The following is a 109307-nucleotide window of genomic DNA, read 5'->3' on the forward strand; positions in this document are numbered from 1 at the left end:
ACCACCCGTCTTCGCCAGAACCTTCGTGATCGCCGCCGTCAGGGACGTCTTGCCATGATCCACATGGCCGATCGTCCCAATGTTGCAGTGCGGCTTGGTGCGCTCAAACTTCGCCTTGGCCATCGTCGTCAGTCCAATCCGAAAGGGGTGTTACCAGCGGTAGTGGCTGAAAGCCTTGTTGGCCTCCGCCATCCGGTGCGTGTCTTCGCGCTTCTTGACGGCCGTGCCGCGGTTGTTCACCGCATCCATCAGCTCGGCCGAAAGCCGCTCTTCCATCGTGCTCTCGCCACGCTTCCGCGCGGCATCGATGATCCAGCGGATCGCCAGCGCCTGGCGCCGCTCCGGCCGGACCTCGACGGGAACCTGGTAGGTCGCGCCGCCGACACGGCGCGAACGCACCTCGACCGCCGGCTTCACGTTGTCCATCGCCTCGTGGAAGAGGCGCAGCGGATCGCTGTTGGGCCCGCCCTTGCGCTTCAGCGTGTCCATGGCGGCATACACGATGCCTTCGGCCGCGGACTTCTTGCCGTCATACATGAGCACATTCATGAAACGGCTCAGCACGACATCGCCGAACTTCGGATCCGGCAGGACTTCGCGCTTCTCGGCGCGGTGACGACGCGACATCTCTCAGCCCCTCACTTCGGACGCTTGGCGCCGTACAGCGAGCGCCGCTTGCGCCGCTTCGGCAGGCCCTGCGTGTCCAGCACGCCGCGCAGGATGTGGTAGCGAACGCCCGGAAGGTCCTTCACGCGGCCGCCGCGGATCAGCACAACCGAGTGCTCCTGCAGGTTGTGGCCCTCACCCGGGATGTAGCTCACCACCTCGAAGCCATTGGTCAGGCGCACCTTCGCGACCTTGCGGAGCGCCGAGTTCGGCTTCTTCGGCGTGGTCGTGTAGACGCGCGTGCAGACGCCGCGCTTCTGCGGGCATCCCTGCAGCGCGGGCACCTTGTTCTGGCTCTTCCGGGGCTCGCGGCCCTGGGCGATGAGCTGGTTGATCGTCGGCATGACGCCCCTTCGTGAACTCGTTCTGCAATCCGCCCGCCCCGAACGAAGCGAGGCCCACCCGGACGCAAGAGAGCGTCGCGGGCGGGCCACCGCATCGAACCCGAGGTCTCAGCGGCGTGACGGCCGCGGCACCTCAGGCAAGGCGTTTGAACCAACATGCCGCAAGGCCAAGCCCCGCAGCGAGAGGCGCCTTCTACTGCCCGCCCCATGAGGAGTCAAGCAATGGAAGGCGGTTCGGCGGGGCGCCGTACTGCGCCCCGCGCATGGCCCTACTCCGCTGCCGCGGCGTTCGGGTCGGGCAGCGCCGGCTGGGCAGCCGGGAGGCGGCCCGCGTCGCGCTGCGCCGCCAGGGAGCGCATCCGCGCCATGACGGAACCCGTGCCCGCCGGGATCAGGCGCCCGACGATCACGTTCTCCTTCAGCCCGCCCAGAGTGTCCACCTTGCCGGCGGTCGCCGCCTCGGTCAGCACGCGGGTCGTCTCCTGGAAGGAGGCAGCCGAGATGAAGGACTGGGTCTGCAGCGAGGCCTTGGTGATGCCCTGCAGAACCGGCTCCGCCCGGGCCGGGCGCTCGCCCAGCTTCAGACGCTTGTCGTTCTCCGCCTCGAACTCGAAGCGGTCCACCTGCTCGCCGATCAGGAAGGTCGTGTCGCCGGGCTCGAGGATCTCGACCTTCTGCAGCATCTGGCGAACGATCACCTCAATGTGCTTGTCGTTGATCTTCACGCCCTGCAGGCGATAGACGTCCTGGATCTCGTTGACGAGGTAGTTCGCCAGCGCCTCGACGCCGAGGACCCGCAGGATGTCATGCGGCACGCGGGGGCCGTCCACCAGCGGGTCGCCAGCCTTGACGTAGTCGCCCTCTTGCACCGAGACGTGCTTGCCCTTCGGCACCAGGTACTCGCGCTCGATCCCCGGCTCGTCGCCGATCGGGTCGCTCTTCACGATGATCCGGCGCTTGGCCTTGTAGTCCTTGCCGAACTCCACCCGCCCGTCGATGTCGCTGATGATGGCGGCATCCTTGGGCCGGCGCGCCTCGAACAGCTCCGCCACGCGCGGCAGACCGCCCGTGATGTCGCGGGTCTTGGACGATTCGCGCGGCATGCGGGCGATGACGTCGCCGGCATGGACGGAGGCGCCATTCTCCACGCCCACGATCGTGCCGGGGGTGAGGAAGTAGATGGCGTCCGAGCCGTTCTCCCGCTTCATCACCTGGCCCCGCGCGTCGCGCAGGATCAGGCGCGGCCGCAGGTCGGCCCCCTTGGCGCCCTTGAACTCGATCACCTCCTTGTAGGACAGGCCGGTGACGTCGTCCGTGCGCTCCATCTGGGTGATGCCGTCGATCAGGTCGGCCTGCTCCACCGTGCCGCCGATCTCGGTGAGGATCGGCAGGGTGAACGGGTCCCACTCGGCCAGCTTCTGGCCGCGCGTGACCTCTGCCCCCTCCTGTACCAGCATCTTCGCGCCGTAAGGAACGCGGAAGCGCACGCGCTCGCGCCCGTTGGCGTCCAGCAGCGCCACCTCGCAGTTACGGCTCATCACGATGGGAGCGCCGGCGCTGTTGGTGACCAGGTGCAGGTTCACCAGCTTCACCTTGGCGTCCACCGTCGCCTCGACCGCGGATTGCTCCGCGCCGCGCTGGGCCGCGCCGCCGATGTGGAAGGTGCGCATCGTCAGCTGGGTCCCCGGCTCGCCGATGGACTGCGCCGCGATGACACCCACCGCCTCACCGATATTTACCGGCGTGCCGCGCGCCAAGTCGCGGCCATAGCAATGGGCGCAGACACCGGTCGTGCTCTCGCAGGTGAGGACGGAGCGGATCTTCACCGCCTCGACACCCGCCGTCTCGATGCGCTCGGCCAGAGGCTCGTCGATCAGCGTGTTGCGGTTGGCGATGACCTCACCCGTCGCCGGGTCGGCCACGTCCTCCTGCGCCGTCCGGCCCAGGATTCGCTCGGAGAGCGAGGACACCACATCCGCCCCATCCATGATGGCGCGCACGTTCAGGCCCCGCTCGGTGCCGCAATCCGGCTCCATGATGATGCAGTCCTGCGCGACGTCCACGAGGCGGCGCGTCAGGTAGCCGGAGTTCGCGGTCTTCAGCGCCGTGTCCGCGAGGCCCTTGCGGGCGCCGTGGGTGGAGTTGAAGTACTCGAGGACTGTCAGCCCCTCCTTGAAGTTGGAGATGATGGGCTGCTCGATGATCTCGCCCGAGGGCTTGGCCATCAGGCCGCGCATGCCGGCCAACTGGCGCATCTGCGCCGGCGAGCCGCGCGCACCGGAGTGCGACATCATCCACACCGAGTTGGTGGGCTTGCCGACCTCCTGCTTCTGGATCTCCGCCATCATGGCCTTCGCTACCTCGTCCGTGCAGCGGGACCAGGCGTCGACGACCTTGTTGTAGCGCTCGCCCGAGGTGATGAGGCCGTCGAGGTATTGCTGCTCGAACTCCTTCACCTCTTCCTTGGTGCGCGCGATCATCCCCTCCTTCTCGGCGGGGATGACCATGTCGTCCTTGCCGAAGGAGATCCCGGCCTTCGCGGCGTGGCGGAAGCCGAGACCCATCAGGCGGTCGGCGAAGATCACCGACTCCTTCTGGCCGCAGTGGCGGTACACGGCGTCGATCACGTCCGAGATGGACTTCTTGGTCAGCAGCCGGTTCACCAGGTCGAAGGGCAGCGCGGGGTGCTTCGGCAGCAGCGCGCCCATCATCAGCCGGCCCGGCGTGGTGAGCGCGCGGACGGTCCGGCCCATGTCGGCCTCGGTCGGGGCCGGCACGCGAGCATAGATGGCCGAGTGCAGCGCCACGGCACCGGTCGCGAGCGCCTGCTCAACCTCGCCCAGGTTGCTGAAGACGCGCGGGCGGTACTCGAGCGCCGCGCGCTCATCGGCGGAAAGCTGCTCCGCCGTCTTGCCGGCGATGCCGCGCAGCAGCGCCTCGGCCTTCTCCGCCTGCTCCTTCTCCACGCGGAACTCCGGCGTGTCGAGGGAGAGGTAGTAGAGGCCGAGGACGATGTCCTGCGACGGCACGATGATCGGCTTGCCGTTGGCGGGGCTGAGGATGTTGTTGGTGGACATCATCAGCACGCGCGCTTCCAGCTGGGCCTCGAGGCTCAGCGGGACGTGCACGGCCATCTGGTCGCCGTCGAAGTCGGCGTTGAAGGCGGTGCAGACCAGCGGGTGCAGCTGGATGGCCTTGCCCTCGACGAGCACCGGCTCGAAGGCCTGGATGCCCAGGCGGTGCAGGGTCGGGGCGCGGTTCAGCAGCACCGGGTGCTCGCGGATCACCTCCTCGAGGATGTCCCAGACCTCCGGACGCTCCTTCTCCACCATGCGCTTGGCCTGCTTGATGGTGGAGGCATGGCCGTACTTCTCGAGCTTCGAGTAGATGAAGGGCTTGAACAGCTCCAGCGCCATCTTCTTGGGCAGGCCGCACTGGTGCAGCTTCAGCTCCGGCCCGACCACGATGACCGAACGGCCGGAATAGTCGACGCGCTTGCCGAGCAGGTTCTGGCGGAACCGGCCCTGCTTGCCCTTGAGCATGTCGGAGAGCGACTTCAGCGGGCGCTTGTTGGCGCCCGTGATCGCACGGCCGCGGCGGCCATTGTCGAACAGCGCGTCCACCGATTCCTGCAGCATGCGCTTCTCGTTGCGCACGATGATGTCCGGCGCGCGCAGCTCGATGAGCCGCTTCAGGCGGTTGTTGCGGTTGATCACGCGGCGGTACAGGTCATTGAGGTCGGAGGTCGCGAAGCGGCCGCCATCCAGCGGGACCAGCGGGCGCAGCTCGGGCGGGATCACCGGGACGACGTCCAGGATCATCCATTCCGGCTGCGCACCGGACTCCGCGAAGGCCTCGATCAGCTTCAGGCGCTTGACCAGCTTCTTGCGCTTCGCCTCGGAGGTCGTCTCCTTCAGCTCGGCGCGCAGGCGCGGGGCCTCCTTGTCCAGGTCGAGGCCGTTCAGGATCTCCTTCACTGCCTCGGCGCCGATGCCGGCGCGGAACCCGTCCTCGCCGAACTCATCCTGCTTGGTCATCAGCTGCTCTTCCGTCAGCAGCTGATGGAGCTTCAGGTCGGTCAGACCCGGCTCCAGCACGACGTAGTTCTCGAAGTACAGGACCTTCTCCAGCTCCTTCAGGCTCATGTCCACCATGAGGCCGACACGGGAGGGAAGGGACTTCAGGAACCAGATATGGGCGACGGGCGCGGCGAGCTCGATATGACCCATGCGCTCGCGGCGCACCTTGGCCAGCGTCACCTCGACGCCGCACTTCTCGCAGACGATGCCGCGGAACTTCATCCGCTTGTACTTGCCGCACAGGCACTCGTAGTCCTTGATCGGGCCGAAGATGCGGGCGCAGAACAGCCCGTCCCGCTCCGGCTTGAAGGTGCGGTAGTTGATCGTCTCGGGCTTCTTGATCTCGCCATACGACCAGGAGCGGATCTGCTCCGGCGAGGCCATGGAGATCTTGATCTGGTCGAAGGTCATTGCCTGGCCGGTCTGGCCCAGGATCTTCATCAGCTCGTTCATGCCGCCTCGCTCTCCGCCCGGGGTGCGCGCCTCGCCCGGGCCATGCTTCGGGGTATTGGAATGTGTCGGGGGGCCAGAGGGCCGGCCCCCCGATATGGGATCAGGATCCGCGGTTTTCGAGGTCCACGTTGAGGCCGAGGGACTTCAACTCCTTCACCAGGACGTTGAAGCTCTCGGGAATGCCGGCCTCGAAGCTGTCCTGGTCACGGACGATCGCCTCATAGACCTTGGTGCGGCCGGACACGTCGTCCGACTTCACCGTCAGCATCTCCTGCAGCGTGTAGGCGGCGCCATAGGCTTCCAGCGCCCAGACCTCCATCTCGCCGAAGCGCTGACCGCCGAACTGCGCCTTGCCGCCCAGCGGCTGCTGGGTGACCAGCGAGTAAGGGCCGATCGAGCGGGCGTGGATCTTGTCGTCCACCAGGTGGTGCAGCTTCAGCATGTAGATGTAGCCGACCGTCACCTTGCGCTCGAACTTCTCGCCGGTGCGGCCGTCGTGCAGCCACATCTGGCCGGAGGAATCGAGCCCCGCCTTCCCCAGCATCGCCTCGATGTCCGAGGGACGGGCGCCGTCGAAGACCGGCGTGGCGATGGGGATGCCCTTCCGCAGGTTCTCGCCCAGCTCCATCAGCTGCTCCTCAGTCATCGGCACGATGTCGCGCTCGAAGACCTCGTCGCCATAGACGTCGCGGAGCTTGGCCAGCAGCTCGTCCCGCACGGCAGAGGTGCGCTGGAAGTCGTTCACCAGCTCACCGACCTGGCGGCCCAGGTTGGCGCAGGCCCAGCCCAGATGCGTCTCCAGGATCTGGCCCACGTTCATGCGCGACGGCACGCCCAGCGGGTTCAGCACGAGGTCCACCGGCGTCCCGTCCTCGAGGAACGGCATGTCCTCGATGGGAACGACGCGGGAGACGACGCCCTTGTTGCCGTGGCGTCCGGCCATCTTGTCGCCGGGCTGGAGCTTGCGCTTCACCGCGACGAAGACCTTGACCATCTTCATCACGCCGGGCGGCAGCTCGTCGCCGCGCTGCAGCTTCTCGACCTTGCTGTCGAAGCGCTTCTGGATGCGCTCCACCGCCGCGTCGAACTCGCGCTTCAGCGCCTCGATCTCGACCATCGCCGCGTCGTCCTGCACGGCGATCTGCCGCCAGGTGGCCTTGGCGAACTGGTCCAGCACCTCGTCGTTGATGGGGGTGCCGGCCTTCACGCCCTTGAAGCCGCCCGCCGCCTTGCGGTTCAGCAGGCGCTCCCGCAGACGCCCGTAGAAGGAACGCTCCTGGATCGCGCGCTCGTCGTCGCGGTCCTTGGCGAGGCGCTCGATCTCCGCGCGCTCGATCGCCATGGCGCGCTCGTCCTTGTCCACGCCGCGGCGGGAGAAGACGCGCACGTCCACGATCGTGCCGGACACGCCCGGCGGCAGGCGCAGCGACGTGTCGCGCACGTCGGACGCCTTCTCGCCGAAGATGGCGCGGAGGAGCTTCTCCTCCGGCGTCATCGGGCTCTCGCCCTTCGGCGTCACCTTGCCGACCAGGATGTCACCCGGGTTCACCTCGGCGCCGACATAGACGATGCCCGCCTCGTCGAGGTTGCGGAGCGCTTCCTCGCCGACGTTCGGGATGTCACGGCTGATCTCCTCCTGGCCCAGCTTGGTGTCGCGGGCCATGACCTCGAACTCCTCGATGTGGATCGAGGTGAAGACGTCGTCGCGCGCGATACGCTCGCTGATGAGGATGGAGTCCTCAAAGTTGTAGCCGTTCCAGGGCATGAAGGCGCAAAGCACGTTGCGGCCCAGCGCCAGCTCGCCCAGCTCCGTGCTCGGCCCGTCGGCGATGATCTCGCCGGCATGAACGCGGTCGCCCACCTTCACCAGCGGGCGCTGGTTGATGCAGGTGCTCTGGTTGGAGCGCTGGAACTTCCGCAGGCGGTAGATATCCACGCCCACCGTCTGGCCGTCCTCGCCCGTCGCGCGCACCACGATGCGCGCGCCGTCGATCTGGTCCACCACGCCGTCGCGGCGGGCGGAGATCGCGGCGCCGCTATCCTGCGCCACCGCGGCCTCCATGCCCGTGCCGACCAGCGGCGCGTCGCTCTTGATGAGCGGCACGGCCTGGCGCTGCATGTTGGAGCCCATCAGCGCACGGTTGGCGTCGTCGTTCTCCAGGAACGGGATCAGCGCCGCGGCGACGGAGACGAGCTGCTTCGGCGACACGTCGATCGCCGTCACCTCCTCGGGCTTCACCAGGCGGAAGTCGCCGCCCTGGCGGACGGAGACCAGCTCAGACTGGAACTCGCCGGTCGCGGCATCCACCTGAGCGTCGGCCTGGGCCACGACCAGGCGCTCCTCCTCCATGGCGGAAAGGTAGCGCGGCTCGCCCACGATCTTGCCGTCGCGCACGAGGCGGTAGGGCGTCTCGATGAAGCCGTACTTGTTCACCCGCGCGAAGGTCGCGAGGGAGTTGATCAGGCCGATATTCGGGCCTTCCGGGGTCTCGATGGGGCAGATGCGGCCGTAATGCGTCGGATGGACGTCACGCACCTCGAAGCCCGCGCGCTCGCGCGTCAGACCGCCCGGACCCAGCGCCGAGAGGCGGCGCTTGTGCGTCACCTCCGACAGCGGGTTGGTCTGGTCCATGAACTGCGACAGCTGCGAGGAGCCGAAGAACTCGCGCACCGCCGCCGCCGCCGGCTTCGCGTTGATCAGATCATGCGGCATCACGGTGTCGATATCCACCGACCCCATGCGCTCCTTGATCGCGCGGTCCATGCGCAGCAGGCCGACGCGGTACTGGTTCTCCATCAGCTCGCCGACCGAGCGCACGCGCCGGTTGCCGAGGTTGTCGATGTCGTCGATGGAGCCGCGGCCGTCCTTGAGGTCCATCAGCACGCGCAGCGTGGCGACGATGTCCTGCTTGCGGAGCGTGCGCAGATGGTCCGGCGCCTCCTCCATGGAGAAGCCGAGACGCATGTTCATCTTCACGCGGCCGACCGAGGACAGGTCGTAGCGGTCGGCGTCGAAGAACAGGCCGCGGAACAGCGTCTCCGCCGTCTCGGGCGTCGGCGGCTCGCCCGGGCGCATCACCCGGTAAATGTCCATCAGCGCCTCGTCGCGCGAGGTGTTCTTGTCCACCGCCAGCGTGTTGCGCATCCAGGGGCCGACCGTCTGGTCGATGGCCAGGGTCGGCAGCGTGTCGAGCCCGGCCTCCTCGATCGCGGCGAGGCGCGGCTCGGTCAGCTCGTCGCCCGCCTCGGCCCAGATCTCGCCGGTCTGCATGTTGACCAGGTCCTCGGCCACGTAGCGGCCCAGGAGGTCGGCGCGGCCAACCAGCACTTCGGTGGTGCCGGCCTCGGCGATCTTGCGCGCGTTGCGGGGGGAGAGCTTGTCCTCCTTCTTCGCGACCACCTGACCGGTGGCGGCGTCGACGAGGTCCTCCAACAGCTTCACGCCCTTGAAGCTCTCGGGGTCGAAGGCGCGCGACCAGCCCTTCGGGCCGCGATGGAACACCACCTGGCCGTAGAAGTGGTTCAGGATCTCCTCGGCATCCATGCCGCGGATCTCGTTCGGCTCCATCTCCGTGCCGTTGGCGGCGCGCTCGGCGCGCTTCGCCTCGGTGTCGGCGCTGTCGAGCGCCATCAGCAGGGTGGAGGCGGGCAGCTTGCGCTTCCGGTCCACGCGCACGTAGCAGATGTCCTTGGCGTCGAACTCGAAGTCGAGCCAGGAGCCGCGATAGGGGATGACGCGCGCGGCAAAGAGATACTTGCCCGAGGAGTGCGTCTTGCCCTTGTCGTGGTCGAAGAACACGCCGGGGGAGCGGTGCATCTGCGAGACGATGACGCGCTCGGTGCCGTTGATGATGAAGGTGCCATTATCCGTCATGAGCGGCATGTCGCCCATGTAGACATCCTGCTCCTTGATGTCGCGGACGGAGCGGGCGCCGGTGTCCTCGTCCAGGTCCCAGACGATCAGGCGCAGCTTCACCTTCAGCGGCGCGGCGAAGGTCAGGCCGCGGGCGATGCATTCCTCGACGTCGTACTTCGGCTCCTCCAGCTCGTACTGGACGAACTCGAGGCGGCCACGGCCGGCGAAGTCGTTGATCGGGAAGACGGACTTGAACACTTCCTGCAGGCCGGTGTTCGTGCGCGCATCAGGGTGCACGTCCATCTGCAGGAAGGTGGCGTAGGAGGCACGCTGCACATCGATCAGGTTTGGCATGGGCGCCACCTCGGGCAGCCGCCCAAAGCTCTTGCGAATGCGCTTGCGTGCCGTGAAAGCCTTGCTGATGGCGTTCATGCGTGTCCCGCTTTCCTCAAACGCCCGGCCAGAAGTCGGCCGGCTGAAATGGATGCTCCAGGGGACACCCCGCCCCCTGAAACGGCGGAAGGGGCGGCAACCGCACGGTTCCCGCCCGCCCCGTAGAAAACCGATCCGGACCCGCCGGGCGCGGAGCCCCCGGCAAGTCCGTAGAAGTTACTGGACCTTGACGGTCGCGCCGTTCTCTTCCAGCACCTTCTTGATCTTGTCCGCCTCGTCCTTCGAGACGTTCTCCTTGACGGTCTTGGGCGCGCCCTCGACCAGATCCTTGGCTTCCTTCAGGCCCAGGCCCGTGATGCCGCGGATCTCCTTGATGACGTTGATCTTCTTGTCGCCCGCGTTCTCGAGGATGACGGTAAACTCCGTCTGGGCCTCGGCGGCAGGGGCAGCAGCGCCACCACCGGCGGCCGGCGCGGCGGCAACCGCCACCGGAGCGGCGGCGGAGACGCCCCACTTCTCCTCGAGCATCTTGGAGAGCTCGGCAGCCTCCAGGACGGTCAGGGCGGACAGCTCGTCAACGAGCTTAGCGAGATCGGCCATGTTCGTGTTCCTTCGATCTAATGGCTTGACTGTGGCTTGACAACCCCAGCCGGACACCCGGCCAGGGGAAATTCACTTCCAACCGAAACCCTTACGCGGCTTCCTTGTCCGCATAGGCCTTCAGCACCCGTGCCAACTGCCCGGCGGGGGCCTGCACAACCCCCGCGATGCGCGTCGCCGGGGTCTGGATCAGACCCACGAGCTGCGCGCGCAGCGTCTCGAGCGAGGGCAGCTCGGCCAACGCCCTGACCCCGTCGAGGGCCAGGGTCTGGGTGCCGAGCGCACCGCCCAGGATCACGAACTTGTCGTTCGTCTTGGCGAACTCCACGGCGGTCTTCGCCACGGCCACGGGGTCCACAGACCACGCGAGCGCGGTCGGACCCTTCAGCAGCGGCTGGATGCCCTGGAAGCGGGTGCCGTCGAGGGCGCGGCTGGCCAGGCGGTTCTTCGCAACCTTGTACGTCGCGCCCGCGGCCTTCATCTTGCGGCGCAGATCGTCCACCGCCGCCACCGTCAGACCCTTGTTCTGGGCGACGAGGACGAAGGACGTCTCACCGAAGACGTTGACCAGGGACTCGACGAAGGCGCGCTTTTCCGTGCGGTCCATTCACACTCTCCGTCGGTGGCCGGATGCCTTGTGGAGGGGCCCCGGCCGGTTCAACCCGAGGCAAGGAGACCACCCCCCTGCCCCGTTCGCCTGTCGTCGCCGGAAAGCCAAGCCACGCGCGCCCGGAAGGCCGGGCCGCGCGAATATCTCGGTTCCCCGTCTCATGCTGGCTGGGCGGAACCCTCAGGCCCGTCCATTCAAGCCCACCAGGGGCACCTGCAATCTCCGACAGGAGCGGCGGGACCGAAGTCCCGCCTGCGCGTCCCGGCCCCTGGGGACCGGGACGAATTCACAATCAGGCGTTGCCCAGCGTCGAGGGGTCCACCTTCACGCCGGCGCCCATGGTCGAGGTCACGGCGACCTTCTTCACATAGGTGCCCTTGGCGCCGGTCGGGCGGGCGCGCTGGATGGCCTCGGCGAAGGCGCGGGCGTTGGCCGCCAGCTTGTCCGCGTCGAAGGAGGCCTTGCCGATGCCGGCATGCACGATGCCCGCCTTCTCGGCCCGGAACTCCACCTGCCCGGCCTTGGCGGCCTGCACGGCGCCCCTCACGTCCATGGTCACGGTGCCGAGCTTCGGGTTCGGCATCAGGCCGCGGGGGCCCAGAACCTTACCGAGGCGACCCACCAGCGCCATCATGTCCGGCGTGGCGATGCAGCGGTCGAAGTCGATCTTGCCTTCCTGCACCGCGGCGGCGAGGTCGTCCGCGCCCACCACGTCGGCGCCGGCAGCCTTCGCCTCTTCGGCCTTCGGGCCACGGGCGAAGACGCCGATGCGGACCGTCTTGCCGGTGCCGTTGGGCAGGCCGACCACGCCGCGGACCATCTGGTCGGCGTGGCGCGGGTCGATGCCCAGGTTCATCGAGATCTCGACCGTCTCGTCGAACTTCGCCTTGGCGTTCTGCTTCACGAGGGCGATCGCCTCGTCCAGCCCGTAGAGCTTCTCTGCCTCGACAGTCGAGGTCAGGGCCTTCATGCGCTTGGTCAGCTTCGCCATGGGATCAGCCCTCCACCACGGTCATGCCCATGGAACGGGCGGAACCAGCCAGCATGCGAACCGCGGACTCCACGTCGGTGCAGTTCATGTCCTTCATCTTGGTCTGGGCGATCTCGGCCAGCTGGGACTTGGTGACGCGGCCGACATTGCCGCCCTTGCCCGGCGTGTTGGAGCCCTTCTCGATCTTCGCCGCCTTCAGCAGGAAGTAGGTGTTGGGCGGAGTCTTGGTGATGAAGGAGAAGGTGCGGTCCGTGTAAGCGGTGATGACCACGGGCGTCGGCGTGCCCGGCTCCATCCCCTGCGTCGCCGCGTTGAATTCCTTCACGAACTGCATGATGTTCAGGCCGCGCTGACCCAGGGCGGGGCCCACGGGCGGCGACGGGTTGGCCTTGCCGGCCGGAATCTGCAGCTTGATGTAGCCAGCGATCTTCTTCGCCATGGCCCGATCTCCTCAAGGTGAGGGACCCGCGGTCCAGACGGCCCGTCCGGGCCTCCCGCGTTTCCGAAGGGCGCCGTCTAAGGCAGGCGCGTACGCCTGTCCAGCGCGCAGCCCCGCGCGCCCTGCATGGCAGTCTCGATAGATGAAACCCAGCTGACGCCTCGCCCCAGAAGGGCGGCTGGTCGGAGTGAGAGGATTCGAACCTCCAGCCCCTGCGTCCGGGACACTAGTTCAGGGGGTCAGCGAGCGCAAGAGTGGCGGTTTTCCGTGGGGCGAACTGTGCCTCAGGCGGGTTATACCGCGAACTTCCATGGCCGACCGGGCAAGACGTGCAATCGCGCACTGTGCGTGAAGAAGGCCGCTTGGTCAGGCGCTTGCTAACCTTACCATTTTGGGCTTCCATTCGGTCTGTCCGGGGGGAGAAACGATGCTTGACGAACAGACCGACGAGGCCGATCCCACCGTCTACAGTCGGGCGGATGTGGACCGTGCGTTCCTGTGGGGCTTCGTGGTCGCCCTCGCCCCCTGCATCGTTGTCCTGATGACCCTGCTCACCAGGGCGTAAAGCCCCGCCCCGGCGGGGAACCGGATCAGGCGCGGCGCAGAATGCCGAGGCCGAGCCTGCCCAGCGCCAGGAAGGCGAGCCCGGCCGGCGCGGGAACGGCGATGGTGGTCTGCCCGGAAAACTGACAGTTCCCGTTCCAGCAGGGGCTGATCTCTGTCCCCGCGAAGCCGGTGAAGGTCTGCCCGCTGAAAGCGAGGCTGATGCCGAACTCGGGCGCCCTGGCATCGGTGATAAGCAGGAAGTTCCCCGTCAGCCCGGCCCCTCGCCGCCTTGAAGGGAAAACTCCTTGGCGTGGGTGGAGCCGAAGGCGAACTGCTGCAGCTCGCGCAGATAGGCCAAGTCCACCCCGGGCCCGCCGCTGGCTTCGCTGCTGAGCGCGACCTTCAAATCCAGCAGCCCCTGTGTCTGGTCGAGGAAGTTCGGGGCGGAAAGGACCACCCCATTCGGGTCAATCCGGCCATCGGTTTTGTTGAACTGGAAGTCGAAGCCATCCCGAGAGGCCTCGGCCATTATGGTGATCGAGCCCTGGACCGTGACCGTGAAGGGGGCGGACTGGCTGGGCTCGGTCGTGTGCAGGAACGTGGTGGTAAGGCCGATGGTCACATGGACGCCGGGTGCCGAGGCCCGGCCTGGCAGCGGCCCCCATGCGGCCTGTGCCGCCCCGGCTGCGAGGGTGAGCGCCGCGGCGAGAAGCGCGCCGATGGATCTTCGCTGCATGGAGTCCTTCCATCACACGCGGGGAGGGTAGCATTCCCCTTCATGGGAGGGGTAACCGGAATCCGTCCGGCGGTGGCGCGTCCTGTCTTGCACCGCTTGCCTCCTCCGGCGCCGCACCCGGCACGGCGGCCGCGTTCGCGAAAAGCACCTTCAACAGCGCGATGGCGAGCGTGACCGCATCCTCTGTGCCTTGTTCCCAATCGGAAATGACCCGCACGGCTTCCATGAGCATCTCGCTAGTCATCCCTGGCGGGAGCGTGAAGATGCTGACTTGTATCGGCGAGGTCGTTTGCGGAACCGGCGGGCGAACGCTATAGCAGTAAGGGCACTTACCGAAGTAGTCCGAGCACCTCGCGCAGTTGGTGGTGGTATGCCGTCTGGCGAGAGGCCGGGGAGACCCAGCGCCGCGCCCTCCGCACCCAGGATCGTGATGCCGCCCAGCGGGCGCTAGACGACTTCAAGCGCGTCCTTGCCCGCCCGACCGACACCGTGGCCGGCATCTTCGCCGCCTACTTGGCCGACAAGGGCAAGCCGCGCGCCGAATGGGCCTGGGCGCGGCTGCGCGACACCTTCGGCGCCCTGCGTCCCGATCGGGTTACCCGCCCCGCCTGCCGCGACTACGCCAAGGCCCGCCGGGCACAGGGCGCCAGCGATGGCACCATCCAGGGGCACAATCCCGCCAGCGGCGCGACGGTCGAGCTGCCGTCGAAGCCGCCGCCCAAGTCGCGCCACCTCACCCGGTCCGAATACCTCGACCTGTTGAACGCCGCCACGACGCCGCACGTCCGGCTGTTCATCATCGTGGCCCTGGCCACGGCCGGGCGTATGGGGGCGGTGCTTGGATCTGACCTGGGATCGGGTGGATTTCGAGCGCGGGGTCATCATGCTCGCCAACGGGGCGCAGACCCGCAAGGGCCGCGCCACCGTGCCGATGACCGACACAGCCCGCCGGGCTCTACTGGAAGCCTACGCCGCCCGCACGACTGATCACGTCATCGAATTCGGCGGGAAGGCGATGGGAAGGATCCGCAAGGCCTTCGAACGCGCTGCCGAGGCGGCCGGGCTGGCCTGGGTGACGCCGCACGCCCTTAGACATAGTGCTGCTGTGTGGATGGCCGAGGCGGGAACGCCCATGGCGCAGATCGCGCAGATGCTCGGGCACACCAACGAGAAGATCACATTCTCGACCTACGCCCGGTTCAGCCCCGCCTATCTGCGTGGCGCGGCCAGTGCGCTGGAGGTGGGGTGAGCAGTCTTGCCAATCGCGCACTGTGCGCTGCGGGGGCTAAGTCCTTGAAACGGCTGGTCGGAGTGAGAGGATTCGAACCTCCGGCCCCTGCGTCCCGAACACAGTGCTCTACCAGGCTGAGCTACACTCCGGCGCCGTGCGCGAGGCTCTAGCGGCAAGACGCACGACGCGCAAGCGGGGGAGGCGCCCTACCCCTTCGCGAGACCCGCCAACATGGCCTCCCGCGCCTCCGCCGGCAGGAAGAAGAAGGTGAAGACGTAGGGCCCTTCGGCGCCGAACACGGCCGGGTCGGGGCTGGCGCGCTGCATGGTGGCGGCATCGAACGCGGGAAGGGGGCGCAGCCCGTCCAGGAAGAAGAACCCCGCATAGCCCAGGCTTTCCAACAGTGCCGGGACGGCGCGGGTGGAGCCGGGGGCGTGGCGCTCCTCCACCTCCACCGACAGGACGGGGCGGCAGCGGCGCAGCGTGTCGGCACCGCCGCGCAGGATCGCTTCCTCCGCCCCCTCCGCATCCAGCTTCACCGCCACGAGGTCCGTCAGGGCCAGCGAGTCGAGCGTGACGACGGGCACGACATGCTGCTGCACCGTGACGCCGGAAAAGCCGCGGTAATCCTTGCTGGTGCTGGCCCACTGCTCCTGTGCCACGCCGTCCAGCATCGGCAGGCTGAGCATGGCCTCGCCGGGGCGCTCGCCCAGCGCTTCCGGCCGCAGCTCGATGTTGGATCGGCCGGCACAGGCGGCGGCGAGGCGCGCGAAGGCGCTCGGCAGCGGCTCGAAGGCCAGGACGCGGGTGCCGGGTAGCTCAGACAAGGGAAGGGCCAGCAGCCCATCATGCGCGCCGATATCCAGGATGGTGCCGGGGCGGTGGAGGCGGCGATGGAAGGTAATCTCGTCCATCAAAGATCCAGCACACCACGCCCGACCGGCACCACCCCGCCTCCGACGCGGACACGGATCCTGCCGTCATCTTCCCGCCGGGCAGCGAGGCGAAGCTGGCTGGGGCGGTGCATCTCGATCCCCTGCTCTACCTCCAGCGCGAGGGCAGAACCGCCATTGACCTCCAGCAGTAGCCCGGCGAGGGCGCAGTTGGCGCTCCCCGTCGCCGGGTCCTCGGCAATGCCGGCCAGGGGGGCGAACATGCGCGCCCGCCGCCGCCCGATGCCGAGGGGCGTGTGCAGCAGGAGCCCGACCACCTCGGGAAGCACGCGCCTGAAAGCAGCCACATCCGGCATGGCGGAGGAGAGCAGCGCGGCATCCTCCACCTCGGCCAGAGCGAAGGGCGTGCCGCAGCCTGCCACCAGCGGGACATGGAGGTTGAGGTGCAACGCCCCCACGGAAAGCCCAGCGCAGGCGGCGACCGCCTCTGGGTCCAAAGCGTTGCCCAGGGCCAGCGGCTTCGGCGCCTCGATCTCCGCCTCGCTTCCCGACACCTCCGCCACCACCACCCCGGCCGCCTGACCCAGCCGCAGAACCCCTTCACGGCCCAGGCGCCGCGCCAGCAGCGCCGCGGCGCCCACATTGGGATGGCCGGCGAAGGGCAGTTCCCCGAAGGGGGTGAAGATACGGAGGAAGGCATCTTGCCCCGCCTCGCGCGGCGCGAACGCGAAGACCGTCTCGCTCAGGTTGAACTCCCGCGCGATGGCCTGAAGCGTCGCGTCGTCCAGCGCCTCCGCGCCATGCACGAGGGCAAGCGGGTTGCCGCCGAAACGCGTCGTGGTGAAGACGTCCGCTGTCTCGAACTCAAGCGGCATCGGCGGAGGCCCCGCGGATGGCGGCTTCGAGGGCACGGATGCCCGCGGCCTCGCCCTCGGGGTGGTTCCAGACGGCGCCCACCACCGCCAGGAAATCCGCACCAGCCCGCACCAGCGGGCCGCAATTCGCCGCGGTGATCCCGCCAATGGCGACGGAGGGGATCTCCATCATCTCGCTCCACCATTCGAGGAGGTCCGTCCCGGCCGTGTGGACGGTCTCCTTCGTCGTCGTGGGGAAGAAGGCGCCGAAGGCCACATAGTCGGCGCCGATCTCGCCCGCCTCCATGGCGAGATGGCGGGACGCGTGGCAGGTGATGCCCAGGGTGCGGTCGCCCAGGAGGCGCCGCGCCGCCGCGTGGTCGCCATCGCCCTGGCCGAGATGCGCGCCGTCGCAGCCCGTCTCCACGGCCAGGGCAGCGTCATCATTCAACAGGAACGCCACGTCGCGCGACTGGGCAACGGGGCGCAGCGCGTCCACCGCGCGGCGGATGGCGTCGCGCGGGGCGTCCTTCAGCCGCAACTGCACGCAGGCCACATCCCCCGCATCGAGGGCGCGCGCCACGCGATCGGGGAAGCCCGGCTCCAGCACCGGCGGAGTGATGAGGTAGAGGCGGCAGCGCGTGTCCATGCCCCGACCTTCGCCCGTGCCGCCCCCGCGCCACAAGCCCGGTTGGGAACCCCGGCGGGGGCCGGGCGTTCCCCGCCCGATATCAACGAACCGGAGGCCACCATGGACACGCGACGCATCCTCGAACAATTCACCGGCCACCGCGCAGGCCAGAGCCGGGGCGGGCTGGAGGAGTTGCTGGGCGGGCTGCTGGCCGGGCGTGGCGGCACGGGCGGCATGAGCGCCGGCGGGATGCCGGGCGGGGGCGGACCCGGCATGGGCGGGCTCGGCGGCATGCTGGACGCGCTCGCAGGCGGATCCCGCAGCAGCACGGGCGCGTCGGGCGGCGGTCTGGGCGGGCTCGGCGGAATGTTGAACCCCCCCATGGGCTCGGGCATCGGCGCCGCGGCGGCGGGCGGGCTGCTCGGCTCGCTGCTGGGCGGCGGGCGCCGGGGCGGCGGGTCGGGGCTGCTGCGCCTGGGCGGCCTCGCCATCCTGGGCACGCTGGCGCACCGCGCCTACCAGGCTTGGCAGGAGCAGCAGGCGAGCGCCGCCGGCAAGGCCCCGCCGCCCGCCCCGCCGGCCGCGGCGGAAGCCACGCCCGACTCCGCAGCCGCGGACAACCAGCCCTTCGGCCTCGCGGTGATCCGGGCGATGATCGCAGCCGCCAAGGCCGACGGCCACATCGACGCGCAGGAGCGCGAGCGTATCTTCAACGAAGTGGAGCGGCTGGAGCTCTCCAACGAGGAAAAGGGCTTCGTGTTCGGCGCGCTGGAAGGCCAGGCCGATCCACGCGCCATCGCCGCGCTCGCGAAGACGGAAGGGCAGAAGGCGCAGATCTACCTCGCCTCCCGCCTCGTGGCCGAGCCGGACACGGCGGCGGAGCGTGCCTGGATGGAGGCTCTGGCGCATGAGCTTCGGCTGCCGGGCGGGCTGCAGCAGCAGCTGGACCAGCAGGCGAAGGACGCGGCTGCGGCGGCCGCCCAGGCCGGGCTCTAGGCCCGGCGCTGGAGTGCAGGACCGGGGTCTAGTCCCGGTCCGGGGAAACGGGGCCGGGCCGCGATGCCCGGCCCTTCGTCAATTGGCCTGGTACTGCGGATAGGGGCCGGGACCCCAGCCCGGAGGCGGATAGGACGGGTCGCGGGTCGGCGGGTCATCCCAGGGCAGGCGGCGCGGGTCGCGCTGGTAGCCATAGGAGGGCGGCGGGACGTAGCCCTGCGGCGGCGCGTCGCGATAGGCATAGGGATTCGACGGCGCGTTCCAGGAAGGGGGCGCCTCATAGCCATAGCGCTCGCGGCGGTTCTCCCAGTCCCGGCGATTGTTCCAATCGCGTCGGTTGTCCCAGTCGCGCCGGTCGCTCCAGTCGCGGCGATCGTCCCAGTCACGCGGCCTGGACCATTCGCGGGGCGGCACCGGCGGTGGAACATAGGAAGGCGCGGGCGCAGCATAGGGGCCTGACCCCCAGGCCGGGGCGCCCCCATAGGCGGCCTCATCGGCCACGCAGCCGGCCAGCGCCAGCGCGGCAATGGGAAGGACGAAAACTAGGCGGGACATCGGGATGGTTCCTCCGGGCCTATCTCCGATGCAACGCCGCGGACGCGGCGCGGTGGTGGCGGCGCCGTGGCAGGATCAGGGCGCGTCCAGCCGCTTCTTCGCCAGCATCACCTCCGCATCCTCCTCCGAACGCGACAGGGTGAAGCCCAGGCGGCGCGCGAAGGCCAGCATGGGCGCATTGTCGGCGAGGATGTGGCCGGTCAGTTCCCGGAGCCCCAGGGAACGGCCCCACTCGATGGCGCGGTCCATCAGGTGGCGCGCCAGCCCTGTCCCCTTGGCCGAGGGCGCGACCACCACGGCGAATTCCGCCCCCTCCCCGCCCGGCTCGCGGATCAGCCGCGCCGTGCCATGCGTGGCGCCGTCGTGCTGGGCCACGAAGGCCATCTCCCGGTCGTAGTCGATCTGGGTGAGGCGGGCGAGCAGCGCGGGCGGCAATTCGCGCATGGTGGAGAAGAAGCGGAAGCGCACATCCTCGGGCGGCAGGGCGCGGAACAGCTTGCCCTGCGCCTCGGCATCCTCCGGGCGGATGGGCCGGATGAGGAAGCGCCGCCCGTCCCGCGCCATCCATTCGGATTCGAGATGCGCCGGATAGGGCTGGATGGCGAGCAGCGCCGCCTCGCCCGCTGGGCGCAGGGTGATCGCTGCATCGGCGGCCACCGCGCCCCCCGCATCGGCAAAGAGCGGGTTCACCACGACGCGCGCGATGACAGGGAAATCCACCGCCAGCTGCGACAGCCGCACCAGCGCGTCGGCGATGGCAGGCTCGTGCACCGGCGGCCGGTCGCGATAGCCGGGCAGAAGCCGCGCCAGCCGCGTACGCGCGATCAGCGCATGGGCGAGCGGCAGGTTGAGGGGCGGGAGGTCGAAGGCCTCGTCCTGCGCAAGATCGGCGGCGGTGCCGCCCTGGCCGAAGCCGATCCAGGGGCCCCACATCGGGTCCTCGTCGAGGCGCAGGCGCAGCTCCATCGCCCGGCGCGGCATCTGCCGCTGCACCAGGAATCCCGTCAGCTTTGTGCCGGGGGCGCGCCGCGCCACCTCCTCCGTCATGGATTGCGCGGCGGCGCGCAGCGCGGCCTCGGCGCGCAGCCCGGTGACGACGCCGCCCGCCTCGCTCTTGAAGCGCAGCAGGGCGCGGGCCTTCAGCACCACGGGGAAGCCCAGCGCCTTGGCGACCCGCACCGCTTCCTGCGCGTCGCGCGCCACGCGTCCCGGTGCCGTGGCGATGCCATAGGCGGCGAGGATGAACAGCGCCTCGTCCTCGAAGAGCCGGTCGCGCCCCTCCGCCTGCGCCGCATCCAGGATGGACCGCACTGCATCGCGCTCGGGCGCGATCTCCAGCAATTCGGCGGGCGGAAGCTCGGCGGCGGCGGCGCGGTTGCGGCGTTCCCGCGCCAGATGCACCGCACCGCGAATGGCGGCTTCCGGCGTCGCGAAGACAGGCAGCCCGGCCTCGGTCAGGGCGCGGCGCTCGTCATGCGCGCTGGCCTCGCCGACCCAGCCAAGCAGGATCGGCGCGCCGCGATTGCCGCGCGCTGCCTCCACCAGCGTCGCAGTGGGCGCTGGCTCGTCCGTGGGCGCATGGACCGCGATCACCGCATCCACCCCCGGCAGGGCGGCGAGGCGCTTCGCCTCCTCTGCCAGCGCGACGCCGGGACTTGGGCCGAGGGAATGCGGGTTGCGCACGCCTGTCTCCGCGAGGCGCAGCCCGTGTGCCACCGCCGCGTCGGCGGCAAGGCGCGCCAGGCCGATGCCGTTGGACAAGATGGCGACGCGATCGCCCTCGCCGCGCGGACGGGCGCGTGCCAGCGTCTCTGCTGCCGCCAGCCATTCCTCCAGCCCGGCCGCACGTAGCACGCCGGCGCGGCGCAACGCCGCCTCCATCACCGATTCTCCGACCCCTGAAGGATCGTCGAGGCGTGCGCCTGGGCGCAGCGCCAGGACGGGGCGGGTGCGCGCCGCCGCCCGCGCCGCCGAGACGAAGCCGCGCCGGTTCTTGATGCGCCGCAGTTCCAGCAGGACCAGCGCGGAGCGCGAGTCGCGCGCCAGCCAGTCGAGCCCCGACGCGAAGCCCAGATCGTCATTCGCGCCGATGCCGATGATGTGGGAGAAGCCCAGCCCCTCCGCCGCCGCCCAGTCCAGCACCGCCCGCGCCACCGCCGAGGATTGCGTCATCAGGGCAAGGCGTCCGCGCGGCACCGGGATGTGCGACAGCGTGGCGTTCAGCCCCAGATGCGGCAGGGCGAGGCCGAAGGAGCGCTCGCCCAGGGCGCGCAGCCCGGATGCGCGCGCCAGGGCAGCGAGGTTCGGCGCGGGAACCGGCACGACGGCGGCGTGGCAGCCCGCCTCGGCGACGCGGCGCAGCGCCTCCCCCATCGCGTCGGGCGCGACGCTCACCACGGCGAGGTCCGGCGGTTCCTCCGGCGGCGCGTCCAGGGCGAGGCGGCCGGTGAAGCCGCCGGCAAGGAGGTTGCGGCGCAGGATGGCGCTTTCCGGCAGCTCCGGATCGGCGATCAGCCAGGCCGAGCGGGGACTGAACAGCGCGATGTCTCGGAAGCCCTTGCCTGGGCGGCCGGTGAGGATCAGGGACATGGCTTCCAGTCTATGCGACGCGGGCGCAGGATGCCGCCATGAGTGATCCGCGCCTCGATTCCGAAATGGCCGCCTTCTCCGAGATGATGGCGGAGCGGATGGCCGCGCAGCCCGCCATCATCCTGCCGAATCCGCCGCGTTCCGCGCCTTTCGACAAGCTGCGCCGCCTGAATGACGGCCCGCAGGAACCGCTGGCCGAGGGCGGCCCGCAAATGGCGGAGACGCAGGAGATGTGGTGGCCCATCCGGGGCCGGCGGATGCTGGTGCGGATGCACCGTCCGGTGAGCGCCGCCAAACTGCCGGTGCTGGCGTATTTCCATGGCGGCGGCTGGGTCTGGGGCTCCATCGACACGCATGACCGGCTGATGCGCGCCTATGCCGCCACATCCGGCTGCGCCGTGCTCGGCGTGGACTATGCGCTGTCGCCCGAGGCGGTGTTCCCGCAAGCGCTGGAGGAATGCGCCGCCGTGCTGCGCCACATCGCGGAGCAAGGCGAGCAGCTTGGGCTGGACGCGTCGCGCATCGTGCTGGGCGGCGACAGCGCCGGCGCCAACCTCGCTGCCGCGACCGCGCTGCTCAATGCCGAGGCGGCGGAGCCGGTCCCGCTGCGCGGCCTGCTGCTGAATTACGGCGTCTTCGACCATGACCTCTCGACGCCCTCCTACCGCGAATTCGCCGATGGCTACGGGCTGACCGAGGCGAAGATGCGCTTCTATTGGGATGCCTATTGCCCCGACCCGGTGGCGCGGCTTTCCCCCCTCGCCTCGCCCCTGCGCGGCGATTTGTCGCGCCTGCCCTCCACGCTGCTGCACATCGCCGAGCTGGACGTGCTGGCCTCGGAGAACCACGCCTTCGCCGAGCGGCTGCGCCAAGCCGGTGTGTCGCTGGAGATGGAGGTCTTCCCCGGCACGGTGCACGGCTTCCTGCGCGCGCTGGGCCATGTGGGCGCCGCCGACCGTGCGGCGGAGGCGGCGGGGCGCTGGCTGCGGGCGCGGGTGGGGTAGCGCGCACAGCCCCCGCGGGGCACCTTGCGGCCGGACCACCGCCGGAGGAACCGCCATGAACCTGTCCCGCATGCTCGCCGCCCGCGCGGCGGAGGGCCGTCCCGTGACGGTGGGCGTCATCGGCGCGGGCAAGTTCGGTTCCATGTTCCTTGCCATGGCGACGCGGCGGCCCGGCATCCAGGTCGCCGCCATCGCCGACCTCTCCCCTGCCCGCGCGCGCGAGAATCTGGAGCGCATCGGGTGGGAGAAGGAGCGTGGGGCGGCACGCAGCCTGGACGACGCGCTGGCGCGCGGCACCACCTTTGTCACCGAGGATTCTTCGGCGGTGAACGACCCGCGCATCGAGGTGGTGGTGGAAAGCACCGGCAACCCCGCCGCCGGCATCCGCCACGCGCTGGCGGCCATCGAGGCGCGGCAGCACGTCGTGATGGTGAACGTGGAGGCCGACGTGCTGGCCGGGCCGGCCCTGGCGGCGCGTGCGGCGAGGGCAGGCGTCGTCATCTCCATGGCCTATGGCGACCAGCCCGCCCTGATCTGCGAGATGGTGGACACGATCCGCGCCATGGGTCTGCCCGTCGTCGCCGCGGGCAAGGGCACGAAGTACCTGCCGCGCTTCCACGAAAGCACTCCGGAGACGGTCTGGGGCTACTACGGATTGTCGCCGGAGGATGCGGCCAAGGGCGGCATGAACCCGCAGATGTTCAACTCCTTCCTCGATGGCACCAAGAGCGCGATCGAGATGGCCGCCATCGCCAATGCCACGGGGCTGGAGCCGCCGGAGGACGGGCTGATGTTTCCGGCCTGCGGCGTGCAGGACCTGCCGCACCTGCTGCGCCCGTCCGCCGAGGGCGGCATCCTGCCGCGCAAGGGCATGGTGGAGGTGATCAGTAGCGTGGAGCGCGACGGCCGTCCCGTCGCCGGCGACCTCCGCTGGGGCGTCTATGCCACCTTCGAGGGCGAGACGGACTATATTCGCCGCTGCTTCAGCGAATACGGCGTGCGCACCGATGACACCGGCCGCTACGCCGCGCTGTGGCGCCCCTATCACCTGATCGGGCTGGAGCTGGGCGTTTCCGTCGCCTCCGTCGCGCTGCGGCGGGAGCCGACGGGGTGCAGCGATTCTTGGCGCGGCGACGTGGCCTCCACCGCCAAGCGCGACCTCAAGGCTGGCGAGGTGCTGGATGGCGAGGGCGGCGCCATGGTCTGGGGCAAGTGCATCCCCGCCACGCGCGCGCTGCGCGAGGACACGCTGCCCATCGGCCTCGCGCATGGGGTGAAGCTGCTGCGCGACGTGCCCAAGGGCGCCGCGCTGCGCCAGTCCGACGTGGCGCTGGATTCGGCGAGCGAGGCGGTGCGGCTGCGGCGCGAGATGGCGGAGGCGGCGCGGGGGGTTCTGGCTGCCGAATAGCGAGGCTAGCCTCTCGGCCACGCAAGAAGGGGGAATCGTCCATGCCCAGCCTGTTCGACCTGTCCGGCAAGGTCGCCATCGTCACCGGCGGAAGCCGCGGCATCGGCCGCGCCATCTGCGAGCGCCTCGCCGAGCACGGCGCCAAGGTCGTCGTCAGCAGCCGCAAGCGCGACGCCTGCCAGGAGGTCGTCGACACCATCAAGGCGCGCGGCGGCGAGGCCATGGCGGTGGCCTGCAACATCGGCCGCAAGGACGAGCTCCAGGCGCTGGTGAACGAGACGGTGCGCGCCTACGGCCAGGTGGACATCCTGGTCTGCAACGCCGCGGTGAACCCGTATTTCGGCCCGTCCCAGGACATCCCGGACGAGGCCTATGACCGCATCATGAACTCCAACGTGCGGTCGAACCTCTGGCTCTGCCAGATGGCGATCCCCGGCATGGCGGAGCGCGGCGAGGGGAGCGTCATCATCGTCTCCTCCATCGGCGGGTTCCGCGGCTCGCCGCGCCTCGGCATCTATGGCGTCTCCAAGGCGGCCGACATGCAGCTGGCCCGCGCCCTGGCAGTGGAATGGGGGCCGAAGGGGATCCGGGTGAACAGCATCGCGCCGGGGCTGGTGAAGACCGACTTCGCCCGCGCGCTGTGGGAAGACCCGGTGAACCTGAAGAAGCGGACCCGCGACACGCCACTGCTGCGCATCGGCGAGCCGGACGAGATCGCCGGCGCCGCCGTGTTCCTCGCCAGCAAGGCCTCGGGATTCATGACCGGGCAGGCAATGGTGATCGATGGCGGCGTGCTGGCCGGCCCGCCGCTGGTCGAGGAGGAGTGAGGGGCGGGAGGCCCCTCCCCTTCACAGATTCTCGGCGATGTAGGGCGGCAGGTTGAAGGCGCCCACATGGATCTCGGGCGTCCAGTAGCGGGTCTGGCCCAGGATGCCCGCCTTCTCCGCCCGCGCCTTGATCGTCGCCGCGTCATGCGTGCGCAGCTTGGCGTCCTTCGCCGCCCAGCCCAGCGTCATGAAGCCGCCGACATAGGTCGGCACGGCGGCGACATAGGCCCAGGTGTCGGGGAAGGACTTGGCGCGACGCTGGTTCGTGTCGCGCAGCTCATCCGCCTGCATGAAGGGCACGCCGCACTGGTTCACGATCAGCCCGCGCTCCGAGAGCAACCGCGCAGCGTTGTGGTAGAACTCCTCGGTGAACAGCACCTCGCCGACGCCGATCGGGTCGGTGGAGTCCACGATCACCACGTCGAAGGAGCCGGCGGGGGCGGTGCGAACGTAGTCGATGCCGTCGCCTACGATCACCTCGGCCCGGGGGTCGTTCCAGGCATCGCCGGCGATCATCGGCATGTGCTCCTTGGCCAGCCGGATCACCTCGCCGTCGATCTCCACCATCACCGCCTTCTCGACGTTGCGGTGCTGCAGGACGCGCTTCAGCACGCCGCCATCTCCGGCGCCGATGACGAGGACGCGCTTCGCCTCGCCATGTGCCAACAGAGGCACGTGGGTCAGCATCTCCTGGTAGACGAATTCGTCGCGCTCGGTGATCTGCACGACGCCGTCCAGCAGCATGACGCGGCCGTGGCTCGGGCTTTCGAAGACCATGATATCCTGGAAATCGCTCTTCACTCGCGCCAGCTCGCGCCCCACCAGGAAGCGCTGGCCCCACTCGGCGTAGAGCGTCTCGTTCACCCAGGAATCCGTCGCCATCATTGATCTCCGTGTGATGGAAATGGCCGCGTCATGAAAAAGGCCGGACGTTGCCGCCCGGCCCTCTTTGTTCCGACCTCGGTCCGGCTTTAGCCGACCAGGCCGCGCTTGTGCTCGGCAAGCTGCACGCGCTCCGGCAGGAAGCCGCGCTTCAGGTGCTCGATCGCCTTGTACGGGTCGCAATCGCCGCAGACGAAGATGTCCAGCGCCGCGTAGTCACGCTCCGGCCAGGTGTGGATGGAGACGTGGCTCTCGGCCAGCACCAGCACCCCCGACACCCCGCCATTCGGCGAGAAGTGGTGGAAGTGGCCATGCAGGATGGTGGCGCCGGTGGCGATCGCCGCTTCGCGCAGCACCGCATCGATGTGGCCAGGGTCGTCCAGGTTGGTCGCGCCCCAGAGGTCGATGATCAGGTGCGTGCCGGCATAGCGGACGCCATTGCGCTCGACGAAGTAGTCCTTCTGCTCACCGTGCGAGATGTTCTGGGCGTCGCTCGTAAGCGCATCCCCCAGCCGAACGAGAGTGTCCATCCGGGCAAACCCTTTCCAGTCGGGAAGATGACCTGATCAATCGGCTGTGCGGCCACCGCGGCCGTCGGTTCGATGGGGTCAACGGAGGCGGCATATGGGGCAGTGGAACCCCGGGGTCAAATGAAAATCGGCCTCATCGCCCCGAAAAAAACACGGGGCGCCCCCCCACCGGACGCAAGACTCATCCGGCAGGCAGCGCGGCGGTCCGCAACCGCTCCCGAGAATACGGGAAACTCCGGAAGAGGTTCAGCTCAAGCGCCAAACGCGGGACATCCGCGAGGCCGCGCACCGGATCGGCCGTCAGCGCCCGGAGTGCCTGGGCCAGGGCGGGCGTGGCGATTCGCGCGCCGCGCGACCGATGCAGCGCCACGATTCCGCGCTCGTCTCCCGCCAATGCCAGGAGCGCCGTGACGTGCAGGGGGACGCGCTCCGCCGCATCCGGCAAGGGGCCTCCCACAGGGGTGAGCGTCGCAAGATGGCGGCACAGCGCCGCCGCGGCCGCCGCGCAGTCACAAGATTGGGCGAGGATCACCACCCTTGCCTCGTCCCCGCCGGACCCAGGGCTTCCAGAGCCTCTGTCGCCACGTCGCGCCGGCCTCGCCTCGCCTCGGCCCTTGCGGCGAGAAGGGCGCGGCGCGCCACCAGCGGGGACGACAGCTCTCCACCGCCGGTCGCGGCCAGGGCGGCGGCGAAAGCGCCCCTCTTCCAATAGTCCCATAAGACGATCCGTGGCGCCCGGGGCTTGAGTCATGCGCCCTGCCCTCTTCCTGCTCCGCCTCGCCCTCATTGCCTACGGACAAACGGAGCATTTATCGCCGATGATGCGCAGTCGAAGAACAGGACGCAGCGCAGCCGCAACCGGGCAGAAAGCCTGGGCGTGCCGAACCTGCTGGGGCTGGAGACGCAAACGCGGCGCCTCCTGCCGCGCGGCGCCAACCCGGCGAACCCCGTCTCCGCCACCGGCACGGGCACCAGCGACGGCAACGGACAGGTGCGACGGACCGAGACGATCAACCTTTGCCTCGCCGCAACCATCACGCAGACCCTGCCGAACGGGAACATGGTGGTGCAGGGACGCCAGGAGGTGCGGGTGAACGCGGAGCTGCGCGAGTTGGAGGTGCGCAGCGTGGTCCGCCCACAGGACATCGCCAGCGACAACACGGTGCGGCACGAGCGGCTGGCCGAGGCGCGGATCTCCTATGGTGGGCGGGGCTCCTTGTCCGACATCCAGCAGCCGCGACTGGGGCAGCATTTGCTGGACATCCTCAGCCCCTTCTGAGCGCCAAGCCTATCTTGACCGCAAGCCTTCCAGATAGGCGGAGATCTCGGCACTCTCCGCCTCGCTCAGCCGGCCGGAGATCTCGCGCATCACGCCGGCCACGTCGTTGCGGCGCGCCCCTTCGCGCCAGGCCTGGAACTGTGCCTGTGCATACTCGGCGTGCTGGCCAGAGATCCGGGGGAACAGCGGAGGCAGGCCTGCCGCCTCCGGCCCGTGGCAGTTCACGCAGGCCTGCAAGCCGCGCGACTGGTCGCCCTGCATCACAAGGCGCTCGCCCAGCTCCGAGGGGCGGGGGTCGGTCGTGGCCTCGCCAAAGCGCTGCGCCCCGTACCACGCGGCGACGGCCTGCCGGTCCGCCTCGGACAGGGCCTGCGCGATCGGCGTCATGATCTCGTTCCGGCGCGCCTCGCCGGCATAGTCGTTGAGCTGTTTCAGCAGGTAGGACGGGTGCTGGCCGTCGAGGCGCGGAAATTGCGCGGCGCCGACGCCGCGCCCGTCCATGCCGTGGCAGGAGGCGCAGGGCGCGATGTCGCCCGCGCCGTTCTCCGCAATCTCACGCCCGCGCGATGCGTCCTGCGCGAAGGCGGGAAGCGGCGCTAGCAGCGCCACGGTGAGAAGGAGCGCCCTCATGCCGGCACCAGCGGGCGCCCGGGCGCGCGAAGGTACTGGTCCTTCAGCGCCGCCGCCGTCCAGTAGGCCAATGCGCCGACCGTGTCCGTGGGGTTGTAGGTCGCGTTCTGCGGGAAGAGCGCGGCGCCGGTGACGAAGACATTGGGCACGTTCCAGGACTGCCCGAAGCGGTTCACCGCCGTCTCCGTGGGGTCCGCGCCCATGATCGCGCCGCCCGTGTTGTGCGTGGTCTGGTAGGGAACGACCGACCAGGGGGCGGTGCGGGGCGCCGCCACGATCTGCCGCGCCCCCATGCGCCGCGCGATCTCCACGGCGCGGTCGGTGACGAAGCGCGACATGCGCAAATCGTTCTCGGGAAAGTCGAAGGTGATGCGCGCCAAGGGCTGGCCGTAGGCATCGCGGTAGGTCGGGTCCAGGCTCACGTAGTTGCCGCGGCGCGCATTGCTCTGCCCGTGGCACTGCAGACCACCCGTGTGGTTGTAGTGCCGAGCCACGGCCTGCTTCCAGGCGGCGCCCCAGCGCGGCGTGCCGGGCGGCACCGGATGGAACTCGATGGGCCGCGCCCCCGTGGTGTAGGCGGCGATGTAGGCCCCCCCGACGAAGCCCAGCCCGGTGTGATCGAAATTGTCGCCGGAATAGTCGTCGATGACCGTGCCCAGCGCGCCGGCGCCCATGAACTGGTTGAGGTTCACGTCCTCGTCGAAGAAGAGCGTAACGGCGCTCATCGTCTGGTAGCAGTAGTTGCGGCCCACCTGCCCCTCGCCCGTCGCCGGGTCGTAGGGCGTGCCGATGCCGGACAGCAGCATGAGGCGCGCGTTGTTGTAGGCGAAGGCGGAGAGCACGACGATCTCCGCCGGCTGGATCAACTCCTCGCCCGTGTTCACGTCCACATAGGTCACGCCGGTGGCGTGCCTGCGGTCCTCGCTGAGGTTGACGCGCAGCACGTGGGCGTGGGTGCGCAGCTCGAAATTCGGCTGCTCGCGCAGCGCGGGCAGGACGGTGGTCTGAGGGCTGGACTTGGCGAAGTGCTCGCAGCCGAAGCGCTCGCAATAGCCGCACACCATGCAGGGCTCGAGGCGCACTCCCTCAGGGTTGGTGTAGGCGCGCGTCAGGTTGGCACTGGGCACCTGGAAGGGGGAATAGCCCAGTTCCATCGCTGCCTTGGCGAAGATGGCGCCGAGATAGGCGGGGGCGGTGGGCGGGTTAGGATACTCGCTGGAACGCGGCGCCTCGTGCTGGTTCCCCCCCGGCTGGAGCTGGCCGTTCAGGTTGCCCGCCTTGCCGCTGATGCCCAGCAGCTTCTCGAACCGGTCGTAAGACGGCTCCAGCTCCGCATAGGTCAGGCCCCAGTCGCGGATCGTCAGCTCCTCCGGCACGAAGTCGCGCCCATAGCGGCGCTCGTGATGGGAGCGGAGTTCGAAATCCGCCGCCTGGAAACGGAAGGTCTGGCCGTTCCAGTGCACCCCGGCGCCGCCGAGGTCTGTGCCCGGCAAGAAGGAGCCGAGCTGCCGCATGGGCAGCGCGTGCTGGTCCGGCGTGTTGCGGACCGTCACCGTCTCCTTCGCCACGTCCTGCATCAGCCCGTGGCGCACGGCGAAGCCGAGTTCGTCGTGCATGGAGGGGCCCTGGAAATCCGGCACGGTGTCGCGCGGCCGCCCCCGCTCCAGCCCCACGATGGACAGGCCACTTTCCCGCAGCTCCCGCGCGATCACGGCGGCGGTGAAGCCGAAGCCGACGAAGACGATGTCCTTCTTCGGCAGGGTCCTAGCCACGACGCGATTCTCCCTGCGGACGGCCGTGTCCCTGCCCTGGTGTGTGCTGGTGCCGCGCGGTCTCGCCCATCGGCAGCGGCTCCTCGTCGTACTTCATGCCATGATGCGTGTAGAGCGGCAGGTAGGCGGCATGGGCGCCGGGGAAGCCGATCATGCGCCAGCCCACCATGTCGCGGTTCCCGCCATACTCCGGGTCGGACAGGAAGCCTTCGATCGTGTTGGCCAGGAAGGTCTCGAAGAACACGTCGGAGCGGAATCCGCCGCAATCCACCTCTCCCGCCTCGATCGCGCGCAGGAACGCATCCTGCGCTGCGGGCGCGGCGCGGGCGAAATCCAGCTGCCGCGCTTCCGCCTCGCGCAGGATGGCGGTGAGCGAGGTGCGGTAGAGCTGCGCGGGGTTCAGCGGCAGCTGATAGCCCTGGGTGGGCAGGCCAGGCGCCCAGGGGCCGGCGGCGTAGAAGCGCGCGCCCTGCCCATGCGCGCCGGCGAGGCTCTGGTCGATGTAGCGCACGACGCCAGCCCAGCGCGCGCCGGGCCACTGGTCGTCGGGCGGGATGATGCGGTCCACCGCCGCATCCAGGAAGGCGGCCTCCGGCGCGTTGAGGAAGCGCCACGAGGAGACGGGCTGAACCTCCCGGCTTCCCGCTCGCCACGCGGCGACGGAACCGGCCGGCGGCGCCGCAGGTGCGGCAACGGGCGGCGTGGCCTGCGGCGCGGGCTGCGCGGCGGCCGGCAGCGCCGTCGCTGCCCCGAAGCCGGCGACGCCGCGGAACAGGCCGCGTCGGTCGAGGCGGCTCATGGTGCGCCTCCCGGGGGCGCGGGCGGTTCGCGCAACGCCTCGCAGCGCGCGCGGGCGCGGGGGTCGCCGATCTCGCCACAAAACAGTCGCTGCGGCGAGGTGAGGCGAACGGAGCTCGGCAGGACCAGCCCGCTTCCCGGCTGCTCGGGCCGCGGCACTGGGACCCCCAGTGGCTCGACGCGCTGGCCCGAAGGCACCGACACCGTGGCGATGGAGGAGCGGAGAGGCGCGGGGCGTGCCGTGGTCTGCGGCCCCATGGGTGCCGCGACGCTCTCCTGGCCCTGGCCCCATGCGGGTCCCGCAAGAAGAAGGAGGAGAGGGAGCAGGCGGAACGTCATGGGCCCTCCACGGGCGCAGTCATCCTCGCCGAACGCGGCCGGGAGAGACCGGCTTCGCAACATATGCAATTTCATGCTGAACGGATGAATTCCTCCACCCGCCGATCTGCCCTAGCCTGCCTTCCAAAGAACCGAGGGCGCGATGGCAGACGAGTTCGACTACGTGATCGTTGGCTGCGGCGCGGCGGGATCGCTGCTCGCGGCACGGCTTTCGGAAGACCCCGGGGCAACGGTCTGCGTGCTGGAAGCCGGGCCGCGCGACCGCAACCCGTGGATCCATGTCCCCGCCGGCTTCATCAAGACGCTCAAGGACCCGGGCGTGACCTGGCAGTTCTCCACGGAGCCGACGGAGAACACGGGCGGGCGGCGCATCGCCACGGTGCAGGGGCGCACCCTCGGCGGCTCCTCCTCGGTCAACGGGATGATCTACAACCGCGGCCAGCCGGGCGACCTGGATTCCTGGGCGCAGCGCGGCAATCGCGGCTGGGGCTATGCCGATTGCCTGCCCTATTACATGCGGACCGAGCGGCGCATCGGCTTCGGCAGTCCGGAGCGGCGCGGGCGTGAGCAGGGCATTCCTGTCACCGACATGGACTGGATCCATCCGGTCTCCGAGGCCTTCATCGAGGGCTGCGTCGGCCTCGGCATTCCGCGCAACCCCGACTACAACTCGGGCGAACAGGCGGGGGTGGGCTATTACCAGCGCGCCATCCTGAATGGGCGCCGCGTCTCGGCCTACCGGGCCTTCCTGCATGGCGCGCTGTCGCGGCCCAACCTCAACCTGCGCACCAATGCCCGGGCCTGCGAGGTGGTGCTGGAGGGCAAGCGCGCCGTTGGCATCCGCTACCTCAGCGAGCGCGGCGGCACACCGGTCGAGGTGCGGGCGCGGCGCGAGGTGATCCTGTCCGGCGGCACCGCCAACACGGCGCGGCTGCTCCAGGTCAGCGGCATCGGTCCCGCCTGGATCAAGGACCGGCTGGGCGTCGAGATCCGGCATGCCCTGCCGGGGGTGGGCGAGAATTTCCGTGATCACTACGCCTCGCGCTTCGTCATGCGGGCGAAGCCGGGCGTGCTGACCTTGAACGAGTTGGCGCGCGGCCTGCGCCTCGGCGGGCAGGTGGCGCGCTGGGCGGCGCGGCAGCCGAGCATCCTCGCCACCGCCCCCTCGCACGTCCATGTCTTCTGGAAGAGCTTCGAGGGGCTGGACCAGCCCGACCTGCAATGCGTCTTCACCCCCGGCTCCTACAAGGAGGGGATGGTCTACGTGCTGGACGACTATCCGGGCGTGACGGCGGGGGCATGGCAGCACCGGCCGGAAAGCAAGGGTTGGGTGCGGGCGCGCTCACGCGACGTGTTCGAGGACCCGGAGCTTCAGCCCAACTACCTCTCGGACCCGATGGATGTGCGCGTCCACCTCGCGGGCATGCGGCTCACCCGGCGCATGCTCACCACGCCGCAGATGATGGCGCTGATGGAGAAGGAAACGCTGCCTGGCGCGCAGGCGCAGACGGATGACGAGCTGCTGGACTTCGCCAAGCGCAACGGCAGCACCACCTACCACCTGATCGGCACCTGCAAGATGGGGCCGGGAACCGACCCAATGGCGGTGGTGGATGACCGGCTGCGCGTGCACGGGCTTTCCGGGCTGCGCGTGGTGGACGCCTCCATCATGCCGAGCATGACCAGCGCCAACACTTACGCCACCACGCTGATGATCGCGGAAAAGGCCAGCGACTTCATCCGCGGGCGCGAGGCGGTGGCGGCCTGAGCGTCCCGATATGTGCGGGCGCTACTTCCTCCAGCGGCCCAATGCCGAGACGGCGCAGTATTTCGAGGTGACGGCGGGCGTGCCGAACTGGCCGCCCTCCTTCAACATCGCGCCCACGCAATCCGCGCCGGTGGTGCGGCGCAATCCGGAGACGGGTGCGCGCCACCTGGATGTGCTGCAATGGGGACTCGTCCCCTCCTGGGCCAAGGACGCCAAGGGCGGCGCGCGGCTGATCAATGCCCGCGCCGACGGGGTGGCGACCAAGCCCTCCTTCCGCGAGGCGTTCCGCCGCCGCCGCTGCCTCGTCCCGATGGACGGGTTCTTCGAATGGCATGCGGGCGAAGGCCGCAAGCAGCCCTATGCCGTCGCCCTGCGGAATGGCAGCCCGATGGCGGCGGCGGGCCTCTGGGAGGGGTGGAAGGCGGAGGACGGGTCCTGGCTGCGCACCTACAGCGTCGTCACCACCGATTCGGCGGGGCGGCAGGCGCTGCTGCACCACCGCATGCCCGTGCTGCTGGAGCGCCCGGACTGGCCGCTCTGGCTGAGCGAGGAGGAGGGGGACGCCGAAGCGCTGCTGCGTCCGCTTGATGATGGGAAGCTGCGCTTCTGGCCAGTGGACCCGCGCGTCGGCCGTGTCGGCGAGAACGATGCGGCGCTGCTGGAACCCTGGGCGGACGCACCGCCCGTCGCCGGGCTGATGGACGACCGGCCCTGATCCTCAGTCGTCGCGGTGGACTTTTTCCATCCGTTCGTGGCGCTCCTGCGCCTCGATGGACAGGGTGGCGATGGGGCGGGCTTCCAGGCGGCGCAGGCCGATCGGCTCGCCGCTTTCCTCGCAGAAGCCATAGGTGCCCTGGGCGATCCGCTCCAGCGCCTGGTCGATCTTGCTGATCAGCTTGCGCGCCCGGTCGCGGGTGCGAAGCTCCAGCGCGCGGTCGGTCTCGACGCTGGCCCGGTCGGTCAGATCAGGCTCGGCGATGCCGCCGGCGGAAAGCGAGTTGAGGGTGACGCCGGCCTCACGCAGCAACTCGTGCCGCCAGCGGAGCAACTTCTGCCGGAAGTATTCCAGCTGCAGCGCGTTCATGAACTCTTCGTCGTCAGACGGGCGATAGTCAGGCGGGAGGGTGACGACCATGTTGAACCTTGCCTCACCCCGGAAATCAGGCCGACCCGGCGCCAACCCCCACCCCAGGGCGGGCGGACCATAGGGGGAGGCCATGCGCTCGCCAAGTGCCAATCTGCAACAACTGCATGACGTTACGGCGAATATGGATTTCTGCGCAAAGAATAGCGTGCCATTTCAACCTTCGCGCGAAGGCTGATCGCTTCCAGAGCTTCACGCAACCCTGGGTCGTCCCCTGCTTCGCCTCCTACTAGCAACGACAGGCGTGACAGCCTCGACGGGTCTATCCCGCCGCGCAACAGGTCGCGGCGCAGCCCCTCCATCTCCTCGAGCAGGGCGTGTCCGCGACGGCGGGCGGCATCGTCCTCCTCCTCCGGGCTGCGCTTCGCGGCAGGGGCGACCGGCGCGGCACTCCCCGTGGCGGCCAGCGGCGCAGCCTGTGCATCGGGTAGGTGGAACCCCGCCCCGCGCTTGGCTGCTGCAAAGGGCCGTGCCCCCGGGCCGGGGGCGTAGCGGATGCCGCCGATCATCGCCTGCCCATCCCTGCCGCCCTTCCCCGGCGGGAAACGCCAGGGGCCGGCGGATTTTGCCGGGCGCTGTGCCGGGGTGCGGTGGCACGCGACTTGCGGAGGGAGGAACGAAGCATGGGCGGAGCCTCGCTCGGATGGGTTTAACCGATGATGAAACACGCGCTGCTCCTGCTGCTCTCGCTCCTCGCCGTGCCGGCGCTGGCGCAGACCGCGCGCATCAAGGACATCGCCGACATCGAGGGCGTGCGCGACAACCAGCTGGTGGGCTATGGGCTGGTTGTTGGGCTGCCCGGCACGGGTGACCGGCTGCGCACCGCCATCTTCACGCGGCAATCCCTGGTCGGCATGCTGGAACGGCTGGGGGTGAACACCCGCGACAACGAGGCGCGGCTGGACACGCGCAACGTCGCCGCCGTGATGGTGACGGCCAATCTCCCTGCCTTCGCGCAGCCCGGCTCGCGCATCGACATCGCCACCTCCTCCCTCGGCGATGCCTCCAACCTCACGGGCGGGACGCTGCTGGTCACGCCGCTGCTGGGCGCGGATGGCGAGGTCTATGCGGTGGCGCAGGGCGCGGTGGCCACGGGCGCCATCGCGGCACGGCGGTCAGCGTGCAGCGCGGCGTGCCGACATCCGCCCGCATCAGCGCCGGCGCCATCGTGGAGCGCGCCGTGCCCTACACACTCGCGGGGCGGGACCATGTGCGGCTGTCGCTCCGCAACCCGGACCTGACGACGGCGCGGCGCGTGGCCCAGGCGGTGAACCGCGCCACGGGCGGCCCGTCCGCCCGCGCCACCGACCCGCGCACCGTGCTGCTGAAGCTCGGCGGGCGTGACCCGGTCGCCTTCCTCACCGACATCGAGCAGCTTCGGGTAGAGCCGGACCAGGCCGCGCGCGTCGTGATCGAGGAGGCCTCGGGCACGGTCGTGATGGGGGCGCAGGTGCGCGTCTCCACCGTCGCCATCGCCCAGGGCAATCTCACCATCCGCATCAGCGAGACGCCGCAGGTCTCGCAGCCTAACCCGCTGGCGGGGGGCGAGACGGTGGTGGTCCCGCGCACCCAGATCGAGGTGGATGACGGGGCGGAGCGGCGCATGGGCATCCTGCGCGGCGGTGTGACCCTGGCAGAGCTGGTCCGGGGGCTGAACAGCCTGGGCGTCGGCCCGCGCGATCTCATCACCATCCTGCAGACGATCAAGGCGGCGGGCGCCCTCCAGGCCGAGTTGGAGGTGCGCTGATGCTGCCGGGCCTCCTCCCCATGCCGCCACGCGGCGCCGAGCAGACCCCCGCCCGGATGCGCCAAGCGGCGCAAGCCTTTGAGGCGCAGGTGCTGGCCCAGATGCTCCAGCCCGCCTTCGCCGCCGCGCAGGACCCGCGTTCCGCCTTTGGTGGCGGCGCAGCCGAGGCGCAGTGGCGCCCCATGCTGGTCGAGGCCTTCGCCGCCACGGCGGCGCGGGCCGGGCGCGGCATCGGGCTGCAGGACACCGTCTTGAATCACATGCTTCGCCTTCAGGAAGCGGCAAGGAACAACCAGGAGACTCGCCCATGATGGATGCCGTGATCACCGCCGGGGAACGCTTGGTCGAGGCGCTGCACGCCGAGAACGAGGCGCTCGCCGCCCTCGACCTCACGCGCGCGGCCGCGTTGGCGCAGCGCAAGATGCAAGCCTCGGACGCCTTTGCCGCCGCGGCCGCGGCCGCTTCCCGCGCCCTCCCCGCCACGCGCGAGCATGCGGAGCGGATGACCCGCGCGCTGGAGGCGCTGGGCGAGGAGAACCGCAAGCTGCTGGAGGACGCCATCGCGTTGCAGTCCCGCGTCATCGAGGCCATTGCCGGCGCAGCACGCCCGCTCAATGCGGCCCCAGGCTATGGCCGTGCCGGAATGCTGCGCCCGGCGCGGCAGGCGGCCGCCCTTGCAGTGACCACCAGAGCCTGACAAGACCGCGCCATGGATGGCGCGTCCACCGACGGGGAATGGCAGGCTCTGCTGGCGGGCGACGTGTCGCAGGCCGGCTGCCTTGCGCCGCTCTTCGGTCCCATCCTCGCGGACGGCGGATGCGTGGTGGGGCGGCTGGCGCAAAGCCTCGACGGGCGGATCGCCACCGGCAGCGGCCACTCGAAATGGATCGGTGGGCCAGGCGATTTGCGCCACACCCACCGGCTGCGCGCCCTGTGCGACGCGGTGATCGTCGGCGCTGGAACTGTGCGTGCCGACGATCCGCGCCTGACCACACGCCTCGTCCCCGGTGTCTCGCCGCTGCGCGTGGTGCTCGACCCGTCGCGCCGCCTCGGGGCCGATTACGCGTTGTTCCGCTCCGGCCCGCCCACGCTGCTGGTTGCCGCCACGCCCGGCCCCGAGCGACATGGCACGGCGGAGGTGATGGTGGTGCCGCGGGACTCGACGGGCGGGCTCGACCTCGGCTTCCTCCTGCGCAGCCTGCGCGCGCGCGGGATGCGCCGCTTCTTCGTGGAGGGCGGCGGGCAGACCGTGTCCGGATTCCTGCTGGCGGGGCTGCTGGACCGGCTGCACGTCACCGTCGCGCCACTCATCCTCGGCTCCGGCCGCCCGGCCTTCTGCCTGCCCGAGGTGGCGCGGATCGAGGACGGAATGCGCTTCCGCTGGAGCGTGCACGACATCACCCCCGACGTGTTGTTCGACATCGCGCTGGAGCATCCCGCGTGAACCGCGCGCTTTGGCACGTCGCCCCGGGCGTGGCGGAGTTGCGCCCCGCTCCGGAGCCCGCGCCGCGCGAGGGCGAGATCGTGGTGCGCGCCCTCGCCTCCGCCTTGTCGCGCGGGACGGAGCGGCTGGTGCATCACGGCCGCGTGCCGCCCTCGCAGCACGCCGCGATGCGCGGGCCGATGCAGGAGGGCGAATTCCCCTTCCCGGTGAAATACGGCTACTGCGTCGTGGGCGAGGCGGGGGACGGGCGCCGCCTGTTCTGCCTGCACCCACATCAGGAGCGCTTCGCCCTGCCCGCAACGCTCTGCGCGACGGTGCCCGACGCGGTGCCGACGCGACGCGCCGTGCTCGGCGCCAACATGGAGACGGCGCTGAACGCGATCTGGGACGCCGCGCCCCTGCCAGGGGAACGGGCGCTGGTGATCGGCGCCGGGGTGGTCGGGCTGCTCTGCGGCTTCCTGCTGGCGCGCATCCTGGGCGTCACCGTCACCGTCACCGACCGCGACCCGTCGCGCCGCGCCATCGCGGAATCCTTCGGCACGCGCTTCGCCGCGCCGGAGGAAGCGCCCGACGAACAGGAACTCATTCTCCATTGCAGCGGCAGCGAGGCGGGGCTGCGCCTTGCACTGGAGCGCGCGGCCTTCGAGGCCCGCATCGTCGAGGCCTCTTGGTTCGGCGATGCGGAGCCCGCGTTGCCGCTGGGTGCGCGCTTCCATCAGCGGCGCCTGCGCCTCCTTTCCACCCAGGTCGGCAGCGTGTCGCCGGCGATGCGCGGCCGGCGCAGCCATGCAGAGCGCATGGCGCTGGCGCTTTCCCTGCTGGACGATCCGCGCCTCGACGCGCTGCTTGGCCCTTTCGTGCCCTTTGCCGAGCTGCCAGACCGCATCGGCGCTCTGCTCGACCCGCCACACGGCGCGCCGCAGCCCCTCTGCCCCGTCATCCTCTACGGAGATCCCGCGTGATGTTCAGCCTGACGGTCGTGGACCACATCATGGTCGCGCATTCCTTCCGCGGCGCGGAGTTCGGCCCGGCGCAAAGGCTGCACGGCGCGACCTTCGTGGTGGAGGCGGAGTTCCGCGCGCCGCGCCTCGACCATGCTAATTTGCTGGTGGACATTGGCCTAGCGAAGGACGAGCTGCGGAAGATCCTTGCCGCGCTGGACTACCGTAACCTGGACGAGGAGCCGGCCTTCGCCGGGCAGAACACCACGACCGAGCACCTGGCCTTCCACATCCATGGTCTGCTCTCCGCCGCCTGCCGCGACGGGCGGCTCGGTGCGGGCGGCGAGGGGGTGACGGCGATCAAGGTGCTGCTGCGCGAAAGCCACGTGGCCTGGGCGGCCTATGAGGCGGCGGTCGCGTGATGCGCATCGCCCTGCTCGTCCCCGGCCCGTTCAGCGCCACCTCCGGCGGTTACATCTATGACCGCCGCATCCTCGAAGGGCTGCGGATGCTGGGCCATGAGGTCCGCGTGCTGGAGCTGAAGGGGCGCTTCCCCACTCCCGACGACGAAGCGCGCCACTCGGCGGCCGAGGCCCTGGCAACGCTGCAGCCCGGCGAGGCGGCTGTGATCGACGGGCTCGGCCTGCCGGCCTTCGACCCCGCCTCCCCCGCGCTGCGTCGCGCCGTGGGCCTCATCCACCACCCGACCTCGCTCGAACCCGGGGTGGACAAAGCAGTGCAGGAGGCGCTGGAGCGGCCGCTTTTCGCGGTGCTGACGCGGCTCATCGCCACCTCGCCCCTGACGGCGCGCGGCCTGCCCGCCCTGGGCGCCGATCCGGACCGCGTGGGGGTGGTGGAGCCCGGCACCGACCCGGCGGCGCGCGCGCCGGGCAACGGGGCGGAGCGGGTGCGCATCCTCGCCGTCGGCTCGCTGATCCCGCGCAAGGGACATGACGTGCTGCTGCGGGCCCTGGCGCGGCTGACCGACCTCGACTGGGAATTGCGCATCGCCGGGCCGGAGGCCGACCCGGTCCACGCCGCGACGCTGCGGGCCCTGGTGGGGGAACTCGGGCTCGAAGGGCGCGTCACCTTCCTTGGCGCGCTGGGCGGGGATTCGCTGGAGTTGGAGTATCAGTCCGCCGACATCTTCGCCCTGGCGACACATCACGAAGGCTACGGCATGGCGGCGGCCGAGGCCCAGGCGCGCGGCCTTCCGCTGGCCATCTGCACCGGCGGCGCCATCGCCGAGGTGGTGGGGCCGGGCGCGGCCATCGTGGCGGCACCGGGCAATCACGACAGCCTGTCGCGCGGGCTGCGCCGCGTCATCATGGACCCCGATCTGCGCGCCCAGATGGCCGAGGCCTCCTGGCGTGCCGGGCAGCGCCTGCCGCGCTGGGAGGACCGTGCTGCCCTCTTCGCGGAGGAATTGCGGAAGGCTGGGCATGGCTGAAGGCTTCGACGCCGACTGGCTGTCCCTGCGCGAACCCTTCGACGCCGCCGCGCGGGACGAAGGGCTGGCGCGCATCCTGGCCGCGCATCTGCGCGCGGCGCGGCCGCATCTGCTCGATCTGGGCGCCGGAACTGGCAGCCTGACCCGCTGGCTCGCTCACTTCATCCGCAAGCCGCAAAGCTGGACCCTGGCCGACGCCGATCCCGACCTCATGGCCCGTGCCTTCGACACGATGCAGGAGGCGGCGTGGGAGATGGGCTGGGCCGCGACCTGGCCGGGCCGCAAGGCGCTGCTGGTCCATGCCCCCGCCGGGGCATGGAGGATCGAGGGGGTGCTGTACGACCTTGCCGGGGCGCCGCAGGGCCTGCCACTGGATAAGGTCCACGCCGTCACCTGCACCGCCCTGTGCGACCTCGTTTCCGAGGCCTGGGTGGAGCGGCTGGCCACCGTGCTGGCGGCGCGGCGCCTGCCCTTCTACGCCGCGCTCAACGTGACGGGCCGGGAGCGCTTCGCCCCGCCCCACCCGGCAGACGCGCTGGTGGCGCGCGGCTTCGGCCGCGACCAGCGTCGCGCCAAGGGCTTCGGCGGCCCGGCCCTGGGACCCGCTGCCCCTGCCGCCATCGCCCGCGCCTTCAGCCGTCACGGCTATGCGGTGCACCGCGCCGCCTCGCCCTGGCGCATCCACCGGCGTGAGGGAGAGATGGCGGGAATCCTGGCCGCCGGCCATGCCGAGGCCGCGCTGGCGCATGAGCGGCGCGACTGGGCCAAGGTGGAGGCTTGGCGGGCGGCGCGGCTCGACCAGGCCGCGCGAGGGCAGCTCGCCGCGACGGTCGGACATGAGGATGTGCTATGCCTCCCCGCCGCGACCTAGAGCGCGAGGCCCGGCTGGCCGCGGCGCTGCGCGAGAACCTGCGCCGCCGCAAGGCCCAGTCCCGCGCCCGGGCGGCGGAGGCGGAGACTGGGGCGGAACGGCCCTCCGATGGACGGCAACCCCCGGAAGGGGCTAATCCCCCGGCCGATACGGACCCGACGCCCCCGAAGGACGACTGAATGCCCATCATGCCTGACCACTGGATCCGCCGCATGGCGACGGAACACGGCATGATCGAGCCCTTCGTCGAGGCACAGAAGCGCGAGGGCGTGATCTCCTTCGGGCTTTCCTCCTACGGATATGACGCCCGGGCGGCGGATGAGTTCAAGGTCTTCACCAACGTGGACAACGCGGTGGTGGACCCCAAGAACTTCAGCGAGACGGGGTTCGTGTCCCGCAAGGGACAGGTCTGCATCATCCCGCCCAATTCCTTCGTGCTGACCCACACGGTGGAGTGGTTCCGCATCCCGCGCGACGTGCTGGTGATCTGCCTCGGCAAATCCACCTATGCGCGATGCGGGCTGATCGTGAACGTGACGCCGCTGGAACCGGAATGGGAAGGCCAGGTGACGATCGAGATCAGCAACACCACCCCCCTGCCCGCCAAGGTCTATGCGAACGAAGGCATCTGCCAGTTCCTGTTCCTGAAGGGGGACTCGGCGCCCGAGGTCAGCTACGCCGACCGCGCCGGGAAATACATGGGGCAGCGCGGCGTCGCCCTGCCGCGACTGTGAGCAGGCACTAGACCATGGACCGCATCCGCATCCGCGGCGGCAAGCCGCTTTCGGGCAGCGTGCCCATTTCCGGCGCCAAGAACGCCGCCCTGCCGCTCATGGCCGCAGGGCTGCTGGCGGATGGGCCGCTGGTGCTGACCAACGCGCCCGACCTCGCCGACATCGCCACCATGACGCAGCTTCTGCGCCATCACGGGCTGCTGGTGGAACACGACAAGGCGGCGCGCACTCTTTCCATCTCCGGCAATGCGAAGGAGCTGGAGGCGCCCTACGACATCGTCCGCAAGATGCGCGCCTCGGTCCTCGTGCTCGGGCCGCTGCTGGCGCGGTACGGGCGGGCGCGCGTCTCCTTGCCTGGCGGCTGCGCCATCGGCACGCGGCCGGTGGACCTTCACATCAAGGGGCTGGAGCAACTCGGCGCCGAGATCGAGATCACCAGCGGCTACATCGAGGCCCGCGCGCCCGGCGGCAAGCTGCGCGGGGCTCGCATCATCTTCCCCACCGTTTCGGTCGGCGCCACCGAGAATTTGCTGATGGCCGCGTGCCTCGCCGAGGGCGAGACGGAGCTGGTGAACGCGGCGCGCGAGCCGGAGATCGGCGACCTCGCCATGTGCCTGATGCGCATGGGCGCGCGGATCGAGGGGATCGGCACCGACCGGCTGCGGATCGAGGGCGGGGCGACGCTGCTCGCCGCCACCCACCCCATCGTTCCCGACCGCATCGAGGCCGGGACCTATGCCTGCGCCGCCGCCATCACCGGCGGGCAGCTCCATCTGGAAGGGGCGCGGCTGGAGCATCTGGGCTCCGTGGCACGGGTGCTGCGCGACGCCGGGGTGGACGTGGCCGAGACGCATACGGGCCTCACCGTCACCCGCCGCAACGGGTTGCGCGGCGCCGATGTCATGACGGAGCCCTTCCCCGGCTTCGCCACTGACATGCAGGCGCAGTACATGGCGCTGATGACCGTCGCCGAGGGTGCCTCGATGATCACCGAGACGATCTTCGAGAATCGCTTCATGCATGTGCCCGAGCTGATGCGGATGGGCGCGCGGATCAACTTCCACGGCTCCTCCGCCATCGTGCGCGGCGTGCCGCGCCTGTCCGGTGCGCCGGTCATGGCGACCGATCTGCGCGCTTCCGTCTCCCTGGTGCTGGCCGGGCTCGCGGCGGAAGGCGAGACCATTGTGAACCGCGTCTACCACCTCGACCGCGGCTATGAGAGCGTGGAGGCCAAGCTGGCGGCGGTGGGCGCGGATATCGAGCGGCTGCCAGGCTGATGACAGGCCTTGTTCTGGCGCTGCCCAAGGGGCGCATCCTGAAGGAACTCCGCCCCGTGCTGGACGGGGCGGGCATCCGGCCGGACGCGGATTTCGTCGACGAGGACAGCCGACGCCTTCGCTTCGGCACCAACCATCCTGGCCTCGACGTCGTCCGGGTCAGGCCCTTCGACGTTGCCGCCTTCGTGGCGCATGGCGGGGCGCAGATCGGCGTCTGCGGCGGCGACGTGCTGATGGAATACGAGACGGACCAGATCTACGCACCGCTCGACCTGCGCATCGGCGCCTGCCGCGTCTCGGTGGCAGAGGCGGCGGAAACGGCGGGGCGGGACGATGCATCGCGCTGGTCGCGCGTCTCGGTGGCCACCAAGTATCCCAACATCGCGCGCCGCCACTTCGCCGCGCGCGGGGTGCAGGCGGAGGTGGTGCACCTGAACGGCGCGATGGAACTTGCCCCCGCGCTCGGTCTCGCCCGCGTCATCGTGGATCTGGTGCAGACCGGCTCCACCCTGAAGGCGAATGGGCTGGTGGAGACGGAGGTGATCGCGCCCGTCACCTCGCGCCTCATCGTCAACCGCACCGCGCTCAAGACCCGGCCGGAGGAGATCGCTACCTGGGTCGCGCGCTTCCGGGAGGGGCTGGCATGCATCGCCTGAACACCGCCGATCCGGGCTTCGCCGCTGCCTTCGCCGTGCTGCTGGAGGATGGGCGCAACGTCACCACGCGGGTGGACGCCGCGGTTTCCGCCATCATCGCCGAGGTGAAGGCCGAGGGCGACGCGGCGCTGCTGCGCCAGACCGCACGGCTGGATAGCTGGACGCCCAGCGGCCCGGGCGCGCTGCGCGTCTCCGCCGGCGAGATCGAGGAAGCCTGCGCCTCCCTCCCCGCGCCCCTGCTGGAGGCACTGGAATTGGCCGCACGGCGCATCGAAGCCTTCCACCGCGCCCAGCTTCCCGCCGACCTGGAGATGCCGGGCGAGGATGGGGTGGCGCTGGGGATGCGCTGGACGCCCCTGGATGCGGTTGGGATCTACGTGCCGGGGGGCAAGGCGGCCTATCCTTCCTCCGTGCTGATGAACGCGCTGCCGGCGCGCGCCGCCGGGGTGGAGCGCATCGCCATGGCGGTGCCGACGCCGGGCGGGACGCTGAACCCGCTGGTGCTCGCCGCGGCCCGCCGCGCCGGGGTGGAGGAGATCTGGCGCATCGGCGGCGCACAGGCTGTCGCTGCGCTGGCCTGGGGGACGGAAAGCGTCGCCCCGGTGGACCGCATCGTCGGCCCGGGCAACGCCTATGTGGCTGAGGCGAAGCGGCAGGTCTTCGGCCGCGTGGGCATCGATTCCATCGCCGGTCCCTCCGAGGTGGTGGTGCTGGCCGATGGGGCGAACGACCCTGCCCATGTCGCCATGGACCTCCTGGCCCAGGCCGAGCATGACGAGGCGGCGCAGAGCATCCTCATCACCACCGATGCCGGCTTCGCCGACGCGGTCGCTTCCGCCGTCGAAGCGGCGCTGGCCGATCTGCCCCGTGCCGCCATTGCCGGGGAATCCTGGCGCCGGCACGGCGCCGTCATCATCACGCGCGACTGGGAGGAGGCGGTGGAACTCACCAACCGCCTCGCGCCCGAGCACCTGCAGGTGATGGTGGACGAACCGCACGCGCTCATGCGCCGCATCCGCCATGCCGGGGCCGCCTTCCTGGGCCGCCACACGCCCGAGGCCATCGGCGACTACGTGGCGGGGCCAAACCACGTCCTGCCCACCGGTCGCACCAGCCGCTTCGCTTCGGGGCTTTCGGTCTTCGATTTCCTCAAGCGCACCACCTGGGTGGAATGCGACGCGGCAGGGCTGCGCCGCATCGGCCCGGCCGCCGTCGCGCTGGCCGAGGCGGAAGGCTTAGACGCCCATGCGCGCAGCGTGGCCCTGCGCCTCGGCTGAGACTGGGCCAGTAAACTTGACTTCACGCCGCGCGAGGCGCATCTCAGCCCCGCCGGCGCCGGGGGCTTGACCGCGGCGCAAATCCTTGCGCCCCAAGCCCAGCCAAAGGGATCTGATGTCGAAAGAGGATATGATCGAGTTCAGCGGCCAAGTGGTCGAGCTGCTGCCCAACGCGATGTTCCGCGTGAAGCTCGACAACGACCACATGGTCCTGGCCCACACCTCGGGGAAGATGCGCAAGAACCGCATCCGCGTCCTCGCTGGCGACCGCGTGAACGTGGAAATGACGCCCTATGACCTGACCAAGGGCCGCATCACCTTCCGCTTCAAGTAACGCCTTTCCGCCCCGGCCAGCGGCCGCCGGAGGGCCATGGACAATCCCCCTCTCATCCTTGCCTCCGCGAGTCCGCGCCGTCTTGAGCTGCTGGCGCGGATCGGCATCGTGCCCGATCGCGTCGCGCCCACCGAGCTTGACGAGACCCCGGGCCGCAAGGAATTGCCGCGCCAACTCGCTTCCCGACTCGCCCGCCTGAAGGCCGAGGCGGTGGAGGCGCCGGGCGCCCTGGTGCTGGCCGCCGATACGGTGGTGGGCGTCGGCCGCCGCATCCTGGGCAAGCCGACGGATCGCGAGGAGGCGCGACGCTTCCTTGAACTTCTCTCCGGGCGGCGGCACCGCGTCCACACCGGCGTGGCGCTGCGCCGGCCCGATGGTAGCCTCGGCACGCGGCTTGTCGTCTCCGTGGTCGCCTTCCAGCGTCTGACGACGCAGCAAGTCGAAGCGTATCTCGACAGCGGCGAATGGCAGGGCAAGGCGGGCGGATACGCCATCCAGGGCCGTGCGGAGATGTTCGTCCGCTTCCTGTCAGGCAGCCATTCCAATGTCGTCGGCCTCCCCCTGTTCGAGACGGCCCAGCTTCTGCGCGGCTGCGGCTGGCTGCGCCCGTGACCGTCGAGATCCGCGTGTCCCGCTCGCCCGGCGAGCGGCGCGTGGCGCTGCTGCGGGACGGGGTGCTGGCAGGCTACCGCGTCGAGCGCCCGGCACGCCCCGACGGGGTCGGAGACATCCTGCGCGGGCGCGTCGTGTCGCGCATGCCGGCGCTGGCGGGCGGCTTCGTCGCCCTGCCGGACGGCACGAGCGGCTTCCTGCCTGAATCCGAATGCGAAGGGCGGCGCCTGCCGCCCGAGGGCACGATCCTGACCCTGCGCGTCACCCGCGCGGCGCAGAACGGCAAGGGGCTGCGCGTTTCCGCACGCGTGAAGCAGCGCCCCAGCGGGCCGCTCGCGCTGCTGGAGCGCGGGCCGGATCAGGCGCTGCGCTGGGCTGCTGCGCATCACGAAGCGCCCCTGGTTGTGGATGATCCGGCAGAGCTGGCGCGGCTGCGCGCGGCGCTGGGTCCGCGCGTGACGGGCGGCCAAGCCTTCGACGATGAGTTGGAGGCCGAGGCTGAATCCCTGGCTCTGGCCGAGGCAGCTTTGTCGGGGGGCGGCCGGCTGATCATCTCGCCCCTGCCCGCCCTGACCGCGGTGGACGTGGATTCGGGCGGCGCCGACCCGCGCGAGGCGAATCGTCAGGCCCTGCCGGAGCTGGCGCGTCAGATCGTGCTGCGCGACCTGGCCGGGCCGATCCTGCTGGACCTTGCCGGGCTCTCGCTCAAGGCGCGGGGCGCGCTGGAGCCGGCGATCCGTTCGGCCCTGGGCGGCGACGGGCTGGTGCAGGCGCTGGGCTTCGGGCCGCTGGGCCTGTTCGAGATGAAGCGCGCCCGCATTCACCCGCCGCTGCACGAGGTGCTGGCCGACCGCCCCCTGGCGCGTGGCCTCGCGCTGCTGCGCCTTGCTGCGCGGGAAGCGGCAGCGGCACCGCATCGCGCCCTTGCCCTGTCCGCCCCCGCGCCGGTGCTGGATTCCATCCGCGCCCTGCCCGGGGCGTTGGAGGAGTTCGCCGCGCGCGCCGGACGCCCCCTCGTGCTGCGCGACGCGTCCCTGGAGGAGGTGAGCGATGCCTGATTCGCGCTGCCCGGTCTGCGGCCAGCCTTCCGCCCCGCGCCGTCCCGGCGAGCGGAGCGCCTTTCCCTTCTGCTCCGACCGCTGCCGCCAAGTGGACCTCGCCCGCTGGTTCGGCGAGCGCTACGGCATCGCCGCCGACGAAGAGGACACGCCGGGCGATGATGACGCCCCGGTGACTGGACAGGGCTGACGCCCTCCGCTAGAGAGCCGCGACCAACGGCGCCCAGGTAGCTCAGTTGGTAGAGCATGCGACTGAAAATCGCAGTGTCGCTGGTTCGATTCCGGCCCTGGGCACCATTTCTTTCAAGCAAATTAAGAGCTTAGATGCGAGCGCATTGCGCTGCCGCGGAGCTGTGTGCCTAGCGCACTGCTAGCACAGTCCCTGGGTGCTCCTTTCTGCATCAGCGCCGTAGGGCAGCGAGCGGTAGATGCGCGGAGCACGTCCCCCTCGGGACGCAGCAGGTAGGCACCCGACCACATCCGGTCTGGCCCTGCAGCGTCGCCAGGCACACCGCGCCTAGACTTGCCCGGAGAAGAGGGTCGCCGCCGAGACGTCCGGTGCGGCCCCCTCACGAGTTTCAGGCGTCGAGCGCGCCGTAGGTTAGCTGCATCAGCAGCCTGCGGTAGCCTGCACGGGCAACACTGGGCGCGGCCGTCATGCTCACGGTGACGAGTTCGGCCCGGGGGTCCACCCAGAAGTAGGTGCCGCCGTAACCTGCCCACATGAACTGCCCTTGGAAGCCCGGGACCAGCGCCCCACCGTCGGCCAGGCGCGTGGCGAAGCCGAGCCCGAAGCCGAAACCAGGCGAACCGAGCAGCAGCATGCCTGGGGGCAGCGGCTGCTGCAGGCCCGCGACATGGTCCGATGTCATGAGGCGCACCGTCGCCGGCGATAGGATGCGTACGCCGTCAAGTTCGCCACCATTGGCCAGCATTTGTGCAAAGCGAAGGTAATCCGCAGCCGTCGAAACGCCGCCCGCGCCGCCCGACGCATTCCCGGGTGGGCGCGACACATCGATCATCTCGACGCGGGCGTTGTTGGCGGCCGGGTCCACCCCGCTGTGCATTGCCAGCCGCGATGCCCCACTGTCGCGCAGCACGAAGCCGGTGTCGTTCATCCGAAGGGGGCGGAACAGTCGCTCCTCCATGAACACCTCAAGGCGTTGCCCGGAAGCAGCCTCGACCACGCGTCCGAGCGCGTCACTCGAAAGGCTATACTCCCACGTCGTACCTGGCTGCCGCGCAAGCGGTGCCCCTGCGAGGGCACGCACGAACTCCTCCGGGCTCAGACCACGGCTATCGTAATCTCGCTGGTTGGGCAGGTAGAGACCCGCGCGGGTGTAGGCGTCTCGCACCGGTGCGTTCGCCGTTAGCTCGCCGTAAGCGAGGCCGGAAGTGTGGCGCAGCAGGTCGTAGACCAGCATCGGGCGCTGCGTTGGGATCGTGTCGTAACCGGCATCCGACGTGGCGCCGCGCGGCGCGCTGACCTGCAGCCGCTCAAACCCCGGCAGGAAGCGCCCGACAGGGTCGGCAAGGCCGATGCGCCCCTCCTCCACCAGGATCATCGCGGCCACCGAGACCAGCGGCTTGGTCATGGAGTAGATGCGGAAGACCGCGTCTGGCGTCATCGCCGCGTTCGCTTGGCGATCTCGGAAGCCCATCGTCTCGGCAAACGCGAGGCGTCCGCGCCGGGCGATCATGACCACCGCGCCAGGCAACCGGCTTTCGGCGATCTCAGCCTCGAAGGCCTCCTTGATCCGGCTGAGCCGCCCCGCATTCAGCCCCACATCCCCGGGCCTCGCCTGGGGTATGGGGGAGCCACCAGAAGCTGTCTGCGCGCGCGCGGAACCGGGGAAACCAACAACGGATGCGGCTGCCAGTGCCGGCGGCACGGCAAGCAGGGCACGGCGGTGCATGGTACGTCCCTTCTCCCTCCGGCGAGCCTTTGGGGCTCATCCGACCGGGAACTGCACACCCGCCGTGCACATGTTGTCAACAGCGGCGCTCACCCGTTCGCGGCACGTCGCCTCGGGTCGAAAGAACCTGAATTTCGGATGGCCGGTCCGGGGTTGCGTGACGAGGCCGACAATTTCGACCGCGTAGCGGTGCTCGCCTCTCCGGCACCCGGTAGATGGGAGGCGTCAGGTAACCACAGGGCTCGCGCTCCTCCTCGGGCCGACCTCCTTCGCGGGCGCCGCCACCCTCGTCGGCACCACCACGCCGATCGTCGCGGAGGTCCTCCTCGGCGTCATCGGCGCCACGCTGATGGCCGGTCTGTTCAACGCGGCAAGCGCGGGATCGCCCTCCTGGTCAGCAGCTGGCGCCCCGTCGAAACGACATGTCCGCTGGCGGGAAGAGCCAGACTGTCAGCGCATGACCGGAGTGGGCGTTGAATGGCCTTGCGGGCGGCGAAAGGCCGGGGCACGTCCAGTGGCGATCGCGCGCATGACGATACCGGCCGCACGCATCACATTGCCAAATCTCGACAACTGCGCCGGAGAGGGGCGCCCCGCGCGTCCAAGACCCGGACTCGGAGGTGGGTCACACCACTCCGTGCTCGCGCCGCATCCCTTGTGACACGCACGACGTCGGCATCGGCGTCGTCCGACCAATCGACAGGGTAAAAGGGCCCGGCCGTCTGTCGCGGGGTAGGCGGGAGAGGTTCATCTTGGGCCAGAGCCGATAGGTTCCGCTGAGGGATGAAACCGCGGCGCTGTTAGCACAGACTTAGCGCAGCGTTGTCCAGGGTATGCAAAATCAAATGCTTAGCTGCAGGATCTCACACCTGAAAATCGCAGTGTCGCTGGTTCGATTTCAGCCCTAAGCACCATTTCATCCAAGCCGCGCAGAGGCTCAAAGAAGCAGACGCCTCCCTACTCCGGCTGCGCGCCGCTGACCCTCACCATCTCCGCCCAGATCGGCTTCTCCTTCGCCAGCCGCTCCGCCAGCCCGTCGGGTGTAGAGCCGGTCAGCCGGGCACCCATCGTGATGGCCCGCTGCTGCAGCGCCGGGTCAGCCCAGGCAGCGCGCACCTCAGCCGAGATTCGGTCGACCACCGCCTGCGGCGTGCCGCGCGGCGCCGCCCAGAGATGCCAGGGCGAGACCTCGAAGCCGGGCACGCCGGCCTCCGCCATGGTCGGCACGTCGGGCAGGGCCGGCCAGCGCTGCGGCAGCGCCACGGCGAGCGCCCGCATCCTCCCCTCTGCGATCACGCCGACATAGGAGGCGAGGTTGTCCACCGCGTATTGGATATCCCCCGCCAACAGCGCCGGGATGGTCTGGGCCGCACCGCGATAGCTCACATGCTGCGCCTCGAACCCCGTGCGCCCGGCGAGGAAGGCGCCGGAAAGGTGGATGGTGGTACCGACCCCGGAGGAGCCGAAGCTGACCCGCCCCGGCCGTGCCTTCGCCCAGGTGACGAATTCCTGCAGCGTTCGCGCCGGGACGTGCTGGGCCGGGACCACCGCGACATTGGGCAGGTCCCACATCGCGCTGATCCAGGCGAAGTCCCGCTCCGGATCATAGGGCAGCCGCCGGAAGAGATGCGGATTGATCAGCAGATTGTGCATGCTGACGGTGCCGATGGTGTAGCCATCCGGCGTCGCGCGGGCGAGCGCCTCCGCACCGATATTGCCGGAGGCACCGGTGCGCGTCTCCACCACGAAGGGCTGGCCGAGGCGCTGCGACATTTGCTCCGCGGCCACGCGCGTCATCACGTCGAGCGAGCCGCCGGGCGGGAAGCCGACGATGACGCGCACTGGCCGGTTCGGCCAGTTCTCCTGGGCGCGGCCCGCAAGGGGCAGGGCAGCAAGCATCGGCGTGGCAAGCAGCGCGCGGCGGTGCAGCAATGAAGGTTCCTCCCATTATTCGTTGCGCCCATCGTAGCATGGACAGAGGGCGAGTGGTCAGGATTTGGGCGGAGCAACCAGGGCTGCCCGAGGCGAGCCCGTCACGTCTCTGGCGCTTCGTCCACCTGTGACAGCGCCATCAACCCCGCCCGCAGCGCGTCCGGCTCCAGCAGATCCGCTTCAATGGCGCCATGGACAGCGCGCCAGATCGGCACGGCCTGCGCCAGCACACCTCTTCCCTTTTCCGTAAGGCTGAGCAGGCGGCTGCGACGGTCCGCCGGGTTGTGACTGACCACGAGCAGCCCCTGCCGCTCCAGTGGCTTCAGCGCTGCGGTCAGCGTCGTCCGGTCCATCGCCAGCAGCTCGGACACCTGCTTCATCGCCGCGGGCTTCGGGCGGTTCAGAGACATCAACAGGGAGAACTGGCCGTTCGTCAGACCGACCGGCCGCAACGCCTCGTCAAAGCGGCGAGCCAAGGCCCGGGCCGCACGCTGCACATGCAGGCACAAGCAGGCATCCCGCACCTCCAGGGTCGCCTCGAACGGAACAAAAAGAGAAATTTCCGTTGACATGGCCTACATATGTTGATATCAACCTAAATGTCCAGCCGCGACAGCATGGCGGCACTGGAAAGAACATCCGGAAGACGCCGGCACGCAAAGGGGAAACGAGACAAATGGACTACGTGGATGGCTTCGTGGTGGCCGTGCCCACCTCGAACAAGGAAACCTATCGCCAGCACGCCGCCGAGGCGGCACCGCTCTTCAAGGAGTTCGGCGCCATCCGCATGGTCGAATGCTGGGAGGACGACGTGCCGGACGGCAAGCTCACTGATTTTCGCCGCGCTGTGCAGGCGAAGCCGGATGAAGTCGTGGTCTTCTCCTGGATCGAGTACCCGTCCAAGGAAATCCGCGACGCCGCGAACCAGCGCATGAAGGCGGACCCGCGCATGAAGGCGATGGCCGACACCATGCCTTTTGACGGCAAGCGCATGATCTTCGGTGGCTTCGCGCCGATCCTGGACGTCTGAGGGGAAGCGGCACATGGCCAACCGGCACGGCGACTTCCTTTGGTACGAACTCACCACGCCCGACCCCATAGCGGCTTCGCGCTTTTATGGCGCCGTGCTGGGATGGCGGGCGCGCAAGGCGACGGTGCCGGGGGTGGATTACCATCTCCTCGGCACGGGGGCCGGGGATGTCGCCGGGATGATGGCGCCCCCGCCCGGCGCCGGCGAGGCGATGCGGCCGCGCTGGCTGGGTTATGTTGCGGTGGACGACGTGGACCGGACGGCCGCCGCCATCCTCGCGGCTGGCGGGGCGCAGCACGTTCCGCCCACCGACATCCCGGGCGTCGGCCGCTTCGCCATCCTGACGGACCCGCAAGGCGTCGCGATCGGCATCATGCGTGGGGCGGATGACGGCACGAGCCACGCCTTCGCGCCGAACCACACCGGCCATTGCCACTGGAACGAGCTGGCGACGACCGACCCCGCGGCGGCCCTTTCCTTCCATGGAGGCCATTTCGGCTGGCAGACGGGCGACGCCATGCCGATGGGCGAGATGGGCGAATACCGCTTCCTCCTGCAGGGCGGCATGGCGATGGGGGCGGTGATGCGCGCAATCCCGAATGGCCCGCCCCCAGCCTGGAACTTCTACTTCGGCGTCCGCGGCATCGACGCTGCGGCCGCCGCCATCACGGAAGCGGGCGGCACCATCCATTACGGCCCGGCAGAAGTGCCGGGAAACCTATGCATCGTCGTTGCCAGCGACCCGCAGGGGGCGATGTTCGGCGTGGTGGGCCCGCGAGTGGCCGCGCCTTGACGCAGGTCGCCCAGCATCTCTGGTTCGCGCGGGACATGGAGGCGGCGCTGCGCTTCTACACCGCGCTCATCCCCGGCTCCGCCTTGGAGTGGATCGCGCCGCTGCCGGCGGACACGCCCAGCGGACCGGCGGGCAGCGTGCGGATCGCTGCCTTCACCCTCGGCGGCCAGCGCTACCGGGCGGTGGAGGCAGGGCCGCTCGACCCGTTCAATCACAGCTTCTCCGTCATGGTCGAATGCGAAAGCCAAGCGGAGATTGACCGGATCTGGGACGCGCTTCTGGAAGGCGGCACGGCGGAGCAATGCGGTTGGCTGCGCGATCGCTGGGGGCTACACTGGCAGGTCACGCCGCGCCGCCTGGGCGAGTGGCTGCGCGATCCGGACACGGCGAAGGCGCGGCGCGTGGCCGAGGCGATGCTCGGCATGGTCAAGCTGGACATCACCGCGCTGGAGCGGGCGGCGCGGGTCGGCTGATCAGAACACCCCCATCGCCAGCCCCGCCGCCAGCGCGGCTCCCGCTTCCTCGCACCGCGCCAGATCCTCGGCACCGATGGCCTTCGGCGCCTGGATCGCCTCCGGCGTCTGCGCGTGGACGCAGATGATCAGCGGCTCGGCCACCTCGCGCAGCCGCCAGCCCGTGGCGATGCGCGCCACCTGCCGGGCGGCGCCCGTGCCGTCGCTGCCGGCGCAGATCAGCGCGACGTAGGGGCGGCCATTGAGCCGGTCCAACGCCGGATAGAAGCAGCGATCGAAGAAATCCTTCATCAGCCCGGCCATGGTCGCCAGCATCTCCGGCGTCGCGAAGAGGAAGCCGTCTGCCGCCAGCACATCCTCCGGCCCCGCCTCCTGCGCGTGGAGGAGTCGGACGCGAACCCCTTCCTCCTGCTCCGCGCCGCGCGCGGCCGCCTCCGCCATCGCGCGCGTGCCGCCCGTCACGGAATGGAACACGATCAGCAGCGTCTTCATGCGGTGCGGTTGCCCGCCCGCGCGGCGCGCGTCTAGCCTCGGGCGCGGCAAGGGATGGAGGCGGGATGCGGGTCCTGGTGACGGGCGCGGCAGGATTCATCGGCCGCCACCTGACGGACGCGCTGCTGGCGGCCGGCACGCTGAACGGAGCCCCGTTGCAGCAGATCGTGCTGACCGACCTCCGGGCACCCGAGGCGCCGCAGGGATCGGCGGTTCCCATCACCACCCGCTCGGGCGATTTGCGCGACCCGGCGCTGCTGGAGGCGCTGTTCGGCACGGAAGGGTTCGACAGCGTGTTCCATCTCGCCGCCAGCCTGACCGGCGCGGCTGAGGCCGATCTGGGCCATGGGCTCTCGGTGAATCTCCTCGCCCTTCTGCGGCTGCTAGAGCGCTGCCGGGGGCAGGGCCGGGTTCCGCGCCTGGTCTTCGCAAGCTCCATCGCGGCCTTCGGCGGCAGCTTGCCGGAGGTGGTGGAGGACGACACGCCGCGCCTGCCGCAGACCTCCTACGGCACGCAGAAGGCAATGGCGGAGTTGCTGCTGGCCGACCATGCCCGGCGCGGCGCGGTGGATGCGCGGTCGCTGCGCCTGCCCATCGTGATGATCCGCCCAGGCGTGCCAAGCCCCGCCGTGTCAGACCGCGTCGCCGCCATCCTGCGCGAGCCGCTCCTGGGGCGCGACGTCGCCTGCCCGCTTCGCCCGGACACGCCTCTGCCCCTCGCCTCCGTCCGCCGCGTCGCCCTGGCGCTGCGTGCACTGCACGACCTGCCCGGAGAGGCGCTGGGGCCGTCGCGGGCGATCAACCTGCCCGCCCTCACGGCCACGCCGGCCGAGATGGCCGGCGCCCTGCCTCGCCACGCGGCGGGGCGCAGCCTGGGCCGCGTCACCTGGGCGCCCGACCCGGCGCTGCAGGCGGTGGTGGATGGGTGGCCGCGCCGCTTCCAGTCGGCCGCCGCCGCGCGTCTCGGCCTGCGAGCCAGCGAGACACTGGACGACATCATCCGGAGCTTCCTACTCGAAGCAGGCTGACACGCATCGAAGCCCGGCGCCGCACGTTGCCTCGGAAGGCCGCAAGGCCGATCCATTGCCGGAGGCCCGTCACCCATGCCGCCACGCGAAGCACCACCGCCGCCGACGCCCATCGCCCCCGCCGAGGCGCCGGGCCTGACCAGCCTCCTGTCGCTGGCGATCGGTGTCGTGGTGGTGGCGGGGCTGGCGCTGGCACGGGACGTGCTGATCCCCATCACCCTCGCCCTGCTGCTGTCTTTCGTGCTGGCGCCGCTGGCCGACCTGTTGCGGCGCGTCGGAATCGGCCGCGCCGCCGCCGCGCTGCTGGCCTCCCTGCTCGCCCTGGGCCTGGTGCTGGCCTTGGGGGCGGTGATCGCCTCGCAGGTCGGTTCCCTGGCGGAGGACTTGCCGCGCTATCAGGCGACGATGCAGGAAAAATGGGCGGCGGCGCGCGAGCTCACCATGGGCCGCCTGTCAGGCCTCGTGGAGCAGGTCGGGCGCGGGATGGAGGAGGCGACGACCGAGGCACCCGTCCCCACCCCCAGCGGCGAGCGCCCGGTGCCAGTGGAGGTCCGCACGCCCAATCCCAGCCCATTGCAGGTGGCGGAACGCGTGCTGATGCCGGCGCTGGAACCGCTGGCGACCACCTTCATTGTCTTCGTCGTGGCCGTCTTCGTGCTGCTGCAGCGCCAGGACCTCCGGGACCGGCTGATCCGCCTCTTCGGCGCGCGCGACCTGCATCGCACCACCGTCGCGCTGGATGACGCGGCGATGCGCCTGTCGCGCTACTTCCTGACGCAGCTTGGCATCAACACCGCCTATGGCATCGTCACCACTGGCGTGCTGCTGCTGATCGGGGTGCCCGGCGCGCCGCTCTGGGGCATCCTCGCGGCGCTGATGCGCTTCGTGCCCTTCATCGGCACCCCCATCGCCGCCATCCCGCCCATCCTGCTGGCCGCCGCGGTGGATCCGGGCTGGACCATGGCTCTCTGGACCACCGTCTTCTACGTGGTCGGCGAGGGGCTGATGGGCCAGGCGGTGGAGCCCTTGGCCTTCGGCCAGAGCACCGGGCTCTCGCCGTTTTCCGTCGTGGTGGCGGCGATCTTCTGGACCTGGCTCTGGGGCGCGCCGGGGCTTCTTCTCGCCACGCCGCTCACCGTCTGCCTAGCGGTGCTGGGCCGCCATATCGAGCGGCTGGAGTTCCTGGGCGTCATGCTGGCTGATCGCCCCGCTCTGACGCCGGCGGAGAATTTCTACCAGCGCATGCTGGCCCGCGACCCGGACGAGGCACAGGACTATGCCGAACGCATCCTGAAGGAACGGTCGCTTATCTCCTACTACGACGAGGTGGCGCTCAAGGGGCTGCAGCTCGCCGCCGCCGACACGCAGCGCGGCATCCTCTCCGGCGCCCGCCTCGAAGGGGTGAAGGAGGCGATGCTGGACCTGATCGAGGGGCTGTCCGACCACGAAGACGTCCCGCACGAGCCGCAGCCCGCCAAGGAAGGCGACCCGGTGACGGATGAGGTTGCCCCCCGCCCCCCGCCCGGCCAGGCACCGCCGCGCGAGGCCCTGCCGCCGCGCTGGCAGGGCGAGACGCCCATCCTGTGCATCGCCGGGCGCGGCCCGCTGGACGAGGCGGCGGCGGCGATGCTGGCGCAGCTCCTGGGCAAGCACGGCCTGGGGGCAAAGGTAATGCCGCACCAGCGGGCGAGCCGCGCCGCCATCGGCTCCCTCGACACGGAAGGGGTGGCGATGGTGTGCATCTCCTATCTCGACATCAGCGGGAACCCGGCGCATCTGCGCCTCCTGCTGCGGCGCCTCCGCGCGCGTCTGCCAGCGGGCGCGCCGGTCCTGGTCGGTCTCTGGCCCGCCGAGGACGTGATCCTCACCGACCGCAAGCTGCAATCCGCCGTGGGCGCGGATCACTACGTCACGACGCTGGGGGCTGCCGTGGAAGCCTGCCTCGCCGAGGCGCGCAAGGCCGCGGAGCCCTCAGGCCAGGAAGGCGCGAAGGTGGAGTCAGCGCCCTGAGGGGCGCTGGCGCAGCATCTCGTGCACGAGGCGGCATCGGCCGCGCCCGGGATGGCTGCTGACGAAGCGGCGCGCATTGTTCGCCCCTTCGAAGATCTGCCCCTCCCCTGCCTGGAACAGGCCGAAGCCGGGCAGTGCCACCTTGCCGTCCGAGCCGATCTCGCCTTCCAGCGGGGGGTCGCCCGGCAGACCGGGAATGGTGATGCGGCTGTCGCGCACCTCGCCCACCACCCGCGCCTGCCCGACACGCCCGCCAGCGCGGCCGCAATCCTGAAAACGCGTCCCCTCGTAGAGACCGTCATGCGGTCCGCCGCGCTGCGCCTCTGCTCCAGAGGCGAGGAGAAGGAAAGGCAGGATGAGCAGCGGCAGACGCATCGTCACTCCCCGAAGCTGTTGGACCTTGGAAAGCCGTTCGGCACCATCTTCCCTGCCCCGGCACGCTGGCCGCGCCAAGTGGCGAGGTCGGTCTCGGTGCGCGTCCGCTCGCCGAGCTTCCAGGTCAGCCCCTCCTTGCGGGTGAAGACCTTGGCATCGGCAAGGCCGCCATCCTTGTAAGACTGGAGCTGCACGCCGCGGCCGCGCGTCATCACCGGAAGCTGCTCCATCGGGAAGAGCAGGAGCTTGCGGTTGTCGCCCAGCACCGCGACCGTGTCGCCCTCGGCGCGGCGGCACAGCACGGCACGGGCCGGGGCCTCGGTCACCAGCACCTGCTTGCCGGTGCGCTTCTCCGCCATCAGCTCCGACGCCTCGACCAGGAAGCCCTTGCCGTCGCTGCCGGCCACGAGGTAGCGCGCGCCTTCCTCCGGCACGATCAGCGCCAGGATCGCCTCCTCGTTCGGCAATTCCACCAGCAGGCGCAGCGGCTGGCCATCGCCGCGGCCGCGCGGCAGCGCCTCCGCCTTCACCGTGTAGGCCTTGCCGTTGGAGGCGAAGGCGACCAGCCGGTCGGTGCTCATGCAATGGAGGCGGAAGGCCGGGCCGTCGCCCTCCTTGAACTTCACCTCCTGCTCCTCCGGCAGGTGGCCCTTGAAGGCACGGATCCAGCCCTTCTCCGAAAGGATGACGGTCAGCGGCTCCTTCTCGATGAAGGCACTCTCATCCACCGTCACCGCCGGCATGGCGCTGCCGGCCAGGGTGCGGCGGTCGCCCAGCGCGCCGGAGCCGAACTTCGCCCGCGTCGCCTCGATCTCCTTGCCGATCGCCGTCCAGCGGCGCGTCTCGGAGGCCATCAGGGCCTGGAGGCCCTTCTGCTCCTTGGAGAGGCGGTCATGCTCGCGGCGGATCTCCATCTCCTCCAGCTTGCGCAGGGCGCGCAGCCGCATGTTGAGGATGGCCTCGGCCTGGATGTCGGACAGGCCGAACGCCGCCATCAGCTTGGGCTTCGGCTCGTCCTCCGTGCGGATGATACGGATCACCTCATCCAGGTTGAGATAGGCGATCAGGTAGCCGTCCAGCACCTCCAGCCGCCGCGCGATGGCGGCGAGGCGGTGGGTGGTGCGGCGCTGCAGCACCTCGTGCCGGTGGTCCAGCCAGGCGCGCAGCACGTCGCGCAGCCCCATGACGCGCGGGGTGCGGCTGGCATCCAGCACGTTCATGTTCAGCGGGATGCGCGATTCCAGCGCCGTGGCGCGGAACAGCGTCTCCATCAGCACCGCCGGCTCCACCGTGCGCGACTTCGGCTCCAGCACGAGGCGCACCTTGTCCGTGCTCTCGTCGCGCACATCGCCAAGCAGCGGGAGCTTCTTCTCCTCCAGCAGTGCCGCGATCTGCTCGATCAGGCGCGACTTGGCGACCTGATACGGGATCTCGGTGACGACGATGTTCCAGGTGCCGTTCTTCTGCTTCTCCACCTCCCAGCGCGCGCGCAGGCGGAAGCCGCCGCGGCCCGTCTCGTAGGCGTCCGCGATGCTTTCGGCGGATTCCACCAGCACGCCGCCGGTCGGGAAGTCCGGCCCGGGCATGTGCTGGAGCAGCTCCGCCGTCGTGGCTTTGGGGTTGGCGATCAGCGCCAGGGCAGCGGCACAGAGCTCGCCCGCATTGTGCGGCGGGATGGAGGTCGCCATGCCGACCGCGATGCCGTTGGCGCCGTTCGCCAGCAGGTTCGGGAAAGCGGCGGGAAGGACAACGGGTTCCTTGTCCTCGCCATCATAGGTGGCGCGGAAATCGACCGTGTCCTCGTCGATCTGAGCCAGCAGCGCCTGCGCCACCTCGGTCAGCCGCGCCTCGGTGTAGCGCATGGCCGCGGCGTTATCGCCGTCGATATTGCCGAAATTGCCCTGGCCCTCGACCAGCGGGTAGCGCGCGGCGAAATCCTGTGCGAGCCGGACCAGCGCCTCGTACACCGCCGCGTCGCCATGCGGGTGGTATTTGCCGATCACGTCGCCCACGACGCGGGCGCATTTCTTGAAGCCGCTCGCCGGATCGAGCTTCAGCTGGTGCATGGCCCAGAGCAGGCGGCGATGCACCGGCTTCAGCCCGTCCCGCACGTCGGGCAGGGAGCGCGCCATGATCGTGCTCATGGCATAGGCCAGATAGCGCTCGCTCAGCGCGTCGCTCAGCGGCGTCTCGCGGATCGCGCCGCCATCCTTCAGGATCAGATCGTCAGGCATGTATTCGCGTTTCGTTCTCTCGACCTGGATTTAGTCGCGAACGGCCGCCAATGCCAGGGCCGTTACGCGGTCTTGCAGCCTTTCGCGCGCCGGTGGAAGGGGGCGGTGCTGCTGGCCGAAGGCGTCACGGGACAGGAAGTGTCCGGTGATGGCAAGCGCCTGCTCCCATTGCGCCGCATCCCCCGGCGCGGCGGGGTCCAGCAGGAAGGACGGCAGGGGGAAGAGCCGGTCGGCATAAGGGGCGCCCGCTTCCTCCGACACGGCCCGGCCGGATTTCGGCGATACGAAGCGCAGCCCCTCCCGCCGACCTGTAGCGGCGCAGGCGGAAAGATCCAGCCCGTAGCCCAGCTCCGCCAGCAGCAGCGCCTCCCAGCGCACATAGGGGGCAAGGCCCGTCTCCCCGCCCCGGGCGAGGGCGCGGATCACCTCCACCAGGCCACGGAACACGGCGGGGTGCGGCTCGCGCTCCGGCAGGGCTGCATCGGCCATGGCGCAGCCGGAGGACAGGACGGCCAGCGCCAGCGGGTCATCCATGGCATGGGCGGCGGCGGCGTGGACCGGCTCGGCCGTGTAGGAGCCCAGCTGTTCCGCGAGGCGGGCCATCCAGCGCGCCTCAACCAGATTGCCGGGCTGCCACAGCGCCACCTGCCGGCGGGACTGGCCGCCCCGTGCCAGACCGGGATGCTTGCCATGCGCCTCGGTCAGCAGCGCCAGATGGAGGTCCGCCTCGCCATGCGGGCGCGCCGAGAGCACGATCGCCGGGGCGGACCATTCCACCGTCACGGCCGGGGCGTCCTCACCCCTCATCCTCCAGGCCCAGGGCCCGGAGGCGGGAGCGCTCCTCGTCCCAGCCTGGCCGTTCCTTGACGTTCAGGAAGAGGTGGATGGGGCGTTCCAGCAATTCCGTCAGCTCCAGCCGGGCGCGGCGGCCGATCTCACGGATGCGGGCGCCCTTCTCGCCGATGATGATCGCCTTCTGACCAGCGCGGCCGACATAGATGGTGCAGTCCACCCGCGCTGAGCCATCCTCGCGCTCCGTCCACATCTCGGTCTCGACCGTGGCGTGGTGGGGGACTTCCTCATGCGTCTGGCGCAGGATCTGCTCGCGCACCACCTCGGCCGCCAGCATCCGGTTGGGCAGGTCTGAGAGCTCGTCCTCGGGGAACATCCAGGGGCCGGGGGGCATGGCGGCGGCCAGCTTCTCCCGCAGCCGATCCAGGCCCTGCGACTTGGAGGCGCTGATCATGAAGGACTCCGCGAAGTCCAGCAGCCCGTGCAGCTCCGCGGCCAGGGGCAGCAGCGTCTCGCGTGGGATCAGATCCACCTTGTTCAGCGCCAGCCAGATCGGCCGCTGCCCCTGCACGGAGCGCAGCTTCTCGATGATCGCGCGCACCGGCTCGGTCAGGCCGGATTTCGCGTCCACCACCAACAGGGCGAAGTCGGCATCCTGCGCCCCGCCCCAGGCGGCGCTGACCATGGCGCGATCCAGGCGGCGGCGCGGCGCGAAGATGCCGGGCGTGTCCACCAGCACGATCTGCGCCTCGCCCTCCATCAGCACGGCGCGGATGCGGAAGCGCGTCGTCTGCGGCTTGGGCGAGACGATGGAGACCTTGGTGCCCGCCAGCGCATTCACCAGCGTGGACTTGCCCGCATTGGGCGCGCCCAGGATGGCGACGAAGCCGCAGCGCCGTCCGGCCTCGCCCTCGCTTTCCCCGCTCATCCTTCCAGTTCCTTCAGCCAGTTCTCAGCGGCCGCGGATTCCGCGGCGCGCTTGCTTTCGCCCATCCCCTCCGCCTCGCGCCCCTCGGCGCGCACGCTGACGACGAAGACCGGGGCGTGGGGCGGCCCCGCCGTGCTGACCAACCGGTATTCCGGCAGGCCCAGACCCTTGCCCAACGTCCATTCCTGCAAGCGGTTCTTGGCGCTGCTGCGCGGGCGCGGATCGGCCGCCATGGCGTCCGCCCATTCGCGGCGCACCACCTGGCGGGCCGGGTCCAGCCCGCCATCCAGGAACAGGGCGCCCAGCACCGCCTCCAGCGCGTCGGCCAGCACCGTGGCGCGGGCGCGAAGCCCGGTGCGCCCCTCTGCGGGCGGGACGTTCAGCGCCTCGGCCACACCCATGCGTTCGGCGATGGGGGCGATCACGTCCTGGGAGCAGAGTGTGGCGAGGCGCTTGCCCAGATCGCCTTCCCGCTCCTCCGGAAATCGCTGCACGAGCCATTCGGCGATCAGCAGGCCCAGCACCCGGTCGCCGAGGAATTCCAGCCGCTCGTTGCTGTCCAGCATCCGCTTGCGCGGATCGGCGGCGGAACGATGGGTGAGCGCGCGCTCCAGCAGCGCCGGGTCGCGGAATGCGTGGCCCAGCCTTTCCGCGAGCGTCACCGCACCGCGCTCAGCAGGCGGGTCCAGCGGACGGCGAAGGGCCAGTTCCACACCTCCCAGATGCGGGCGCTGCCATCCACGGAGAAGAAGATGAACTCGGCCCGCCCCACGAGGTTCTCCCACGGGATCATGCCCACGGCGGAGGGCACGCGGCTGTCCAGCGAGTTGTCGCGGTTGTCGCCCATGGCGAAGACATGGCCCTCGGGCACGGTGAATTCGGGCGTGTTGTCCAGCGGCGCGTCGTCCGACTGCTCCACGATCAGGTGGGACCGGCCGCCCGGCAGGAATTCCCGCAGGAGCCGGGCGGTGATGCGCGGCCCATCGCCCTCCACCACGTAGTTGCCCAGGCGCTCTAGCCGTACCGCCTGGCCATTCACGTGCAGCACGCCCTGGCGGACCTGGATGCGGTCGCCGGGCAGGCCGATGATGCGCTTGATGTAGTCCTGGCGCGTGTCGCGCGGCAGCTTGAACACCGCCACGTCGCCTCGGGCCGGCATCGCCCCCCAGAGGCGGCCGCCGAACAGGTTCGGGCTGAATGGCATGGAGTGGCGCGAGTAACCGTACGAATACTTGGAGACGAACAGGTAGTCCCCCACCAGCAGCGTCGGGATCATCGAGCCGGACGGGATGTTGAACGGCTCGAAGGCCACGGTGCGGATGCCGATCGCGATCAGCGCCGCATAGACGATGGTCTTGATGCTCTCGAGCCAGCCGCCCGACTTCTTCTTCGCCAAGGATGGGGTCTTCGACATGATGCGGGGGCTCGGGAGGGGTTGCAGCGGCGATCAAGCCGAGGCCCGGCAGGGTGTCAAGGAAGCGGCACCGCCTCGATGATCACCTGCGCCTCGGCATAAGGGTATTCGTCGGTCATGGTCAGGTGCACCACGGCCCGGTGCCCCGGCGGCGTCATCGCCGCGAGGCGCGCGGCCGCGCCGCCCGTCATGGCCAGGGTGGGCTGGCCGGAGGGCAGGTTCACCACGCCCAGATCGCGGTGGAAGATGCCATGGCGGAAGCCCGTGCCCAGCGCCTTACTCGCCGCCTCCTTCGCCGCGAAGCGCTTGGCGTAGGTGCCGGCGCGCAGCCGCTCCGTCCGCCGTTCCGCCTTGGCGCGCTCCGCCTCCGTGAAGACCCGCTGGAGGAAGCGTTCGCCATGCCGTTCCAGCACCGTCTCGATGCGGCGGATGTCGCAGAGGTCATTGCCGATGCCGAGGATCATTGTGCGCCCTCAGGCGCCGGGCGGCCCCTCCGGGGCCTTGGCTTGCGCGCCTCAGACGTGTCGCGCCGGTGGGGCGGTTGCGAGCTGCGCGCGGCCGCCTTCGCGGCCGGAGGAATGCACGGGGGTGTGGTCACACTAGCCCTTCGCCCGGTCCACGCGAATGACGCCCTCGCTGGCGCGCAGCGTCCCCATCAGCTCCGCGAGGTGGCGGGTGTCGCGCACCTCCACGTCGATCTGCAGTTCGCACTCGTCGTCGTCGCGCTTGCCGAGGCGGAGATTGGTCAGCGTGCCCTTCTGCTTCGCGATGGCATTGGCGACGCCGGAAAGCAGCCCCGGCCCGTTCACGGCCGAGAGCGCGAGACGCACGGTGTGGGAGGCGGGACCAAGGGCCGCCTCGTCCCACTCCACGTCCAGGAAGCGTTCGGGCGTCGCCGCGAAATTCTCCAGCATGTGGCAGTCATGGGTGTGGACCGTGACGCCCTTGCCGGTGGTGACGATACCCACGATGCGGTCGCCCGGAATGGGGTGGCAGCAATGGGCGAAATGCAGCTGCATCCCAGCGACGAGCCCGGTGATGGGCTGGGACGGCACCGCCCGCGTGCCCCCGGCGCGGGAGCGGTTGGCCATCAGCGCCGTCGGCTCCAGCGGGCGGGGCGGGCCGCGCAGCTCCGGGAAGGCGGCATGGACGACGTCCCGCGCCGAGAGCGAGCCGGAGGCGACGGCGTGGAACAGCTCCTCCACGCCCGACTGGCGCAGCGCCTTGGCCGCGGGCTCCAGCAGCTTCTCCTGGAAGTCGAGCCCCTGCTGGCGGAACGCCTTGACGATGGCGGTGCGTCCCTCCTCGCGCGCGCGCGCCTTCTCCTCCGCCACGGCGTAGCGGCGGATGCGGGCCTGCGCCTTGCCGGAGACGACGAACTTCATCCAGGCCGGGTTGGGCTTGCCGCCTTTGGCCGTGATGATCTCGACCTGGTCGCCATTCTCCAGCTTGTCGTGCAGCCGGACGATGCGCCCATTCACCTTCGCGCCGACGCAGGCGTCGCCGACCTGGGAATGGACGTGGTAGGCGAAGTCCACCGGCGTCGCGCCCTGCGGAAGCTCGATCAGGTCGCCCTTCGGGGTGAAGCAGAAGACCAGGTCGCGATGGAGCTCGAGCTTCGTGCTCTCCATCGCGTCATTGGCCTCGGGCTCCGTCTCCAGGATGTCGATCAGCGCCCGCACCCAGGGGTAGGAGCGCGCGGGAGCCGCCTCGTTGCTCTGCTTGTAGACCCAATGCGCCGCCAGGCCGTATTCGGCGATGTGGTGCATCTCCCGCGTGCGGATCTGCACCTCGATCTTCGCCTCGTCGCGACGGCCGGGCAGCAGCACGCCCGTGTGCAGCGACTGGTAGCCATTGGTCTTGGGCGTGGAGATGTAGTCCTTGAACCGCCCCGCGATCACCTTGAAGGCGTCGTGGATGGCGCCCAGCGCCATGTAGCAGGCCGGCTTCTCGCTCACGATGAGGCGGAAGGCCATCACGTCGGACAGGCCCTCGAAGGCCACGTTCTTGGCCTGCATCTTGCGCCAGATGGAATAGGGCGACTTTTCCCGCCCCTGCACCTCCTCGAAGGCGACGCCCGAGGCGGTGAGTGCGTCGCGCAGCTCCTGCTCGATCTCGGCGATGATGTCGGCGGAACGACCGCGCAGATAGGTCAGGCGCTGGGCGATGGAGGCCCAGGCCTCCGGGTTCAGCTCACGGAAGCCGAGCGTCTCCAGCTCGGTCTTCAGCGCCTCCATGCCGATGCGCTCGGCGAGGGGGGCGTAGATCTCCAGCGTTTCGCGCGCGGTGCGGGCGCGCTTCTCCGGCTTCGGGACGAAGGCCAGGGTGCGCATGTTGTGCAGCCGGTCGGCCAGCTTCACCAGCAGGACGCGGAGGTCCTCGCTCAGCGCCAGGAGCAGCTTGCGGAGATTCTCGGCCTGCTTGGTGCGCTCGCTCTGCACCTCGATGCGCGACAGCTTGGTGACGCCGTCCACGAGCCGCGCCACCTCGGCGCCGAAGCGCTTCTCGATCTCGGGCAGGCCGTGGGGCGTGTCCTCCACCACGTCATGCAACAGCGCCGTGGCGATGGTGGCGGAGTCCAGCCGGTACCCGGCCAGGATCTCAGCCACGGCGACAGGGTGGATAATGTAGGGTTCGCCGTTCTGGCGCGCCTGCGGCGCGTGAGCCTCGGCGGCGAAGCGCCCGGCGCGGGCGATGAGGTCCCGGTCTAGCCGGGGGTCGGCGGTGCAGACCCGGTCGCAGAATTCCAGGACCGCATCCAGGCCGGGAGGGTCGGCGGCCTCGGCCAGCAATCCTTCGGGCGCGCGCGCCGGCCCTGGTGCGGGCGGGGCTGCGCGTCCGGACACCGTGTTCCCTTTACTCCTGCGGGGCGTCGCCACCGCCGAGTTCGGCGGCCAGCGAGGCCTCGAGGTCCTCGGCGCTGAATTCCTCGCCACCCATCTCGGCCGGGAGTTCCTCGTTCACGTCCATGACGCCGAAGATGTTCTCCGAGGTGGAGATCAGGTCCATCACCTCGTCCTCGACGGGCTCCGGCTCCGGCGCGCGGGTCAGGGACTTGACCAGATCCTCTTCCAGCTGCGGCAGCTCCACCGTCTGGTCGGCGATCTCGCGCAGGGCGACGACAGGGTTCTTGTCGTTGTCGCGGTCCACGGTCAGGCTCTCGCCACGCGAGATGTTGCGGGCGCGCTGCGCGGCCAGCAGGACCAGTTCGAACCGGTTGGGAACCTGAAGGATGCAGTCTTCGACAGTGACGCGCGCCATGGGCAAACCTCGGAAGCACGAGCAGGATACGGGGGCGCAGCGTGCCGTGCTGCGCCGCGGCGAACCCCCTAGATAGGCCGCGCCCGGCCGCGAGGCAAGGCCGCAGATCGCATGCCCCTGCGTGATTCACCGGATTGCAACGAACGCCCCTGCCCGCCACCCTTGGGGCAATCGAGAGAGACAAGGGATAGCCATGGGTCTGGGCAACGTGATGTCGCGCGTTAAGCTCCGTTCCGCGCCGGGTCGCGTCTACCTTGCCCTGCAGGAGCCCGCCGAGACCGCCGGCTTCAGCTTCGCCGAACTCACCCCTGCCGAGGCGCTGCGCATCGCCGAGGGGCTCGCCGACGCCGCCCGCACCGCGCTCCGGAACGGCGATGACCACGCCCCGCTGCGGGAAGGCGTCGCGCCCTGGTTCGCCCCGCGCGGAACGATGGTCTGACGGTCCCTTACTCCGCCGCCTCGGCCTCCTCCACCGGCGCATCCTCGGACGCCACGGGGGCGAAGCCGAAGCGAAGCCCGACATCGGGCGCGTAGCGTGGCAGGTCGGCGCGCAGCCTTTCCAGCGCCAGATCCTTTGCCTTCCCCTCCAGCATCACGTCGAACACCGCCTCCGGTACCAGCCGCAGGAAGGTCGCGAACTCGAAGGGGTTGATGAAGTCGGCGTGGCCCGTCCAGACCGGCGGGATCAGCTTCGTTTCCATCCGCCGCGTGCCGGGGACAGGGCGCTTCACCTCCCGCATTTCCGTCCGCGGCGAGGAGAAATGCATCTTCGGCCGCTGCCCCTCAGGCCAAGAGGCCAGGAAGCGGCGGAAAGTGGAGGCGACCTCCAGCCCCTGCCGGTTCAGGCACCAGAAATGCTGGTGGTCGAAGATCAGCCGCACCCCCGTGTGCTCATGCAGCCACAGCACGTCGGCGGCGTCGAAGCGCAGATCGTCATTCTCTAGCACCAGGCGCCGCTGTACCGGTTCGGGTAGGTCCTCCCAGTTGCGCGCCCAGCGCTCCAGCGCCGCCTGCCGGTCGCCGTAATGACCGCCGGTGTGGATGATCACCACCGCCTCCGGCCCCTGCTCCATCCGGTCCAGCATCTCCGCCTGGGAGGCGAGGTCGGCGACGGATTTCGCGACCAGCGTGGGGTCGGGGCTGTTGATGACGACGAATTGCGAGGGATGGAAGGACAGCCGGATGCCGAGGCGCCGCGCCTTGGCGCCGATCGCCGCCAGCTCCGGCGCGCATTCGCGCACCATGGAATGGAATTGCGGCATGTCCGGATGGGTCGCGTAGGGCGCGAGGTCGGAGGACATCCGGTACATGCGGATGTCCCGACGGTCCAAATGGTCGAGGATCGCGTCGAGATACTCAAGCGAGACCCGGAGATGGGGGCCGCTCTGCCAGCGGCGCGCGTCGTTGCTCTTCAGGGATGGGTCGGCCAGGATCTTCACCGGCACGCCCAGCCGCATGGGGGCTTGGCTTGTCACGCGGAGGGGAAGTGGCCCTGCCCCCAAAGGTTGCAAGGCCACTTCCTGCCTCGTCAGCGCGTGTGACCGGGCGCGGTGCCCGTGCGTCCCGGCGCATTGGCCGAGTTGCCCGGACCCGTCGAGCCCACATTGCCCACGTTGGGGTGCGCGCTGCTGCCCGAAGGCCCGGACTCGCTGCGGCCGCTCGGCCCGCTGGAGGAGGCGCTGGCCCCTGGCCCGCTCGAATAGGAGGAGGTGCTGCCCCCCGTCCCCATCGTCGACGAGGAGGTGCCGCCCTGGGTCGAGCTGCCGCCCGTGCCGAGCGTGCTGGACGAGATGCCGCTGCCCGCCGTGGCGCTGCCGCCCGTCCCCACGGTGGAGGAGGAACCACCCGTGCCGGAGGTGCTGCCGCCCGTGCCGACTGTGGAGGAGCTTTCCGCCCGGCGCATCCCGGTGCCGCCATCCGGGAAGCGGCCCGCGCCCATGGCGCTGCTGGTCGTCGAGCCCCCCGCGCTGGTGCCGGAGGAGCTGGCGCCGGTCCCGGTGGTGGTGCTGCTTTCGGCGCGGCGCAGGCCCGTGCCGCCATCGGCGTGCCGGCCCGCCGCCTGGGCACGCGTGTCGGTGGAGCCGGTGGCCGCGGTCTGGGCGACGGCGCCGCCCGCCAGAAGCAGCGCGGCGGCCGTGCCCATCAGCATGGTCTGGAATTTCATGGTGGCGTTCCTTTCCTGTGTGCGCGTCAGCGCTGGGTCGGAGGCGGCGGGACGACGACGCAGCCCGATTGGGACTGCGAATGCGCCCAGCTTTGCGTGCCGCCCGACCCGGCGCCCGGCGGATTGATCTGCACGCTGGTTCCGCCCGGACCCGCCGTTGCGGAACCGCTCATCCCGCCCGGCCCCATGGTGATGCTGCTGCCCGTGCTGGCGCCCGGCGGCAGGACCACGCAGTCCCCCGCCGTGGCGGTGGAGCGGGCGGTGCCCGTGCTGCTGGAAGAGGAAGCGCTGGACGAAGCGCTGCTGTTCGGGCCGGTCGCGGTCGCGCTGCTGCTGCTTTGGCCCTGGGCCCAGGAAGCGCCGGGCAGGAGCAGGATGGCGACGAAGGCCGCGCGAAGGCGGGGCATGGTCGGGACTCCCCTGGCGATGGCGGCCGGGGGGCGGGGGCCCCCGGGCAAGCCCCCCCGCCCCGGGGGCGGGGGGGGGGGGGGCGGGGCCCCCGCCCCCCCCCCCCCGGCCCTTGGTCCGGTTAGCGGGTGTTGCCGCGGCCCGGATTGCTGTCACGGTCCCGGTTGTGACCCGGCGCGTTGGCCGAGTTGCCGGGGCGGTGAGAGTCGCTGCTGGTCGGCGCCACGTTGGCCGCGCCGCCCGCCGAGGAGCCGCCGGTCCCCAGGCTGGAGGACGAGGTCCCGCCGCCCGCCGAGGAGCCACCCATTCCGAGGGTCGAGCTGGAACCCGCGCCCGAACCCGAGCCAGCGGCCGAACCGCCGGTGCCGAGGCTGGTGCTGGATTGCCCGCCGCCGGCCGAGGAGCCGCCCATGCCGAGCGTGGAAGCCGAGCCGGAGCCCGAGCGCGAGCCGCTACCCGCGGCGGAGCCACCCGTGCCGAGGCTGGTGCTGCTCTGGCCACCGCCCGCCGAAGCGCCACCGAGGCCCAGCGTGGAGGCCGAGCCGCTGCCCGAGCCGGAGCCAGCCGCCGAACCGCCCGTGCCCAGCGTCGTGCTGGACGTGCCGCCGCCGGCAGTCGTGCCGCCCATGCCGAGGGTGGAAGCGGAGCCGGCGCCGGAGCCCGAACCCGCCGAGGAGCCGCCCGTGCCGAGAGTGGTGCTGGAGGTGCCACCGCCCGCGGAGCTGCCGCCCATGCCGGTGGTGGAAGAGGAAGTCTGCGCAATGGCGCCGAAAGCCGTACCAGCCAGCAGTGCAAGCGCCAGGCTGGCCTTCTTCATCGTGGACATGCGTTGTCTCCCAAAATCCACGGAACTGGTAAGTACCAGTCCCGCCGCGGAAGAAACGCCGAAGCGGCCGCAAGTTTGAGGCCACAATGTGTCAATAAAGAATTTGCCTTAACTTGATCCTTCCCGAAAGGTTTCTGTGCGGCGCAAACAATTACCGCCGCGCAAGGAAACCCATCGCCGCTTTTGCTTCGGCCAGGGTCGGCAGCGCCAGGACCTCTGCCTTCTCGGCACCCCGGCGCAGGGCGGCGTCCAGCGCAGCCGTGTCGCGCAGCAGACGCTCCATCTCCGCACGAATGGGGGCGAGGTGGGCGATCAGCGCATCGGCCAGGACAGGCTTGAAGGCCCCGAAGCCCTGCCCGGCATGCTCAGCCAGCACCGCCTCTGGCGAGCGTCCCGTCACGGCGGCCAGAATGCCGACAAGGTTGCGCGCCTCGGGCCGCCCCTCCAGCCCGGCGGGGCTTTCCGGCAGCGGATCCGGATCGGTCTTGGCGCGCTTGATCTTGTTGCGGATCTCGTCGTCGGGGTCGTTCAGGTTGATGCGCGACTGGTCCGACGCGTCCGACTTGGACATCTTCTTGGTGCCGTCGCGTAGCGACATCACCCGCGCCGCCACGCCGCCGATGAAGGGCTCGATGCGTGGGAACAGCTCCACCTTGTAATCGTGGTTGAATTTCTGCGCGATGTCGTTGGCCAGCTCCAAGTGCTGACGCTGGTCGTCGCCCACGGGCACCGAGGTCGCCTTGTAGAGCAGGATGTCGGCGGCCATCAGGTTGGGATAGACGTAGAGGCCGGTCGAGGCGTTCTCCGCGTTCTTGCCCGCCTTGTCCTTGAACTGCGTCATCCGATTCAGCCAGCCGATGCGCGCGACGCAGTTGAACAGCCAGGCCAGCTCCGCATGGGCGGGCACGTGTGACTGGACGAAGAGAACGCATTTCTCGGGATCCAGGCCGCAGGCCAGCAGCGCCGCGGCCATCTCCCGCGTCTGCCGCAGGAGGTCCTCGGGCTTCTGGAACTGCGTGATCGCATGGAGGTCCACGACGCAGTACAGGCAGTCATGGGTGTCCTGCATCGGCACCCAATTGCGGATGGCGCCGAGGTAGTTGCCGAGGGTCGGGACGCCCGAAGGCTGGATGCCGGAAAAGACGCGCTGCATGGGTGGGTGGTTCGCGCGCGACGCGCGCCCTGTCAACGGCGCCTGAGCCGCCGCAGGAGGTCCCGCGCATCCAACCCACCCGAAAGCTGCGCCGCCGCGCCATAGGCCAGCAGCCCGGCCAAGCAGGTCACCACCAGCAGCACGACGCCACGCAGCCCCTCGCCCGGCGCCAGCGCCCAGGACAGGGCAGCCAGCAGCGCTGCCATCAGCAACGCCGAGGCGAGGAGACGGGGGGCACGGCGGCGCAGGGCACGATCGGCATGGAACTGTCCGCGCCGCCACAGGATGAAGGCCAGCAGCACCGTGTTCGCCCAGGCGGCCAGCGAGGTGGAGAGCGCCACCCCCACATGAAGCAGCGGCCCCATCAGCACGAGGTTCAGCCCGAGATTCAGCGCCACGCAGATTATGCCGATTTTCACCGGCGTCGCCGTGTCGCCGCGCGCGAAGAAGCCCGGCACGAAGACCTTCACCAGCACGAAGGCCGGCAGACCCAGCGCATAGACGCGCAGCGCCGCCGCCGTCGCCCGCGCCTCCGCCTCGCCGAAGGCGCCGCGCTGGAACAGCGCCTGGAGGATGGGCAGGGCCAGCACGGCGAGGGCTAAGGCGGCCGGGATGGTGAGCGCGACGGAGATCTCCAGCGCCCGGTTCATGGAGCGGTGCGCCTGGAGCGGCAATCCGCCCGAAAGCTGCTTCGCCAGAAGCGGCAGCAGCGCCGTCGCCACCGCCGCGCCGATCACGCCCAGCGGAAGCTGCGCCACCCGGTCGGCGTAATACAGGTACGACACGGCACCGAGCGGCAGGAAGGAGGCAATGATGACGTCGATCGCGAGGTTGAGCTGCGTTACCCCCGCGCCCACCAACCCTGGTCCCATCTTGCGCAACACATCCCGAACCTCGGGCGAGATACGCGGCAGGCGGAACGGGTTCACCGGCATGCCGGCACGCTGCGCGGCCCACATGACGAAGCCCAGCTGAACGACGCCCGAGGCGGTAACGCCCCAAGACAGCGCATGGGCCGGCGTCGGCGTCACCGGGGCCAGGATCCACAGCGCCGCCACGGAGAGCACGTTGAAGAAGATCGGCGCGGCGGCGGCGGCAGCGAAGCGCCCGAGCCCGTTCAGCACGCCCGAGACCAGTGCCGTCAGGCAGATCAGCAGGAGGTATGGAAAGGTGATCCGCGTCAGCTCCACAGCCAGCGCGAATTGCTCCGGCCGCGCAGTGAAGCCGGGGGCCAGCAGCCGCATCATCTGCGGCATCAACAGCAGCCCCACCAGCGTCAGCAGGGCGAGCCAGAGCGTCATCAGCGTCGCCATGCGCTCGGCGAGCTGTCGCGCCGCCACGGGGCCGCGCCGCGTCAGCGTGGCGGCGAAGGCGGGGACGAAGGCGGCGTTGAAGGCACCTTCACCGAAGAAGCGCCGGAACAGGTTGGGCAGCTTCAGCGCGACGAAGAAGGCGTCGGCCACCACCCCCGCGCCCAGCGTCGCCGCGATCAGCATGTCACGCAGGAAGCCGAGGACGCGGCTGACCATGGTCCAGCCGCCCACCGTCGCGATGGCGCGCAGCATGGTTCAGGCCCTGGCGGCGGCTTCCCGCAGCGCGCCGGCGGCACCGCCGCCGCCCGCCGGGCTGGGCGGGCTCAGCGCCTCCAGCAGGGCAAGGCGCAGCGGGGCGAGCTTGCGCTCATTCTCCACCTTCAGCCCGAATACGTCCTTCACGTAGAACACGTCCACCGCCCGCACGCCGTAGGTGGTGATGTGCGCCGAGGCGATCTGCAGCCCGTGCTCCGAGATGGCGCCGGTGACATCGTGCAGCAGGCCCGGCCGGTCGCGCCCGTTCACCTCGATCACGGTGTGGGTGTTGCTCGCGTGGTTGTCCACCACGACGCGCGGCGGCACGGTGACGGCGGCCAGCCGCGCCGGCTCGCGCCGCACCTTGCCGATCTCCACGCCGAGGTTGAGGCGGCCAGTCAGCGCCTGTTCGATCAGCACGCCAAGCCGCGCGAGGCGGTGCGGCGCGTCATAGGCGCCGCCCGCGCTGTCCTGCACCCAGAAGGTGTCGAGCGCCCTGCCGTTGGTCAGGGTGTGGATGCGCGCATCCACGATGGAGGCGCCGGCCACGGCAAGCGCGCCGCTGATGCGGCTGAACAGGCCCGGATGGTCGGTGCAGTACACCGTCACCTCCGTCACGCCGCGATCCGCGAGCACGCGGGACCGGACGGTGAGCGGCGCGCCGGTCGCTTCCGCCTCGCGGATCAGGTGGGCGTGGCGAGCATGGGTCTCGGCGTCGAAGGACAGCCAGTAGCCGGGATAGCCGAGGGACAGGAAACCCTCCCGCTCCTCCTGCGTGAAGCCACCCAGCTCCGCGGTTGCAGCCTCCTTGGCGCGCGCCACGCGCACGTCGCGCTCGGGCACGGTCATGCCGCCGGCCAGCACCTCGGAAACGCGCCAGTATACCTCGCGCAGCAGCGTTGCCTTCCAGGCATTCCAGACGCGCGGCCCCACCGCGCGCATGTCGGCCACGGTCAGCACGAGGAGGAGGCGCAGCCGCTCGGGCGATTGCACTTGGTCGGCGATGTCGAGGATGGTCTTCGGGTCCTCGATGTCACGCTTGAAGGCGGTGTGGCTCACCAGCAGGTGGTGCAGGACGAGCCAGGAGACGGTCTCCGTCTCCTCCGCGCTCATCCCCAGGCGCGGGCAGATTTCCTGCGCGAGACGGGCGCCCAGCTCGCTGTGGTCGCCGCCGCGCCCCTTGGCGACGTCGTGCAGCAGCGCGGCTACGTAGAGGGCGCGGCGCGACTGAAGCTGCCCCGCCAGCTCGGTCGCGACCGGCGCCACCTCGTTCAGCGCGCCGGCCTCGATCTGCTGGATGATGCCGATCGCCTCGATCGTGTGCTCATCCACCGTGAAGACGTGATAGGTGTCGAACTGCATCAGCCCGACCACGCGCTGCCATTCGGGGATGAAGCGCTGGAGGAAGCCGATCTCGTTGAGCAGGCGCAGCCACTTCGCCGCCTCCTTGCCCATCAGCAGGTCCATGAACAGCGCGTTCGCCTCGGGGTCCCCGCGCAGCGTCTCCGCCTGCCGGTGGTGGCGGATCATGGCGCGGATGGCGAGGGGATGGATCTCCAGCGCGCGGTCCCGCGCCGCCTTCATGATCCGCAGCATCAGGATCGGCTCGCGCGAGAAGTCGCGGTCGGGCGGCGCGGCCACAAGCCGCCCATCGGCGAAAGCGAGGCCGAGGGCGGAGATGCGGGCATCCCCCTCGCGCCGCCGCGCGGGCGGGCCGAGGGCGGCGCGCTCGATCGCCGGCTCCAGCACCCGCGACAGCCGCGACACGTCGCGCGCCGTCAGGAACAGGTGCTTCATCAGCCGCTCCGTCCCGTCCTGCGCGCCGTGACGGGTGTAGCCCATGCGGGCCGCCACCACGGGCTGGAGGTCGAAGGTCAGGCGCTCCTCGGCGCGGCCGGTGACATAGTGGAGGTGGAAGCGCAGCGTCCAGAGGAAGTTCCAGGCGCGGCGGATGGCCCGCGCCTCCTGCTCCGTCAGCAGCCCGCCGCCCGGACTGTCCGGCCCGACGAGCTCGGGCATCTTCTGCACACCGAAGGCGTAGCGGGCGAGCCAGTAGAGGGTCTGGAGGTCGCGCAGCCCGCCGCGCCCCTCCTTCACGTTCGGTTCGACCAGGAAGGGGCTTTCGCCGTAGCGGGCGTGGCGCGCGGCGCGCTCGGCGCGCTTCGCGGAAAGGAAGGGGGCGAAGCCGCCCTTGCGCCGCAGCCGCTGGAACTCCGCCTGGAAGGCGGTGAAGGGGGCGGGATCGCCCGCCAGGAAGCGCGCATCCACCAGCGCGGTCAGCACGGTGAGGTCCTTGGCCGCCTCGGCCACGCAATCCTTCACCGAGCGCGTGGCGTGGCCGACCTTCAAACCCAGGTCCCAGAGCATGTAGAGCATGAACTCGACAAGGCGCCGGGTGCGCGGCCCCGGCTCCTTCTGGGACAGGAAGAGCAGGTCGATGTCCGAATGCGGCGCCAGCACGCCGCGCCCGTAGCCGCCCGTCGCCACCAGGGCGAAGTCGAGGCCGAGCGCGCCCTTGCTCGGCGGCACCATCAGCGCCGCATAGGCCTGGATGGCATCCATGATGCGGTCCATGCGCGCCGAAAGCCGTCGCGCGGCGCCTAGGCCCTGGGTTTCACGCGCCTCGAAAATGCGCTGGACTTCGGCCTGAACGCGGCCCAACTCGCGGCGAAGCAGGGCCAGCGCCGCTTCGCGCGGCAGAGGCTCGCCGCCGGGCGCAAGCTCCAGCGCGACATGTGCGGGCTCAGCCGCGACCATTTTCATGGCGCGGATATTACTGCCCTTCCGTCCCGTCCGCGAGGCCCCTCAAATGATAGAGCGCCTCTTGCGCCTCCCGGGGGGAGAGGGAGTCGGGGTCGAGCGCCCGCAAGGCCTCCAGAGCCGGGTGGGCAGAGGGGGGCCGAGGGGGTGGGGCGAAGAGCGGCAGCTCCGTCGCCAGCGGGTCCTCGCCCGCGGCCGCGCGCGCCTCCAGCGCCGCCAGCACCTCCGCCGAGCGGCGCAGCACCGGTGTGGGCACTCCGGCCAGCTTGGCGACATGGATGCCCCAGGATTTCTCCGCCGCCCCCTCCCCCACTGAGTGGCGGAATACCACCTCGCCGCGCCATTCGCGCACCTCCATGCGGGCGAGGCGCAGCTCGGGCAGGCGGTGCGCCAGCACGGTCAGTTCATGAAAATGCGTGGCGAAAAGGGTGCGGCAGCGGATGCGGTCATGCAGCGCCTCCAGCACCGCGGTCGCGATGGCGAGGCCGTCCCAGGTCGCCGTGCCGCGCCCCACCTCGTCCAGAACGACGAGGGAGCGAGGCCCGGCGAGGTTCAGGATGGCCGCCGTCTCGCTCATCTCCACCATGAAGGTGGAGCGCCCACCCGCGAGGTCGTCCGCTGCGCCGACGCGGGAAAAGAGCCGGTCCACGAGGCCGAGCCGCGCCGCCTCGGCAGGCAGGAACAGCCCGGCCTGCGCCATCACCGCGAAGAGCGCGTTCTGCCGCAGGAAGGTGGATTTGCCGGCCATGTTCGGCCCGGTGAGCAGGCACAGGCGGCGGCCGGGCGACAGGTCGCAGCCATTGGGCACGAAGGCCGGGCCGCGCGCCTCGCGCAGCGCCTTCTCCACCACGGGGTGCCGGCCGGCGATGATGGTGAAATCCGGCCGCTCCGTCATCTCGGGGCGGCACCATTGGCCCTCGCGCGCCAGCTCCGCCGCGGCGGCCAGCACGTCCAGCTCCGCCATGGCGCGGGCAGCTTCGGCCACCGCCTCGCCCTCCTCCAGCACGAGGCGGCGGAGATGCTGCACCACCGCCTTCTCCCGCCGCTGCGCCTCCTCCCCCGCTTCGGACAGACGGCGGTCCAGCGCGGCCAGGGCGGCACAGGTGAAGCGGTGCGCATTCGCCATGCTCTGCCGGTGGATGGGCCGCATCTCGTCGGTGAGGCCATTGGGCGCGGCGCGCAGCAGCTTCTCGCCAGCGGCGGATGGCACCTCGGCCAGGAAGCCCAGCTGCTGGTGATGGCGGATCTTCAGCGCGGCGACGCCCCATGCCTGGGCGAGGTCCATCTGCATCGCGGCGATGGCGCCGCGCGCATCGTCACGCAGCCGGCGCAGCGCGTCGAGCTGGCCGTCATACCCCGCGCCGACCACGCCCCCATCCTCCAGCCGCGCCGGCAATTCCTCGGCCAGGGCGCGGGCGAGCTCCGCCGCCAAGTCAGGCAATGGTGCCGGGGCAGGCAGGATGGAGCCGCGCGCGGCCTCCGCCAGCGCAGCGGCCCGCGCCAGCCCGTCGCGCAGCGCCCCCAGGTCGCGCGGGGCGAAGCGGTCGAGCGACAGCCGCGCCAGGGCGCGCGCCATGTCGGGGGCGCCTTTCAGCGCGGCGCGGATCGCGTCGCACCGGTCGCGCTCGGTGAGCAGGAGCGCGACATGGTCATGGCGCGCCCGGATGGCGGCGAGGTCGTCCAGCGGCGCCGCCAGCCGCGCCGCCAGCTCCCGTGCTCCCGGCCCGGTCAGGGTGCGGTCCAGCGCGGCGAGGAGGGTGGGACCGTCCTGCGGGCTTTCCAGGATCTCCAGCGAGCGCCGCGTCGCCGCATCCAGCAGCATGCGACCGCGCCCGCCCTCCGCCAGCGGCGGTGAGAGGCGAGGCAGCTGCCCATTGCCCATGGCGCGCACGTAGTCGAGCGCCATGGCGCAGGCCGCAATCTCGGGCGGGGAAAACTGCCCGAACCCGTCCAGCGTCGCCACGCCGAAGGCGTCGGCCACGCGGCGGGCCGGGTCCTTGGGGATGATGGCGGGTGTCGCGTCGTCGCGCCCATCCGCGGCCAGGATCTCCGCCGGGCGCAGCCGGGCGATGAGGGCAGCCGGGTCCTCCCCCGCCGCCGTGTGGAAGGCGCCGGTCGAGACGTCGAGCCAGGCGGCGCCGCCTTCCGCCAGGGCCAGCAGCCAGGCGGGGCGGGCGGCGTCCAGCAGCGCCTCCTCCGTCGCCGTGCCGGGGGTGACGACGCGCACCACCTCGCGCCGGATGGTGGAGGCTTTGCGCGCCTTGGCGTGTTCCGGCGTCTCGGTCTGCTCGCAGATGGCGACGCGGAAGCCGCGGCGGATCAGGCGGGCAAGGTAGGCCTCGCAGGCATGGTGTGGCACGCCGCACATCGGAATGGGTACGCCCTGGTGCTCGCCCCGCTGGGTCAGGGCGAGTCCGAGCGCCTCGCTCGCTGCCTCCGCATCCTCGAAGAACAACTCGTAGAAATCGCCCATGCGGAAGAAGACGAGCGCGCTGCCCGCCCGCTCCTTTGCGGCAAACCACTGGGCCATGGCCGGGGTCGCCCCGGTGGCGGAAACTCGCTGATCCACCCCGGGGGCATAGCAAAGCCCCTCGCAGGCGCGAAGCGGCGTCCTGGGCAGGGCGGCCTCGCGCCGCTATGGAGGATGGAACGGGCACGAAAAGGTTGAGACGGATGGACGAGACCAGGAAAGACGCCAGCGACACCCGCACCGCCCGCGTGACGGGCGAGGAAGCCCTGGCGATGCATGCCGAAGGACGGCCGGGCAAGCTGGAAACCCGGCTCACCAAACCCCTCGTTACCGCGCGGGATTTGTCGCTGGCCTATTCCCCAGGGGTGGCGGAGCCCTGCCTGCACATCCACCGCGACCAGCGCTTGGCCTATGACTATACCAGCAAGGGCAATTTCGTCGCCGTGGTGTCCAATGGCACGGCCGTGCTGGGCCTGGGCAATCTCGGCGCGCTGGCCTCCAAGCCTGTCATGGAAGGCAAGGTCGCGCTGTTCAAGCGCTTCGCCGACGTGGACGGCATGGATCTCTGCCTCGACACGGAGGATGTGGACGAGTTCGTGAACTGCGTCCGCTTCCTCGGCCCCTCCTTTGGCGGCATCAACCTGGAGGACATCAAGGCGCCCGAGTGCTTCGTGATCGAGCAGCGGCTGCGCGAACTGATGGACATCCCGGTCTTTCACGATGACCAGCACGGCACCGCCATCGTCGCCGCGGCGGGCCTCATCAATGCCGCGCACCTGACGGGGCGCGACCTTGCGACCACGCGCCTCGTCATCAACGGCGCGGGCGCCGCCTCCATCGCCTGCGCCGAGCTGCTGCGCGCCATGGGGATGCGGCCCGAGAACATCATCATGTGCGACACCAAGGGCGTGCTTTATCGCGGCCGCACCGAGGGCATGAACCAGTGGAAGTCGGCCCATGCGGTGGACACCACGGCCCGCACCCTGACCCAGGCGCTGGAAGGCGCGGACGTGTTCTTCGGCCTTTCCGTGAAGGGCGCGCTGACGCAGGAGATGGTGAAGGCGATGGCCGACAAGCCCATCATCTTCGCCATGGCGAATCCGGACCCGGAGATCACGCCGGAGGACGCAAAGGCCGCGCGCCCGGACTGCATCATCGCAACGGGCCGTTCGGACTATCCCAACCAAGTCAACAACGTCCTGGGCTTCCCCTTCATCTTCCGCGGCGCGCTGGACGTGCGGGCCTCCACCATCAACGACGCCATGAAGATCGCTGCCGCCCAGGCCCTGGCGGAGCTGGCGCGCGAGGCAGTGCCGGAAGAGGTGGCGCGCTCCGGCGCTGGGAAGCGTCTGGCCTTCGGGCCGGAATACATCATCCCCAACGCCTTCGACCCGCGCCTGATCTCCCGCGTGCCGGTGGCAGTGGCCGAGGCGGCGGTGCGGTCCGGCGTGGCGCGCAAGCCCCTGGTGGACCCCGCCCGCTACGCGCGCGAGCTGACCCACCGGCTGGACGCCGCCGCCAACGCGCTGGAGCACATCCACGAGCGCGTGCGCGCCGAGCCCAAGCGCACCGTCTTCGCCGAGGGCGAGGAGGAGAACGTCATCCGCGCCGCCATCGCCTACCGCAACGGCGGCTACGGCACGCCGGTGCTGGTGGGACGGGAGGACCGCATCCACGCCACCGTCGCCAGCATGGGTATCCGCCTCCCCGAGGGGATGGAGATCCACAATGCGCGGCTGTCGCAGGACAACCGTCGCTACGCCGAGTTCCTCTACGAGAAGCGCCAGCGCCAGGGCTACCTGTTCCGCGACTGCCAGCGCCTGGTGAATCAGGACCGCAACGTCTTCGCCGCCTGCATGGTGGCGCTGGGCGACGCGGACGCCATGGTGACGGGCGAGACGCGCTCCTACTCCGCCGCTCTGGAGGGCGTGGCCTCCGTCATCGAGCCGGAGGGGGTGCTGTTCGGCCTCACCATGATGGTGGCGCGCCGCTCCGGCACGGTGCTCGTAGCCGACACGGCGATCCACGAGCGGCCTGACGCGCAGACGCTCGCCATCATCGCACGGCGCGCGGCAGCGGCGGCACAGCGCCTGGGCATGGAGCCGCGCGTGGCCTTTCTGTCCTTCTCCACCTTCGGCGACCCTAAGGGCATCATCCCCGGCTCGATCCGCGAGGCGGTGAAGCTGCTCGACACGGTGGGCGCCGATTTCGAGTATGACGGCGAGATGGGGGCCGACGTGGCGCTGGACCCGACTCTGCGCGCCAGCCTCTATCCGTTCTGCCGCCTCACAGGCCCGGCCAATGTGCTGGTGATGCCGGGGCTGCACGCCGCGCACATCCTCACCAAGGCGGTGCCGCACCTCACCAGCGCCACCAGCATCGGGCCGGTGCTGATGGGGCTGTCGAAGCCGGCGCAGATCGTTTCCACCGGGGCGGGGGTGAACCAGATCCTCGACCTCGCGACGCTCGCTGCCTACCAGGCAGTGCGCAGCTAGGCTTGAGGGGCCGGCCCCGGCGAGGGCATGGTGCCGGACCGATTCCGGAGAAGAACGCCATGACCCTGCCCCGCCGCGCCCTGCTCGGCGCTCCGCTCCTCGCCATGCCTGGGATCGTCCGCGCCCAGGCGCCGGTGATCGGCCGCACGGCGCGCATCCTGGCCGGCTTCCCGGCGGGCGGCACGGTGGACGTGACCTGCCGTCTCCTGGCCGAGCGGCTGCGCGGCACCTGGGCGCCGCAGGTGGTGGTGGAGAACCGGGTGGGTGCCACGGGCCGCCTCGCCATCGAGGAGGCGATCCGCTCCGACGCGGATGGCAGCACCATCCTCGTCACCCCCGCCAGCATGGTGACGATCTACCCGCATCTCTACGGCCAGCGCCTGCGCTACGCGCCACAATCCGACCTTCAGCCCGTCACTCCGGTCGTGGTCTATCCCTTCACCTTGGCGGTGGGACCGGGGGCGCCCGGTGTCACGAATCTCGCGCAGTTCATCGAGCTGGCGCGCAGCCGGGGCGAGCTGAACTACGCCTCGCCCGCCGCCGGCTCCGTGCCGCATTTCACCGGGGTGATGCTGGCCCGCGCCGCCGCGATCGCGCTAATACACGTGCCTTATCGCGGCGCTGCGCCCGCCATCGTGGATACGCTGGGCGGGCAGATCCCGGCCACGATCAACGTGATCGGCGACCAGACCGAACATCACCGTGCCGGGCGCCTCAAGATGATCGCCGTCACCTCGGCCCAGCGCCTGCCGCGCTTCCCCGACGTGCCCACCTTCGCCGAGCAGGGCCGCCCCGAGCTGACCGCCGATGAGTGGTTCGGCGCCTTCCTGCCGGCCCGCGCGCCGGAGGCGCTGAACCGGCAGCTCAACGCCCTGCTGGCGCAGGTGATGCAGGACGCCGCGCTGCGCGAGAACCTGGAGGCGCGCGAGTTCCAGCCGACGCACAGCAGCGCCGCCGATTTCGCCGCCCGCATCCGCGCCGAGACGGAGAAATGGGCGCCGGTGGTGCGCGAAAGCGGCTTCCGGCCGGAGGACTGAGGACCGGCCGCCCCCTTCCTCGACCTGATCGCGGGTTGAGCCTAGCGTGCCACGGCATGAATTCACCGAGGGTGGTCCCATGATCCAGCGGCGTCATCTGCTTCTTGCCGCAGCGACGTCCCTGGGCGCGCCAAGCCTCGCCCAGGGACAATCGCGGCAGGTCCTGCGTTTCGTGCCGCGCGCCGACCTCGCGGTGCTCGATCCCATCTGGACCACGACCTACCAGACGCGCGACCACGCCTTCCTCGTCTTCGACACGCTGTTCGGCATGGACGCCGCCTTCCGTGCCGTCCCACAGATGCTGGAAGCCGCCGGAACCGAGGCAGACGGCCTGGTCTGGAACCTGCGCCTGCGCGAAGGGCTGCGCTTCCACGACAACGAAATGGTGCGCGCGCGGGACTGCGCTGCCAGCATCCGCCGCTGGGGCCGGCGCGACACTTTCGGCCAGGCGCTGATGGAAGCGACGGAGGAGATCACGGCGCCGGACGACCGCACGATCCGCATCCGGCTGAAGCGCCCCTTCCCCCTCCTGCCCGACGCGCTCGGCAAGGTGCCGTCCAATCCCTGCGTCATCATGCCCGAGAGGCTGGCGGCAACGGATCCCTACACTGCTGTAACGGAGATGGTGGGCAGCGGCCCCTATCGCTTCGTGGCGTCCGAGCGCGTGGCAGGGGCAAGGACGGTCTATGAGCGCTTCGCGGGCTACGTGCCGCGCGCCGACGGCCCGGTGGAATGGACGGCCGGTCCCAAGCGCGCCCATTTCGAGAGGATCGAGTGGGTGGTGCTGCCCGACGCGGCCACCGCCTCCGCCGCCTTGCAGCGGGGCGAGGTGGATTGGTGGCTGGGGCCTGAGGCCGACCTCCTGCCGCTGCTGCGGCGCAACCGTCGCGTCACCGTGCGGCAGATCGACCCGACGGGCTACATCGGCAATCTGCGGTTCAACCACCTGCATCCGCCCTTCAACAACCCGGCGATCCGCCGCGCCCTGCTCGCCGCCATCAGCCAGTCCGACTTCATGCAGGCCGTGGTGGGCAATGATCCCGAGCTCTGGCGCGACCGCGTCGGCACCTTCTGCCCCGGCACGCCGATGGAGAGCGATGCCGGTATGGAGGCGCTGAACGGACCGCGCGACCTCCAGGCCGCGTCCCAGGCGCTGAGGGCGGCCGGCTACAACGGGGAGCGTGTGGTGGTGCTGGGCGGGGTGGACATCCCGATCATCCGCTCGCTGACCGAGGTGGCGGCCGACGTGATGCGCCGGATGGGCATGAACGTGGATTACCAGGCCATCGACTGGCCCACCGTGGTCCAGCGCCGCGCTCGGACCGAGCCGCCGGAGGCCGGGGGCTGGAGCGTCTTCTGCACCTGGTTCACCGGTCTCGACCACCTGAACCCGGCCGTGCACGCCTTCCTGCGCGGGAATGGGCGCCAGGCGACGGCGGGCTGGCCGGACAGCCCGCGCATCGAGGCGGCGCGCGACACCTGGCTCACCGCGCCCGACCTGCCGGCGCAGCAGCGCATCGCCGCGCAGCTTCAGCGCGACGCGCTGGAGGATCTGCCCTACATCCCGCTCGGCCAGACGCGGAACATGTCCGCCTTCCGCTCCGACCTCGAAGGCATCGTCACCGGCATCCCGGTCTTCTGGAACCTGCGGAGAGCAGCATGAGCGACCTTGCCTGGCTGAGCGCAGCCGAACTCGCGGCGCAGATCCGCGCGAAGCGTGTCTCCCCCGTCGAGGCGATGCGCGCCACGCTGGAGCGCGCGGAGCGGTCGCAGCCCGTGCTCAACGCCTTCGTCACCCTCTGCGCCGACCAGGCGATGGCGGATGCGCGCGAGGCGGAAGCGAAGGTGGCGCGCGGCGAGGAGCTGCCGCCGCTGCATGGCGTGCCGCTTTCGGTGAAGGACCTCATCCCCACGAAGGGGGTGCGCACCACCTGGGGATCGCGAATCTTCGCCGACCACGTCCCGCAGCATGACCCGGTGGTGATCACGCGCCTGCGGAAGGCGGGCGCCATCCTGTTCGGCAAGACGACGACCCCCGAGTTCGGCCAGCAATGCCTGACCCAATCGCCGCTCTTCGGCCGCACGCGCAATGCCTGGAGCGCGGAGCGCACCTCTGGCGGATCGTCGGGCGGCGCGGCAGTGGCGGTGGCGGCGGGCATCGGCCCGCTCGGCGTCGGCACGGATGGCGGCGGCTCGACGCGCATCCCGGCCGCCTGCAACGGGATGGTCGGGTTCAAGCAGGGGCTCGGCGTTGTCCCGCAGGAATGGGCGCAAGACGGGTTCGGCAACATCTCCTACGTCACGCCGATGACGCGCACCGTGATGGACACGGCGCTGATGCTGGATGCCATGGCTGGCCCCGTGCCGGCCGACCCGCTGACGGTCGGTCGTCCGCAGCCCTCCTTCACCGCGGCGGCGCGGGCGGAAGGCGATCTCAAGGCACTGCGCGTCGCCTGGGTGCCGCGCCTTGGCAATGACAAGGTGGCGGCCGAGGTGCTGCGCCTGTGCGGCGAGGCGATGGGGACGCTGGCGGAGCTGGGGGCGGCGGTGGAGGAAACCGTCCCGTCCTTCACCAACCCGGAGGCGGTCTGGTTCGTCGTGAACGGTTCCTACCGCATGGCGCAGTTCGGCCACCACATCGCGCAGCATCGCGAGATCATGTGCCCGACCTTCGTGCGGCAGATGGACCGGGTCGCCAGCTACTCGGCGCAGGAGTTGTATCGCGGCATCTTCCAGCGCACGGAGCTCTACCGCGAGGTGCAGTCCTGGTTCGACCAGGCGGACATCGTGGCCATGCCCACCTTGTCGCGGACGGCGCTGCCGATCGACCAGGATTTCTTTGGCCCGATCGAGATCGACGGCGAGCAGGTGCCGAACCTCCGCGCCGCCTGGTACCCCTACACCATGCCGTTCAACCTGACGGGCAACCCGGCCGTCTCCCTGCCTTGCGGTTTCGCGGCGGACGGGCTGCCAGTGGGGCTCCAGCTCATCGCGCGTCCAGGGGAGGACGCGGTGCTGCTGCGGGTCGCGGCGCTGTTCGAGGCGGCGCGTCCCTGGGCATCGGCACGTCCTGTCCTCCCCGAGCTGGACAGGGTCACGGCCGACGCCTGAGGCGCCACCCGGCAAGGTGCCGGGTGGCGCCCTCAGCCGCTGCTACAGGATGTAGCGGCTGAGGTCGGCACTGGCGGCGAGCGGGGCCACGCGGTCCCGCACCATGGCGGCATCGACCTGCACGGCCTCGCCGCGGCGGTCGCTGGCGGTGAAGCTCACCTCCTCCAGCAGACGCTCCAGCACGGTGGAGAGGCGGCGCGCGCCGATATTCTCTACCGTCGCGTTGATCTCCGCCGCGAGGTCGGCAATGGATTCCACCGCCCCTTCCTCGAAGCGCAGATCCACGCCTTCCGTCTCCATCAGGGCGCTCGCCTGCTTGAGCAGGGAGTGGTCCGGCTCCGTCAGGATGCGCTTGAAGTCGTCGCGGGTCAGCGCCTTCAACTCCACGCGGATCGGCAGGCGGCCCTGCAGCTCAGGGAGCAGGTCCGACGGCTTGGAGAGGTGGAAGGCGCCGGAGGCGATGAACAGGATGTGGTCGGTCCGCACCGGGCCGTGCCGCGTGTTCACCGTCGTGCCCTCGATCAGCGGCAAGAGGTCGCGCTGCACGCCCTCGCGCGACACGTCGCCGCCGCGCACCCCGCCTTCGGAGGAGCGGGCGATCTTGTCCACCTCGTCCAGGAAGACGATGCCGTTATTCTCGGCGTTCTGCACCGCGGAGCGGGTCAGCGCCTCCCCGTCCAGCATCTTGTCCGCCTCCTCGCGCGTCAAAGCCTCGCGCGCGGCGGCGACGGTCATCTTGCGGGGACGGGTGCGGCCGCCGAACATCTTGCCCAGCATCTCCTGCATGTTCTGCATCTGGCCGGGGGGCATGCCGGGCATGTCCATCATGCCGATGGGCGTGCCCTGCTGCTCGCTCACCTGCACCTCGATCTCGCGGGTCTCGACCTGGCCTTCGCGCAGCATGCGGCGGAACTTCATCCGCGTCTCGCCCGAGGCGCCCTCGCCCACCAGCGCGGTGACGAGGCGCTCCTCAGCGGCCAGCTCCGCCTTGGCCTGCACGCCCTTGCGGGCGGTGTCGCGGGCCTGGACGATCGCGGCCTCGACGAGGTCGCGCACGATGCTTTCCACGTCGCGGCCCACATAGCCGACTTCGGTGAACTTGGTCGCCTCGACCTTCAGGAAGGGCGCGTTGGCGAGGCGCGCGAGGCGGCGCGCGATCTCCGTCTTGCCGCAACCGGTGGGGCCGATCATCAAGATGTTCTTGGGCACCACCTCCTCGCGCAGCGCCTCGGGCAGCTGCTGGCGGCGCCAGCGATTGCGCAGGGCGATGGCGACGGCGCGCTTCGCGTCGTTCTGGCCGATGATGAAGCGGTCCAGCTCCGAGACGATCTCGCGCGGGGAGAGGTTCACGGCCTCGGCGGGGGGAAGGGTCATGTCATTCATGCCGGCAGGCTTTCCAGGATGAAGTTGCCGTTGGTGTAGACGCAGATGTCGCCGGCGATCTTCATGGCGCGGCGCGCCACCTCTTCCGCCGGCAGGCCATCCACCGACATCAGGGCGCGGGCCGCGGCGAGGGCGTAGTTGCCGCCGGAACCGATGCCGATCACGGAATCCTCCGGCTCCAGCACGTCGCCATTGCCGGTGAGCAGGAGGGAGCGCTTGTCGTCCGCCACGGCGAGCAGGGCTTCCAGGCGGCGCAGGTAGCGGTCGGTGCGCCAGTCCTTGGCTAGTTCGACACAGGCGCGTTCCAGCTGGTCGGGGAAGCGCTCCAGCTTCGCCTCCAGCCTTTCGAGGAGGGTGAAGGCATCCGCCGTGGCACCGGCGAAGCCGGCGAGCACCTTGCCGCCGGCGATCCGGCGAACCTTGCGGGCGTTGCCCTTGACGATGGTTTGGCCGAGCGAGACCTGCCCGTCACCGGCCATGGCGACCCGTCCGTCACGGCGCACGCACAGGATGGTGGTGCCGTGCCAGCCGATCGGGTCGTGGGATGATGTCTGCATGGGACGCGATGTGGCGCCGCAGCGATCCCTTCGCAATGTCCGCATGGCTGGGATAAGGGGAAGGTATGAGCCTGCCCTGCTTCGCCGCCGACGCCTCCGGCGCCCTGCCGCTGCACATCGTCTCCCCCGGTGGCTGGCAGGACCGGCCCGGCGCCGCCCTCGCCGCCGCGCAGGGCTTCCGCGCCCGGCCCGGCGAGCATGCGCTGCTGACCGATGGCTCGGCGGTGACGGGCGCGCTGGTCGGGCGCGCCGAGGGACCGCTTCCCTACGGCGCCCTGCCCCACGCCCTGCCCGAGGGCACGCGCTGGCAGGGCGGCGATGCGGATCTCGCCCTGGGATGGGCGCTCGGCGCCTATCGCTTCACTCGCTTCAAGGCGCCGCGCCGCGGCGCCGCGCTGCTGGTGCCGCCTGAAGGCTTCGACGACAGCGTGGCGCGGGCGATCTGGCATGCGCGTGACCTGGTGAACATGCCCGCCAGCCACCTCGGCCCTGCGGATCTGACCGAGGCGGTGGAGAAGCTGGGCGCCACGCATGGCGCGGCGGTGCGGATCATCGAGGGCGCGGAGTTGGTGCAGGGCTTCCCTGCCCTCGCGACGGTGGGTGCGGGCAGCCCCCGCGCGCCACGCGTCGCGGTGCTGGAATGGGGCAAGGAAGGGCCGCTTCTGGCGCTGTGCGGCAAGGGCGTTTGCTTCGACACGGGCGGGCTGGACCTCAAGCCGCCCTCCGCCATGCTCCGGATGAAGAAGGACATGGGCGGCGCTGCCGTGATGCTGGCGCTGGCCGATTGCCTGATGGCGCGCCGCGCCAAGCTGCGCCTGCTGCTGCTGGTCGGCGCGGTGGAGAACAGCGTCTCCGGCACGGCCTTCCGGCCGGGCGACGTGCTGCGCACCCGCAAGGGCCTGACCGTGGAGGTGGGCAACACCGATGCGGAGGGTCGCCTCGTGCTCGCCGACCTTCTCGCCTTCGCGGGGGAACGCGAGCCGGATGCGATCCTGAACGGCGCGACGCTGACCGGCGCGGCGCGTGTGGCGCTCGGCCCCGACCTCCCGGCCCTTTTCAGCAATGACGAAGCGCTGGCCGGTGCGCTGCTGGCCGGGGCGGAAGCGGCGCGCGACCCGCTTTGGCGCATGCCGCTGCATGGTGGCTACGCCTCCTGGCTGGATAGCTCGGTGGCCGACCTCAACAATGTCGCGGGCAAGCCCATGGCGGGCGCGATCGTCGCCGCGCTGTTCCTGCAGCGCTTCGTGCCGGAGGGCACGCCGTGGGCGCATCTCGACCTCTATGCCTGGAATGATTCCAACCGGCCCGGCGCGCCGGAGGGCGGTGAGGCGACGGGGCTGCGCGGCCTGCTGGCGGGGGTGGAGCGGTGGATGGGTGCCGTCCCGCAGGCCTGAAGCAGCCAAGTCAGGCAACGGCTGGCGAACGGGTTTCACCCGAAAACCGCCCCCCTTCATGAAAATCTTGCAATTTTTCGCAAATCCGCCACTAATCAAATTCGACCCCGGCCCCAGATGGGGCGGGTATTCATGATTCCGCGCCCTCGGCGCGGGTGGAGGAAGGGAAGGATGCCATGACCATGCAGACCAGCCCCGATCAGCTAGTCGGGATCCTGCGCGACACCATCGTGACGCTGGTCCGGCAGGACGGCCCGGATCTATCGGCGCGGCAGCTTGGCGTGCTGCTGACCGTCTACCTGACGCCCGGACCCCATACGGTGCGAGGACTGGCTCAGGAGCTGAACGTCTCCAAGCCCGCGATCACGCGCGCCCTGGACCGGCTTGGCGAACTGGACTTGGCCCGGCGCAAGCTGGACATGATGGACCGCCGCTCCGTGCTGGTTCAGCGCACGCTCAAGGGCACTTCCTTCCTGTCCGAGCTGCGGCGAACCATGTCGGAATCCGACGGCACGGTGATGCCCATGCCGCCGGAGATGGCCGAGGCCGGGGAATACGCACCGGCCAGCTGACGGCCCCTCAATACCCGGCGGAGAAATCCACGAGATTGATCAGCTCCCGCCCCTCGCGCAGGCGGCGGATGTTCTCGATCACCTGCGGCGCGGCGGAGCGCGGGATGGTGATGCTGGCGGCATGCGGCCAGACCAGCACGCGCGGATGGCGCCAGAAAGGGTGATCCGCCGGCAGCGGCTCCGGCTCGAACACGTCCAGCGCAGCGGCGGCGACATGGCCGGAATCCAGCGCTTCCAGCAGGTCGGGCTGCACCACGTGCCCGCCGCGCGCCGCGTTGATCAGGAAGGCGCCGCGCGGCAGCATCGCCAGGGTGCGGGCATTGAGGATGCCGCGCGTATCCGGTGTCAGCGGCAGCAGGCAGACGAGGATGTCGCTGCGCCCCAGCATGGTGGCCAGCCCGTCCTCGCCGTGGAAGGTCTCGATGCCCTCCACCTCCCGCGGGCGGCGTGTCCAGCCCATCACCGGGAAGCCCAGGCTCCGGCAGGCATTGGCAGCGGCCATGCCCAGCTCGCCCAGCCCCAGAAAGCCGACGCGGCGCGCGGAGGTCTCGGGCGCGGGCAGCTCGTCCCACACCCGCGCTTCCTGCTGCGCCCGGTATTCCAGGTCCTGCCGGTGGAAGCGCAGCACATTCAGCAGCACCCATTCGGTCATGCCGCTGGTCAGCCTTTCATCCTTCAGCCGCGCCACCGGCACGCCGGGCGGCGGGCCAGGCGGGCGCAGCAGGTGGTCCACCCCCGCGCCCATGGACACGAGAAGGCCGAGATTGGGGTAGCGGCGAAGTTCCGCCATGTCGTGCTGGGTCCAGCACACCGCGGCCTCGATGTCGTTCGGGTCACCCGCATCAGGGAAAAGGCGGATGTCGAGGTCCGGCTCGAGCTCCAGCAGCGCGTCGCGCCACGCCGCCATCGCATTCGCCTTGGTGGAAAGCAGGATCGCCATGTCTCAACCCTCGTGGAAGGAGCGGACATAGGCCCGCCAATCGTCGCGCCCGGTCGCCACGCGCTCCCGCCCATCGGGGAGCTTGGCGTAGAGCGACAGGAGCCCGCGCGCCCACATCACGTCGAAGTTCAGGTCGCTGGAGAGCACGTAGGCGGCAGACCGGTTGAACACGCCGTCCTTGACGCGCGGCATCACCTTGGCGATCCACCACCAGCACCCGACCGCCAGGATCGCCGCGCCCAGGTAGAAATGCACCAGCGCCGTGCCGAGGAAGGAGGAAACGAGGATCAGCGCCGCCGGCACCACGTTCTCCGCGTAGCGGTACACGGGCGAGCCGGGCGAATTCATCTTGCGGATATGGATGCCCAGCTTGACCGTGCCGTCATCCAGCAGATCGCGCAGGCGCTCGCGCTCCTGGCCGGCCCAGGGGTGGGGCAGCGCGTCGGGGATTTCGGTGCTCATGCGGTGGCGAGTTCGAAGGCGGCGCTCATCAGGGCGCGTGTATAGGGTTCGCGCGGGTTCCGGCACAGGGCTTCCGCCTCGCCTTCCTCTACCACGACGCCCTGGCGCATCACCATGATCCGGTGCGCCATGGCGCGAACCACCCGCAGATCATGCGAGATGAACAGATAGGCGAGGCCGTGCCGCGCCTGAAGCTCGCGCAGCAGCTCCACCACCTGCGCCTGCACCGAGACATCCAGGGCGGAGGTCGGCTCGTCCAGCACCAGCAGACGTGGCTTCAGCACCAGGGCACGAGCGATGGCGATGCGCTGGCGCTGCCCTCCGGAAAATTCATGCGGGTAGCGCCCCGCCATGGCGGGATCGAGCCCCACCTCCTCCAGCGCCTGGGCCACACGCGCCTCGCGCTCCCGTGCAGGCAAGGAGGGTTCATGCACCAGGAGCCCCTCGCCCACGATGTCGCCCGCGCTCATGCGCGGTGAGAGCGAGCCGTAGGGATCCTGGAAGACGATCTGCATGCGGGAGCGCAAGGGGCGGAGCTGGGCGCGCGAGAGGGGGACGATGTCCCGGCCTTCAAACTGGATGCTGCCGGTGGATCGCTCCAGCCGCAGCAGCGCGAAGCCGAGCGTGGTCTTGCCCGAGCCGGATTCGCCCACCAGCCCCAGCGTCTCTCCCGCGCGCAGGTCGAGGGACACGCCCTGCACCGCCCGTACCTCCGACACCACGCGGCGCAGTAGGCCGCGGCGGATGGGGAAGGAGACACGGATGTCCTGCGCCTCCAGCACCGTCGGCGCGTCGGGTGCGAGCGCGGCAGGGCGGCCGCGCGGCTCCGTCGCCAGCAGCATCTTCGTGTAGGGGTGCTGTGGGTTGCGGAAGATCGCCTCCGTCTCCCCCTGCTCAACCACCCGCCCATCCTTCATCACCACCACGCGCTGCGCGTGGCGCCGCACGATGGCGAGGTCATGCGTGATGAACAGCACCGCCATGCGGAGGCGCTTCTTCAGCCCCGCGATCAGTTCCAGGATCTGCGCCTGGATGGTGACGTCGAGCGCCGTGGTCGGCTCGTCCGCGATCAGCAGCTTGGGGTCGTTAGCCAAGGCGACGGCGATCATCACGCGCTGGCGCTGGCCGCCGGAAAGCTGATGCGGATAGGCATTGATCCGCTCTTCCGCATTGGCGAGGCCGGCGCGCTCCAGCTTGGCGATCACCTCACGCCGCAGCGCATCGCCGCGCAGAGGCCGATGGAGGGTGATGGCCTCGCCCACCTGCCGCCCGATCGTGTGCAGCGGGTTCAGGCTGGTCATCGGCTCCTGGAAGACCATCCCGGCCACGCCGCCGCGCAGCCGGTGCAGCGCGTCATCCTCGGCGCGAAGCACCTCTGTCCCGTCCAGCACGATGCGGCCCTCGGGATTGCTGCCGGTGGCGGCGAGGAGGCGCAGGACGGAGAGCGCCGTCACCGACTTGCCCGAGCCGCTTTCGCCCACCAGCGCCACCGTCTCGCCGGGGCGGACCTCGAAGGACACGCCCTCCACGACCTTCTGCCCGCGGAAGGCCACGGAAAGGTTCTCGACGGCCAGCAGCGGCGCGGCGTCTTGTTCAGTCGCCATCAGCGCGCGCCTCCGGGCAGCTTGCGCGGGTCGAAGGCATCGCGCACCGCCTCGCCCACGAAGATCAGCAGGGTCAGCACGCCGCCCAGCACCACGAAGCCGGTGAAGGCGAGCCACGGCGCCTGGAGGTTGTTCTTGCCCTGCGCTAGCAGCTCGCCGAGCGAGGGGGAGCCGGGCGGCAGGCCGAAGCCCAGGAAGTCCAACGAGGCCAGCACGGTGACGGAGCCGGACAGGGTGAAGGGCAGGAAGGTCAGCGTCGCCACCATGGCGTTGGGCAGGATGTGGCGGAACATCAGCGTCGCGTCGCGCACCCCCAGCGCCCGGGCGGCGCGCACGTAATCCAGGTTGCGACCGCGCAGGAACTCCGCCCGCACCACCCCCACCAGCCCCATCCAGGAAAAGGCGAGCAGGAAGAGCAGCAGCGTCCAGAAGGAAGGCTCGATCACGCTGGCCAGGATGATGAGCAGGAAGAGCTGCGGCATCCCCGACCAGATCTCGATGAAGCGTTGGAAGAGCAGGTCCGTCGTGCCGCCGTAATAGCCCTGCACCGCCCCCGCCGCGATGCCGATGGCCGAGGCGAAGAGGGTCAGGGTGAATCCGAACAGCACGGAGATGCGGAAGCCATAGATCACCCGCGCCAGCACGTCGCGCGCCTGGTCATCCGTGCCGAGCCAGTTGCGCGAGGAGGGCGGCGAGGGTGCGGGCGCGCTCAGGTCGCGCACGACGCTGGCATGGCTGAAGGGGATGGGCGGCCAGATCACCGTGCCGCCCTTCTCTGCCACGTCCCGCGCGAACTCCGGGTCGGCCCAGTCGGCGGTGACGGGCAGGCCGGTCTCCACCACGTCGCTCTCGGCATACTCGGTCAGCACGGGGAAGAACCACCTGCCGTCCACATGCGCCACCAGCGGCCGGTCATTCGCGATCACTTCGGCGAAGAGGGTGACGGCGAAGAGGATCAGGAAGATCCAGAAGGACAGGTAGCCGCGCCGGTTCGCGCGGAAATTGGCGAGGCGCCTCTGGTTGAGCGGGGAAAGCGTCATGCAGGGGAAAGGGTGAAGCGCAGCGTCTCACGGGGCGCAAGCGGAAGGGCCTCTCGCATCGCCTCGGCATCGGGGAAACGGGCAGGAAGGCGCAGCGCTGTCGCTGTTGCCTCCAGTCGCGGCACGTCGAGGATCCATGGATCGAGCGTGGCGGCGAAGGGGCCCGTGCGCTGCAGCATCGTGCCGCCGCAATTGAAGCGCTCCTTGCCCCAGCACAGGCCAAGGGCGATGCCGTCCACCGTTGCGACGGCGGAGGAAAGCGGTGCCACCTCCGCCTCCGTGGTGCCGAGGCGGCGCATCCATTCCGCGCCACGCTCTTTCTCGCGCGCCAGGTAGCCATGTACGGCCTCCTTGGCGGCGGCATCAGGGGGCGAACGGTCGCTGCGCAGCGCCATGCGATAGATGTGGCTGCCGTGGCGCATGATCAGCAGCGCCTCCCACAGCCCCCAACTCGCCAGCGCCGATTCCACTCCCTTTTCCCATAGTGCGACGTGACGGTCGCCTGGCAGGTCGTTGAAGGCGACAGGCAAGCCGGTCGTCGCATCGAAATCGGGCGCGGCCTCCCAGGGCTGCCAGGCGCAGTCATGCTGCGCAGCGGCGTTGACCACGGCGTCGAAGGGCTCGGGGCGCGGCATCATGTGGCGCATCACCTGGCCGGAGAGCACGGCATGGGCGGGCTGCGGCGTGGCGAGAACCGTGCCGTCCGCTTGCGGCCAGAGGATCATGGCAAGTCCTTCACCGGCGCGCCTCGAAATCGATGCGCGGGTCCACCAGCGTGTAGGTGAAGTCGGAGACGATCTGCATCACGAGGCCCAGCAGGGTGAAGATGTAGAGCGTGCCGAACATCACCGGGTAGTCGCGCCGGATGGCCGCCTCGAAGCCCAGCAGCCCCAGCCCGTCCAGCGAAAAGATGATCTCCACCAGCAGCGCCCCGGTGAAGAGGATGCCGATGAAGGCCGCCGGGAAGCCCGCGATGATGATGAGCATGGCGTTGCGGAAGACGTGGCCGTAGAGCACGCGCCCCTCCCCTGCCCCCTTGGCCCGCGCCGTCAGCACGTATTGCTTGTTGATCTCCTCCAGGAAGGAGTTCTTGGTGAGCATGGTGAGGCCGGCAAAGCCGCCGATCACCAGCGTCAGCGTCGGCAGGGTGACGTGCCACGCGTAATCCAGCGCTCGCTGCCAGAACGGCCAGGCCTCCGATCCGGAGGAGGCGAGGCCGCGCAGGGGAAACCACTGCACGAAGGACCCGCCGGCGAAGAGCACCACCAGCAGCACGGCGAAGAGGAAGCCGGGAATGGCGTAGCCCACCAGCACCACCGCCGAGGTCCATAGGTCGAAGCGCGACCCGTCCCGCACCGCCTTGCGGATGCCGAGCGGGATGGAGATCAGGTAGATGATCAGCGTGGACCAGAGCCCGAGCGAGACGGAGACCGGCAGCTTCTCGATCACGAGGTCCCAGACGGGCCGGTCCCGGAACAGGGATCGGCCGAAATCGAAGCGCAGATAGCCGCCCAGCATCTCCCAGAAGCGCACATGGGCCGGCTTGTCGAAGCCGAAGCTGCGCTCGATTTCCCGCACGATGGCGGGGTCGAGGCCGCGGGCGCCGCGATAGGTGCTGCCGCCGCCACCCTCGCCCGGCGCCGAGGATGGGGCGCGCGTTTCGCCGCCCCCTTCGCCGGTCAGGCGGCCCATGGTCTGGCCCTGGCCGCGCAACTCAGCCAGCATCTGCTCCACCGGGCCACCAGGTGCGAACTGCACCAGGGCGAAGTTGATCAGGATGATGCCGAACAGCGTCGGCACCACCAGCAACAGGCGGCGGAGGAGATAGGCGGTCACAGGCCGCGCCGGGCCTCGGCCAAAGCGCGCTCACGCGCCGGGTCCACCCACCAGGAATCGGGGAAGCCAAGGCCGTAGCGAGGCGAGCGCTCGGGGCGGCCGAACTTGTCCCAAAAGGCCACCCAGAAGGCGCGCAGGTGCCAATTCGGGATGACGTAATGGTGGTGCAGCAGGATGCGGTCGAGGGCGCGAGTGCGGTGGATCAGCTCCTGCCGATCGGGCGCGTTGATCACCATCTCCACCAGCTCGTCGATCGCGGGGTCGCAGATGCCGATGACGTTCTGCGAACCTGGCTCGCGCGCGCGGGCACAGGTGAAGTAGTCGCGCTGCTCGTTGCCCGGGGACAAGGACTGGCCCAGCACTTCCATCGTCATGTCGTAGTCGAAGCCATCGATGCGGACCTGGTACTGCGCCGGGTCCACGGTTCGGACACGCGCCTCGATGCCAAGCCGGCCGAGCCATTGCACGAAGGGCAGCGCCACGCGCTCGAAGGTCGCGCCGTTCAGCAGGATCTCGAACTCGAAGCGCTGGCCTTGGGCGTTGACGAGGCGGCGGTCGCGCACCGTCCATCCCGCTTGGCGCATGAGCTCGAGGGCACGGCGCAGCCCGTCGCGGTTGTTGCCGCTGCCATCGGTGGTAGGCAGGCGGAACTCCGTCGTGAGGACGGATTCAGGGATGCGGCCGCGGAACCCCTCCAGGATTTCCTTCTCCCGCCCCTGGGGCAGGCCGGAGGAGGCGAGCTCGGAGTTGGAGAAATAGGAGTTGGTGCGGGCGTAGAGGCCGAAGAAGATATTCGCGTTCAGCCACTCGAAGTCGAAGAGGTGGACCAGCGCCTCGCGCACCCGCGCGTCCTGGAACAGGGGCCGGCGCAAATTCATCACGAAGGCCTGCATGCCGGTCGGCAATTCGTGGCGGATCGTGTCGCGCTTCACCAGGTCGCGACGCACGGCCGGGAAGTCGTAGCCGGTGGACCAGTTGCGGGCCACGTTCTCCGTGCGGAAATCGATCTGCCCGGCCTTGAAGGCCTCGAAGGCCACGGTGGCGTCGCGGAAATACTCGAAGCGGATCGCGTCGAAATTGTTGGTGCCGCGCCGCGTGTTCAGGTCGCGCGCCCAGTAATCCTCCACGCGGCGCAGCGTCAGGCTGCGCCCGGCCTCGAAGCGCTCCAGCCGGTAGGGGCCGGAGCCGAGCGGCACGTCCAGCAGCGGGCGGGCGAAGTCGCGCCCTTCCCACCAATGCTTCGGCAGCACCTGCAACTGGCCGAGGATCAGCGCCAGCTCGCGGTTCTCGTCGGAGCGGAAGCGGAAGGTGACCCGGCGCGGCGATTCCGCCACCACCTCCGTCACGTCGGCCCAGTAGGAGCGGTAGAAGGGCCGCCCATGTGTGCGCAGCGCCTCGAAGGTCCAGGCCACATCCTCGGCGGTGACCGGGCGGCCATCGTGCCAGCGCGCCCCTTCACGCAGTTCGAAGGAAACGCCGCGGCGATCCGCCGGAAGCTCCACCCATTCCGCGAGGTGGCAGTATTCCGTGCTCGACTCGTCGGCGCTTTCCACCAACAGCGAGTCGTAGAGGTTGGACAGGCCGATCGCGGGGGTGCCGCGCAGGATAAAGGGGTTGAAGCTGTCGAAGGAGCCGAGGCCGGTCAGCGTCACCTCGCCGCCCTTGGGCGCGTCAGGATTGACCCAGGGCCAATGCGGGAAATCGCGTGGCAGCGAAGGCTCGCCCAGGAGCGACAGCGCATGGGTCCGCACGGGACCTCCTTGCGCGGCGGCGGAGCCGGCGGCGGCGACGAGGCCGAATCCGGCAGCGAAGAGGTCACGGCGCTTCATGACCATGCTTATTGGGGGCGCGGGCCTCCCCCGGCAAGCGAAGCCTTGGCTTCATCGAGCAGCGTGGGGTCGCCCAGCGCCAGCACGCGTCCGTCGCAGCCCATGCGGAGCGCCTCGCCACCCCATCCGGTCATGGAACCGCCGGCCCCCTCCACCACCGGGACCAGGGCCGCCCAGTCCCAGGGCTTCAGCGTCGCCTCCGCCACCACGTCCAGGAGGCCGAGAGACAGCAGGCCGTAGAGGTAGCAATCCCCGCCCCAGGAAATGCGCCGCGCCCCGGCGCGCAGGGCTTCGAAGCCGGCCCGGTCCGCCTCGGGAAACATGTCGGGCGCGGTGCAGGCCAGCTCCGCCTCGGCGAGGCGCTTGCAGGAACGGGTGCGGACGGGCTGGCCGTTGAAGCGCGTCCCCTCACCCTTCACCCCCAGCCAGCGCTCGCCCAGCACGGGCTGGTCGATCAGGCCGAGCACGGGTTCGCCCCGGTGCATCAGCCCGATCAGCGTGCCCCAGATGGGCCGTCCGGTGAGGAAGGCGCGCGTGCCGTCAATGGGGTCGAGTACCCACAGCCATTCGGCATCCGGCCGCTCGGCGCCGTATTCCTCGCCAAGGATGCCGTGATCGGGGAAGCGTTTTCCCAGGAAACCGCGCAGGGCGCGCTCGGCGGCGCGGTCGGCCTCGGTGACGGGAGAGGCGTCGCCCTTCGCTTCCACCAGCAGGGCGGAACGGAAAAGGGGGCGGATCGCCGCCCCCGCCAGGGCGGCGGCTTCCTCCGCCGCCGCGACGTATTCCGCCGGGATCAGGGCAGCGGCGCGGGGTTGGCCGCCAGCGTGCGCAGATAGGCGATCACGTCGGCGCGCTGCCCGGTGTTGTTCAGCCCGGCGAAGGCCATGCGCGTGCCGGCGACGGCGCGGGCCGGGGCGGCAAGGAACTGGTTCAGCGACTCATAATCCCAGGGCTTGTCGGCCAGGGCGCGCATGGCGTTCGAATAGTTGAAGCCCTGCGTATGGGCATGGTTGGCGCCGACGATCCCGTACAGGTTTGGCCCGACGCCCGAGCGTCCGCCCTCGTTGAAGGTGTGGCAGGACCCGCAGGCGCGCGTGGCCAGGGTGCGGCCGTTGTCGGCATTGGCGGCGGCCAGGAGCGGCGCGATCGGCTCGATCGTCGGCGCGGCGGGGGCGGCGGCCTGCTGCGCCGGCGCCGGCTCCCCGACCTGGATGGCCGGGGTGGCCAAACGCTTCGGATGCACGATCTGCTCGCCCACGATACCCGCGCCCATGAAGGCGATCCCGGCGGTGAGGATGGCCGCGAATGCCTTGTTCAACTCCAGGCTCATGCCGAGCGGACCCTTCTCGTGGCGGGCGCGGGGCGCGGGTTTGCGCGCCTTCCGGCCCTGGCTTAGACGTTCCGGTCACATAAACCCCGCCGCGCCATCCATCAACCGCCCGCGCGGCTCCGCAACGGACGCAGCATGACCGTCATCGCCTTCCAGGGTGTCCCCGGCGCCTATTCCGACCTCGCCTGCCGCCACGCCTATCCCGGCTGGACCACCCTGCCCTGCCCCTCCTTCGAGGCGGCGATGGAGGCAGTGCGCGAGGGTCGCGCCCAGCGCGCCATGCTCCCCTGCGAGAACAGCCTTGCTGGCCGGGTTCCGGACATCCATCGCCTCCTGCCCGATTCGGGCTTGGCCGTGGTGGGCGAGCATTACGAGCGCGTGGAGCACTGCCTCCTCGCCCGCGAGGGCGCGACGCTGGAGACGATCCGCCGGGCCCACTCGCACCCCATGGCGCTCGGCCAGGTGCTGAAGGTGCTGAAGGAGCTGAGCCTGACGCCGGTGATCCAGGCCGACACGGCCGGCGCGGCGGAGATGGTTTCGCGCGAGGGCGGGCCGGAGGATTGCGCGGTCGCCAGCGCCCTCGCCGCCGAGGTCTATGGCCTGCGGATCCTCCGCCGCAACGTGGAGGACGCGTCGCACAACACCACGCGCTTCTACGTCATGGCGACGCGGCCCGAGACCCCGCCCATCGAGGCGCCACACCCGGTCACCACCTTCGTGTTCCGCGTCCGCAACATGCCGGCCGCGCTCTACAAGGCGCTGGGCGGCTTCGCGACTAATGGCGTGAACATGACCAAGCTCGAATCCTACATGCTGGATGGCGCCTTCACCGCGACGCAGTTCCTGTGCGACGTGGACGGTCACCCGGACGACCCACGCCTGTTCCGCGCGCTGGAGGAGCTTCGCTTCTTCTCGCGCGAGGTGAAGGTGCTGGGATGCTATCGCGCGCATCCGTTCCGCGTGGCGCACGAAGGGACGTGACCATCCCTTCCCGCTAAGGGAAGGGCAACGGCGGGACGCCATCCCCCGTTCCCACCGCGTCCGCAGCCGGGCGGCACACGGGCGTGCTTCGCCCTGCCGCGCCGGCGCCACGCAAGGAGGAACCTGCCATGGCGCGCCGCACCCTGACCGCCGTCTTCGACAATGAATCCGACGCGCTGCGCGCCCAGGAGGCGCTGGCGGCGCATGGCATCCCCCGCTCCGACGTGGGGCTGCACCAGCGCAGCGGCTCCGCCGCGCGTCCCGAGGAAGAGAAGGGATTCCTGGAATCCCTCGCCGAATTGTTCCTGCCCGACACTGATCAGCATTCCTACGCCGAGGCTGTGGCGCGCGGCGGCACCATCCTCTCCGTGCGCCTCGCCGATGATCGGTGGGAAGAAGCGGCGGACATCCTGGAAGCCAACGGCGCCGTGGACATGGACGAGCGCGAGGCGTCCTGGCGCTCCGAGGGGTGGAGCGGCCGTCACGACACTGCCCGCGCCGACTACATGAGCGGCCTGCCCGAGCACATGAGCACGCACGCCGGCGCCACCGGCACCGCGCTGGATCAGCCCGACGGCACCCCCGGCAACCCGCCGGGCACCATGCTGAGCCGCGGCATCGACGAGGCGCTGGGCACCAATATCAGCGGCGCCTATCCGGAAAACGAGATGGCAGCGCACCATGCCCGCGCCGAGGATGCGCGGCTGCGCGGACGCGACACGGCGACCGGCACGGCCGCGCGCGCCGCGGGCGTCAGCGGCGTCGCCCCGCATGACCCGGTCGCGACAGGCGACACCGCGCGCGACATGGACCGGACCTTCGGCACGAATCTGGAAGGACGTCCCGACGGGACGCCGGGCAACCCGCCCGGCACCGAGCTGAGCCGCGGCCTCGACGACGCACTCGGCACGAACATGAGCGGCGCGCGGCCCGGAAACGAAACCTATCGCCGCTCTTCAGGCGACACGGCGCGCGAGGTGGACGAGACGCTGGGCACGAATCTCGAGGGAAGGCCGGACGGCACCTCCGGCAACCCGCGCGGCACGATGCTGTCGCGCGGGGTGGATGACGCGCTCGGCACGAATATCAGCGGGGCGCGGCCGGAGAACGAAGCGCCGCGCTCCAGCCGCCGCGACGCGACGATGGAGCGGCGCCGCGTCCGCTCCTACCTGTGGGACGAGGCCGTGCCGCCCTTCGACGCGGGGCTGGAATCGCAGATGCCCCGGGTGAGCGACGACGCCCTCACTGACCGTAATTACGAGGCGAGCGAATCGCGCGAGGCGTCGGAGGAGGCGCGGATCGCGCGCATGCAGCAGGCGCGCGACGAGGCGCGCAACCGCATGTGACGCCGGGCCGCCCGGGTGCGTCCTGCGCACCCGGGCGGGCTCCGCTCAGCGCCCGCGGATGATTTCCACGCCGCCCGGCACGGCCAGGCCGCGCTCCCGCAGGCAGCGGCGCCAAGCCTGCGCCTCCGCGACGCGAAGGTCGTCGCTGATCACGCCGTCATTGCGGATCTCGAACATCGGATTCACCCGTCGCATCACCTCCCGATACTCGGGCGAGCGGCGGGCTTCCTCGCGGCAGGCCTGCTGCTCGGGTGTCAGCGGCGGACCGGAGGGCGTGCGCGCGCAGGCAGCAAGAACGAGAAGGGCCGGCAGGGCCAGGACGATCTTCATGGGGCGGCGAGCCAGTCCTCGATCAAACGGCGGGCGATGCTGTCGACGCGCGGCAGGGCGAAGCCGTGCGCGTCCGGGTTCCTCACCTGCTCGCGGGTGAACCAGCGCGCATCCTTAAGTTCCTCGGGGTCGATCTGGATCGTCTCGGACAGCGCCTCGGCATGGAAGCCGAGCATGATGGAGGAGGGAAAGGGCCAGGGCTGGGAGGAATGGTAGTGCACCTGCCCCACCTGGACGCCCGTTTCCTCCAGCACCTCGCGCCGCACCGCTTCCTCCAGGCTTTCGCCCGGCTCTACGAAGCCCGCGAGGGTTGAGTACATGACGCTGTTGGGGAAGCGGTGCGAATGGCCAAGCAGGCAGGAATCGCCGCGCACCACCAGCATGATCACCGCCGGGTCGGTGCGCGGGAAATGCTGCGCGTTGCAGGCGGTGCAGGCGGTGGCGTTGCCGGCGGAGCGCGGTTCGCAGGGCGCGCCGCACACGCCGCAGAAGCGGTGCTTCACGCGCCAGTGCATCAGGCCGCGCGCATGGGCGAGCATGCTGGCCTCGCCGGGCGGCAGCATTCCGGCGACGGCGCGCAGATCGTGGAAGGTGCCCATGGAAGGCGGCAGCAGCGGCAGCGGATCATCCGCCGCCGAGCAATCCACCGCGAAGACCGCGCGCTCCTCAAGCAGCCCAAGCAGGGCCCAGGGGCCGCCCGCCATGCGGACGGAGGACGCAGTCTCGCCGGTCAGCATCACCGCCTCGGGCTTGCCATCCTCGACGCCGAGCAGGAGCGAGCGGGCGCGCCAGACCGGGATGAAGAGCGAGGCCGGGTCGTCGAAAGCGGCGGCCACGAAGGCTTCCTCGTCCCGCCGGCCGGAGGCGCGGTCGAGCGGAGAGCCGGTATAGGCGTTGGGACGGCTGGCGGGAAAGGAAAGCATCGCGCCGGACCCTGCCACGGGGCGGACCCGCGCGGAAGGGGACGGCGCCTGCCGGTCAGGCCAGGAAGTAGCCGATCACGAAGGCGGCGATCACGAGGGCAAGGCCCCAGATCAGCACGTTCCGGTTCAGCGTCTTGCGGTCGCCCTGGCGGGCCTCGACCTTGTTCAGGGGTTCGGGCGCGTTCATGCCGGGGCAACGCTGCCTAGGCTTCCGGGGTTGCTTCGGAGCCTCCGAAGGGCGATATGGGGGGCGGAAGGTCGGCGGTGGACGGGCTCCCCGCCAACCCGGTCAGGTCCGGAAGGAAGCAGCCGTAACGGGTTCTCGCCCGGGTCATTCACCGGCCTTCCACCGCGTTTCATCCCAGGGGGGCCATGCCGAGCGATCTCCTCGCCCCGCAAGAGGGCCTGCCTGAGCCACCGCCCGACGGTCCCGGCCTGTTTGGCGATTCACCCGCCGCGCCGCCGCCTGCCGCCGCCGAGGCGCCCGCCGCGCCCTATCGCGTCCTTGCCCGCAAGTACCGACCCCAGGCCCTTGACGACCTGATCGGCCAGGAGGCGCTGGTGCGCGTCCTGCGCAACGCCTTCGCGCGCGGCCGCGTCCACCACGCCTTCCTGCTGACCGGCGTGCGCGGCGTGGGCAAGACGACGACGGCGCGCATCATCGCTCGCGCGCTGAACTGCGTCGGCCCCGACGGCCAAGGGGGCCCCACCGCCGACCCGTGCGGTGTCTGCCCCGAGTGCCGCGCCATCATGGCCGACCGCCACCCGGACGTGGTGGAGATGGACGCCGCCTCGAATCGCGGCATCGACGACGTGCGCGAGCTGCGCGAGGCGCTGCGCTTCCGTCCGGCCCAGGGACGGCAGAAGGTCTTTATCCTGGACGAGGTCCACATGCTGACGGAGCAGGCCTTCAACGCCCTGCTCAAGTCGCTCGAGGAACCGCCGCCCTCCATTACCTTCATCCTCGCAACCACGGAATTGCGGAAGGTGCCGGTCACCATCCGCTCCCGCTGCCAGACCTTCGCGCTGCGCCGCGTGCCGGAGGAGACGCTGGCGCGCCACTTCGCCCGCATCGCCGGGCTGGAAGGCGCGCAGGCGGAGCCGGAGGCGCTGGCCATGCTGGCGCGCGCCGCCGATGGCTCGGTGCGTGACGGGTTGTCGCTGCTCGACCAGGCCATCGCGCTGGCCGGAGCGGATGCGCGCGTCTCGGCCGAATCCGTGCGCGACATGCTCGGCCTCGCCGACCGGTCCCTGGTGCTGGATCTGGTGGAGGCGTCGCTGCGCGGCGACCTGGCGGCTGCCATGGCGCGGCTGGGCGAGGCGCATGAATGCGGCGCCGAGCCGGTGACGGTGCTGCAGGACATGCTGGAGCAGATCCACACCCTGTCGCGCTTCGCCGCCATCCCGACGCTGAAGGATGACCCCGCCCTGCCGGAGGCCGAGCGCACGCGTGGCGCGGAGCTTGCGGCGCGGCTCTCCGTCCCCGCCCTCACTCGCGCCTGGCAGATGGTGCTGAAGGGGATCGAGGAGGTGAATGCCGCCCCCGACCGCCTCGCCGCGGCGGAGATGGTGCTGATCCGCCTGGCCCATGTCGCGGAAATGCCGACGCCGGGCGACATCCTGAAGCGCCTGGCCGAAGGTGGTGCCGTTCCCGCCGGGGGCGGCGCCCCCGCGTCCGGCCCCGGCCCGGCGAATGGCGCCCCGGTGTTGCGCGCCGTGGTGAATGGCGCCCCCGTCGCCGAGGCCGCGCCCGCCCCTGCCCCAGCGCCCCTCGCCGCGCCGACGGAATGGCGCTCGATCGTTGCATTGGCGCATGGCGTGTCGCCGCTGCTGCACGCGCATCTGCTGCACGACGTCCATCCGGTGCGCGTGGCGCCGCCGCTCCTGGAGATCCGTGTGCGGCCGCAGGCGCCGCGCGATCTGGGTGCCAAGCTTTCCGCCCTGCTGGAGGAACGGACCGGCCGGCGCTGGACCGTGGCGCTGAGCAACGAGCCGGGCGGGCCGACCCTGGCCGAGCAATCCGCGACGGCCGAGGCCGGGCGGCGGGAGATGGCGCGCAACCACCCGCTCGTCCTCGCCATTCTGGACCTGTTCCCGGGCGCCACGCTGGAGGCGGTGCGCGACGCCGACACCGACGCCTACGGGCTGAAGCCCGCCGCTCCCTCCGAGGAGGAGGCGGATGCCCTGCCCGATTTCGCACCGCCAGATGCCGAGCCCGTCGGGCTCGACGACATCGCAGAGGAGGATTGAGTGAAGAACCTGGGCAACATGCTGAAGCAGGCGCAGCAGATGCAGTCGCGCATGCAGGAGATGCAGGCGAAGCTGGAAGCCACCGAGGTGGAAGGCCAGGCCGGGGCCGGCATGGTCAAGCTGCGTCTCACCGGCAAGGGCGAGCTGAAGCGCGTCACCATCGACCCCTCCCTTGCCACCGCCGAGGATCGCGAGGTGCTGGAGGACCTGCTGGTCGCCGCCCATGCCGATGCCAAGCAGAAGGTCGAGGCGATGATGGCGGAGGAGATGCAGAAGGCCACCGCCGGCATGTCCCTGCCACCCGGCCTCAAGCTGCCCTTCTGACACGGCGCGCGGCGTCGCCATGCGCCCGAATGTCGATCCGGTCGAGCACCTGATCGCGCTGCTGGCCAAGCTGCCGGGGCTTGGCCGGCGGTCGGCGCGGCGGGCGGCGCTGCGCCTCCTGATGGATCCCGAGACGCGGATGCTGCCGCTGGCCGATGCGCTGCGCAGCGCAGCGGAAGCCGTGAAGAAGTGCCGCGTCTGCAACAATCTCGACAGCCGCGACCCGTGTTCCATCTGCACCGATCCCGACCGGGACCAGGGGCTGATCTGCGTGGTGGAAGGCGTGTCCGATTTGTGGGCGCTGGAGCGGGCACACGCACACCAGGGCACGTATCACGTGCTGGGCGGCACGCTGTCCGCTCTCGCGGGCACCGGGCCGGAGGAGTTGTCCATCGCGCCGCTGCTGCGACGTGCGACCGAGGCGCGCGAGGTCATCCTGGCTCTGCCCGCGACGGTGGAGGGCGCGACGACGGCGCATTACCTCGCGGAACGGCTGGAGCCGGGCGGGGTGACGGTGACGCGCCTTGCCCAGGGCGTGCCGATCGGCGGGGCGCTGGACGTGCTGGATGACGGGACGCTGGCGGCGGCGCTGAAGGCGCGGCGCTGAAGCGAATCCGTCCGGACGGATTGGCCTCCAGGCTTACGTAGTGTCCCGATGGACGGGGCCTGCTTCCCCTCCCAAGGTCCGCGCCCTGCTCGGCAGGTGGCCGGAGGGGATCGCAAAATGACACTGTCCTTGCGGCGGCGGCGCACGCTGCTGGCGCTGCCGCTCGCGGCCTCGTTGCCGCTGGCTGCCCCACGCCGCGCCCTGTCCGCCACCACCCGTCCCGACCCCACGCTGCTGCGCGGCCGCGTCGCGGAGCTGATCGGCCGTGGCGATGCGCGCCTCGACACCCTCTCGCGGCCGCAGAACCTCGCTTATGCCGGCACGCGGCCCCTCGCCATCGCGCGCTGCGCCGAGCCCGCCCACGTCGCCAGCGCGATCACCTGGGCGCAGGAGAACCGCGTTCCCTTCGTCCTGCGCTCCGGCGGGCATTCCTATGCGGGCTGCTCGGTCACGGACGGGCTGCTGGTGGACATGCGGCCCATGTCCAGGATCCGGGTGGAGCGGGACGGAACCGTGACGCTGGGCGGCGGCGTGCTGAATCACGACGTCTACGCGTCGCTGCGTGCGCATGACCTGATGGTGACACATGGGCGCTGCGGCGGCGTGGGAGCCAGCGCCTTCCTGATGGGCGGCGGCATCGGCTTCGCGATGCGCGACCGTGGCATGGGCTGCGATGCCGTCCGCGCCGTCTCTCTGGTCCTGGCCGACGGCACCGAGGTGCGGGCCAGCGAAGGAGACGAGTTGTTCTGGGCGGTGCGTGGCGGCGGGGGCGGCAATCTCGGCGCCGCCACGCAATGGATTCTCGCGCCCTTCCCCGCCGAGCCGGTGACCATGTTCGACCTGGCATGGCGTGACGCGGACCCGGCCTTGTTCCTGACCCTGGCACGGGCGCTGGAAGCGGCGCCGGACCGGCTCGGTTCCAAGGTCACGGTGTTCGCGCCGGATCGCCGGCATGGCGGAACACCGCGCCTGACCCTCCTCGGGCAATTGCGCGGGCCGCACGAGGAGGCGATGGCCATCCTCCAGCCCGTGCTGCGCGCACGTCCCGCGACCGGACGCGTCGAGACGATGGCGTACTGGGACGCGCAGGCCCTGCTCAGCGAGGAGGGCGATCCGGCCTATTACCGGGAAACCTCCCGCTTCACCGGGCACCTCCCCGAGGCCCTGGCGGAAGAGGCGTTCCGCCGCCTCCGCAACTGGCCCGGCACCTCCGGCGAGGCGCTGTTCAAGATGTTCCAGGTGGGCGGCCGGATCCGCGCCAAGGCGCCGGGCGACACCGCCTATGTGCACCGCGACGCCGAATGGCTCACCGGCACGGAGATCACCTGGGGCGCGGGGGACTCACCGGCACGCGTCGAGGCGGCGCTGGCCTGGCAGCGCGCCTTCCACTGGGCGAGCGACGCCCTGGCCGGCGCGCCCGGCGGCTCGTTCCAGAACTTCGTGGACCCGGGGCTCGAAGACCCGGCGGAGGCGTATTACGGTGCCAACCGGCAGCGCCTCGCGGCGCTGCGGGCGCGGCTGGACCCGAACGGGGCCTTCGCCCCGCCGCGCCGGCAGGGCATCGCCTGACGTCTAGAGCACATTGCGTTCGAGCTGATTCGCGAAAGTGCTTCCCCGACGCGGGGGTGATCTGATCCACCCTTTCTGCTGAGCGGAGGCGGCCGGCATGGCGAAGACCTTGTCCGAGGATCGGCGGGTCCGGGTGATCAGCGCGGTGTCATCGACGCCCACAACACCGCGCTGAACCCCTCCGCTGGACCAAGTCTGCCGACGATATCCTCGCCTCCATCCAGCGCTTCTGCCTCCGTACCCAACAAATCGGAGGAACTCCGGATTCAGGAGACTAGGGTCTTCGTCGCCCACTTCCTGCATTCCGGCGCCTTGCGCGGAACCGATGTCGGGGCCTCCTGAGCTTGGCGAGAGGGCAAGTGCGCTGCCGCTATGCTGCCGCCTCCCTCACTTGCCGAATTTGCCGAGGCATTAGTGACCGCACCCTGCGTCTAAGGCGCTCCGGCGGGCGGCGCCACCCACAGATAAGAGTGTCTGGTCCGCTCCGTGCGCTTGCGCGTGCAGCCGCTTCGGGCAAGGCGCGCCTCAGAAGCCTGAATGTCGTGACGGCGTCTTTCGCGGCGCAAGCACGGATTTTTCGCAGGCTCGGACGCTAGCCTCAGCCGCAATCGCTGCATCACTGAAAGCGGCAGGTTCAGTGATGATCAGAGCCACCCAGCACATCTACTCCTCACTCCACGCCAAGATCTTCATGAGTAAGCATGGTCTTATCTGCTTCCATCGTCAGTCATTGTTATGAGACTCAGCCCTACGGGAGGATCGCGGGGAGCGGCTTATTCTGCTATGGGGCTCCCTCGTCCTCGAGAAAAAGGAAACGTTACTGAATGTTGCCTGCAAGACGCCCAAATGACCCACTCTTCTCCTCCCAGTGGTTTCTCGAGAACACCGGCCAGTCGGGCGGAACACCCGGAATGGATCTCCGTATCACACCGATTTGGTGGGACTACATCGGGCGAGGCATCAAGGTCGGCGTGATCGATGATGGGACGCAGCTGAACCACCCTGACCTCGCGCCTGGCATCGTCACGGAGCAGACATGGGACGTCACGGCAGGCGTGGTCCCCGGTGGCGGCCCGACGGGGCCCGGTCAGAACCACGGCACCGCCGTCGCAGGCTTGATCGGTGCACGATGGGACAATGGGACCGGCGGTACGGGCGTCGCTCCGGGCTCACAGCTGACGGTCTACCGCATCAACCTTGGCAGTCCTGGTGACAACGACCCCTCCCCGCCCGACTCCGAATATGACGACAGTGTAAGCGCCTTTGAGCAGGCGCTGCGCGACAGGGTGGATGTCATCAACAATTCGTGGGGGTCGGATGCAGCATTTGCGCGGACCATTGCAGCGAATAACTCCCTACAGCCCGAGCTTGCGGCGCTGGCCACCGAGGGGCGCAATGGCCTTGGGACGATTGTGCTTTTTGCACAGGGAAATTCCCGCGCGGCCGGCAACGACGGCAACTTAGACAACATCTTGAACGACCATCGCGTCATCGCTGTTGCCGCAGCCGGGCACGATGGGGTCGTCACTTCTTACTCGACCGCTGGAGCGAACCTCCTCGTCACAGGCTTCGGCGGCGCCTCGACGGGGCAGCTTGGAGGTCGGCCCGGAAACGGGATGACGACCACTGACCGCACCGGCGCAGACGGCTACACTCCCCTCGATCATACCTTTGGCTTCGACGGGACCTCCGCAGCGACGCCGGTTGTAAGCGGTGTCGTCGCGCTGATGCTTCAGGCCAACCGGGGCCTCGGTTACCGAGATGTCCAAGAGATCCTGGCTCTCTCGGCTCGTGCGACCGACCTCGGTGCCGGTAGCTGGGTCACGGGCCACCAAGGCGACTGGAACGGAGGGGGGCAGCGTTTCAGCCGCGACTACGGGTTTGGTGTGGTGGATGCGCATGCCGCAGTCCGCATGGCGGAAGCTTGGTCCTTCGTGCGACCAACGGCCTCAACTGAGGCTAATCTCCAGAGCGCAAGCGCCTCACTGGCTCTGGGCGACGCAGCCATCAGCGGTGCGGCAAGCATTTTCGCGATCGATCTCGCAGGCGGCATTGAAGCGGAGCACGTTGAGCTCACGCTGGGGATGGTATCGGCCAATCCGAGCCTCTTGTCGATTGCCTTGGTTTCGCCGTCTGGGACAGTGATGTCCATGCTCGAAAGTCCTGGCAACGCTATGCTCGTCGATCGCGAATCTGGCGAGGTCGCATTGCGTGCGTGGCCGGGATCCTTCAAACTCTCGACACCTGGCTTCTGGGGCGAAAAGGCCACAGGCACCTGGAAGATCGCGATCACCGACGGAAGCTCGGCGGGCTCAACCCTCTCCAACATCTCGCTTCGTGTGTTGGGCGATGCAGCAAGTTCCGACGACCTCGTAGCGGTTACCAATGACTTCGCGGCCCTCCACGCGCTTGGGGGCCGCAGTACCGTCCTGGGAGACGGGGCTGGTGTCGATACCGTGTTTGGAGCTGCACTCATGGGACCGGCCCGCATGGATCTTTCGGGCGGTCCTTCCGTCATACAGGGTGTTGGCGTGACCTTTGGAAGCGCCGTAGCGAACTTGGTGTCGGGCGACGGGGATGACGTTCTCATCGGCGATGCCAAGGGGAATCTTCTGGTGAGCGGACCAGGGAAGGACGCTCTTTATGGTGGGTCTGGCAGTGATCGCCTCGTGGCAGGGGCCGGCCATGACCTCCTGTCAGGAGGAGCCGGCAACGACACACTCGAAGGGGGCACTGGCATCGACACCGCGCTGGTCAGTGGTTCTACCCAGAACCTGTTCTTGTCTGTTGTTGATGTGAAAACTCGAAGCTTTTCGCTCGCCAACGATGAGGGCACCGACCTTCTCAAAGGTGTCGAAGCGCTCCGCCTCGGCGACGGCCGGACGCTGGGAGGCAACCCGGGGCTTAATGGAGTTGATGCTCTTTACTACCTCGCGATGAACCCGGACGTGCTGCACGCGGGTGTTGACCCCGCTACGCACTACGCGATCTTCGGATGGCGCGAAGGGCGCGATCCCTCGGCCTTCTTCTCGACACGAGGTTATCTTGAGGCCTATGGCGACGTGCGCGCTGCGGCAGTCGATCCGCTCAATCACTACATCGTGTATGGATGGAACGAAGGGCGCGTTGCCTCCGCCAAGTTCGACACCACGCGCTACCTTTCGACAAACGCAGACGTTGCCGCAGCGGGCATGAATCCGCTTCTGCATCTCCTGGGCTTCGGTCTCGACGAAGGGAGAGTCACGGCAATGGACGGGGTCCTTATCTAGATTTCCTGTCGGATGCGCGGATTGCCCTCGGGCCGGGCCTGGGGGTCGATCTGGCGCGCGGCGCGCAGGCCGGATTCGATGGCGCCCTCCACCCAGCCCGTCTTCAGCGTCGTGAAGTCGCCAGCGAAATGGATGCGTCCTTCGGGCTTCTGCCATTCCTGCACCATCCAGGCGCCGCCCAGCGCCGGCCCGCCGAAGGAGCCCTTGATCCAGGGTTGCTCGCTCCAGGCGAACGAATCCGTGGACAGAACCTCGTCGAACAGGTCCGGCATGTCCTGCCGGAACTGCGCGACGATGGAGGGGGCGCGCTGCTCCTTCGGCAGCGCCAGCACCGCGTCGGCATTGCTGCCGTTCAGGTAGAAGAACACGCTGCCATGGCCGCCCGGCTCGTTGCCGGTGATGTCGATCACGCGCTCCCAGGGCCGGTCGCCGCCCGCCATCGGCCAGCCATGCACGTTGCGCGTCAGCCAGGACGGGGTGCGGGTCTTCGCGATGATTTTCACCGTCCGGTCCCACTCCATCTCCGCGATCATCCGGCGCTTGCGCGGCGACCAGTGCGGCAGGACCTCCACATCCTCCATGACGCTGAACGGAATGGTGGAGATGACGGCATCGCCGGTGAACTCGCGGCCATCCCGCGTCGTCACCCGCACCGCTGGGCCGGACTGGTCGATCCGGGCGACGGGCGCGTCCAGCACGAAGCGGTCGCGGCCGATCGCCGCCGCCAGGGCCAGCGGAAGCCGGCTGTTGCCCCCCTGGATGCGGAACAGGTTCTGGTCGCCGAAGTGATAAGCGAGGTCAGGGATCGCACCCAGGGCCAAGGAGCCGCTGGTGAAGGTGCCGCCATGCGCGTCCAGCAGCTTGCAGAACACCTCGGAAGCGCCGACACCCCGGATGAGGTCACCGAGCGTCACGTTGCCGAGGCGATCCAGCGAGCCCTCATCGGGCCAGCGCGAGTCCAGCACCGTGTCGCTGTCCAAGCCCGCCCGGTAGAGATACTGGTTGAGCATGGTGGAAACGCTGACGTTCCGCTCCTCCCGCGACAGCGGCCAGGGCCAGCTGGCCGGGTTGGCCGCCTCTCCGGTCCTGCCTTCGATCATGTAGCGGGGCAGCCCGTCATTGAGGCTCAGGAGCGGCAGGCTGAACCGGCGCACATAGGCCAGGACATAGGGCATGTTGGAGCGGAAGTGCCCTCCCCCGGCTTCCGTGAACATGCCATCCCCAAGCGGCACGGAAAGCAGCCGGCCACCGATGCGGTTCTGGTACTCGATGATCGTCACATCATGGCCGCGCCGGAGCAGGGAAAGGGCAGCGGTCAGCCCTGCCATCCCGGCGCCCAGCACGAGTACCGCCTTCCGGCCCACGACGCCCTGCGCCACAGCAGGCGAGGCCAGCGCAGCGCCCAGGACGGCACCAGCGCCCTGGAGCCAACCGCGCCGCGAGACGGGTGCCACCGCAACGCGCGTCAGATCGGTTTCGGTTTCCATGGCGCGTTCTCTCCCCAATGCAGGGAGGGTACATGACCTTGACACCGCAGGCCAAGGGCGACGCAACCCATGGGCGAGCGAAGCCAATCTATCACAAAGAATGAGTGTAGAGTCTGCCAGTAACGGTCAGAGTGGCGCTAACCGTCGCTGCGTGGCACCCACGGCAGGCTGGCGACGCCGATGCCCTCTTCGCGCAGCGCCTCGGCCTCTTCCTCGCTTGCCTCTCCATAGATGCCGCGATTCTCGGACTCGCCGTTGTGGATGCGGCGCGCCTCCTCGGCGAAATCGCGGCCGACATAGTCGCAATTCTTCTCCACCTCGGCGCGGAGGCGCTGAAGCATGGAAAGCACCTGCGCCGGG

At 70.0% G+C, this 109307-nt stretch carries 107 protein-coding genes, 2 tRNA genes, 1 other RNA gene and 1 pseudogene (1 of these 111 running past the window's edge); 48 read left to right on the top strand and 63 right to left on the bottom strand.

The window, feature by feature from the left end; translation table 11 throughout:
• From JTJ31_RS16580 to rplK, 9 genes are all read right to left on the bottom strand, one after another.
• Positions 1–123, bottom strand: a 123-nt coding sequence (locus tag JTJ31_RS16580; protein WP_236020360.1) for a GTP-binding protein, incomplete at its 3' end; no start/stop codon positions are given.
• A gap of 27 nt (positions 124–150) precedes the next feature.
• Positions 151–627, bottom strand: a complete 477-nt coding sequence (gene rpsG / locus JTJ31_RS16585) for a 30S ribosomal protein S7 (RefSeq protein WP_207539844.1) — start codon at positions 625–627, stop codon at positions 151–153.
• Between the two features lie 11 nt (positions 628–638).
• Positions 639–1010, bottom strand: a complete 372-nt coding sequence (gene rpsL / locus JTJ31_RS16590; protein WP_207539845.1) for a 30S ribosomal protein S12 — start codon at positions 1008–1010, stop codon at positions 639–641.
• Positions 1011–1279: 269 nt separating this feature from the next.
• A complete protein-coding gene (rpoC, locus tag JTJ31_RS16595; RefSeq protein WP_207539846.1) occupies positions 1280–5542 on the bottom strand; it encodes a DNA-directed RNA polymerase subunit beta' in 4263 nt (1420 codons plus the stop codon).
• Positions 5543–5642: 100 nt separating this feature from the next.
• Positions 5643–9830: a DNA-directed RNA polymerase subunit beta gene (gene rpoB, locus JTJ31_RS16600; RefSeq protein ID WP_207539847.1), complete on the bottom strand. Its 4188-nt coding sequence runs from the start codon at positions 9828–9830 to the stop codon at positions 5643–5645.
• Positions 9831–10007: 177 nt separating this feature from the next.
• Positions 10008–10391 carry a 50S ribosomal protein L7/L12 gene (gene rplL, locus JTJ31_RS16605; protein ID WP_207539848.1) on the bottom strand — a complete coding sequence of 128 codons (384 nt, stop codon included), beginning with the start codon at positions 10389–10391 and terminating at the stop codon, positions 10008–10010.
• Positions 10392–10482: 91 nt separating this feature from the next.
• Positions 10483–10998: a 50S ribosomal protein L10 gene (gene rplJ, locus JTJ31_RS16610; protein ID WP_207539849.1), complete on the bottom strand. Its 516-nt coding sequence runs from the start codon at positions 10996–10998 to the stop codon at positions 10483–10485.
• A 295-nt stretch (positions 10999–11293) separates the two neighbouring features.
• The gene (rplA, locus tag JTJ31_RS16615) at positions 11294–11992 is read right to left on the bottom strand and encodes a 50S ribosomal protein L1 (protein WP_207539850.1); all 699 of its coding nucleotides are present in this window, start codon (positions 11990–11992) and stop codon (positions 11294–11296) included.
• A gap of 4 nt (positions 11993–11996) precedes the next feature.
• Entirely contained in the window at positions 11997–12431 is a 435-nt protein-coding gene (gene rplK / locus JTJ31_RS16620; protein ID WP_207539851.1) for a 50S ribosomal protein L11, read from the bottom strand.
• 427 nt (positions 12432–12858) lie between these two features.
• On the opposite strand from rplK, the gene JTJ31_RS16625 reads away from it, so the two are divergent.
• The gene (locus tag JTJ31_RS16625) at positions 12859–12996 is read left to right on the top strand and encodes a hypothetical protein (RefSeq protein WP_207539852.1); all 138 of its coding nucleotides are present in this window, start codon (positions 12859–12861) and stop codon (positions 12994–12996) included.
• 249 nt (positions 12997–13245) lie between these two features.
• Here JTJ31_RS16625 and JTJ31_RS16630 read toward each other — a convergent pair whose 3' ends face one another.
• Entirely contained in the window at positions 13246–13713 is a 468-nt protein-coding gene (locus JTJ31_RS16630; RefSeq protein WP_207539853.1) for a hypothetical protein, read from the bottom strand.
• A 40-nt stretch (positions 13714–13753) separates the two neighbouring features.
• The gene (locus JTJ31_RS16635) at positions 13754–13945 is read right to left on the bottom strand and encodes a hypothetical protein (protein WP_207539854.1); all 192 of its coding nucleotides are present in this window, start codon (positions 13943–13945) and stop codon (positions 13754–13756) included.
• 257 nt (positions 13946–14202) lie between these two features.
• On the opposite strand from JTJ31_RS16635, the gene JTJ31_RS24705 reads away from it, so the two are divergent.
• Together JTJ31_RS24705 and JTJ31_RS16640 are read left to right on the top strand one after the other, a co-directional pair.
• Positions 14203–14700, top strand: a complete 498-nt coding sequence (locus tag JTJ31_RS24705) for a hypothetical protein (RefSeq protein ID WP_236020380.1) — start codon at positions 14203–14205, stop codon at positions 14698–14700.
• Positions 14597–14962 (top strand): tyrosine-type recombinase/integrase, encoded by a 366-nt coding sequence (locus JTJ31_RS16640; protein ID WP_236020361.1) that lies wholly within the window; start codon positions 14597–14599, stop codon positions 14960–14962. Before JTJ31_RS24705 ends, JTJ31_RS16640 begins: the two co-directional genes overlap by 104 nt.
• 54 nt (positions 14963–15016) lie before the next feature.
• On the opposite strand, the gene JTJ31_RS16645 is transcribed toward JTJ31_RS16640, so the two are convergent.
• The 4 genes from JTJ31_RS16645 to thiE form a co-directional block, all read right to left on the bottom strand.
• A tRNA-Pro gene (locus tag JTJ31_RS16645) sits at positions 15017–15093 on the bottom strand.
• A gap of 57 nt (positions 15094–15150) precedes the next feature.
• Complete coding sequence (locus JTJ31_RS16650; RefSeq protein WP_207539856.1) at positions 15151–15858, bottom strand: FkbM family methyltransferase; 708 nt, start codon at positions 15856–15858, stop codon at positions 15151–15153.
• Complete coding sequence (locus JTJ31_RS16655; protein WP_207539857.1) at positions 15858–16712, bottom strand: PhzF family phenazine biosynthesis protein; 855 nt, start codon at positions 16710–16712, stop codon at positions 15858–15860. The genes JTJ31_RS16650 and JTJ31_RS16655 overlap by 1 nt, the downstream gene beginning before the upstream one ends.
• Positions 16702–17340, bottom strand: a complete 639-nt coding sequence (thiE, locus tag JTJ31_RS16660; protein WP_207539858.1) for a thiamine phosphate synthase — start codon at positions 17338–17340, stop codon at positions 16702–16704. Before thiE ends, JTJ31_RS16655 begins: the two co-directional genes overlap by 11 nt.
• 102 nt (positions 17341–17442) lie before the next feature.
• Between thiE and JTJ31_RS16665 the strand changes: the two genes are divergently transcribed.
• Complete coding sequence (locus JTJ31_RS16665; RefSeq protein WP_207539859.1) at positions 17443–18318, top strand: tellurite resistance TerB family protein; 876 nt, start codon at positions 17443–17445, stop codon at positions 18316–18318.
• Positions 18319–18396: 78 nt separating this feature from the next.
• Here the strand turns inward: JTJ31_RS16665 and JTJ31_RS16670 are convergent, their stop codons facing one another.
• Together JTJ31_RS16670 and JTJ31_RS16675 are read right to left on the bottom strand one after the other, a co-directional pair.
• A complete protein-coding gene (locus JTJ31_RS16670; protein WP_207539860.1) occupies positions 18397–18873 on the bottom strand; it encodes a hypothetical protein in 477 nt (158 codons plus the stop codon).
• Between the two features lie 75 nt (positions 18874–18948).
• The gene (locus JTJ31_RS16675; RefSeq protein WP_207539861.1) at positions 18949–21462 is read right to left on the bottom strand and encodes a bifunctional acetate--CoA ligase family protein/GNAT family N-acetyltransferase; all 2514 of its coding nucleotides are present in this window, start codon (positions 21460–21462) and stop codon (positions 18949–18951) included.
• 38 nt (positions 21463–21500) lie between these two features.
• Here JTJ31_RS16675 and JTJ31_RS16680 point away from each other — a divergent pair, with 38 nt between their 5' ends.
• Genes JTJ31_RS16680 through JTJ31_RS16690 form a run of 3 tightly spaced genes read left to right on the top strand, consistent with a single transcriptional unit; the run spans position 21501 to position 24701 of the window.
• Positions 21501–22466: an alpha/beta hydrolase gene (locus JTJ31_RS16680; protein WP_207539862.1), complete on the top strand. Its 966-nt coding sequence runs from the start codon at positions 21501–21503 to the stop codon at positions 22464–22466.
• Between the two features lie 55 nt (positions 22467–22521).
• Positions 22522–23874, top strand: a complete 1353-nt coding sequence (locus JTJ31_RS16685; protein ID WP_207539863.1) for an NAD(P)H-dependent oxidoreductase — start codon at positions 22522–22524, stop codon at positions 23872–23874.
• A gap of 41 nt (positions 23875–23915) precedes the next feature.
• Positions 23916–24701, top strand: coding sequence for an SDR family NAD(P)-dependent oxidoreductase (locus tag JTJ31_RS16690; RefSeq protein WP_207539864.1), 786 nt, complete (start codon positions 23916–23918; stop codon positions 24699–24701).
• Between the two features lie 21 nt (positions 24702–24722).
• On the opposite strand, the gene speE is transcribed toward JTJ31_RS16690, so the two are convergent.
• The 3 genes from speE to JTJ31_RS16705 all read right to left on the bottom strand — a co-directional run bounded on the left by speE (position 24723) and on the right by JTJ31_RS16705 (position 26645).
• Positions 24723–25583, bottom strand: a complete 861-nt coding sequence (speE, locus tag JTJ31_RS16695; RefSeq protein WP_207539865.1) for a polyamine aminopropyltransferase — start codon at positions 25581–25583, stop codon at positions 24723–24725.
• A gap of 89 nt (positions 25584–25672) precedes the next feature.
• The gene (gene speD / locus JTJ31_RS16700) at positions 25673–26113 is read right to left on the bottom strand and encodes an adenosylmethionine decarboxylase (protein ID WP_207539866.1); all 441 of its coding nucleotides are present in this window, start codon (positions 26111–26113) and stop codon (positions 25673–25675) included.
• Between the two features lie 181 nt (positions 26114–26294).
• Entirely contained in the window at positions 26295–26645 is a 351-nt protein-coding gene (locus JTJ31_RS16705) for a hypothetical protein (protein ID WP_207539867.1), read from the bottom strand.
• Positions 26646–26855: 210 nt separating this feature from the next.
• Between JTJ31_RS16705 and JTJ31_RS16710 the strand changes: the two genes are divergently transcribed.
• The gene (locus JTJ31_RS16710; protein ID WP_236020355.1) at positions 26856–27392 is read left to right on the top strand and encodes a flagellar basal body L-ring protein FlgH; all 537 of its coding nucleotides are present in this window, start codon (positions 26856–26858) and stop codon (positions 27390–27392) included.
• Between the two features lie 9 nt (positions 27393–27401).
• On the opposite strand, the gene JTJ31_RS16715 is transcribed toward JTJ31_RS16710, so the two are convergent.
• From JTJ31_RS16715 to JTJ31_RS16730, 4 genes are read right to left on the bottom strand one after another with little or no spacing between them, the layout of a single operon-like run.
• The gene (locus JTJ31_RS16715; RefSeq protein WP_207539868.1) at positions 27402–28022 is read right to left on the bottom strand and encodes a c-type cytochrome; all 621 of its coding nucleotides are present in this window, start codon (positions 28020–28022) and stop codon (positions 27402–27404) included.
• Positions 28019–29794, bottom strand: coding sequence for a GMC family oxidoreductase (locus tag JTJ31_RS16720; RefSeq protein ID WP_207539869.1), 1776 nt, complete (start codon positions 29792–29794; stop codon positions 28019–28021). Before JTJ31_RS16720 ends, JTJ31_RS16715 begins: the two co-directional genes overlap by 4 nt.
• Entirely contained in the window at positions 29787–30593 is an 807-nt protein-coding gene (locus tag JTJ31_RS16725; protein ID WP_207539870.1) for a gluconate 2-dehydrogenase subunit 3 family protein, read from the bottom strand. Before JTJ31_RS16725 ends, JTJ31_RS16720 begins: the two co-directional genes overlap by 8 nt.
• Complete coding sequence (locus JTJ31_RS16730; protein WP_207539871.1) at positions 30590–30931, bottom strand: hypothetical protein; 342 nt, start codon at positions 30929–30931, stop codon at positions 30590–30592. Before JTJ31_RS16730 ends, JTJ31_RS16725 begins: the two co-directional genes overlap by 4 nt.
• 142 nt (positions 30932–31073) lie before the next feature.
• On the opposite strand from JTJ31_RS16730, the gene JTJ31_RS16735 reads away from it, so the two are divergent.
• Together JTJ31_RS16735 and JTJ31_RS16740 are read left to right on the top strand one after the other, a co-directional pair.
• Positions 31074–32699 (top strand): GMC family oxidoreductase, encoded by a 1626-nt coding sequence (locus JTJ31_RS16735; protein ID WP_207539872.1) that lies wholly within the window; start codon positions 31074–31076, stop codon positions 32697–32699.
• Between the two features lie 10 nt (positions 32700–32709).
• Entirely contained in the window at positions 32710–33414 is a 705-nt protein-coding gene (locus tag JTJ31_RS16740) for an SOS response-associated peptidase (protein WP_207539873.1), read from the top strand.
• Positions 33415–33417: 3 nt separating this feature from the next.
• On the opposite strand, the gene dksA is transcribed toward JTJ31_RS16740, so the two are convergent.
• Positions 33418–33834, bottom strand: a complete 417-nt coding sequence (gene dksA, locus JTJ31_RS16745; RefSeq protein ID WP_207539874.1) for an RNA polymerase-binding protein DksA — start codon at positions 33832–33834, stop codon at positions 33418–33420.
• A 122-nt stretch (positions 33835–33956) separates the two neighbouring features.
• Positions 33957–34352 carry a flagellar assembly protein FliX gene (locus JTJ31_RS16750; protein ID WP_207539875.1) on the bottom strand — a complete coding sequence of 132 codons (396 nt, stop codon included), beginning with the start codon at positions 34350–34352 and terminating at the stop codon, positions 33957–33959.
• Positions 34353–34502: 150 nt separating this feature from the next.
• Here JTJ31_RS16750 and JTJ31_RS16755 point away from each other — a divergent pair.
• The 18 genes and pseudogenes from JTJ31_RS16755 (at position 34503) to JTJ31_RS16840 (ending at position 46541) form a co-directional block, all read left to right on the top strand.
• A pseudogene (locus JTJ31_RS16755) lies at positions 34503–35590 on the top strand (flagellar basal body P-ring protein FlgI).
• Positions 35590–35901, top strand: a complete 312-nt coding sequence (locus JTJ31_RS16760) for a rod-binding protein (RefSeq protein WP_236020356.1) — start codon at positions 35590–35592, stop codon at positions 35899–35901. Before JTJ31_RS16755 ends, JTJ31_RS16760 begins: the two are co-directional and overlap by 1 nt.
• Positions 35898–36287: a hypothetical protein gene (locus JTJ31_RS16765; RefSeq protein ID WP_207539876.1), complete on the top strand. Its 390-nt coding sequence runs from the start codon at positions 35898–35900 to the stop codon at positions 36285–36287. Before JTJ31_RS16760 ends, JTJ31_RS16765 begins: the two co-directional genes overlap by 4 nt.
• 12 nt (positions 36288–36299) lie before the next feature.
• The gene (locus JTJ31_RS16770) at positions 36300–37034 is read left to right on the top strand and encodes a RibD family protein (protein ID WP_207539877.1); all 735 of its coding nucleotides are present in this window, start codon (positions 36300–36302) and stop codon (positions 37032–37034) included.
• Positions 37031–37996: a zinc-dependent alcohol dehydrogenase gene (locus JTJ31_RS16775; protein ID WP_207539878.1), complete on the top strand. Its 966-nt coding sequence runs from the start codon at positions 37031–37033 to the stop codon at positions 37994–37996. Before JTJ31_RS16770 ends, JTJ31_RS16775 begins: the two co-directional genes overlap by 4 nt.
• Complete coding sequence (locus tag JTJ31_RS16780) at positions 37996–38397, top strand: 6-pyruvoyl trahydropterin synthase family protein (protein ID WP_207539879.1); 402 nt, start codon at positions 37996–37998, stop codon at positions 38395–38397. The genes JTJ31_RS16775 and JTJ31_RS16780 overlap by 1 nt, the downstream gene beginning before the upstream one ends.
• Positions 38397–39425, top strand: a complete 1029-nt coding sequence (locus JTJ31_RS16785) for a glycosyltransferase family 4 protein (RefSeq protein WP_207539973.1) — start codon at positions 38397–38399, stop codon at positions 39423–39425. Before JTJ31_RS16780 ends, JTJ31_RS16785 begins: the two co-directional genes overlap by 1 nt.
• Positions 39418–40296: a class I SAM-dependent methyltransferase gene (locus JTJ31_RS16790; RefSeq protein WP_207539880.1), complete on the top strand. Its 879-nt coding sequence runs from the start codon at positions 39418–39420 to the stop codon at positions 40294–40296. The genes JTJ31_RS16785 and JTJ31_RS16790 overlap by 8 nt, the downstream gene beginning before the upstream one ends.
• The gene (locus JTJ31_RS16795; protein WP_207539984.1) at positions 40275–40475 is read left to right on the top strand and encodes a hypothetical protein; all 201 of its coding nucleotides are present in this window, start codon (positions 40275–40277) and stop codon (positions 40473–40475) included. Before JTJ31_RS16790 ends, JTJ31_RS16795 begins: the two co-directional genes overlap by 22 nt.
• Positions 40476–41030 carry a dCTP deaminase gene (dcd, locus tag JTJ31_RS16800; protein WP_207539881.1) on the top strand — a complete coding sequence of 185 codons (555 nt, stop codon included), beginning with the start codon at positions 40476–40478 and terminating at the stop codon, positions 41028–41030.
• A gap of 14 nt (positions 41031–41044) precedes the next feature.
• Positions 41045–42307, top strand: a complete 1263-nt coding sequence (murA, locus tag JTJ31_RS16805; RefSeq protein ID WP_207539882.1) for a UDP-N-acetylglucosamine 1-carboxyvinyltransferase — start codon at positions 41045–41047, stop codon at positions 42305–42307.
• The gene (hisG, locus tag JTJ31_RS16810) at positions 42307–42963 is read left to right on the top strand and encodes an ATP phosphoribosyltransferase (protein ID WP_207539883.1); all 657 of its coding nucleotides are present in this window, start codon (positions 42307–42309) and stop codon (positions 42961–42963) included. Before murA ends, hisG begins: the two co-directional genes overlap by 1 nt.
• Positions 42951–44240: a histidinol dehydrogenase gene (gene hisD, locus JTJ31_RS16815; RefSeq protein ID WP_207539884.1), complete on the top strand. Its 1290-nt coding sequence runs from the start codon at positions 42951–42953 to the stop codon at positions 44238–44240. Before hisG ends, hisD begins: the two co-directional genes overlap by 13 nt.
• A 115-nt stretch (positions 44241–44355) precedes the next feature.
• The gene (gene infA, locus JTJ31_RS16820; RefSeq protein ID WP_026033499.1) at positions 44356–44574 is read left to right on the top strand and encodes a translation initiation factor IF-1; all 219 of its coding nucleotides are present in this window, start codon (positions 44356–44358) and stop codon (positions 44572–44574) included.
• 36 nt (positions 44575–44610) lie between these two features.
• Positions 44611–45186 (top strand): Maf family protein, encoded by a 576-nt coding sequence (locus JTJ31_RS16825; protein WP_207539885.1) that lies wholly within the window; start codon positions 44611–44613, stop codon positions 45184–45186.
• Entirely contained in the window at positions 45183–46244 is a 1062-nt protein-coding gene (locus JTJ31_RS16830; RefSeq protein WP_328805761.1) for a ribonuclease E/G, read from the top strand. Before JTJ31_RS16825 ends, JTJ31_RS16830 begins: the two co-directional genes overlap by 4 nt.
• Complete coding sequence (locus JTJ31_RS16835) at positions 46237–46434, top strand: DNA gyrase inhibitor YacG (RefSeq protein WP_207539886.1); 198 nt, start codon at positions 46237–46239, stop codon at positions 46432–46434. The genes JTJ31_RS16830 and JTJ31_RS16835 overlap by 8 nt, the downstream gene beginning before the upstream one ends.
• A 31-nt stretch (positions 46435–46465) precedes the next feature.
• A tRNA-Phe gene (locus JTJ31_RS16840) sits at positions 46466–46541 on the top strand.
• Between the two features lie 281 nt (positions 46542–46822).
• Here JTJ31_RS16840 and JTJ31_RS16845 read toward each other — a convergent pair.
• From JTJ31_RS16845 to JTJ31_RS16855, 3 genes are all read right to left on the bottom strand, one after another.
• Positions 46823–48160, bottom strand: coding sequence for a serine hydrolase domain-containing protein (locus tag JTJ31_RS16845; RefSeq protein ID WP_207539887.1), 1338 nt, complete (start codon positions 48158–48160; stop codon positions 46823–46825).
• Between the two features lie 957 nt (positions 48161–49117).
• Entirely contained in the window at positions 49118–50092 is a 975-nt protein-coding gene (locus JTJ31_RS16850) for a Bug family tripartite tricarboxylate transporter substrate binding protein (RefSeq protein ID WP_207539888.1), read from the bottom strand.
• Between the two features lie 101 nt (positions 50093–50193).
• The gene (locus JTJ31_RS16855) at positions 50194–50568 is read right to left on the bottom strand and encodes a MarR family winged helix-turn-helix transcriptional regulator (protein WP_328805763.1); all 375 of its coding nucleotides are present in this window, start codon (positions 50566–50568) and stop codon (positions 50194–50196) included.
• A gap of 200 nt (positions 50569–50768) precedes the next feature.
• Here JTJ31_RS16855 and JTJ31_RS16860 point away from each other — a divergent pair, with 200 nt between their 5' ends.
• From JTJ31_RS16860 to JTJ31_RS16870, 3 genes are read left to right on the top strand one after another with little or no spacing between them, the layout of a single operon-like run.
• On the top strand, positions 50769–51122 hold the full coding sequence (locus JTJ31_RS16860) for a DUF1428 domain-containing protein (RefSeq protein ID WP_207539890.1): 354 nt from the start codon (positions 50769–50771) through the stop codon (positions 51120–51122).
• 13 nt (positions 51123–51135) lie between these two features.
• Positions 51136–51915, top strand: a complete 780-nt coding sequence (locus JTJ31_RS16865) for a VOC family protein (protein WP_207539891.1) — start codon at positions 51136–51138, stop codon at positions 51913–51915.
• Complete coding sequence (locus JTJ31_RS16870; protein WP_236020357.1) at positions 51912–52388, top strand: VOC family protein; 477 nt, start codon at positions 51912–51914, stop codon at positions 52386–52388. The genes JTJ31_RS16865 and JTJ31_RS16870 overlap by 4 nt, the downstream gene beginning before the upstream one ends.
• On the opposite strand, the gene JTJ31_RS16875 is transcribed toward JTJ31_RS16870, so the two are convergent.
• Positions 52389–52880 (bottom strand): NAD(P)H-dependent oxidoreductase, encoded by a 492-nt coding sequence (locus JTJ31_RS16875; RefSeq protein WP_207539893.1) that lies wholly within the window; start codon positions 52878–52880, stop codon positions 52389–52391.
• A gap of 65 nt (positions 52881–52945) precedes the next feature.
• Here JTJ31_RS16875 and JTJ31_RS16880 point away from each other — a divergent pair, with 65 nt between their 5' ends.
• Together JTJ31_RS16880 and JTJ31_RS16885 are read left to right on the top strand one after the other, a co-directional pair.
• The gene (locus JTJ31_RS16880) at positions 52946–53908 is read left to right on the top strand and encodes an NAD-dependent epimerase/dehydratase family protein (protein ID WP_207539894.1); all 963 of its coding nucleotides are present in this window, start codon (positions 52946–52948) and stop codon (positions 53906–53908) included.
• A gap of 75 nt (positions 53909–53983) precedes the next feature.
• Positions 53984–55918: an AI-2E family transporter gene (locus JTJ31_RS16885; RefSeq protein WP_207539895.1), complete on the top strand. Its 1935-nt coding sequence runs from the start codon at positions 53984–53986 to the stop codon at positions 55916–55918.
• Here JTJ31_RS16885 and JTJ31_RS16890 read toward each other — a convergent pair.
• The 9 genes from JTJ31_RS16890 to rpoZ form a co-directional block, all read right to left on the bottom strand.
• Positions 55907–56293, bottom strand: coding sequence for a hypothetical protein (locus tag JTJ31_RS16890; protein WP_207539896.1), 387 nt, complete (start codon positions 56291–56293; stop codon positions 55907–55909). The genes JTJ31_RS16885 and JTJ31_RS16890 overlap by 12 nt on opposite strands.
• Before the next feature lie 2 nt (positions 56294–56295).
• A complete protein-coding gene (gene parC / locus JTJ31_RS16895; protein ID WP_207539897.1) occupies positions 56296–58527 on the bottom strand; it encodes a DNA topoisomerase IV subunit A in 2232 nt (743 codons plus the stop codon).
• 30 nt (positions 58528–58557) lie between these two features.
• Entirely contained in the window at positions 58558–59304 is a 747-nt protein-coding gene (recO, locus tag JTJ31_RS16900; RefSeq protein ID WP_207539975.1) for a DNA repair protein RecO, read from the bottom strand.
• Between the two features lie 19 nt (positions 59305–59323).
• Complete coding sequence (gene era / locus JTJ31_RS16905) at positions 59324–60247, bottom strand: GTPase Era (RefSeq protein ID WP_207539898.1); 924 nt, start codon at positions 60245–60247, stop codon at positions 59324–59326.
• On the bottom strand, positions 60244–60909 hold the full coding sequence (rnc, locus tag JTJ31_RS16910) for a ribonuclease III (protein WP_328805764.1): 666 nt from the start codon (positions 60907–60909) through the stop codon (positions 60244–60246). The genes era and rnc overlap by 4 nt, the downstream gene beginning before the upstream one ends.
• The gene (gene lepB / locus JTJ31_RS16915) at positions 60906–61661 is read right to left on the bottom strand and encodes a signal peptidase I (RefSeq protein ID WP_207539899.1); all 756 of its coding nucleotides are present in this window, start codon (positions 61659–61661) and stop codon (positions 60906–60908) included. The genes rnc and lepB overlap by 4 nt, the downstream gene beginning before the upstream one ends.
• A 56-nt stretch (positions 61662–61717) precedes the next feature.
• The gene (acpS, locus tag JTJ31_RS16920; protein ID WP_207539900.1) at positions 61718–62125 is read right to left on the bottom strand and encodes a holo-ACP synthase; all 408 of its coding nucleotides are present in this window, start codon (positions 62123–62125) and stop codon (positions 61718–61720) included.
• A 135-nt stretch (positions 62126–62260) separates the two neighbouring features.
• Positions 62261–64507: a RelA/SpoT family protein gene (locus tag JTJ31_RS16925; RefSeq protein ID WP_328805765.1), complete on the bottom strand. Its 2247-nt coding sequence runs from the start codon at positions 64505–64507 to the stop codon at positions 62261–62263.
• Positions 64508–64517: 10 nt separating this feature from the next.
• Positions 64518–64922, bottom strand: a complete 405-nt coding sequence (gene rpoZ, locus JTJ31_RS16930) for a DNA-directed RNA polymerase subunit omega (protein ID WP_207539901.1) — start codon at positions 64920–64922, stop codon at positions 64518–64520.
• A 193-nt stretch (positions 64923–65115) separates the two neighbouring features.
• On the opposite strand from rpoZ, the gene JTJ31_RS16935 reads away from it, so the two are divergent.
• The gene (locus tag JTJ31_RS16935; RefSeq protein WP_207539902.1) at positions 65116–65361 is read left to right on the top strand and encodes a hypothetical protein; all 246 of its coding nucleotides are present in this window, start codon (positions 65116–65118) and stop codon (positions 65359–65361) included.
• A gap of 7 nt (positions 65362–65368) precedes the next feature.
• Here JTJ31_RS16935 and uvsE read toward each other — a convergent pair whose 3' ends face one another.
• From uvsE to mutS, 8 genes are all read right to left on the bottom strand, one after another.
• Positions 65369–66433: a UV DNA damage repair endonuclease UvsE gene (gene uvsE / locus JTJ31_RS16940; protein ID WP_236020359.1), complete on the bottom strand. Its 1065-nt coding sequence runs from the start codon at positions 66431–66433 to the stop codon at positions 65369–65371.
• Positions 66434–66450: 17 nt separating this feature from the next.
• A complete protein-coding gene (locus tag JTJ31_RS16945; RefSeq protein WP_207539903.1) occupies positions 66451–67086 on the bottom strand; it encodes a hypothetical protein in 636 nt (211 codons plus the stop codon).
• Between the two features lie 26 nt (positions 67087–67112).
• Entirely contained in the window at positions 67113–67493 is a 381-nt protein-coding gene (locus JTJ31_RS16950; RefSeq protein ID WP_207539904.1) for a hypothetical protein, read from the bottom strand.
• 122 nt (positions 67494–67615) lie between these two features.
• Complete coding sequence (locus tag JTJ31_RS16955; RefSeq protein ID WP_207539905.1) at positions 67616–68320, bottom strand: hypothetical protein; 705 nt, start codon at positions 68318–68320, stop codon at positions 67616–67618.
• 151 nt (positions 68321–68471) lie between these two features.
• Positions 68472–69473: a tryptophan--tRNA ligase gene (trpS, locus tag JTJ31_RS16960; RefSeq protein ID WP_207539906.1), complete on the bottom strand. Its 1002-nt coding sequence runs from the start codon at positions 69471–69473 to the stop codon at positions 68472–68474.
• Between the two features lie 32 nt (positions 69474–69505).
• The gene (gene murJ, locus JTJ31_RS16965) at positions 69506–71038 is read right to left on the bottom strand and encodes a murein biosynthesis integral membrane protein MurJ (RefSeq protein ID WP_207539907.1); all 1533 of its coding nucleotides are present in this window, start codon (positions 71036–71038) and stop codon (positions 69506–69508) included.
• A gap of 3 nt (positions 71039–71041) precedes the next feature.
• Complete coding sequence (locus tag JTJ31_RS16970) at positions 71042–73798, bottom strand: [protein-PII] uridylyltransferase (protein ID WP_236020372.1); 2757 nt, start codon at positions 73796–73798, stop codon at positions 71042–71044.
• Between the two features lie 16 nt (positions 73799–73814).
• Positions 73815–76331 carry a DNA mismatch repair protein MutS gene (mutS, locus tag JTJ31_RS16975; protein ID WP_207539909.1) on the bottom strand — a complete coding sequence of 839 codons (2517 nt, stop codon included), beginning with the start codon at positions 76329–76331 and terminating at the stop codon, positions 73815–73817.
• A 143-nt stretch (positions 76332–76474) separates the two neighbouring features.
• Here mutS and JTJ31_RS16980 point away from each other — a divergent pair, with 143 nt between their 5' ends.
• The 4 genes from JTJ31_RS16980 (at position 76475) to JTJ31_RS16995 (ending at position 82914) form a co-directional block, all read left to right on the top strand.
• Positions 76475–78766, top strand: a complete 2292-nt coding sequence (locus JTJ31_RS16980; RefSeq protein WP_207539910.1) for an NADP-dependent malic enzyme — start codon at positions 76475–76477, stop codon at positions 78764–78766.
• 59 nt (positions 78767–78825) lie between these two features.
• Positions 78826–79803 carry a tripartite tricarboxylate transporter substrate-binding protein gene (locus tag JTJ31_RS16985; RefSeq protein WP_207539911.1) on the top strand — a complete coding sequence of 326 codons (978 nt, stop codon included), beginning with the start codon at positions 78826–78828 and terminating at the stop codon, positions 79801–79803.
• Positions 79804–79882: 79 nt separating this feature from the next.
• Positions 79883–81466 (top strand): ABC transporter substrate-binding protein, encoded by a 1584-nt coding sequence (locus JTJ31_RS16990; protein ID WP_207539912.1) that lies wholly within the window; start codon positions 79883–79885, stop codon positions 81464–81466.
• Positions 81463–82914 carry an amidase gene (locus JTJ31_RS16995; protein WP_207539913.1) on the top strand — a complete coding sequence of 484 codons (1452 nt, stop codon included), beginning with the start codon at positions 81463–81465 and terminating at the stop codon, positions 82912–82914. Before JTJ31_RS16990 ends, JTJ31_RS16995 begins: the two co-directional genes overlap by 4 nt.
• Positions 82915–82956: 42 nt before the next feature.
• Here JTJ31_RS16995 and hslU read toward each other — a convergent pair whose 3' ends face one another.
• Together hslU and hslV are read right to left on the bottom strand one after the other, a co-directional pair.
• Positions 82957–84297 carry an ATP-dependent protease ATPase subunit HslU gene (gene hslU / locus JTJ31_RS17000; protein WP_207539914.1) on the bottom strand — a complete coding sequence of 447 codons (1341 nt, stop codon included), beginning with the start codon at positions 84295–84297 and terminating at the stop codon, positions 82957–82959.
• Positions 84294–84854 (bottom strand): ATP-dependent protease subunit HslV, encoded by a 561-nt coding sequence (gene hslV / locus JTJ31_RS17005; RefSeq protein WP_207539915.1) that lies wholly within the window; start codon positions 84852–84854, stop codon positions 84294–84296. The genes hslU and hslV overlap by 4 nt, the downstream gene beginning before the upstream one ends.
• Before the next feature lie 65 nt (positions 84855–84919).
• Between hslV and JTJ31_RS17010 the strand changes: the two genes are divergently transcribed.
• Entirely contained in the window at positions 84920–86248 is a 1329-nt protein-coding gene (locus JTJ31_RS17010; protein WP_207539916.1) for a leucyl aminopeptidase family protein, read from the top strand.
• A 176-nt stretch (positions 86249–86424) separates the two neighbouring features.
• Positions 86425–86820 (top strand): MarR family transcriptional regulator, encoded by a 396-nt coding sequence (locus JTJ31_RS17015; RefSeq protein WP_207539917.1) that lies wholly within the window; start codon positions 86425–86427, stop codon positions 86818–86820.
• Between the two features lie 7 nt (positions 86821–86827).
• Here JTJ31_RS17015 and JTJ31_RS17020 read toward each other — a convergent pair whose 3' ends face one another.
• From JTJ31_RS17020 to JTJ31_RS17060, 9 genes are read right to left on the bottom strand one after another with little or no spacing between them, the layout of a single operon-like run.
• Positions 86828–87760 (bottom strand): 2-hydroxyacid dehydrogenase, encoded by a 933-nt coding sequence (locus JTJ31_RS17020; RefSeq protein ID WP_207539918.1) that lies wholly within the window; start codon positions 87758–87760, stop codon positions 86828–86830.
• 3 nt (positions 87761–87763) lie between these two features.
• Positions 87764–88222 (bottom strand): hypothetical protein, encoded by a 459-nt coding sequence (locus JTJ31_RS17025; protein WP_207539919.1) that lies wholly within the window; start codon positions 88220–88222, stop codon positions 87764–87766.
• Entirely contained in the window at positions 88219–89826 is a 1608-nt protein-coding gene (locus JTJ31_RS17030; protein WP_207539920.1) for an ABC transporter ATP-binding protein, read from the bottom strand. The genes JTJ31_RS17025 and JTJ31_RS17030 overlap by 4 nt, the downstream gene beginning before the upstream one ends.
• Positions 89826–90866, bottom strand: a complete 1041-nt coding sequence (locus JTJ31_RS17035) for an ABC transporter permease (protein WP_207539921.1) — start codon at positions 90864–90866, stop codon at positions 89826–89828. Before JTJ31_RS17035 ends, JTJ31_RS17030 begins: the two co-directional genes overlap by 1 nt.
• Complete coding sequence (locus tag JTJ31_RS17040; protein ID WP_207539922.1) at positions 90863–91591, bottom strand: DUF3891 family protein; 729 nt, start codon at positions 91589–91591, stop codon at positions 90863–90865. Before JTJ31_RS17040 ends, JTJ31_RS17035 begins: the two co-directional genes overlap by 4 nt.
• A 10-nt stretch (positions 91592–91601) precedes the next feature.
• The gene (locus JTJ31_RS17045; protein ID WP_207539923.1) at positions 91602–92702 is read right to left on the bottom strand and encodes a microcin C ABC transporter permease YejB; all 1101 of its coding nucleotides are present in this window, start codon (positions 92700–92702) and stop codon (positions 91602–91604) included.
• The gene (locus tag JTJ31_RS17050) at positions 92699–94531 is read right to left on the bottom strand and encodes an extracellular solute-binding protein (RefSeq protein ID WP_207539924.1); all 1833 of its coding nucleotides are present in this window, start codon (positions 94529–94531) and stop codon (positions 92699–92701) included. Before JTJ31_RS17050 ends, JTJ31_RS17045 begins: the two co-directional genes overlap by 4 nt.
• An 8-nt stretch (positions 94532–94539) precedes the next feature.
• Complete coding sequence (locus JTJ31_RS17055) at positions 94540–95328, bottom strand: inositol monophosphatase family protein (RefSeq protein ID WP_207539979.1); 789 nt, start codon at positions 95326–95328, stop codon at positions 94540–94542.
• Positions 95325–95861, bottom strand: a complete 537-nt coding sequence (locus JTJ31_RS17060) for a c-type cytochrome (protein ID WP_207539925.1) — start codon at positions 95859–95861, stop codon at positions 95325–95327. The genes JTJ31_RS17055 and JTJ31_RS17060 overlap by 4 nt, the downstream gene beginning before the upstream one ends.
• A 135-nt stretch (positions 95862–95996) precedes the next feature.
• On the opposite strand from JTJ31_RS17060, the gene JTJ31_RS17065 reads away from it, so the two are divergent.
• A complete protein-coding gene (locus tag JTJ31_RS17065; RefSeq protein WP_207539926.1) occupies positions 95997–96842 on the top strand; it encodes a prephenate dehydratase in 846 nt (281 codons plus the stop codon).
• 128 nt (positions 96843–96970) lie between these two features.
• A complete protein-coding gene (locus JTJ31_RS17070) occupies positions 96971–98188 on the top strand; it encodes a hypothetical protein (protein ID WP_207539927.1) in 1218 nt (405 codons plus the stop codon).
• A gap of 45 nt (positions 98189–98233) precedes the next feature.
• Here JTJ31_RS17070 and JTJ31_RS17075 read toward each other — a convergent pair whose 3' ends face one another.
• The 3 genes from JTJ31_RS17075 to JTJ31_RS25060 are packed head-to-tail and all read right to left on the bottom strand — an operon-like array spanning position 98234 to position 99628.
• A complete protein-coding gene (locus tag JTJ31_RS17075; RefSeq protein ID WP_207539928.1) occupies positions 98234–98518 on the bottom strand; it encodes a phosphoribosylamine--glycine ligase in 285 nt (94 codons plus the stop codon).
• Complete coding sequence (gene nudC, locus JTJ31_RS17080; protein WP_207539929.1) at positions 98515–99441, bottom strand: NAD(+) diphosphatase; 927 nt, start codon at positions 99439–99441, stop codon at positions 98515–98517. The genes JTJ31_RS17075 and nudC overlap by 4 nt, the downstream gene beginning before the upstream one ends.
• A gap of 55 nt (positions 99442–99496) precedes the next feature.
• A complete protein-coding gene (locus JTJ31_RS25060; RefSeq protein WP_268957096.1) occupies positions 99497–99628 on the bottom strand; it encodes a hypothetical protein in 132 nt (43 codons plus the stop codon).
• A gap of 66 nt (positions 99629–99694) precedes the next feature.
• Here JTJ31_RS25060 and ffs point away from each other — a divergent pair.
• The 6 genes from ffs to JTJ31_RS17110 all read left to right on the top strand — a co-directional run bounded on the left by ffs (position 99695) and on the right by JTJ31_RS17110 (position 107460).
• Positions 99695–99791, top strand: an RNA gene (gene ffs, locus JTJ31_RS17085) — signal recognition particle sRNA small type.
• 22 nt (positions 99792–99813) lie between these two features.
• Positions 99814–101691: a DNA polymerase III subunit gamma/tau gene (locus JTJ31_RS17090; RefSeq protein WP_207539930.1), complete on the top strand. Its 1878-nt coding sequence runs from the start codon at positions 99814–99816 to the stop codon at positions 101689–101691.
• Positions 101692–102015: a YbaB/EbfC family nucleoid-associated protein gene (locus tag JTJ31_RS17095; protein WP_207539931.1), complete on the top strand. Its 324-nt coding sequence runs from the start codon at positions 101692–101694 to the stop codon at positions 102013–102015.
• Positions 102016–102034: 19 nt separating this feature from the next.
• Positions 102035–102622 carry a recombination mediator RecR gene (gene recR / locus JTJ31_RS17100; RefSeq protein WP_207539932.1) on the top strand — a complete coding sequence of 196 codons (588 nt, stop codon included), beginning with the start codon at positions 102035–102037 and terminating at the stop codon, positions 102620–102622.
• 117 nt (positions 102623–102739) lie between these two features.
• Complete coding sequence (locus JTJ31_RS17105; protein WP_207539933.1) at positions 102740–104191, top strand: FAD-binding oxidoreductase; 1452 nt, start codon at positions 102740–102742, stop codon at positions 104189–104191.
• Positions 104192–105015: 824 nt separating this feature from the next.
• Positions 105016–107460 (top strand): S8 family serine peptidase, encoded by a 2445-nt coding sequence (locus tag JTJ31_RS17110; RefSeq protein ID WP_207539934.1) that lies wholly within the window; start codon positions 105016–105018, stop codon positions 107458–107460.
• Here the strand turns inward: JTJ31_RS17110 and JTJ31_RS17115 are convergent.
• Together JTJ31_RS17115 and JTJ31_RS17120 are read right to left on the bottom strand one after the other, a co-directional pair.
• Entirely contained in the window at positions 107457–108947 is a 1491-nt protein-coding gene (locus tag JTJ31_RS17115) for a flavin monoamine oxidase family protein (RefSeq protein ID WP_207539935.1), read from the bottom strand. The genes JTJ31_RS17110 and JTJ31_RS17115 overlap by 4 nt on opposite strands.
• 137 nt (positions 108948–109084) lie before the next feature.
• Positions 109085–109307 carry the 3' end of a DUF1178 family protein gene (locus JTJ31_RS17120; protein WP_207539936.1) on the bottom strand. The gene runs 266 nt beyond the window's last position, so 223 of the gene's 489 nt are visible here — the last part of the coding sequence; its start codon lies beyond the right edge, outside the window; the stop codon is at positions 109085–109087.

This window comes from Sabulicella rubraurantiaca (assembly GCF_017355885.1).
GTDB lineage: Bacteria > Pseudomonadota > Alphaproteobacteria > Acetobacterales > Acetobacteraceae > Roseococcus > Roseococcus rubraurantiacus.

Excerpts from the sequence above, each read along its gene's own strand:
- hslU (WP_207539914.1), bottom strand. The coding sequence starts at position 84,297 with ATGAATGACATGACCCTTCCCCCCGCCGAGGCCGTGAACCTCTCCCCG.
- JTJ31_RS16980 (WP_207539910.1), top strand. The coding sequence starts at position 76,475 with ATGGACGAGACCAGGAAAGACGCCAGCGACACCCGCACCGCCCGCGTG.
- JTJ31_RS16845 (WP_207539887.1), bottom strand. The coding sequence starts at position 48,160 with ATGCACCGCCGTGCCCTGCTTGCCGTGCCGCCGGCACTGGCAGCCGCA.
- JTJ31_RS16860 (WP_207539890.1), top strand. The coding sequence starts at position 50,769 with ATGGACTACGTGGATGGCTTCGTGGTGGCCGTGCCCACCTCGAACAAG.
- JTJ31_RS16790 (WP_207539880.1), top strand. The coding sequence starts at position 39,418 with ATGGCTGAAGGCTTCGACGCCGACTGGCTGTCCCTGCGCGAACCCTTC.
- JTJ31_RS16935 (WP_207539902.1), top strand. The coding sequence starts at position 65,116 with ATGGGTCTGGGCAACGTGATGTCGCGCGTTAAGCTCCGTTCCGCGCCG.
- JTJ31_RS17090 (WP_207539930.1), top strand. The coding sequence starts at position 99,814 with ATGCCGAGCGATCTCCTCGCCCCGCAAGAGGGCCTGCCTGAGCCACCG.
- JTJ31_RS16740 (WP_207539873.1), top strand. The coding sequence starts at position 32,710 with ATGTGCGGGCGCTACTTCCTCCAGCGGCCCAATGCCGAGACGGCGCAG.
- JTJ31_RS16730 (WP_207539871.1), bottom strand. The coding sequence starts at position 30,931 with ATGACGTTCCGCCTGCTCCCTCTCCTCCTTCTTCTTGCGGGACCCGCA.
- JTJ31_RS16990 (WP_207539912.1), top strand. The coding sequence starts at position 79,883 with ATGATCCAGCGGCGTCATCTGCTTCTTGCCGCAGCGACGTCCCTGGGC.
- JTJ31_RS17115 (WP_207539935.1), bottom strand. The coding sequence starts at position 108,947 with ATGGAAACCGAAACCGATCTGACGCGCGTTGCGGTGGCACCCGTCTCG.
- JTJ31_RS16955 (WP_207539905.1), bottom strand. The coding sequence starts at position 68,320 with ATGTCCACGATGAAGAAGGCCAGCCTGGCGCTTGCACTGCTGGCTGGT.
- rplJ (WP_207539849.1), bottom strand. The coding sequence starts at position 10,998 with ATGGACCGCACGGAAAAGCGCGCCTTCGTCGAGTCCCTGGTCAACGTC.
- JTJ31_RS16665 (WP_207539859.1), top strand. The coding sequence starts at position 17,443 with ATGGACACGCGACGCATCCTCGAACAATTCACCGGCCACCGCGCAGGC.
- trpS (WP_207539906.1), bottom strand. The coding sequence starts at position 69,473 with ATGCAGCGCGTCTTTTCCGGCATCCAGCCTTCGGGCGTCCCGACCCTC.
- JTJ31_RS16995 (WP_207539913.1), top strand. The coding sequence starts at position 81,463 with ATGAGCGACCTTGCCTGGCTGAGCGCAGCCGAACTCGCGGCGCAGATC.
- JTJ31_RS16650 (WP_207539856.1), bottom strand. The coding sequence starts at position 15,858 with ATGGACGAGATTACCTTCCATCGCCGCCTCCACCGCCCCGGCACCATC.
- JTJ31_RS16690 (WP_207539864.1), top strand. The coding sequence starts at position 23,916 with ATGCCCAGCCTGTTCGACCTGTCCGGCAAGGTCGCCATCGTCACCGGC.
- acpS (WP_207539900.1), bottom strand. The coding sequence starts at position 62,125 with ATGATCCTCGGCATCGGCAATGACCTCTGCGACATCCGCCGCATCGAG.
- JTJ31_RS25060 (WP_268957096.1), bottom strand. The coding sequence starts at position 99,628 with ATGAACGCGCCCGAACCCCTGAACAAGGTCGAGGCCCGCCAGGGCGAC.
- JTJ31_RS17020 (WP_207539918.1), bottom strand. The coding sequence starts at position 87,760 with ATGGCGATCCTGCTTTCCACCAAGGCGAATGCGATGGCGGCGTGGCGC.
- dksA (WP_207539874.1), bottom strand. The coding sequence starts at position 33,834 with ATGGTCGTCACCCTCCCGCCTGACTATCGCCCGTCTGACGACGAAGAG.
- JTJ31_RS17025 (WP_207539919.1), bottom strand. The coding sequence starts at position 88,222 with ATGAGCACCGAAATCCCCGACGCGCTGCCCCACCCCTGGGCCGGCCAG.
- JTJ31_RS16950 (WP_207539904.1), bottom strand. The coding sequence starts at position 67,493 with ATGCCCCGCCTTCGCGCGGCCTTCGTCGCCATCCTGCTCCTGCCCGGC.
- parC (WP_207539897.1), bottom strand. The coding sequence starts at position 58,527 with ATGCCTGACGATCTGATCCTGAAGGATGGCGGCGCGATCCGCGAGACG.
- JTJ31_RS16835 (WP_207539886.1), top strand. The coding sequence starts at position 46,237 with ATGCCTGATTCGCGCTGCCCGGTCTGCGGCCAGCCTTCCGCCCCGCGC.
- nudC (WP_207539929.1), bottom strand. The coding sequence starts at position 99,441 with ATGCTTTCCTTTCCCGCCAGCCGTCCCAACGCCTATACCGGCTCTCCG.
- infA (WP_026033499.1), top strand. The coding sequence starts at position 44,356 with ATGTCGAAAGAGGATATGATCGAGTTCAGCGGCCAAGTGGTCGAGCTG.
- JTJ31_RS17015 (WP_207539917.1), top strand. The coding sequence starts at position 86,425 with ATGACCATGCAGACCAGCCCCGATCAGCTAGTCGGGATCCTGCGCGAC.
- mutS (WP_207539909.1), bottom strand. The coding sequence starts at position 76,331 with ATGGCCCAGTGGTTTGCCGCAAAGGAGCGGGCGGGCAGCGCGCTCGTC.
- JTJ31_RS16760 (WP_236020356.1), top strand. The coding sequence starts at position 35,590 with ATGCTGCCGGGCCTCCTCCCCATGCCGCCACGCGGCGCCGAGCAGACC.
- JTJ31_RS17035 (WP_207539921.1), bottom strand. The coding sequence starts at position 90,866 with ATGACGCTTTCCCCGCTCAACCAGAGGCGCCTCGCCAATTTCCGCGCG.
- rplK (WP_207539851.1), bottom strand. The coding sequence starts at position 12,431 with ATGGCGAAGAAGATCGCTGGCTACATCAAGCTGCAGATTCCGGCCGGC.
- lepB (WP_207539899.1), bottom strand. The coding sequence starts at position 61,661 with ATGTCGAAGACCCCATCCTTGGCGAAGAAGAAGTCGGGCGGCTGGCTC.
- rplA (WP_207539850.1), bottom strand. The coding sequence starts at position 11,992 with ATGGCGAAGCTGACCAAGCGCATGAAGGCCCTGACCTCGACTGTCGAG.
- JTJ31_RS17010 (WP_207539916.1), top strand. The coding sequence starts at position 84,920 with ATGAGCCTGCCCTGCTTCGCCGCCGACGCCTCCGGCGCCCTGCCGCTG.
- JTJ31_RS17070 (WP_207539927.1), top strand. The coding sequence starts at position 96,971 with ATGGCGCGCCGCACCCTGACCGCCGTCTTCGACAATGAATCCGACGCG.
- hslV (WP_207539915.1), bottom strand. The coding sequence starts at position 84,854 with ATGCAGACATCATCCCACGACCCGATCGGCTGGCACGGCACCACCATC.
- JTJ31_RS16630 (WP_207539853.1), bottom strand. The coding sequence starts at position 13,713 with ATGCAGCGAAGATCCATCGGCGCGCTTCTCGCCGCGGCGCTCACCCTC.
- JTJ31_RS17105 (WP_207539933.1), top strand. The coding sequence starts at position 102,740 with ATGACACTGTCCTTGCGGCGGCGGCGCACGCTGCTGGCGCTGCCGCTC.
- JTJ31_RS16885 (WP_207539895.1), top strand. The coding sequence starts at position 53,984 with ATGCCGCCACGCGAAGCACCACCGCCGCCGACGCCCATCGCCCCCGCC.
- JTJ31_RS16880 (WP_207539894.1), top strand. The coding sequence starts at position 52,946 with ATGCGGGTCCTGGTGACGGGCGCGGCAGGATTCATCGGCCGCCACCTG.
- rpsL (WP_207539845.1), bottom strand. The coding sequence starts at position 1,010 with ATGCCGACGATCAACCAGCTCATCGCCCAGGGCCGCGAGCCCCGGAAG.
- JTJ31_RS16635 (WP_207539854.1), bottom strand. The coding sequence starts at position 13,945 with ATGCTCATGGAAGCCGTGCGGGTCATTTCCGATTGGGAACAAGGCACA.
- JTJ31_RS16875 (WP_207539893.1), bottom strand. The coding sequence starts at position 52,880 with ATGAAGACGCTGCTGATCGTGTTCCATTCCGTGACGGGCGGCACGCGC.
- JTJ31_RS16750 (WP_207539875.1), bottom strand. The coding sequence starts at position 34,352 with ATGATCGGCGGCATCCGCTACGCCCCCGGCCCGGGGGCACGGCCCTTT.
- JTJ31_RS16655 (WP_207539857.1), bottom strand. The coding sequence starts at position 16,712 with ATGCCGCTTGAGTTCGAGACAGCGGACGTCTTCACCACGACGCGTTTC.
- rplL (WP_207539848.1), bottom strand. The coding sequence starts at position 10,391 with ATGGCCGATCTCGCTAAGCTCGTTGACGAGCTGTCCGCCCTGACCGTC.
- JTJ31_RS16970 (WP_236020372.1), bottom strand. The coding sequence starts at position 73,798 with ATGGTCGCGGCTGAGCCCGCACATGTCGCGCTGGAGCTTGCGCCCGGC.
- rpsG (WP_207539844.1), bottom strand. The coding sequence starts at position 627 with ATGTCGCGTCGTCACCGCGCCGAGAAGCGCGAAGTCCTGCCGGATCCG.
- JTJ31_RS16640 (WP_236020361.1), top strand. The coding sequence starts at position 14,597 with ATGCTCGCCAACGGGGCGCAGACCCGCAAGGGCCGCGCCACCGTGCCG.
- hisG (WP_207539883.1), top strand. The coding sequence starts at position 42,307 with ATGACAGGCCTTGTTCTGGCGCTGCCCAAGGGGCGCATCCTGAAGGAA.
- JTJ31_RS17030 (WP_207539920.1), bottom strand. The coding sequence starts at position 89,826 with ATGGCGACTGAACAAGACGCCGCGCCGCTGCTGGCCGTCGAGAACCTT.
- JTJ31_RS17050 (WP_207539924.1), bottom strand. The coding sequence starts at position 94,531 with ATGAAGCGCCGTGACCTCTTCGCTGCCGGATTCGGCCTCGTCGCCGCC.
- rpoC (WP_207539846.1), bottom strand. The coding sequence starts at position 5,542 with ATGAACGAGCTGATGAAGATCCTGGGCCAGACCGGCCAGGCAATGACC.
- JTJ31_RS16785 (WP_207539973.1), top strand. The coding sequence starts at position 38,397 with ATGCGCATCGCCCTGCTCGTCCCCGGCCCGTTCAGCGCCACCTCCGGC.
- JTJ31_RS16685 (WP_207539863.1), top strand. The coding sequence starts at position 22,522 with ATGAACCTGTCCCGCATGCTCGCCGCCCGCGCGGCGGAGGGCCGTCCC.
- era (WP_207539898.1), bottom strand. The coding sequence starts at position 60,247 with ATGAGCGGGGAAAGCGAGGGCGAGGCCGGACGGCGCTGCGGCTTCGTC.
- JTJ31_RS16675 (WP_207539861.1), bottom strand. The coding sequence starts at position 21,462 with ATGTCCCTGATCCTCACCGGCCGCCCAGGCAAGGGCTTCCGAGACATC.
- JTJ31_RS16625 (WP_207539852.1), top strand. The coding sequence starts at position 12,859 with ATGCTTGACGAACAGACCGACGAGGCCGATCCCACCGTCTACAGTCGG.
- JTJ31_RS16680 (WP_207539862.1), top strand. The coding sequence starts at position 21,501 with ATGAGTGATCCGCGCCTCGATTCCGAAATGGCCGCCTTCTCCGAGATG.
- JTJ31_RS16985 (WP_207539911.1), top strand. The coding sequence starts at position 78,826 with ATGACCCTGCCCCGCCGCGCCCTGCTCGGCGCTCCGCTCCTCGCCATG.
- JTJ31_RS16825 (WP_207539885.1), top strand. The coding sequence starts at position 44,611 with ATGGACAATCCCCCTCTCATCCTTGCCTCCGCGAGTCCGCGCCGTCTT.
- rpoB (WP_207539847.1), bottom strand. The coding sequence starts at position 9,830 with ATGAACGCCATCAGCAAGGCTTTCACGGCACGCAAGCGCATTCGCAAG.
- thiE (WP_207539858.1), bottom strand. The coding sequence starts at position 17,340 with ATGGACACGCGCTGCCGCCTCTACCTCATCACTCCGCCGGTGCTGGAG.
- JTJ31_RS16945 (WP_207539903.1), bottom strand. The coding sequence starts at position 67,086 with ATGAAATTCCAGACCATGCTGATGGGCACGGCCGCCGCGCTGCTTCTG.
- JTJ31_RS17075 (WP_207539928.1), bottom strand. The coding sequence starts at position 98,518 with ATGAAGATCGTCCTGGCCCTGCCGGCCCTTCTCGTTCTTGCTGCCTGC.
- hisD (WP_207539884.1), top strand. The coding sequence starts at position 42,951 with ATGCATCGCCTGAACACCGCCGATCCGGGCTTCGCCGCTGCCTTCGCC.
- JTJ31_RS16670 (WP_207539860.1), bottom strand. The coding sequence starts at position 18,873 with ATGTCCCGCCTAGTTTTCGTCCTTCCCATTGCCGCGCTGGCGCTGGCC.
- JTJ31_RS17040 (WP_207539922.1), bottom strand. The coding sequence starts at position 91,591 with ATGATCCTCTGGCCGCAAGCGGACGGCACGGTTCTCGCCACGCCGCAG.
- rpoZ (WP_207539901.1), bottom strand. The coding sequence starts at position 64,922 with ATGGCGCGCGTCACTGTCGAAGACTGCATCCTTCAGGTTCCCAACCGG.
- JTJ31_RS16795 (WP_207539984.1), top strand. The coding sequence starts at position 40,275 with ATGCCTCCCCGCCGCGACCTAGAGCGCGAGGCCCGGCTGGCCGCGGCG.
- speE (WP_207539865.1), bottom strand. The coding sequence starts at position 25,583 with ATGGCGACGGATTCCTGGGTGAACGAGACGCTCTACGCCGAGTGGGGC.
- JTJ31_RS16865 (WP_207539891.1), top strand. The coding sequence starts at position 51,136 with ATGGCCAACCGGCACGGCGACTTCCTTTGGTACGAACTCACCACGCCC.
- murA (WP_207539882.1), top strand. The coding sequence starts at position 41,045 with ATGGACCGCATCCGCATCCGCGGCGGCAAGCCGCTTTCGGGCAGCGTG.
- JTJ31_RS17060 (WP_207539925.1), bottom strand. The coding sequence starts at position 95,861 with ATGAGCCTGGAGTTGAACAAGGCATTCGCGGCCATCCTCACCGCCGGG.
- JTJ31_RS16780 (WP_207539879.1), top strand. The coding sequence starts at position 37,996 with ATGTTCAGCCTGACGGTCGTGGACCACATCATGGTCGCGCATTCCTTC.
- JTJ31_RS17065 (WP_207539926.1), top strand. The coding sequence starts at position 95,997 with ATGACCGTCATCGCCTTCCAGGGTGTCCCCGGCGCCTATTCCGACCTC.
- dcd (WP_207539881.1), top strand. The coding sequence starts at position 40,476 with ATGCCCATCATGCCTGACCACTGGATCCGCCGCATGGCGACGGAACAC.
- JTJ31_RS16735 (WP_207539872.1), top strand. The coding sequence starts at position 31,074 with ATGGCAGACGAGTTCGACTACGTGATCGTTGGCTGCGGCGCGGCGGGA.
- JTJ31_RS17110 (WP_207539934.1), top strand. The coding sequence starts at position 105,016 with ATGTTGCCTGCAAGACGCCCAAATGACCCACTCTTCTCCTCCCAGTGG.
- murJ (WP_207539907.1), bottom strand. The coding sequence starts at position 71,038 with ATGCTGCGCGCCATCGCGACGGTGGGCGGCTGGACCATGGTCAGCCGC.
- JTJ31_RS16765 (WP_207539876.1), top strand. The coding sequence starts at position 35,898 with ATGATGGATGCCGTGATCACCGCCGGGGAACGCTTGGTCGAGGCGCTG.
- JTJ31_RS16770 (WP_207539877.1), top strand. The coding sequence starts at position 36,300 with ATGGATGGCGCGTCCACCGACGGGGAATGGCAGGCTCTGCTGGCGGGC.
- recR (WP_207539932.1), top strand. The coding sequence starts at position 102,035 with ATGCGCCCGAATGTCGATCCGGTCGAGCACCTGATCGCGCTGCTGGCC.
- JTJ31_RS16890 (WP_207539896.1), bottom strand. The coding sequence starts at position 56,293 with ATGCGTCTGCCGCTGCTCATCCTGCCTTTCCTTCTCCTCGCCTCTGGA.
- JTJ31_RS16725 (WP_207539870.1), bottom strand. The coding sequence starts at position 30,593 with ATGAGCCGCCTCGACCGACGCGGCCTGTTCCGCGGCGTCGCCGGCTTC.
- JTJ31_RS16715 (WP_207539868.1), bottom strand. The coding sequence starts at position 28,022 with ATGAGGGCGCTCCTTCTCACCGTGGCGCTGCTAGCGCCGCTTCCCGCC.
- speD (WP_207539866.1), bottom strand. The coding sequence starts at position 26,113 with ATGGACACTCTCGTTCGGCTGGGGGATGCGCTTACGAGCGACGCCCAG.